Source organism: Caulobacter vibrioides OR37, assembly GCF_000372645.1.
GTDB lineage: Bacteria > Pseudomonadota > Alphaproteobacteria > Caulobacterales > Caulobacteraceae > Caulobacter > Caulobacter vibrioides_E.
In genome coordinates this window covers 1-111,521 of record NZ_APMP01000007.1, presented here as the reverse complement: position 1 = coordinate 111,521, position 111,521 = coordinate 1, and the positions used below count along the sequence as shown (strand labels likewise).

At 69.2% G+C, this 111,521-nt stretch carries 106 protein-coding genes, 1 tRNA gene, 1 pseudogene and 1 riboswitch (1 of these 109 running past the window's edge); of the genes and pseudogenes, 65 read left to right on the top strand and 43 right to left on the bottom strand.

Going from position 1 to position 111,521, the window contains the following annotated elements:
* From rimP to OR37_RS08345, 8 genes are all read left to right on the top strand, one after another.
* Positions 1 to 455 carry the 3' portion of a ribosome maturation factor RimP gene (rimP, locus tag OR37_RS08380; RefSeq protein ID WP_004618136.1) on the top strand. It extends 136 nt beyond the left edge of the window, so only the last 455 of its 591 coding nucleotides appear in the window; its start codon lies off the left edge, out of view; it ends in the stop codon at positions 453 to 455.
* Positions 456 to 457: 2 nt separating this feature from the next.
* Positions 458 to 2,074, top strand: coding sequence for a transcription termination factor NusA (gene nusA / locus OR37_RS08375; protein ID WP_004618135.1), 1,617 nt, complete (start codon positions 458 to 460; stop codon positions 2,072 to 2,074).
* Between the two features lie 66 nt (positions 2,075 to 2,140).
* Positions 2,141 to 2,788, top strand: coding sequence for an RNA-binding protein (locus OR37_RS08370; RefSeq protein WP_004618133.1), 648 nt, complete (start codon positions 2,141 to 2,143; stop codon positions 2,786 to 2,788).
* Positions 2,789 to 2,990: 202 nt separating this feature from the next.
* Entirely contained in the window at positions 2,991 to 6,074 is a 3,084-nt protein-coding gene (infB, locus tag OR37_RS08365; RefSeq protein WP_081612903.1) for a translation initiation factor IF-2, read from the top strand.
* Positions 6,075 to 6,218: 144 nt separating this feature from the next.
* Positions 6,219 to 7,325 (top strand): glycosyltransferase family 4 protein, encoded by a 1,107-nt coding sequence (locus tag OR37_RS08360; protein WP_004618129.1) that lies wholly within the window; start codon positions 6,219 to 6,221, stop codon positions 7,323 to 7,325.
* A gap of 167 nt (positions 7,326 to 7,492) precedes the next feature.
* Positions 7,493 to 8,005: a DUF2939 domain-containing protein gene (locus OR37_RS08355; protein ID WP_004618128.1), complete on the top strand. Its 513-nt coding sequence runs from the start codon at positions 7,493 to 7,495 to the stop codon at positions 8,003 to 8,005.
* Positions 8,002 to 8,562, top strand: coding sequence for a hypothetical protein (locus OR37_RS08350; protein WP_004618125.1), 561 nt, complete (start codon positions 8,002 to 8,004; stop codon positions 8,560 to 8,562). Before OR37_RS08355 ends, OR37_RS08350 begins: the two co-directional genes overlap by 4 nt.
* A gap of 108 nt (positions 8,563 to 8,670) precedes the next feature.
* The gene (locus OR37_RS08345) at positions 8,671 to 9,456 is read left to right on the top strand and encodes a dienelactone hydrolase family protein (RefSeq protein ID WP_004618123.1); all 786 of its coding nucleotides are present in this window, start codon (positions 8,671 to 8,673) and stop codon (positions 9,454 to 9,456) included.
* Here the strand turns inward: OR37_RS08345 and OR37_RS08340 are convergent.
* Positions 9,453 to 9,722, bottom strand: a complete 270-nt coding sequence (locus OR37_RS08340) for a hypothetical protein (protein ID WP_004618122.1) — start codon at positions 9,720 to 9,722, stop codon at positions 9,453 to 9,455. The two genes, OR37_RS08345 and OR37_RS08340, sit on opposite strands and share 4 nt — an antisense overlap.
* Before the next feature lie 163 nt (positions 9,723 to 9,885).
* On the opposite strand from OR37_RS08340, the gene rbfA reads away from it, so the two are divergent.
* The 5 genes from rbfA (at position 9,886) to OR37_RS08315 (ending at position 14,370) form a co-directional block, all read left to right on the top strand.
* The gene (gene rbfA, locus OR37_RS08335; protein WP_004618120.1) at positions 9,886 to 10,335 is read left to right on the top strand and encodes a 30S ribosome-binding factor RbfA; all 450 of its coding nucleotides are present in this window, start codon (positions 9,886 to 9,888) and stop codon (positions 10,333 to 10,335) included.
* Positions 10,336 to 10,338: 3 nt separating this feature from the next.
* Positions 10,339 to 11,271 (top strand): tRNA pseudouridine(55) synthase TruB, encoded by a 933-nt coding sequence (gene truB / locus OR37_RS08330; RefSeq protein WP_004618117.1) that lies wholly within the window; start codon positions 10,339 to 10,341, stop codon positions 11,269 to 11,271.
* A gap of 14 nt (positions 11,272 to 11,285) precedes the next feature.
* Entirely contained in the window at positions 11,286 to 11,555 is a 270-nt protein-coding gene (gene rpsO / locus OR37_RS08325; RefSeq protein ID WP_004618114.1) for a 30S ribosomal protein S15, read from the top strand.
* 263 nt (positions 11,556 to 11,818) lie between these two features.
* The gene (pnp, locus tag OR37_RS08320) at positions 11,819 to 13,954 is read left to right on the top strand and encodes a polyribonucleotide nucleotidyltransferase (protein ID WP_004618112.1); all 2,136 of its coding nucleotides are present in this window, start codon (positions 11,819 to 11,821) and stop codon (positions 13,952 to 13,954) included.
* 131 nt (positions 13,955 to 14,085) lie between these two features.
* A complete protein-coding gene (locus tag OR37_RS08315) occupies positions 14,086 to 14,370 on the top strand; it encodes a hypothetical protein (protein ID WP_004618110.1) in 285 nt (94 codons plus the stop codon).
* Here OR37_RS08315 and OR37_RS08310 read toward each other — a convergent pair.
* Positions 14,316 to 15,296, bottom strand: coding sequence for a LysR family transcriptional regulator (locus tag OR37_RS08310; RefSeq protein ID WP_004618108.1), 981 nt, complete (start codon positions 15,294 to 15,296; stop codon positions 14,316 to 14,318). The two genes, OR37_RS08315 and OR37_RS08310, sit on opposite strands and share 55 nt — an antisense overlap.
* 115 nt (positions 15,297 to 15,411) lie before the next feature.
* Here OR37_RS08310 and OR37_RS08305 point away from each other — a divergent pair, with 115 nt between their 5' ends.
* The 3 genes from OR37_RS08305 (at position 15,412) to OR37_RS08295 (ending at position 17,132) form a co-directional block, all read left to right on the top strand.
* The gene (locus tag OR37_RS08305; RefSeq protein WP_004618106.1) at positions 15,412 to 15,957 is read left to right on the top strand and encodes a carboxymuconolactone decarboxylase family protein; all 546 of its coding nucleotides are present in this window, start codon (positions 15,412 to 15,414) and stop codon (positions 15,955 to 15,957) included.
* Positions 15,958 to 16,029: 72 nt separating this feature from the next.
* Entirely contained in the window at positions 16,030 to 16,659 is a 630-nt protein-coding gene (locus OR37_RS08300) for a pyridoxamine 5'-phosphate oxidase family protein (protein ID WP_004618104.1), read from the top strand.
* Positions 16,660 to 16,661: 2 nt separating this feature from the next.
* On the top strand, positions 16,662 to 17,132 hold the full coding sequence (locus tag OR37_RS08295) for a nuclear transport factor 2 family protein (RefSeq protein WP_004618103.1): 471 nt from the start codon (positions 16,662 to 16,664) through the stop codon (positions 17,130 to 17,132).
* An 11-nt stretch (positions 17,133 to 17,143) separates the two neighbouring features.
* Here the strand turns inward: OR37_RS08295 and OR37_RS08290 are convergent, their stop codons facing one another.
* Together OR37_RS08290 and OR37_RS08285 are read right to left on the bottom strand one after the other, a co-directional pair.
* Positions 17,144 to 17,851 carry a ribonuclease T2 gene (locus OR37_RS08290; RefSeq protein WP_004618101.1) on the bottom strand — a complete coding sequence of 236 codons (708 nt, stop codon included), beginning with the start codon at positions 17,849 to 17,851 and terminating at the stop codon, positions 17,144 to 17,146.
* Positions 17,852 to 17,920: 69 nt separating this feature from the next.
* On the bottom strand, positions 17,921 to 18,556 hold the full coding sequence (locus OR37_RS08285) for a LysE family translocator (protein WP_004618098.1): 636 nt from the start codon (positions 18,554 to 18,556) through the stop codon (positions 17,921 to 17,923).
* A gap of 28 nt (positions 18,557 to 18,584) precedes the next feature.
* Positions 18,585 to 18,672: riboswitch (ZMP/ZTP riboswitch) on the bottom strand.
* Between the two features lie 184 nt (positions 18,673 to 18,856).
* On the opposite strand from OR37_RS08285, the gene OR37_RS08280 reads away from it, so the two are divergent.
* From OR37_RS08280 to OR37_RS08265, 4 genes are all read left to right on the top strand, one after another.
* A complete protein-coding gene (locus OR37_RS08280; protein WP_004618097.1) occupies positions 18,857 to 21,232 on the top strand; it encodes a TonB-dependent receptor in 2,376 nt (791 codons plus the stop codon).
* A 154-nt stretch (positions 21,233 to 21,386) separates the two neighbouring features.
* Positions 21,387 to 22,070 carry a Fe2+-dependent dioxygenase gene (locus tag OR37_RS08275; RefSeq protein WP_004618095.1) on the top strand — a complete coding sequence of 228 codons (684 nt, stop codon included), beginning with the start codon at positions 21,387 to 21,389 and terminating at the stop codon, positions 22,068 to 22,070.
* 100 nt (positions 22,071 to 22,170) lie between these two features.
* Entirely contained in the window at positions 22,171 to 24,873 is a 2,703-nt protein-coding gene (locus OR37_RS08270; protein WP_004618093.1) for a PAS domain-containing hybrid sensor histidine kinase/response regulator, read from the top strand.
* A 67-nt stretch (positions 24,874 to 24,940) separates the two neighbouring features.
* Positions 24,941 to 26,581, top strand: coding sequence for an MFS transporter (locus tag OR37_RS08265; protein WP_035017100.1), 1,641 nt, complete (start codon positions 24,941 to 24,943; stop codon positions 26,579 to 26,581).
* Positions 26,582 to 26,602: 21 nt separating this feature from the next.
* On the opposite strand, the gene OR37_RS08260 is transcribed toward OR37_RS08265, so the two are convergent.
* Together OR37_RS08260 and OR37_RS08255 are read right to left on the bottom strand one after the other, a co-directional pair.
* Positions 26,603 to 27,499, bottom strand: coding sequence for an NAD(P)-dependent oxidoreductase (locus OR37_RS08260; RefSeq protein ID WP_004618090.1), 897 nt, complete (start codon positions 27,497 to 27,499; stop codon positions 26,603 to 26,605).
* Between the two features lie 19 nt (positions 27,500 to 27,518).
* A complete protein-coding gene (locus OR37_RS08255; RefSeq protein ID WP_004618088.1) occupies positions 27,519 to 27,833 on the bottom strand; it encodes an MliC family protein in 315 nt (104 codons plus the stop codon).
* Between the two features lie 305 nt (positions 27,834 to 28,138).
* Between OR37_RS08255 and OR37_RS08250 the strand changes: the two genes are divergently transcribed.
* The 3 genes from OR37_RS08250 to OR37_RS08240 all read left to right on the top strand — a co-directional run bounded on the left by OR37_RS08250 (position 28,139) and on the right by OR37_RS08240 (position 31,263).
* Complete coding sequence (locus tag OR37_RS08250; protein WP_004618087.1) at positions 28,139 to 28,669, top strand: (2Fe-2S)-binding protein; 531 nt, start codon at positions 28,139 to 28,141, stop codon at positions 28,667 to 28,669.
* Positions 28,666 to 30,840 carry a xanthine dehydrogenase family protein molybdopterin-binding subunit gene (locus tag OR37_RS08245; protein WP_004618084.1) on the top strand — a complete coding sequence of 725 codons (2,175 nt, stop codon included), beginning with the start codon at positions 28,666 to 28,668 and terminating at the stop codon, positions 30,838 to 30,840. The genes OR37_RS08250 and OR37_RS08245 overlap by 4 nt, the downstream gene beginning before the upstream one ends.
* A 198-nt stretch (positions 30,841 to 31,038) precedes the next feature.
* A complete protein-coding gene (locus tag OR37_RS08240) occupies positions 31,039 to 31,263 on the top strand; it encodes a hypothetical protein (RefSeq protein WP_004618082.1) in 225 nt (74 codons plus the stop codon).
* A gap of 27 nt (positions 31,264 to 31,290) precedes the next feature.
* Here the strand turns inward: OR37_RS08240 and OR37_RS08235 are convergent, their stop codons facing one another.
* Positions 31,291 to 31,917: a nucleotidyltransferase family protein gene (locus OR37_RS08235; RefSeq protein ID WP_035017098.1), complete on the bottom strand. Its 627-nt coding sequence runs from the start codon at positions 31,915 to 31,917 to the stop codon at positions 31,291 to 31,293.
* Between the two features lie 29 nt (positions 31,918 to 31,946).
* Here OR37_RS08235 and moaA point away from each other — a divergent pair, with 29 nt between their 5' ends.
* The 5 genes from moaA to moaC are packed head-to-tail and all read left to right on the top strand — an operon-like array spanning position 31,947 to position 34,713.
* Complete coding sequence (moaA, locus tag OR37_RS08230; RefSeq protein WP_004618078.1) at positions 31,947 to 32,999, top strand: GTP 3',8-cyclase MoaA; 1,053 nt, start codon at positions 31,947 to 31,949, stop codon at positions 32,997 to 32,999.
* A gap of 3 nt (positions 33,000 to 33,002) precedes the next feature.
* A complete protein-coding gene (locus OR37_RS08225; protein ID WP_004618076.1) occupies positions 33,003 to 33,242 on the top strand; it encodes a MoaD/ThiS family protein in 240 nt (79 codons plus the stop codon).
* A complete protein-coding gene (locus OR37_RS08220; protein ID WP_004618074.1) occupies positions 33,239 to 33,688 on the top strand; it encodes a molybdenum cofactor biosynthesis protein MoaE in 450 nt (149 codons plus the stop codon). The genes OR37_RS08225 and OR37_RS08220 overlap by 4 nt, the downstream gene beginning before the upstream one ends.
* Before the next feature lie 3 nt (positions 33,689 to 33,691).
* The gene (gene moaB, locus OR37_RS08215; RefSeq protein ID WP_004618072.1) at positions 33,692 to 34,246 is read left to right on the top strand and encodes a molybdenum cofactor biosynthesis protein B; all 555 of its coding nucleotides are present in this window, start codon (positions 33,692 to 33,694) and stop codon (positions 34,244 to 34,246) included.
* The gene (gene moaC, locus OR37_RS08210; RefSeq protein WP_004618070.1) at positions 34,243 to 34,713 is read left to right on the top strand and encodes a cyclic pyranopterin monophosphate synthase MoaC; all 471 of its coding nucleotides are present in this window, start codon (positions 34,243 to 34,245) and stop codon (positions 34,711 to 34,713) included. The genes moaB and moaC overlap by 4 nt, the downstream gene beginning before the upstream one ends.
* Before the next feature lie 29 nt (positions 34,714 to 34,742).
* Here the strand turns inward: moaC and OR37_RS08205 are convergent, their stop codons facing one another.
* From OR37_RS08205 to tsaD, 6 genes are all read right to left on the bottom strand, one after another.
* Entirely contained in the window at positions 34,743 to 36,539 is a 1,797-nt protein-coding gene (locus OR37_RS08205; protein ID WP_035017117.1) for a methyl-accepting chemotaxis protein, read from the bottom strand.
* A 249-nt stretch (positions 36,540 to 36,788) separates the two neighbouring features.
* A complete protein-coding gene (locus tag OR37_RS08200) occupies positions 36,789 to 37,583 on the bottom strand; it encodes a class I SAM-dependent methyltransferase (protein WP_165570585.1) in 795 nt (264 codons plus the stop codon).
* A 43-nt stretch (positions 37,584 to 37,626) separates the two neighbouring features.
* Complete coding sequence (locus OR37_RS08195) at positions 37,627 to 37,992, bottom strand: Rieske (2Fe-2S) protein (RefSeq protein WP_004618065.1); 366 nt, start codon at positions 37,990 to 37,992, stop codon at positions 37,627 to 37,629.
* A gap of 6 nt (positions 37,993 to 37,998) precedes the next feature.
* On the bottom strand, positions 37,999 to 38,280 hold the full coding sequence (locus tag OR37_RS08190) for a YciI family protein (RefSeq protein ID WP_004618063.1): 282 nt from the start codon (positions 38,278 to 38,280) through the stop codon (positions 37,999 to 38,001).
* Positions 38,281 to 38,309: 29 nt separating this feature from the next.
* The gene (locus OR37_RS08185; RefSeq protein ID WP_004618061.1) at positions 38,310 to 39,317 is read right to left on the bottom strand and encodes an NAD(P)H-dependent glycerol-3-phosphate dehydrogenase; all 1,008 of its coding nucleotides are present in this window, start codon (positions 39,315 to 39,317) and stop codon (positions 38,310 to 38,312) included.
* A complete protein-coding gene (tsaD, locus tag OR37_RS08180; RefSeq protein WP_004618059.1) occupies positions 39,314 to 40,432 on the bottom strand; it encodes a tRNA (adenosine(37)-N6)-threonylcarbamoyltransferase complex transferase subunit TsaD in 1,119 nt (372 codons plus the stop codon). The genes OR37_RS08185 and tsaD overlap by 4 nt, the downstream gene beginning before the upstream one ends.
* 71 nt (positions 40,433 to 40,503) lie before the next feature.
* Between tsaD and hemC the strand changes: the two genes are divergently transcribed.
* From hemC to OR37_RS08155, 5 genes are all read left to right on the top strand, one after another.
* Positions 40,504 to 41,472 (top strand): hydroxymethylbilane synthase, encoded by a 969-nt coding sequence (gene hemC, locus OR37_RS08175; protein WP_004618057.1) that lies wholly within the window; start codon positions 40,504 to 40,506, stop codon positions 41,470 to 41,472.
* 3 nt (positions 41,473 to 41,475) lie between these two features.
* Positions 41,476 to 42,153, top strand: coding sequence for a uroporphyrinogen-III synthase (locus tag OR37_RS08170; protein WP_004618056.1), 678 nt, complete (start codon positions 41,476 to 41,478; stop codon positions 42,151 to 42,153).
* Between the two features lie 43 nt (positions 42,154 to 42,196).
* Positions 42,197 to 43,117, top strand: coding sequence for a COG4223 family protein (locus OR37_RS08165; RefSeq protein ID WP_004618054.1), 921 nt, complete (start codon positions 42,197 to 42,199; stop codon positions 43,115 to 43,117).
* On the top strand, positions 43,114 to 44,661 hold the full coding sequence (locus OR37_RS08160; protein WP_004618052.1) for a heme biosynthesis protein HemY: 1,548 nt from the start codon (positions 43,114 to 43,116) through the stop codon (positions 44,659 to 44,661). Before OR37_RS08165 ends, OR37_RS08160 begins: the two co-directional genes overlap by 4 nt.
* Positions 44,662 to 44,702: 41 nt before the next feature.
* Positions 44,703 to 44,778: transfer RNA gene (locus tag OR37_RS08155), tRNA-Thr, on the top strand.
* Positions 44,779 to 44,810: 32 nt separating this feature from the next.
* On the opposite strand, the gene OR37_RS08150 is transcribed toward OR37_RS08155, so the two are convergent.
* A complete protein-coding gene (locus tag OR37_RS08150; protein ID WP_004618051.1) occupies positions 44,811 to 46,466 on the bottom strand; it encodes a M61 family metallopeptidase in 1,656 nt (551 codons plus the stop codon).
* Between the two features lie 142 nt (positions 46,467 to 46,608).
* Here OR37_RS08150 and OR37_RS20985 point away from each other — a divergent pair, with 142 nt between their 5' ends.
* From OR37_RS20985 to pbpC, 4 genes are all read left to right on the top strand, one after another.
* Complete coding sequence (locus OR37_RS20985) at positions 46,609 to 46,920, top strand: hypothetical protein (RefSeq protein ID WP_004618049.1); 312 nt, start codon at positions 46,609 to 46,611, stop codon at positions 46,918 to 46,920.
* A gap of 103 nt (positions 46,921 to 47,023) precedes the next feature.
* Positions 47,024 to 47,860, top strand: a complete 837-nt coding sequence (locus tag OR37_RS08140; RefSeq protein ID WP_004618047.1) for a carbonic anhydrase — start codon at positions 47,024 to 47,026, stop codon at positions 47,858 to 47,860.
* Between the two features lie 84 nt (positions 47,861 to 47,944).
* The gene (locus tag OR37_RS08135) at positions 47,945 to 52,993 is read left to right on the top strand and encodes an alpha-2-macroglobulin family protein (RefSeq protein WP_004618045.1); all 5,049 of its coding nucleotides are present in this window, start codon (positions 47,945 to 47,947) and stop codon (positions 52,991 to 52,993) included.
* A gap of 82 nt (positions 52,994 to 53,075) precedes the next feature.
* A complete protein-coding gene (pbpC, locus tag OR37_RS08130; RefSeq protein WP_004618043.1) occupies positions 53,076 to 55,169 on the top strand; it encodes a penicillin-binding protein 1C in 2,094 nt (697 codons plus the stop codon).
* 34 nt (positions 55,170 to 55,203) lie between these two features.
* Here pbpC and OR37_RS08125 read toward each other — a convergent pair whose 3' ends face one another.
* Genes OR37_RS08125 through OR37_RS08115 form a run of 3 tightly spaced genes read right to left on the bottom strand, consistent with a single transcriptional unit; the run spans position 55,204 to position 57,161 of the window.
* On the bottom strand, positions 55,204 to 55,836 hold the full coding sequence (locus OR37_RS08125; RefSeq protein WP_004618041.1) for a carbonic anhydrase: 633 nt from the start codon (positions 55,834 to 55,836) through the stop codon (positions 55,204 to 55,206).
* The gene (gene maiA, locus OR37_RS08120; protein WP_004618040.1) at positions 55,837 to 56,469 is read right to left on the bottom strand and encodes a maleylacetoacetate isomerase; all 633 of its coding nucleotides are present in this window, start codon (positions 56,467 to 56,469) and stop codon (positions 55,837 to 55,839) included. It lies immediately after the preceding gene.
* Positions 56,470 to 56,480: 11 nt separating this feature from the next.
* On the bottom strand, positions 56,481 to 57,161 hold the full coding sequence (locus tag OR37_RS08115) for a fumarylacetoacetate hydrolase family protein (protein WP_004618037.1): 681 nt from the start codon (positions 57,159 to 57,161) through the stop codon (positions 56,481 to 56,483).
* Between the two features lie 186 nt (positions 57,162 to 57,347).
* Here OR37_RS08115 and OR37_RS08110 point away from each other — a divergent pair, with 186 nt between their 5' ends.
* From OR37_RS08110 to OR37_RS20980, 3 genes and pseudogenes are all read left to right on the top strand, one after another.
* Complete coding sequence (locus OR37_RS08110; RefSeq protein WP_004618035.1) at positions 57,348 to 58,226, top strand: ABC transporter ATP-binding protein; 879 nt, start codon at positions 57,348 to 57,350, stop codon at positions 58,224 to 58,226.
* A gap of 14 nt (positions 58,227 to 58,240) precedes the next feature.
* Entirely contained in the window at positions 58,241 to 61,828 is a 3,588-nt protein-coding gene (locus OR37_RS08105) for an ABC transporter permease/M1 family aminopeptidase (protein WP_004618032.1), read from the top strand.
* Positions 61,829 to 61,877: 49 nt separating this feature from the next.
* Positions 61,878 to 62,021: pseudogene (locus OR37_RS20980) on the top strand (PaaI family thioesterase); the annotation flags it as partial.
* Between the two features lie 13 nt (positions 62,022 to 62,034).
* On the opposite strand, the gene OR37_RS08100 reads toward OR37_RS20980, so the two are convergent.
* The gene (locus OR37_RS08100; protein ID WP_004618030.1) at positions 62,035 to 62,712 is read right to left on the bottom strand and encodes a DUF4142 domain-containing protein; all 678 of its coding nucleotides are present in this window, start codon (positions 62,710 to 62,712) and stop codon (positions 62,035 to 62,037) included.
* A 126-nt stretch (positions 62,713 to 62,838) separates the two neighbouring features.
* Between OR37_RS08100 and OR37_RS08095 the strand changes: the two genes are divergently transcribed.
* Positions 62,839 to 64,044 (top strand): CaiB/BaiF CoA transferase family protein, encoded by a 1,206-nt coding sequence (locus OR37_RS08095; protein ID WP_004618027.1) that lies wholly within the window; start codon positions 62,839 to 62,841, stop codon positions 64,042 to 64,044.
* Positions 64,045 to 64,077: 33 nt separating this feature from the next.
* Entirely contained in the window at positions 64,078 to 64,953 is an 876-nt protein-coding gene (locus OR37_RS08090) for an EamA family transporter (RefSeq protein ID WP_004618025.1), read from the top strand.
* A 93-nt stretch (positions 64,954 to 65,046) separates the two neighbouring features.
* Here OR37_RS08090 and cysQ read toward each other — a convergent pair whose 3' ends face one another.
* On the bottom strand, positions 65,047 to 65,829 hold the full coding sequence (gene cysQ, locus OR37_RS08085) for a 3'(2'),5'-bisphosphate nucleotidase CysQ (RefSeq protein WP_085953263.1): 783 nt from the start codon (positions 65,827 to 65,829) through the stop codon (positions 65,047 to 65,049).
* Positions 65,826 to 66,011: a DUF3553 domain-containing protein gene (locus OR37_RS08080; protein ID WP_004618021.1), complete on the bottom strand. Its 186-nt coding sequence runs from the start codon at positions 66,009 to 66,011 to the stop codon at positions 65,826 to 65,828. The genes cysQ and OR37_RS08080 overlap by 4 nt, the downstream gene beginning before the upstream one ends.
* 171 nt (positions 66,012 to 66,182) lie before the next feature.
* Between OR37_RS08080 and chpT the strand changes: the two genes are divergently transcribed.
* The 3 genes from chpT (at position 66,183) to OR37_RS08065 (ending at position 68,166) form a co-directional block, all read left to right on the top strand.
* On the top strand, positions 66,183 to 66,875 hold the full coding sequence (chpT, locus tag OR37_RS08075; RefSeq protein ID WP_004618019.1) for a histidine phosphotransferase ChpT: 693 nt from the start codon (positions 66,183 to 66,185) through the stop codon (positions 66,873 to 66,875).
* 83 nt (positions 66,876 to 66,958) lie between these two features.
* The gene (locus tag OR37_RS08070) at positions 66,959 to 67,336 is read left to right on the top strand and encodes a response regulator (protein WP_165570584.1); all 378 of its coding nucleotides are present in this window, start codon (positions 66,959 to 66,961) and stop codon (positions 67,334 to 67,336) included.
* The gene (locus OR37_RS08065) at positions 67,333 to 68,166 is read left to right on the top strand and encodes a CheR family methyltransferase (RefSeq protein ID WP_035017096.1); all 834 of its coding nucleotides are present in this window, start codon (positions 67,333 to 67,335) and stop codon (positions 68,164 to 68,166) included. The genes OR37_RS08070 and OR37_RS08065 overlap by 4 nt, the downstream gene beginning before the upstream one ends.
* 246 nt (positions 68,167 to 68,412) lie before the next feature.
* On the opposite strand, the gene OR37_RS08060 is transcribed toward OR37_RS08065, so the two are convergent.
* The 4 genes from OR37_RS08060 to nepR all read right to left on the bottom strand — a co-directional run bounded on the left by OR37_RS08060 (position 68,413) and on the right by nepR (position 71,121).
* The gene (locus OR37_RS08060) at positions 68,413 to 68,556 is read right to left on the bottom strand and encodes an entericidin A/B family lipoprotein (RefSeq protein WP_004618013.1); all 144 of its coding nucleotides are present in this window, start codon (positions 68,554 to 68,556) and stop codon (positions 68,413 to 68,415) included.
* A gap of 80 nt (positions 68,557 to 68,636) precedes the next feature.
* Positions 68,637 to 70,331 (bottom strand): sensor histidine kinase PhyK, encoded by a 1,695-nt coding sequence (gene phyK, locus OR37_RS08055; RefSeq protein ID WP_004618011.1) that lies wholly within the window; start codon positions 70,329 to 70,331, stop codon positions 68,637 to 68,639.
* Positions 70,328 to 70,933, bottom strand: coding sequence for a sigma-70 family RNA polymerase sigma factor (locus OR37_RS08050; protein ID WP_004618009.1), 606 nt, complete (start codon positions 70,931 to 70,933; stop codon positions 70,328 to 70,330). Before OR37_RS08050 ends, phyK begins: the two co-directional genes overlap by 4 nt.
* A gap of 2 nt (positions 70,934 to 70,935) precedes the next feature.
* A complete protein-coding gene (gene nepR / locus OR37_RS08045; RefSeq protein ID WP_081612907.1) occupies positions 70,936 to 71,121 on the bottom strand; it encodes an anti-sigma T factor NepR in 186 nt (61 codons plus the stop codon).
* A gap of 234 nt (positions 71,122 to 71,355) precedes the next feature.
* Between nepR and phyR the strand changes: the two genes are divergently transcribed.
* Positions 71,356 to 72,168, top strand: coding sequence for an anti-anti sigma factor/receiver protein PhyR (gene phyR, locus OR37_RS08040; RefSeq protein WP_004618005.1), 813 nt, complete (start codon positions 71,356 to 71,358; stop codon positions 72,166 to 72,168).
* 74 nt (positions 72,169 to 72,242) lie between these two features.
* Here phyR and OR37_RS08035 read toward each other — a convergent pair whose 3' ends face one another.
* The 4 genes from OR37_RS08035 to OR37_RS08020 form a co-directional block, all read right to left on the bottom strand.
* Positions 72,243 to 72,497 carry a hypothetical protein gene (locus OR37_RS08035; RefSeq protein ID WP_004618003.1) on the bottom strand — a complete coding sequence of 85 codons (255 nt, stop codon included), beginning with the start codon at positions 72,495 to 72,497 and terminating at the stop codon, positions 72,243 to 72,245.
* Between the two features lie 2 nt (positions 72,498 to 72,499).
* Positions 72,500 to 72,625: a hypothetical protein gene (locus OR37_RS22320; RefSeq protein WP_268743946.1), complete on the bottom strand. Its 126-nt coding sequence runs from the start codon at positions 72,623 to 72,625 to the stop codon at positions 72,500 to 72,502.
* 362 nt (positions 72,626 to 72,987) lie between these two features.
* On the bottom strand, positions 72,988 to 73,446 hold the full coding sequence (locus OR37_RS08025; RefSeq protein WP_004618001.1) for an OmpA family protein: 459 nt from the start codon (positions 73,444 to 73,446) through the stop codon (positions 72,988 to 72,990).
* Between the two features lie 108 nt (positions 73,447 to 73,554).
* Positions 73,555 to 73,899 carry a glycine zipper domain-containing protein gene (locus tag OR37_RS08020; protein ID WP_004617999.1) on the bottom strand — a complete coding sequence of 115 codons (345 nt, stop codon included), beginning with the start codon at positions 73,897 to 73,899 and terminating at the stop codon, positions 73,555 to 73,557.
* Between the two features lie 148 nt (positions 73,900 to 74,047).
* Here OR37_RS08020 and OR37_RS08015 point away from each other — a divergent pair, with 148 nt between their 5' ends.
* Entirely contained in the window at positions 74,048 to 74,914 is an 867-nt protein-coding gene (locus OR37_RS08015) for a diacylglycerol/lipid kinase family protein (protein ID WP_004617997.1), read from the top strand.
* Positions 74,911 to 75,696: a metallophosphoesterase family protein gene (locus OR37_RS08010; RefSeq protein WP_004617995.1), complete on the top strand. Its 786-nt coding sequence runs from the start codon at positions 74,911 to 74,913 to the stop codon at positions 75,694 to 75,696. The genes OR37_RS08015 and OR37_RS08010 overlap by 4 nt, the downstream gene beginning before the upstream one ends.
* A gap of 65 nt (positions 75,697 to 75,761) precedes the next feature.
* Here the strand turns inward: OR37_RS08010 and OR37_RS20975 are convergent, their stop codons facing one another.
* From OR37_RS20975 to OR37_RS07990, 4 genes are all read right to left on the bottom strand, one after another.
* Positions 75,762 to 75,935, bottom strand: a complete 174-nt coding sequence (locus tag OR37_RS20975; protein WP_004617994.1) for a DUF1328 domain-containing protein — start codon at positions 75,933 to 75,935, stop codon at positions 75,762 to 75,764.
* Positions 75,936 to 76,048: 113 nt separating this feature from the next.
* The gene (locus tag OR37_RS08000) at positions 76,049 to 76,669 is read right to left on the bottom strand and encodes a superoxide dismutase (RefSeq protein ID WP_004617992.1); all 621 of its coding nucleotides are present in this window, start codon (positions 76,667 to 76,669) and stop codon (positions 76,049 to 76,051) included.
* A 202-nt stretch (positions 76,670 to 76,871) separates the two neighbouring features.
* Positions 76,872 to 77,270: a hypothetical protein gene (locus OR37_RS07995; RefSeq protein WP_004617990.1), complete on the bottom strand. Its 399-nt coding sequence runs from the start codon at positions 77,268 to 77,270 to the stop codon at positions 76,872 to 76,874.
* Entirely contained in the window at positions 77,267 to 77,617 is a 351-nt protein-coding gene (locus OR37_RS07990) for a hypothetical protein (protein WP_004617987.1), read from the bottom strand. Before OR37_RS07990 ends, OR37_RS07995 begins: the two co-directional genes overlap by 4 nt.
* A 186-nt stretch (positions 77,618 to 77,803) precedes the next feature.
* Here OR37_RS07990 and OR37_RS07985 point away from each other — a divergent pair, with 186 nt between their 5' ends.
* Positions 77,804 to 79,642 (top strand): HWE histidine kinase domain-containing protein, encoded by a 1,839-nt coding sequence (locus OR37_RS07985; protein WP_004617985.1) that lies wholly within the window; start codon positions 77,804 to 77,806, stop codon positions 79,640 to 79,642.
* A 96-nt stretch (positions 79,643 to 79,738) separates the two neighbouring features.
* Here OR37_RS07985 and OR37_RS07980 read toward each other — a convergent pair whose 3' ends face one another.
* The 4 genes from OR37_RS07980 to dapB are packed head-to-tail and all read right to left on the bottom strand — an operon-like array spanning position 79,739 to position 84,421.
* Positions 79,739 to 80,095, bottom strand: coding sequence for a YdbL family protein (locus OR37_RS07980; RefSeq protein ID WP_004617983.1), 357 nt, complete (start codon positions 80,093 to 80,095; stop codon positions 79,739 to 79,741).
* Between the two features lie 14 nt (positions 80,096 to 80,109).
* Positions 80,110 to 80,295 (bottom strand): YnbE family lipoprotein, encoded by a 186-nt coding sequence (locus tag OR37_RS07975; protein WP_004617981.1) that lies wholly within the window; start codon positions 80,293 to 80,295, stop codon positions 80,110 to 80,112.
* A 34-nt stretch (positions 80,296 to 80,329) separates the two neighbouring features.
* Entirely contained in the window at positions 80,330 to 83,584 is a 3,255-nt protein-coding gene (locus OR37_RS07970; protein ID WP_004617978.1) for an intermembrane phospholipid transport protein YdbH family protein, read from the bottom strand.
* Positions 83,585 to 83,635: 51 nt separating this feature from the next.
* Positions 83,636 to 84,421 (bottom strand): 4-hydroxy-tetrahydrodipicolinate reductase, encoded by a 786-nt coding sequence (dapB, locus tag OR37_RS07965; protein ID WP_004617977.1) that lies wholly within the window; start codon positions 84,419 to 84,421, stop codon positions 83,636 to 83,638.
* 252 nt (positions 84,422 to 84,673) lie between these two features.
* On the opposite strand from dapB, the gene OR37_RS07960 reads away from it, so the two are divergent.
* From OR37_RS07960 to OR37_RS07925, 8 genes are all read left to right on the top strand, one after another.
* Positions 84,674 to 86,956 (top strand): NADP-dependent malic enzyme, encoded by a 2,283-nt coding sequence (locus OR37_RS07960; RefSeq protein ID WP_004617974.1) that lies wholly within the window; start codon positions 84,674 to 84,676, stop codon positions 86,954 to 86,956.
* Between the two features lie 325 nt (positions 86,957 to 87,281).
* Positions 87,282 to 87,551: an usg protein gene (locus OR37_RS07955; protein WP_004617972.1), complete on the top strand. Its 270-nt coding sequence runs from the start codon at positions 87,282 to 87,284 to the stop codon at positions 87,549 to 87,551.
* Positions 87,552 to 87,616: 65 nt separating this feature from the next.
* A complete protein-coding gene (locus OR37_RS07950) occupies positions 87,617 to 88,279 on the top strand; it encodes a phosphoribosylanthranilate isomerase (RefSeq protein WP_004617970.1) in 663 nt (220 codons plus the stop codon).
* A gap of 23 nt (positions 88,280 to 88,302) precedes the next feature.
* Complete coding sequence (gene trpB, locus OR37_RS07945; RefSeq protein WP_004617968.1) at positions 88,303 to 89,523, top strand: tryptophan synthase subunit beta; 1,221 nt, start codon at positions 88,303 to 88,305, stop codon at positions 89,521 to 89,523.
* A gap of 160 nt (positions 89,524 to 89,683) precedes the next feature.
* On the top strand, positions 89,684 to 90,511 hold the full coding sequence (gene trpA, locus OR37_RS07940) for a tryptophan synthase subunit alpha (protein WP_004617966.1): 828 nt from the start codon (positions 89,684 to 89,686) through the stop codon (positions 90,509 to 90,511).
* Between the two features lie 12 nt (positions 90,512 to 90,523).
* Complete coding sequence (gene accD, locus OR37_RS07935; RefSeq protein ID WP_004617964.1) at positions 90,524 to 91,450, top strand: acetyl-CoA carboxylase, carboxyltransferase subunit beta; 927 nt, start codon at positions 90,524 to 90,526, stop codon at positions 91,448 to 91,450.
* Positions 91,451 to 91,595: 145 nt separating this feature from the next.
* On the top strand, positions 91,596 to 92,912 hold the full coding sequence (locus OR37_RS07930; protein WP_004617962.1) for a bifunctional folylpolyglutamate synthase/dihydrofolate synthase: 1,317 nt from the start codon (positions 91,596 to 91,598) through the stop codon (positions 92,910 to 92,912).
* Positions 92,913 to 92,997: 85 nt separating this feature from the next.
* Positions 92,998 to 93,105, top strand: coding sequence for a hypothetical protein (locus OR37_RS07925; RefSeq protein ID WP_004617960.1), 108 nt, complete (start codon positions 92,998 to 93,000; stop codon positions 93,103 to 93,105).
* 66 nt (positions 93,106 to 93,171) lie between these two features.
* On the opposite strand, the gene trxA is transcribed toward OR37_RS07925, so the two are convergent.
* The 6 genes from trxA to tsaE all read right to left on the bottom strand — a co-directional run bounded on the left by trxA (position 93,172) and on the right by tsaE (position 102,478).
* A complete protein-coding gene (gene trxA / locus OR37_RS07920; RefSeq protein WP_004617958.1) occupies positions 93,172 to 93,504 on the bottom strand; it encodes a thioredoxin in 333 nt (110 codons plus the stop codon).
* Between the two features lie 124 nt (positions 93,505 to 93,628).
* Positions 93,629 to 97,087: a double-strand break repair helicase AddA gene (gene addA / locus OR37_RS07915; protein ID WP_081612906.1), complete on the bottom strand. Its 3,459-nt coding sequence runs from the start codon at positions 97,085 to 97,087 to the stop codon at positions 93,629 to 93,631.
* A 145-nt stretch (positions 97,088 to 97,232) separates the two neighbouring features.
* Positions 97,233 to 100,220: a double-strand break repair protein AddB gene (gene addB, locus OR37_RS07910; RefSeq protein WP_004617953.1), complete on the bottom strand. Its 2,988-nt coding sequence runs from the start codon at positions 100,218 to 100,220 to the stop codon at positions 97,233 to 97,235.
* Positions 100,217 to 100,954, bottom strand: coding sequence for an N-acetylmuramate alpha-1-phosphate uridylyltransferase MurU (gene murU, locus OR37_RS07905; RefSeq protein ID WP_004617952.1), 738 nt, complete (start codon positions 100,952 to 100,954; stop codon positions 100,217 to 100,219). The genes addB and murU overlap by 4 nt, the downstream gene beginning before the upstream one ends.
* Positions 100,951 to 102,042: an N-acetylmuramate/N-acetylglucosamine kinase AmgK gene (amgK, locus tag OR37_RS07900; protein ID WP_004617950.1), complete on the bottom strand. Its 1,092-nt coding sequence runs from the start codon at positions 102,040 to 102,042 to the stop codon at positions 100,951 to 100,953. The genes murU and amgK overlap by 4 nt, the downstream gene beginning before the upstream one ends.
* Positions 102,032 to 102,478: a tRNA (adenosine(37)-N6)-threonylcarbamoyltransferase complex ATPase subunit type 1 TsaE gene (gene tsaE, locus OR37_RS07895; protein WP_004617948.1), complete on the bottom strand. Its 447-nt coding sequence runs from the start codon at positions 102,476 to 102,478 to the stop codon at positions 102,032 to 102,034. Before tsaE ends, amgK begins: the two co-directional genes overlap by 11 nt.
* 87 nt (positions 102,479 to 102,565) lie before the next feature.
* Between tsaE and zapE the strand changes: the two genes are divergently transcribed.
* Together zapE and OR37_RS07885 are read left to right on the top strand one after the other, a co-directional pair.
* On the top strand, positions 102,566 to 103,684 hold the full coding sequence (gene zapE, locus OR37_RS07890; RefSeq protein ID WP_004617946.1) for a cell division protein ZapE: 1,119 nt from the start codon (positions 102,566 to 102,568) through the stop codon (positions 103,682 to 103,684).
* A gap of 9 nt (positions 103,685 to 103,693) precedes the next feature.
* Positions 103,694 to 104,278, top strand: a complete 585-nt coding sequence (locus OR37_RS07885; protein ID WP_004617944.1) for an NUDIX domain-containing protein — start codon at positions 103,694 to 103,696, stop codon at positions 104,276 to 104,278.
* Here the strand turns inward: OR37_RS07885 and OR37_RS07880 are convergent.
* Complete coding sequence (locus OR37_RS07880) at positions 104,275 to 105,714, bottom strand: HWE histidine kinase domain-containing protein (protein ID WP_004617942.1); 1,440 nt, start codon at positions 105,712 to 105,714, stop codon at positions 104,275 to 104,277. The two genes, OR37_RS07885 and OR37_RS07880, sit on opposite strands and share 4 nt — an antisense overlap.
* Positions 105,715 to 105,896: 182 nt before the next feature.
* On the opposite strand from OR37_RS07880, the gene sdhC reads away from it, so the two are divergent.
* The 6 genes from sdhC (at position 105,897) to OR37_RS07850 (ending at position 111,018) form a co-directional block, all read left to right on the top strand.
* Entirely contained in the window at positions 105,897 to 106,304 is a 408-nt protein-coding gene (sdhC, locus tag OR37_RS07875) for a succinate dehydrogenase, cytochrome b556 subunit (protein ID WP_004617940.1), read from the top strand.
* The gene (sdhD, locus tag OR37_RS07870) at positions 106,271 to 106,726 is read left to right on the top strand and encodes a succinate dehydrogenase, hydrophobic membrane anchor protein (protein WP_165570589.1); all 456 of its coding nucleotides are present in this window, start codon (positions 106,271 to 106,273) and stop codon (positions 106,724 to 106,726) included. The genes sdhC and sdhD overlap by 34 nt, the downstream gene beginning before the upstream one ends.
* Positions 106,726 to 108,513 (top strand): succinate dehydrogenase flavoprotein subunit, encoded by a 1,788-nt coding sequence (sdhA, locus tag OR37_RS07865; protein ID WP_004617937.1) that lies wholly within the window; start codon positions 106,726 to 106,728, stop codon positions 108,511 to 108,513. Before sdhD ends, sdhA begins: the two co-directional genes overlap by 1 nt.
* Positions 108,514 to 108,520: 7 nt before the next feature.
* Positions 108,521 to 109,303 (top strand): succinate dehydrogenase iron-sulfur subunit, encoded by a 783-nt coding sequence (locus tag OR37_RS07860; RefSeq protein WP_004617936.1) that lies wholly within the window; start codon positions 108,521 to 108,523, stop codon positions 109,301 to 109,303.
* Between the two features lie 128 nt (positions 109,304 to 109,431).
* The gene (locus OR37_RS07855) at positions 109,432 to 110,670 is read left to right on the top strand and encodes an NAD(P)/FAD-dependent oxidoreductase (RefSeq protein WP_004617934.1); all 1,239 of its coding nucleotides are present in this window, start codon (positions 109,432 to 109,434) and stop codon (positions 110,668 to 110,670) included.
* A 27-nt stretch (positions 110,671 to 110,697) separates the two neighbouring features.
* Positions 110,698 to 111,018, top strand: coding sequence for a 2Fe-2S iron-sulfur cluster-binding protein (locus OR37_RS07850; protein WP_004617931.1), 321 nt, complete (start codon positions 110,698 to 110,700; stop codon positions 111,016 to 111,018).
* Positions 111,019 to 111,521: the final 503 nt, after the last annotated feature.

Below are 111,521 nucleotides of genomic sequence, written 5' to 3'. Positions count from 1 at the left end.
ACCCGCTGCTGGAAGACGGCTCGGGCGGCGACATGAACGTCGAGGACTGCGCGCGCCTGTCGCGCGGCGTTTCCGAGATCCTGGACGCCGCCGATCCGATCGCCGGCGAATATACGCTGGAAGTGTCCAGCCCCGGCATCGACCGCCCGCTGACCCGCCTGAAGGACTTCGAGGACTATGCCGGCCTCGAGGCGCGCATCGAGCTCGACCGCGTCGCCGAGGGCCGCAAGCGCTTCAAGGGCGAACTGGCCGGGGTCGAGGACGACCAGGTCGGCCTGAACATCGAGGGCGAGGACGACGTCACCGTCTACTTCCCCTTCGCCTGGATCATCGACGCCAAGCTCGTCATGACCGACGCCCTGATGGATCGGGGGGCCAAACAGCGCGCCGCCCGCCTGAAGGCGGAAAACGACTCATCCGACAACGAAGACCTGTCCGAAAGTGAAGAGGACTGACCATGGCCATCGGCATCGCCGCCAACCGGCTTGAACTCCTGCAGATCGCCGACGCGGTCGCCCGCGAAAAAGGCATCGAGAAGGAAGTCGTCATCGAGGCCATCGAGGACGCCCTGCAGAAAGCCGCCCGCGCCCGCTACGGCGCCGAGCACGACATCCGCGTCAAGATCGACCCGAAGACGGGCGAGACGACGCAGAAGCGCGTGATCGAGGTCGTGGCCGACGACACCGACCTAGAAGGCGAGATCGGCAAGATGCCGCTGGCCATCGCCAAGCGGACCTGGCGCGACGCCGAGATCGGCAAGGTCTACGAAGAGGCCCTGCCGCCCTTCGAGATCGGCCGCGTCCAGACCCAGATGGCCCGCCAGGTCGTCATGCATAAGGTCCGCGAAGCCGAGCGCGAGCGCCAGTACGACGAGTACAAGGATCGCGTCGGCGAGATCGTCAACGGCAGCGTCAAGCGCGTCGAATACGGCAACGTCATCGTCGATCTGGGCCGGGGCGAAGGCATCATGCGCCGCGACCAGTCGATCCCGCGCGAGAACTTCAACGTCGGCGACCGCATCCGCGCCTACATCTACGACGTCCGTCGCGAGACCAAGGGCCCGCAGATCATGCTGAGCCGCGCCCACGGCGGCTTCATGGCCAAGCTGTTCGCTCAGGAAGTGCCGGAAGTCTACGACGGCGTCATCGAGATCCGCGCCGTGGCCCGCGACCCGGGTTCGCGCGCCAAGATGGCCGTCATCTCGAACGACAGCTCGATCGACCCGGTCGGCGCCTGCGTCGGTATGCGCGGCTCGCGCGTCCAGGCCGTCGTGGCCGAGCTGCAGGGCGAAAAGATCGACATCATTCAGTGGTCGGAAGACGAGGCCACCTTCATCGTCAACGGCTTGGCGCCGGCGGAAGTCTCCAAGGTCGTCATGGACGAGGAAGACGAGCGCGTCGAGGTCGTGGTGCCGGACGAACAACTGTCCCTGGCGATCGGCCGTCGCGGCCAGAACGTGCGCCTGGCCTCGCAGCTGACCGGCTGGCAGATCGACATCATGACCGAAAGCCAGGAGAGCGAGCGCCGTCAGCGCGAGTTCGCCGAGCGCACGGCCCTGTTCCAGGAAGCCCTGGACGTCGACGAGGTCATCGCCCAGCTGCTGGTCACCGAAGGCTTCGTCGCGGTCGAGGACGTGGCCTATGTCGAGCCGCACGAAGTGGCCTCGATCGAGGGCTTCGACGAGGAGACCGCCGAGGAACTGCAGGCGCGCGCCCGCGAGTACCTCGAGAAGGAAGCCGCCGAGCTGGACGCCAAGCGCAAGGCCCTGGGCGTCGAGGACGCGGTCCTGGCCATCGAGGGCGTGACCCTGGCCATGGCCGTCGCCCTGGGCGAGGGCGACGTCAAGACGGTCGAGGATCTGGCTGGTCTGGTGCCGGACGACATGCGCGGCTGGTTCGAGACCAAGAACGGCGAGCGCGTGCGCGAGCCGGGCATCCTGGAAAGCTTCAACCTGTCGCCGGAAGACGCCGAGGCCCTGATCATGCGCGCCCGCGTCGCCATGGGCTGGGTCGAGGCGCCGCCGGAGCCGGAGTACGAAGAAGCCGAAGCCGCCGCCGAGAGCGAAGAGGCCTAAGCGCCTTCGCGCGTCAAACAACGGCCTCGCGGAGCGATCCGCGGGGCCGTTCGCCGTTCAGGAACCATGACCGACCAGACCCCCAAGACCCACGCCGAAGCCAGCCGCCAGCGCAAGGACATCGTCCTGGGCGAGGCGACCGACGAGGCGCGTCTGATCCGTTTCGTGGCGGGGCCAGACGGCGCGGTGACGCCCGACGTGGCCCGCAAGCTGCCCGGGCGCGGGATCTGGGTCGCCGCCGACCGCGACTCCGTGACGACGGCGGCCAAGAAGGGGCTCTTTTCGCGCGCCGCCAAGGCCAAGCTGACCGCCGCGCCGGACCTGGCCGATCAGGTGGAAATGCTCCTGGCCCGTCGCGTCCTGGACGGACTGGGCCTTGCGCGGAAGGCGGGGAGCATTATCTCGGGATACGAGAAGGTGGTCGCCGCCCTGGGGACGGGCAAGGTCGCCTGGCTGATCGAGGCGTCCGACGGCGCCGAGGACGGTCGCCGCAAGGTGCTTTCGGCCGCTCGAAGGGCTCCCGTTCCGCCTCGTCTGCTCGGCGCGTTCAATTCCGATGAATTGGGTTTGGCCTTGGGCGGGGAGAATGTGATACACACCGCTCTCCTTGCCGGGCGCGGGATCGATCGCTGGACATCGGATGTCGAGCGTCTATCAGGCTTCCGCCCGCTTCTGCCTCCCGAGTGGTCGGCGAACGGACGTGAGGAAGGCTAGGGCTTTTCAGTCCCACCGGGGAACCGTCGGTGCGATCGAAAAGCTCTAGAATCTTTGAAGTGTGGCGCGGCCATCCGGGTCGCGTCCGTGAGCGAAGGGTCGGGAAACGCGCTTGCCTCGGCAGGTACGTCCAGGCCCCTTTCTCACATGGAAAGAACGGTTTTTTAGCCGGGTACCGCCCGGCGGAAGTACAAGCGAGCGCATGAGCGACGAAAACGAAAACGGCCGACCCGGCGGACGAGCCCCGATGACACTGAAGCCCCGCCAGGGCTCGGTGAGCGCAGGGGTCGTGAAGCAGAGCTTCAGCCACGGCCGGACCAAGACGGTGGTGGTGGAAACCAAGCGGACGCGTCCTCACGCGCCCGCCTCAGGTAATCTCGCCGCGCCGTCTTCGGCTGAACGTCGCCATGGCGACGCCCCGGCGCCCCGTCCGCAGCAGCCGCAATCGAGCGGCGGCGGCGGTGGTTCGGCCGGCGGCCTGTCGCAGGAAGAACTGCGCGCCCGTCAGCGCGTCGTCGACGCCGCCCGCGAAGCCCAGGCTCGCCAGCAGGCCGAACAGGCCGCCGCCGAGGCGCGCGCTCGCGCCGCTCAGGAGGCCGCGCAACGCGAAGCCGCCGCCAAGGCCGCGGCCGAACGCGCCGCCGCCGCGCCGCCGCCGAGCGCTCAAGCATCCGCCCCAGCTCCGGCTCCGGCCGCGCCAGTGACGCCGCCGCCGGCCGCGCCGGTCCAGCGTCCCGTCGCCCAGGCGCCGGCCGCCCCGCAAGCGCCGCGTCAGGACGGTCCGCGCCACGACGCGCCCCGTCATGAAGGCCAGCGGCACGACGGTCCGCGTCCGTCGGCGCCGGGCCAGACCCGCACCTACGAGCCTAGCCGCGACCGCCGCGACGATCGTCCCAGCACGACGACCTATCGTCCGGCCCCGCAAGGCGACCGCCCGTTCAACCAGCGCGCGCCGCGTCCCGACGCCGGCGCCAATTTCGGACAACGGGCTCCCCGTCCCGAAGGCGACCGCCCGCGCGGTCCGCGTCCCGACGACCGGGGCGGTGATCGCGGCGGCTATCGCGGCGACCGTCCCCAGGGCGGCGACCGTGGCGATCGTCCGCAAGGCGACCGCCCGCAGCAGACCGTCCGTTACTCGGCGCTCGCGCCGCGTCCGGCGCCGGGTGGCCCTCGGGGTCCTGGCGGCCCCGGCGGTCCGCGCGGTCCGCGTCCGGGCGTGCCCGCCTCGGCTCCGGCCACGCCGGAAATCCAGCGCGCCACGCGTTCGGCGCCCCGTCCCGGCGGCGCGGTCATGGACCGTCGCCCCGACGAGGACGACGATCGTCGCAAGAACGCGGCCCCCAACAAGGCCGTCTCGCGCGTCAAGGGCGCCCCGCAGCGCCGCGAAGGCCGTCTGACCATTCAGGCCGTGGCCGGCGACGGGGATTCCGCCGACCGGATGCGTTCGCTCGCCTCGGTCCGTCGGGCTCGTGAGCGCGAAAAGGAAAAGCGTCGCGGCGGCGCGGTCGAACAAGCTCGCGTCTCGCGCGAAGTCGTCATCCCGGACGTCATCACCGTGCAGGAGCTGTCCAACCGGATGGCCGTGCGCGGCGTCGACATCATCAAGTTCCTGATGCGTCAGGGCGTGATGCTGAAGATCAACGACGTCATCGACAACGACACCGCCGAGCTGGTGGCCACCGAGTTTGGCCACACCGTCAAGCGCGTGTCGGAAGCCGACGTCGAAGAAGGCTTCATCGGCGCCGACGACCACGACGATCACATGGAGACGCGCCCCCCGGTCGTCACGATCATGGGTCACGTCGACCACGGCAAGACCAGCCTGCTCGACGCCCTGCGTTCCACCGACGTGGCGGCGGGCGAAGCCGGCGGCATCACTCAGCACATCGGCGCCTATCAGGTTCGCCTGAAGGACGGCCAACGGGTGACGTTCCTCGACACCCCTGGCCACGCCGCGTTCTCGTCGATGCGCGCCCGCGGCGCCAACATCACCGACATCGTGGTGCTGGTCGTGGCCGGCGACGACGGCGTGATGCCCCAGACGATCGAGGCGATCAAACACGCCAAGGCCGCCGAGGTGCCGATCATCGTCGCCGTCAACAAGATGGACAAGCCGGGCTCGGACGCCACGCGCGTGGTCAACGAACTGCTGCAGCACGAGATCGTGGTCGAAAGCCTGGGCGGCGACACCCAGCTGATCGAGGTCTCCGCCAAGGCCCGCACCGGCCTGGACGACCTCTTGGAAGCCATCCTGCTGCAGGCCGAAGTGCTTGACCTGAAGGCCAACCCCGACCGCGTCGCCGACGGCGTCGTGATCGAGGCCAAGCTCGACAAGGGGCGCGGCGCCGTCTCGACGGTGCTGGTCAACCGCGGCACGCTGAAGCGCGGCGACATCGTCGTGGCTGGCAGCCAGTGGGGCAAGGTCCGCGCGCTGCTGAACGAGCGCAACGAGCAGCTCCAGGAAGCCGGTCCCGCCACCCCGGTCGAGATTCTCGGCCTGGACGGCGTGCCCTCGCCGGGCGACGCGTTCGCCGTGGTCGAGAACGAGGCCCGCGCTCGCGAGCTGACCGAGTACCGCATCCGCCTGAAGCGCGAGAAGTCGCTGGCCCCGGTGGGCGCCGGCGCTTCGATGGCCGACATGATGGCCAAGCTGCAGGACAAGAAGCTGAAGGAGCTGCCGCTGGTCATCAAGGCCGACGTGCAGGGCTCGGCCGAGGCGATCATCGGTTCTCTGGACAAGATGGCCACCGACGAGGTCCGCGCGCGGATCATCCTGTCGGGCGCTGGCGCGATCAGCGAAAGCGACGTCATGCTCGCCAAGGGCGCCGGCGCGCCGATCATCGGCTTCAACGTCCGGGCCTCGGCCCAGGCGCGGGCCCTGGCCGAGCGCGAAGGGGTCGAGATCCGCTACTACGCGATCATCTACGACCTGCTCGACGACATCAAAGGCGTGCTCTCGGGCATGCTGGCCCCGATCCAGCGCGAAACCTTCCTCGGCAACGCCGAGGTGCTGCAGGCCTTCGATATCTCGAAGATCGGCAAGGTCGCCGGCTGTAAGGTCACCGAGGGCGTGGTCCGCAAGGGCGCCAAGGTCCGGATCATCCGTCAGGACATCGTCGTTCTGGAACTGGGTACCCTGCAGACGCTCAAGCGCTTCAAGGACGAGGTCAACGAAGTCCCCGTCGGCCAGGAATGCGGCATGATGTTCGCCGGCTTCCAGGACATCAAGGTCGGCGACGTGATCGAGTGCTTCACCGTCGAGGAGATCAAGCGTCAGCTCGACTAACGGCTGGTCGCTTCTGGTCACGAAAAAGGCGCGGATCCTGCGATCCGCGCCTTTTTTGCGCCTCACGATCGCAACGGATCGACACGTCAACGGTTTGTTCGCCCTCTAGGGATCAGCTTCCCTGAAGCTTGCGGACGGCATGCGATGCGGATCACGTTTCTCGAATGCGGGGCCTCGCCCAGGCCCACCGGCGGCGCCCGGGTGCTGTACGAACACGCCAATCGCCTCGTCGCGCGCGGACACGCGGTCAGCGTCGTGCATCCGGTCTATCCAGAAAGCCGGCCCGGCTTTCTGGCGGGGCTGAAGCAAGGCGGTCGCCACAAGCGCTGGGCGCGGACCGGCGAGTGGTCGCCGCGCGCGTGGATGGACGTCGATCCGCGCGTCGACAGCCTATGGACCCCCGATCTCTCATCCGCCCACGTGCCCGAGGGTGACGTTGTGATCGCCGCCCACTGGCGGGCCGTGGCGCCGATGAACGCTCTGTCGCCCGCCCATGGCGCGCGGGTCTTCTTCTCGCGCCAATGGGACTTCGCCGAGTTCGCGGAACTGGAGCCGGGGGTGCGCAAGGCCTGGGCCGCGCCGTGTTTCAAGATGGTGGTCAACCGACGCGCCGCGGAACTGGCCCGCGTGTTTGGGCCACGGCCCTGGCTGGCGCCGCACGGCCTGGACTCCCGAGCCTGGGACATAGACGTTCCCCTGGCTGACCGCGATCCCGACCTCCTGATCACGCCCTGGCGAGCGGCGCGGACCAAGGGGTTCCACGACGTGCTGGACGCCTGCGAGTTGGCGCGGCGCGAACGGCCGACGCTACGCCTGCTGACCTTCGGGACCGAACCGATGTCGATCCGTTTGCCCCACTGGGTCACGCACGTCCCGGCGCCGGATCGCCCGGCCTTGCGCGCCCTCTACAACCGCGCCTCGGTCTTCGTGGGCGCCGGACATAACGAGGGCTGGGGTCTGGCCGCCAGCGAGGCGGGCCTATGCGGCGCGGCTCTCGCCCTGACCGACAATCCCGGCCACGCCGAATATGCCGACCACGAGCGAACGGCCTTGGTCTCGCCGATCCGCGAGCCGGCCGCCTTGGCTGTCAACATCCTGGCCCTGGCCGAGCGGTTGTCGCTGCGCCAGAGGCTGGCCCTGGCCGCCCGCGCCAAGCTTTCGACCTTTACCTGGGAGCGGGCCAGCCGCACGTTCGAGGCCGGGCTGATGGCCTGCATCGAGGCCGAGACGCCTCGCGCCGTCGCCTCCTGAACCGGTCTGGAAAAGGTCGAATTCGCGGGCTAGAGCCTTTAGCCTGAAATCGGAATCGATTTCAGGCGTCAAAAAGGCTCTAAATCAAATGTTTAGAGCGTGAGATGAGCTGAAACCGGTTCCCACTTTCAGCCTCACGCTCTAGAGCGGAGGCGATAGGAGGACCCATGCGTATCCGTTCGCTTCTGGCCCTGGCCGCCGTGGGCGTCTCGCTCGCCGCCTGCTCGACCGTGGACCGCTTCGACGCCGCCGGCGATGTCCATGCCCTGCTGGTCGCGATCCGCGACAACGACCGGGCGGGCTTCGACGCGCATGTCGACCGTCAGGCCCTGAAGGGCCAGATCGAGGCGCGGCTGATGGACGAGGCGCGCCAGCGTCAACCCGGCGACAAGTGGATGGCGGTGGCCGCCGTCCTGGCGGGGCCCGTCGCCGACGTCGCCGGCGAGGCTCTGATCCGTCCCGAGACCTTCCACGCGGCGGCCAACTATTACGGCTACACGCCCGACAGGCCGCTGCCGGGCCGGGTGGCGATCGCCAGCGCCTTGCGCCCGGCGGGCGACGGCCGGGTCTGCGCGGCCAAGAAGGACGGGCCCTGTATGCTGATCTTCACTCGCGAAGGCTCGACCTGGCGACTGACGGGCTTCGACCCGCAGGCGGCCAATTTGCATCTCAAGCGATGAAGCGGGCGATCCTCGCGGGCCTGAGCCTGGCCGTTCTGACGACTTCGGCCGCGCGGGCCGAGACCCGGATGTTTTCGTATGACCCGATCTCTCCCGACGCCAAGCGGCTGACCGGAGCGGGCGTGACGATCCTGTTCAACCAGGGTCTCCTGGGCGGCGCCCGGCCGATCAAGGTCCTGGCCACGGGCGTTCCCGCCCAGGCCCTGCTAAAGGCTGGACGCGAGAAGGACCTGGGTCCAGGCGGGCTGAAGGCCATGGATGGCGTGGACGCCGACGCCGCGCTGTTCGAGGTCGATCCCAAGGCCGCTCAGGGCAAGATCTATCTCCGCGCCTTCTGCCCGGGCTCGACGCGGCTGTGGCTGTCGTTCAGCGCCATCGCCGTTCGCCGCGATCTGCGGATCCAGGCGTTCGGCGACGATCCCAAGGCCGACGGCAAGGCGCGTCTCTGCGGGACGTTGGACTTTTCTTATCGCGGCGAGTGGCGTCTGCCCAAGAACCGGATGCCCGATCCGATGGAGGATTGGACCAACGAGCCCAATCACCCGAGTCCGGATTGAGGGTTTCCGCCCCGCTCCTCAGTCGCCGAGAGCGTTTCCGCTGAAAACCAGCATCCACTTTTCCGCGCGATGCTCTAGCTTCGTCCTGAAGCAGGGGAAGGGCGCGGGATGGCCGAGGATCCGTTGGTGGGTTTCGAACGGTTCGTGTTCGACGACGGGCGCTGGAGCCGCGAGGTGTTCCGCATCGGCGCGGGACCGGCGGTCATCGTCATTCACGAGGTTCCGGGTCTGCATCCGGGCGTGCTGGAGTTCGCCCGCGACCTTGCCGCCTCCGGCCTGACCGCCTTCTGTCCCAGTCTGTTCGGCAAGCCAGCCAGGCCGGTGTCGCGCGGCTACGCGATCGGCGAGATTCTCAAGAACATCTGCGTTCGGCGCGAGTTCAGCGTCTGGAAGGACGGCCGCTCCAGCCCGATCGTCGACTGGTTGCGGGCCCTGGCGCGACAGGTCCATGAAGAGTGCGGCGGCAAGGGCGTCGGGGCGGTGGGCATGTGCTTCACCGGCGGCTTCGCCCTGGCGATGATGACCGAGCCCTCGGTCGTGGCGCCGGTGATGTCCCAGCCCTCGTTGCCGCTGAAGGACAAGGGCGGTCTCGACTGCTCGGCCTCGGAGCTGGCCTGCGCCAAGCGGCGGTTCAAGGACGAGGACCTGTCGCTGATGGCCCTGCGCTTTTCGTCGGACAAGCTGGTGCCCGACGCCCGCATCGCGCGCCTGAAGGCCGAGTTCGGCGACAAGGTCGAGGTGATCGAGCTGGCCGACGAGGACGCCGCGCCGGGCGTGCCGATGGCTCCGCACTCGGTGCTGACCCTGCACCTGCACCGCTCGATCCCCGACTGCGGGACGATGCGGGCGCGGGACCAGGTAGTGGCGTTTTTTCGCGAAAAGACGGGCGCTTAGCGCTTCTGTCCGGCCAGCCGGCGCGTCAGCGGACCGCTGGCGATGATCAAGGCCGCGCCCGCGATCAGGGCGCCCAGCGAAACGAGGCCCAGTTGGGCCGACGAGGCCGCCTCGGCGCCGAGCGTCGAGGTCGGATGGGCGAAGGCCGGCTGGATCAGCACCATGCCGAGCGTGAAGCCCAGCAGGGTCTCGAGCCCGCCCGATATCATCAGAATCGCGCCCAGGGCGCGCAGGACGAAACGCATCAGGTCTTCGGTGGTCGCCATGGCCAATCCCCCTTGCCCATGACTCCAACCTACAGCGAGGGGCTTAATTCACCCTTAGCGCCGCTGGACTTTTCCCGCCGACGCGCCTAGACACCCCGCCTTCCGATTTTCCCCGCGCACCGGCGTTCGATCCGCCGGCCGGGCCGCAAGGACATCCCGCGCCATGAAGCGCCACGCCGACACCAAGAAGGGCGCCGCGACCGGCCCCTCGCAACGCCAGCTCCGCGCCGGCGAACTGATCCGCCACGCCCTGGTCGAAATCCTCCGCGAGGAGGAGCTGCAGGACGAGGCGCTGCACAACATCTCGGTCACGGTGTCCGAGGTGCGGATGAGCCCCGACCTCAAGCACGCCGTCTGCTTCGTCGAGCCGCTGGGCGCGGGCCTGACGGGCGAGGACACCACCGAGGTGATCAAGGGCCTGAACCGGGTCGCCAAGTTCCTGCGGGGCCGGCTGGGCCGCAGCATCGACATGAAGTTCACGCCGGACCTGAAGTTCATTCACGACGAGAGCTTCGGGACCGCCGCCTATATGGACAAGCTGTTCCTGGACCCGCGGGTCCAGCAGGACACCCGGACCCTGTCCGACGTGCTCGGCGAAGACGACGAGGACTAGGCCATGGCCCGCCGCAAGAAGGGCGACGCCGTTTCGGGCTGGATCTGCCTGGACAAGCCCTACGACCTGACCTCGACAACGGCGGTCAGCCGCGTGCGCCGCGCGTTCAACGCCCAGAAGGGCGGCCATGCCGGCACGCTGGATCCGCTGGCGACGGGCATCCTGCCCATAGCGCTGGGCGAGGCGACCAAGACCGTTCCGTTCCTGATGGACGCCGACAAGGCCTATCGCTTCACCATCGCCTGGGGCCGCGACACGACGACGCTGGACCGCGAGGGCGAGACGACCGCGACGTCCGACATCCGACCGACCCGCGAGCAGGTCGAGGCGGCGCTGCCGGCCTTCATCGGCGAGGTCAACCAGGTCCCGCCGAACTTCTCGGCCATCAAGGTCGACGGCGAGCGCGCCTATGACCTGGCCCGCGACGGCGTCGAATTCGAGCTGCCGACCCGCAAGGTGGCGATCTTCGGACTCAAGATCGTCGACCAGCCGGACGTCGATCACGTCACCTTGGAGATGGAGTGCGGCAAGGGCACCTATGTCCGCGCCGTGGTCCGCGACCTCGCCAAGGCCCTGGGAACTTGCGGTCACGTCGCAGAGCTGCGCCGCACGCGGGTGGGGGGCTTCTCGGAGGACGAGGCGATATCGCTGGAAACTCTTGAGAATTTGAGCTATGAGGCCCGGCTGTCGGAGGCCTTGCTTCCGGTCGAGACCGCGCTGGACGACATCCCGGCGTTGGCCGTGACCGATGAAGACGCCTTCCGGCTTGCACAGGGACGCGCCATCGTCCTGCTCCCAAGGCAGGTTGAAACGCTGAAAGCCGAGCTCTCGCCCGGCGATCGCACCGTTTCCGCCATGTCCGGCGACAGGTTGGTGGCCCTGTGCGAGATGCGCGCCGGGCGGCTCAATCCGGTGCGGGTCTTCCAACTCACCTGAGCGGAGACTTACCGATGTCGATTACTCTGGAGCGCAAGGCCGCGCTCATCGCCGAACACGCCCGCGGCGCGGGTGACACCGGCAGCGCCGAAGTGCAGGTCGCGATCCTCTCGGAACGCATCTCGAACCTGACCGAGCACTTCAAGACGCACAAGAAGGACAACCACAGCCGTCGTGGCCTGCTGAAGCTGGTTTCCCAGCGTCGCCGGCTTCTCGACCACCTGAAGAAGTCCGACGCCGGTCGCTATCAGTCCCTGATCGAAAAGCTGGGTCTGCGTCGCTAAGGCATCCAGGTCCGCCGCCTCGCCGACGCGGGGCGGCGGATCGCGTTTTTGGAACCTGGCGTCCGAGACAGGCCGGACACCTGGATTCCGAGACGGTTCTTTCCTCCCCATGACGGGATCGGAAGAATCGTTCGTCCGTCCGAGGGTTCACGTCCTCAAACCCGCCTGTCGAACTGGATGAGGATCATCGGGCCGGCTTTCGTTAGCCGTCCGCCCCTGTCCGCCCCGACGAGAATCCGCTCGCGGGAACCGAAAGACGAAAAATGTTCGACATCAAACGCAAGACGATCGAGTGGGGCGGCAAGACGCTGGTCCTCGAAACCGGTCGCATCGCCCGTCAAGCCGACGGCGCGGTCCTGGCCACCATGGGCGAAACCGTCGTCCTGGCCACCGCCGTGTTCGCCAAGACCCAGAAGCCGGGTCAAGACTTCTTCCCGCTGACGGTCAACTATCAGGAAAAGACCTTCGCGGCCGGCAAGATCCCCGGCGGCTTCTTCAAGCGTGAAGGCCGTCCGTCGGAAAAGGAGACCCTGGTCTCCCGCCTGATCGACCGTCCGATCCGCCCGCTGTTCGTCAAGGGCTTCAAGAACGAAGTCCAGGTCGTGACCACCGTGCTGCAGCACGACCTCGAGAACGATCCCGACATCCTGGCCATGGTCGCCGCCTCGGCCGCCCTGACCCTGTCGGGCGCCCCGTTCATGGGCCCGATCGGCGCCGCCCGCGTCGGCTGGATCAATGACCAATACGTGCTGAACCCGACGCTCGACGAGCTGAAGGACAGCAAGATGGACCTCGTCGTGGCCGGCACCGCCGACGCCGTGATGATGGTGGAATCGGAAATCCAGGAGCTCTCGGAAGAGATCGTGCTGGGCGGCGTGACCTTCGCCCACAAGGAAATGCAGCCGGTGATCGACGCGATCATCGAACTGGCCGAGCACGCCGCCAAGGAGCCCTTCGCGTTCGAGCCGGAAGACACCGACGCGATCAAGGCCGAGATGAAGGCCCTGGTGGGCGCGGACATCGCCGCCGCCTACAAGATCCAGAAGAAGCAGGACCGCTACGAAGCGGTCGGCGCCGCCAAGAAGAAGGCCATCGCGGCCATGGGCCTGTCGGACGAGAATCCGGCCGGCCACGACCCGCAGAAGCTGGCCGGCATCTTCAAGGAACTGGAAGCCGACGTCGTGCGTCGCGGCATCCTGGACACCGGCCTGCGCATCGACGGCCGCGACGTCCGCACCGTTCGCCCGATCCTGGGCGAGGTCGGCATCCTGCCGCGCACCCACGGTTCGGCCCTGTTCACCCGCGGCGAGACTCAAGCGATCGTCGTGGCGACCCTGGGCACCGGCGACGACGAGCAGTTCATCGACGCCCTGGAAGGCACCTACAAGGAATCCTTCCTGCTGCACTACAACTTCCCGCCCTACTCGGTCGGCGAGACGGGCCGCATGGGCTCGCCGGGCCGTCGCGAGATCGGTCACGGCAAGCTGGCCTGGCGCGCCGTGCGTCCGGTCCTGCCGGCCAAGGAAGACTTCCCCTACACCCTGCGCCTGGTCTCCGAGATCACCGAGTCGAACGGCTCGTCCTCGATGGCCACTGTCTGCGGCTCGTCGCTGGCCCTGATGGACGCCGGCGTGCCGCTGAAGCGTCCGGTCTCGGGCATTGCCATGGGCCTGATCCTGGAAAAGGACGGCTTCGCGGTTCTGTCGGACATCCTGGGTGACGAGGATCACCTGGGCGACATGGACTTCAAGGTCGCCGGCACTAGCGAAGGCATCACCTCGCTGCAGATGGACATCAAGATCGCCGGCATCACGCCCGCGATCATGGAGCAGGCCCTGGCTCAGGCCAAGGAAGGCCGCGCGCACATCCTGGGCGAGATGAACAAGGCCATGGACGCGCCGCGCGCCGACGTGGGCGACTTCGCGCCGAAGATCGAGACGATCAACATCCCGACCGACAAGATCCGCGAAGTGATCGGCTCGGGTGGCAAGGTGATCCGCGAGATTGTCGCCACCACCGGCGCCAAGATCGACATCAACGACGACGGCGTGGTCAAGGTCTCGGCCTCGGACGGCGCCAAGATCAAGGCGGCGATCGACTGGATCAAGTCGATCACCGACGAAGCGGAAGTCGGCAAGATCTACGACGGCAAGGTCGTCAAGGTCGTCGACTTCGGCGCCTTCGTGAACTTCTTCGGCGCCAAGGACGGCCTCGTCCACGTCAGCCAGATCAGCAACGAACGCGTCGCCAAGCCGTCGGACGTGCTGAAGGAAGGCCAGATGGTCAAGGTCAAGCTCTTGGGCTTCGACGACCGCGGCAAGACCAAGCTGTCGATGAAGGTCGTCGACCAGGAAACCGGCGAAGACCTGTCCAAGAAGGAAGCGACCGAAGAGGCGTAAGCGTCCTTCCGTGTCCAAATCCTGACGTTAGCGAGCGGGCGGTTCCGAAAGGGGCCGCCCGTTTCGCGTTTTAGGGTTGTTTGTGTTCCTTATTTGTTCCAACCTTGGGTGGTTGGAACAGGAGGGGGGCGATGACCGATCACGTCGTGCAGTGCGGCGCCTGTAGGGTCGATGTCCAGGTCGTGCGCCGGGAGGAGGGCGAGATGGCTCGCTGTCCCGTCTGCGCCCGGACCGCGCCGAAGGACGAGGCGATCCGGGTGGCCCGAAGCGCTCTGATCGACGTGGTCATGCGCGACCTCGACGAAAATCTCCGCGCGATCGTCCGCGCCAGTCCCGCCTTGGGCTACCGGCCGGTCCAGGCCTATGACTGGGTGGTGGACGGCGCTCCCGGTCCGTCGCGCTTGGACGCTCGCTGAAGCGTTCCGGCGCCCTCCGCCGCCAGAGCCTTCAGCGCCTCGCGAAGGCGCGGGGTGGCGAAGTCCAGGAACAGGCGGGTCTTCAGCGGCAGGATATCGGCGGGCGCGTGTAGCAGGCTGACCGGTTGGGGGTCGGGCTCGAACGACTCCAGCAGCAGCTGAAGACGTCCCTGGGCGACGGCCTCGGCGCATTGGTAGTGCATCAGTCGGCTCGCGCCCACGCCTTGTTCCGCCGCCCAGGCCGCGGCGTCAGCCGTCGAGGCCGACAGACGCGACCGGACCGGGACCTCCACCAAGCCGCCGGCGGGCGCGCGCAAAAGCCAGGCCGCCGTCGGACCGCCGAAGTCGAAGGTGACGCAGGGCAGGGCGGAAAGATCGTCGGGGGTTCGCGGGACGCCGCGCGCGGCCAGGAACCCAGGGCTGGCGCAGATCACCTGACGCATCTGGCCGACCCGGGTGGCGATCAGGCCGCTGTCGGGCAGCCGCCCGATCCGCAAGGCCATGTCGACATGATCCTCGACGAGGTGAAGGTTCCTATCCGACAGCAGCAGGCGCACGTCGACCTCGGGGAACGCCTCCAGGAAAGCGGTCACGATCGGCAGCAGGTAGTGCCGGCCAAACACGACAGGGCCCGTCAGGGTGAGTTGGCCCTGGGGCGCGGTGTATTCGCCGGCCGCCGCCCGTTCGCTGGCCTCGACCGCCTCCAGGATGCGCCGGGCAGAGACCAGATAGGCCTCGCCGGCCGGAGACAGCGCCAGGCGGCGCGTGGTGCGGATCAGCAGTTGCGCGCCCAGATGCCGTTCAAGCTCGCCCAGCCTTCGACTGACCGTCGCCAGCGGCAGCCGCAATCGTCGCGCGGCGGCGGTGAAGCTGCCTGCCTCGGCGATGGCGACGAACACCGACATGGCTTGGAGGCGGTCGATCATTATCTATCAAAATGAGATAATTATTCTCGAAAGGCCAGGATTATCTTTCCGGCCAGCAGGGCGCACATGCTCGTTGTCGCCAAGGTCCGGCGACGTCAAACGAGAGAAAATCCTCATGTCCCGCATCGCCGTTCCGGATCTGGCCAACGCGCCGGAAGCTTCGCGCCCCATCCTCGACGCCGTGAAGGCGCAGCTGGGCGTCGTCCCCAACCTGTTTCGCCTCGTGGCTCTCAGCCCCAACGCGCTGACCGGCTTCACCAGTTTCTCCGGAGCCCTGGCCAAGACGCTCGACGTCAAGACCCGCGAGCGGATCGCGCTGGCCGTCGCGCAGGTCAATGGCTGCGGCTACTGCCTGTCGGCCCACACCTACCTCGCTCTGAACCTGGCCAAGCTGACCCCCGACGAGGTGTCCAACGCGCGTCGCGGCGGATCGGTCGATCCCAAGGCGAACGCCGCCGTGGTCTTCGCCGACAAGGTCGCGCGCGACCGGGGCCATGTGTCCGAAAGCGACCTGGACGCGGTCCGCGCCGCGGGCTTCAGCGACGCGCAGATCGTCGAGATCGTGGCGCTGGTCGCCGAGAACGTCTTCACCAACTTCCTCAACGAGGTGGCCGCCACCGAGATCGACTTCCCGGTGGTGGACGCCGCCCAACCCGACTGACGCCAAGTCGCCAACGGCGGAGGGACCCTTGGCGTCCCTCCGCCGCGAGGCCCCGCCAATGGGAGCGCCGACATGTCGAAGTACAGCTTTCTCGATTTCGCCAGTTCGCCAAGCGTCCGCGCGGCGCAGGCGGAGATGGGCAGCGACCGGATGTGGACGCCGGGCGGCGTCGATCGCGTCTTCGAACGGTTCACCGCCGAAGAGGCGGCGTTCATCGCCGAGCGCGACAGCTTTTACCTGGCCAGCGTGTCCGAGCAGGGGTGGCCCTATGTCCAGCACCGAGGCGGCCCGCCGGGCTTCCTGAAGGTCATCGACGACATCACGCTGGCCTTCGCCGACTATCGCGGCAATCGGCAGTACATCAGCGTCGGCAACACGGACGCCGACGATCGGGTCGCGTTGATCCTGGTCGACTACCCGCGCCGCGCCCGTCTGAAGATCTTGGCCCACGCCGAGCGATTGGCTCTCGATTTCGACCCCGCCCTGACCGGCCGCGTCACCGAGGGTCTGGGACGGGCCAAGCCCGAGCGGATCTTTCGACTGCGCCTGGCCGCCTTCGACTGGAACTGCCCGCAACACATCACGCCGCGCTTCACCGAGGCCGAGATCGAGCGGGCGTTAACGCCGCTGCGCGATCGCCTGGAGGCGCTGGAAGCCGAAAACCGGCGGCTGCGCGCGCGGCTCGCCCAGAACGAGGACTGACCATGGACCTTCAACGACCCCCGCTCCCGCCGTTCGACCTCGACAGCGCCCGCCGCAAGGTGCGTCTGGCCGAGGACGCCTGGAACAGCCGCGACCCGGCGCGCGTGGCGCTGGCCTATGCCCCGGACTCCCGATGGCGCAACCGCGACGAATTCCTGGTCGGCCGCCCGGCGATCGAGGCCTTCCTGACCCGTAAATGGGCCAAGGAGTTGGACTACCGCCTGATCAAGGATCTCTGGGCCTACCAGGACGATCGGATCGCGGTGCGCTTCGCCTACGAATGGCGCGACGAGTCGGGTCAATGGCGCCGGTCGCACGGCAACGAAAACTGGGCTTTCGACGCCAACGGCCTGATGACGCGGCGTCTGGCCAGCATCAATGATCAACTGATCGACGCGGGGGATCGCAAGTTCCACTGGCCCGCCGGGCCGCGACCGGACGGGCATCCCGGCCTCGAACATTTCGGGCTCTGAGCGGATCGGCGTCAGCCGCGCGGCGTGACCTTGATCACCGCCGTGTCGGGGGCGCCGTTGCCGCCTCGGCAGGCGGCGTATTTGAACTTCAGGTCCATGCAGACCCAGACCTCGGTCAGGTGGCCGTCCTTGACCCGGATGTTCAGGCCCTCGGGCTGGATCTTGCGGTTGCGCTCAAGGAAGGCCTTGCGGATCTCCGCGCCGGTCATGACGCCGTCCGCGCCGGGGTCGAGTTCGGGCACGTTCAGCTTTTCGCGGACCTTGCGCTCCTTCTTGAAATAGTCCTCCGGCGTGGCCCAGTTGCAGGTCCCGTGCGCCTGCCATTCGTGCTGCAGCAGCCGGGGCGAGGGCGTCATGCAGAGATTGGCCTTGATCGTCGATACGCTGATCGGCGCGCCCGGGCGGCAATAGCGCGGATGCACCTTGTCCGGTCCGTTCGGCCAAAGACCGTGCACCGTGAAACCGAAGCGGTTGTTCTGGCACTGGATGACCTTGTCCGACTCCGGAATCCCCGATCGGCAGGCTTCCGGCGACCAGAACAGGGCCAGAAGATAGGCGGCGATCGGCACGTCCGGATGGACCTCGCTCGCCGGGGGCGGCTCCGCCTGAGGCGCGTTCACCGTCAGCGGCACCGCGCAGGACCGAATGTCGTTGGCCTTAGCCGTTCCGGCGGCGGTGGCGAGGACGGCGGCGAGGACGGCGACGGTGGCGGTCTTCATGGCAAGCTCCAGGTACGCGGAGCGGGATAGGAGGCGCCGCCGCCCCCGACGTCAAGCCATGCTTAACGCCTAACGCCCTCTGGCCTCGGTCGCCATCCGCAGAGCCAAACCGCCCAGCACCGTGGCCATCAGCCAGCGCTGGATCAGGGCGAAACCGGGACGGGCCGACAGAAACGCCGCGATGGTCCCGGCCGCGAAGCAGATGGTCCCGTTGACGGTCATGCTGACCAGGATCTGCGACAGGCCCAGCGCCAGCGACTGCGTCAGGACGTGGCCGTGCTCGGGATGGATGAACTGCGGCAGCAGCGACAGATAAAGCATCGCGGCCTTGGGGTTCAGAAGATTGGTCAGGAAGCCCATGGCGATCAGCTTGCGGGGACTGTCCTTGGGCAGGTCGCGCACCTGGAAGGGCGCGGCGGCGCCCGGCTTGATCGCGTGCCAGGCCAGCCAGCCCAGATAGAGCGCTCCGCCAAATCTCAGGACGTCATAGGCGATCGGCGCGGCCATCAGAAGGGCGGTGATGCCCAGCGAGGCGCATACCAGGTAGACGATGAACCCCGCCGCCGTGCCGATCAGCGACACGACGCCCGCCCAGCGGCCTTGCGAGATCGAACGGCTGACGACGTACAACATGTTCGGCCCCGGCGTCAGGGCCATCCCCAGACAGATGAGGACGAAGGCGATCCAGGTCTTGGCTTCGGGCATGGGCGCGGCTCCGCGATCTAGAGGTTTCGGGATGCGCCCAGGCGAACGGCTCCGTCCGATGACGTCCGCGCTTCCCGAGGGTTGTTTCCCTCCGAACGCCAGTCGCGCGGACAGGAGCGCCTTAGCATCGGGACCGGGCCTTTGGGAGAGCCGGCGCGGCCCCGTTGCTCAAGACCCGCGAACCCCCACGCTAAAGATGATTCTGAGAACGATTATCATTGCGACTGCGTTGCAAGATCGCTAAGAACGCCTCGCAATTTCAGGAAGGGCCGTTAGACGGCTCCGGGGATAAGGGTAATCATGCGTAATTCGAACGTCGCCGGCCGCGATTTTTCGGGCGTCGCCAGCCGTCAGGGACGCGCCCTCGGCGTCGCCGCCGTGGCGGGATTGGCCGGCCTTTGCCTCGCGCGGCCCGCCGCGGCCGCGCCGGCGCCCGGCGCCGATGCGCCGATGGCCGCCACGCCGACGGCCGCCTCCGACAGCACCGAGGTCGCCGGCGTGCGGATCGACGGCAAGCGCGTGGCCGACCCTTCGTCGAGCAAGTTCACCGCGCCGCTGGTCGACACGCCCAAGTCGGTGACGGTGATCCCGTCCAAGATCATCGAGCAAACCGCCGCCACGTCGCTGACCGATATCCTCCGCACTTCGCCGGGCATCACCTTCGGGGCCGGCGAAGGCGGACAGCCCCTGGCCGACCGCCCGTTCATCCGGGGCCAGGCCAGCGCCAACAACATCTTCGTCGACGGCGTCCGGGACACCGGCGGTCAGACCCGCGAGGTCTTCGATCTGGAGCAGGTCGAGGTCGTGAAGGGTCCCGATAGCGCATACAGCGGCCGCGGCTCGGGCGGCGGCAGCATCAACCTGTCGTCCAAGACCCCGAAGGCCGAGACCTTCGCGCGCGGTTCGGTGGGCGTCGGCACGGATGAATATGTCCGCGCCACCGCCGACGTGAACTACGCGATCAACGACAGCGTCGCGGTGCGCCTGAACCTTCTGGGCGCGGAGGGCAATACGCCGGGCCGCAAGGGGGTCGAGTTCAGCCGCTGGGGCGTCGCGCCGTCGCTGGCCGTGGGTCTGAACGGCGACACCCAGATGACGGTCAGCTACTACCACCTGGATACCGACCAGACGCCGGACTACGGCATTCCGCTGCTGACCAAGACCACGGAGCCGCGCACCGCCTCAGGGATCCTGGCCGTGGATCCGCGCAGCTTCTATGGCGTCGCCGACCGCGACTATCAGAAGACGCGCTCCGACATCGTCACCTTCGCGATCGACCACAAGATCGACGACGACCTCGCCGTGCGTCAGGTGGTCCGCTATTCGAAGTCGCTGAACGACTACATCGTCACCAATCCGGGCGACGGCGGCGTGGCCCAGCTGGTCAATGGCCAGTGGTGGATGAAGCGCGGCACGAAGACCCGCTGGAACCCGACCACCACCGTCGCGGCGGTGACCGACCTGCACGGCAAGAAGACCCTGGGCGGCCTGGAGCACAGCTTCGACCTGGGCCTGGAGCTGAGCCGGGAGGAAAACCGCAACGCCACCTATTCGACCTTCACGACCTCCGGCGCGGCCTGCCCGGCTGGCTTCACGATCGCGGCGAACACCCTGGCCAGTCTCGGCGCGGGCGACTGCACCCTGGTCTATCACCCGAACGACAAGGACAGCTGGACGGGCATCATCAACCGCGGCCCCGCCTCCCGGAACGTCGCCAAGACCGCGGCCGTCTATGGCTTCGACACCATCAAGTTCGGCGACCGGTGGCTGCTGAACCTGGGCCTTCGTCACGACCACTACGAGTCGGCCGGCGTCGATGTCGCCACCACCCAGGCCAATGGCGTCTTCACCTCGGTGACCTATACGCCGCGCCACGGATCGTGGGACTTCACCAACTACCAGGCCGGTCTCGTCTACAAGCCGACCGAGCACGCCAGTCTCTACGTCTCCTACGGCACGTCCTCGACGCCGCCCGGCATCTCCGGCGGCGACCAGAACGCCAACACCGCCACGGGCTCGGGCAATCTGTCCTCGACCCAGCTGGTTCCGGAGGACAGCAAGAGCGTCGAGGCCGGGGCCAAGGTCAATCTGTTCCACGACTCGCTGGCCCTGTCGGCGGCGGCCTTCAAGACCACGCGCAAGAACGCCCAGATCCAGGTCGACAACGGTGTCTACGCCCAGGTCGGCGAGGTCGAGGTCAAGGGTTTCGAGCTCGGCTTCTCGGGCAATGTCACCCCGAAGTGGCAGGTGTTCGGCGGCTATGCCTATATGGACAGCGAGCTGGTGCGCGGGGCGGTGACCGTGGCCGCCAATGGCGGCGTGGTGACCAATCTCAACACCGGCGATCCACTGGCCAACACGCCCAAGCACAGCTTCTCCAGCTTCATGACCTACAAGATCACGCGCCGGTTCTCGCTGGGCGGCGGCGCCTACTACGTGTCGAAGAGCTTCGGCGGCAACCAGGGCGGCGCCGGCGGCGGGACCAATAAGGTCTACGCGCCGGCCTACTGGCGCTACGACGGCTTCGCGTCCTGGACGATCAACGACCAGGTCGATCTGCAGCTGAACGTCCAGAATCTGACGGACAAGCGCTACATCATGCGCACGAACGGGGTGCACCACGCCGATCCGGCTCCGGGTCGTCAGGCGATCCTGACCGTCAACGTGAAGTACTGACCTCCCCTCTCCAGGTGCTTCACGACCCGACGCCCCGCCCGACCCAGGCGGGGCGTCACCCTTTTCCGGCCTTCTGCCGCCCGTCTGATCCGGATCAAGGCGGGATGCCGGGGGCGGGATAGGTCCGACACCCCGATCCAGGAGCGAACCGCGAATGATGCTGCAGATTCCCCAGGTGCTGACCAAGGCCGAGGTCGCCGAGTGCCGCGCCATCCTCGACGCCGGTCCGTGGGTCGATGGCAACCTGACCTCGGGCTTCCAGGCCGCGCGGGCCAAGGCGAACGAGCAGCTGCCGCAGGATAGCGAAGCCGCCCAGAGGGTCGGCGCGGTGATCCTGCGGGCGCTGGAGGCCAATCCGCTGTTCGTGTCGGCGGCCCTGCCCCAGATCATCCTGCCGCCGATGTTCAACCGTTATGGCGAGGGGATGGGCTTCAAGGACCATGTCGACAACGCCATCCGCCGGGATCCGTTCAGCGGTCGCCGTCTGCGCACGGATCTGTCGGCGACCCTGTTTCTGGCCGAACCCGAGGATTATGACGGGGGTGAGCTGGTGGTGAACGACCTTTACGGCGTGCATAGGGTCAAGCTGGAGGCCGGGGACATGATCCTCTATCCCAGCTCCAGCCTTCACCATGTGACGCCGGTCACCCGAGGCGCGCGCACGGCCAGCTTCTTCTGGATCCAGAGCCTGATCCGCGACGACGCCCGGCGCACGATGCTTTTGGAAATGGACGTCGCCATCCAGCGCCTCGCCCAGCGGGCGGAGCCCGACGACGAGGCGATCCTGTCGCTGACCAGCGTCTACCACAACCTGCTGCGCCAGTGGGCCGAGGTCTGAGCGACGACGAAATGTCATTTTCGCGGAACGTCGATATGCCGCGAGAACCATAAGTTTACGGTTGCGTCTCACGATCCGCGAAACTCAGGCGGGAGACGGAATGTCCCAGGCGTCGATCCACGAAGGAACAGAACGCGCGCCGTTCGGCGAAGCCGAGGCCGCGCGCTGGTTCTTCGACAACGCCAGCGACCTGTTCGCCGTCATCTCGGCCGAGGGGCGCTTCGAGGTGGTCAACGCGGGCTGGATGGCCCTGACCGGCTGGAGCCGCGAGGAACTGATCGGCCAGCCCTGCATCAAGTTCGTCCACCCCGACAGCCACGCCGAGTTGATCGACACCGGCCGGCGGATGCGCGAGACCGGCGCGGCGATCAATGAGCTGAAGGTTCGGCGCAAGGACGGCGGCTGGATCTGGCTGCAGGGCCGTTCGCGCCTGGGTCCCAACGGCGAAATGGTCGGGGTGCTGCACGACATCAGCGCCGAGGTCGAGAGCCGGGCCGAGTTGGAAATCGCGCGACGCACTCGCGCCCTGTTGGCCGAGGAAGCCGGCATCGGCGTCTGGACCTATGAACCGGACGGCGATCGCATCGACTGGTCGCCCGACGCCCTGGCCGCCGCCGGCCTGTCGCCGGCCGACGTCGCCACCGCCGATCTCTTCTTGAACCGCCTTCCCGAAGACCGGCGCGAAGAGGTTCGCCTGGCTTTTCAGCGCGCGGTCCACACGGGCGAGGGCGGGGTGCTGGAATATCGGCTGCGCGATAACAGCGGCCGTTGGTTCACGTTCCGCAGCACCTTTCGCGCCGAACCGCGCCTGGGCGGTCTGTATGCGTTGCGAGGAGTTTCGCAGAACATCACCGACGTGGCCCGCAGCCGCGACAAGGCGCTCTGGAGCGAACGACGCGCGCGTCGCCTGGTCGAGGACGCGCCGTTTGCCGTCGCGGTCTACGATGTCGATCTGCGCCTGCGGATGGTCAGCCCCCGGTTCCTCGACATCTTTCGAGCGACCGAGGAAGGCGTCATCGGCAAGTCGCTCACGGAATTGACCCACGGCGAGCGCCGGCGCTTCGTCGAGGGCGTCGGCCGGGCGCTGGCCGGCGAGGTCGTCACGCGGCGCGAGGACCGGCTGACGGACGCCGAGGGCCAGGAGCGGACCTATCGCTGGGAAGCGCGCCCCTGGCGCGACATGACCGGCGAGGTGGTCGGCGTGATCACCTACATGGACGACATCACCGCTCTGGCGGCGGCGCGGCGCGAGGCAAGGGCCAACGCTCGCCGTCTGAAGGTCGCCCTGGGCGCGGCCCGGGCCGGGGTCTACGAGGTCGATCATGAACGCGGCAGTTTCTGGGGTTCGCCCGAATTCCATCGCATGATGGGGCGCCAGATCGACTACGAGGACGTGCGGGCGGCGGCCTGGCCGATGATCCATCCCGACGATCGCGAACAGTTCTACGCCGCCTCGGCCGACAAACGCGGGGCTGGCGACTGGAACGGCCACGAATATGACGTGCGCCTGCTGTCGCCCTCCGGCGAGGTCCGCTGGGCGCGGGTGTTCCACGAGGTGCGGCGCGACGCGGCGGGCCAGGCTCGCAAGGCGTTCGGCCTGGTGCTGGATATCGACGAGAAGAAGAGGGCGGAGCTGGCTCTGGTCGCGGCCAAGCGCGTGGCCCAGGCGGCCAGCGAGGCCAAGGCCCAGTTCCTGGCCAATATGAGTCACGAGATCCGCACGCCGATGAACGGGGTGCTGGGGGTCCTGCACGTGCTCAAGCGCGAGCTGCCGGCGGGCGACAGCGCCGACCTGCTGGCCGAGGCCCTCGCGGCCGGCCAGATGCTGTCGACCCTGCTGGACGACGTCATCGACATCTCGCGCATCGAGGCTGGACGGCTGGACTTGAACCGCGAGCCGGTCGATCCGCGCGAATTGGTCCGGAGCGTGGCCCGGCTGCTGGCCGGCCAGGCCGCGCAGAAGGGGCTTCGGCTGGAGCTGGATCTGGCCGACGATCTGGGCTGGGTCGAGACCGACCCGACCCGCGTGCGCCAGGCCCTGTTCAACCTGATCGGCAACGCCGTGAAATTCACCCCGCGCGGCTCGGTGACGGTGCGGCTCCGCAAGGAGGAGGACGACGAGGGCGCGCGCCTGGTGTTCGACGTGATCGACACCGGCATCGGCGTGCCCCTGGACGCCCAGGCGCGGCTGTTCGAGCGGTTCCAGCAGGCCGACGCCAGCACCACCCGCCGGTTCGGCGGCTCGGGCCTGGGCCTGGCCATCACCCGCAAGCTGGCCGAGATGCTGGGCGGCGCGGTATCGTTCTGTTCCACGCCGGGCGAGGGTTCGACCTTCACCCTGACCATCGCCGCCTCGCCGGCGGCCACGCCAAGGCCGGTCGAGCGCGAGTCCGACGATCTGCTGACCGGCCTGAAGGTGCTGGTGGTCGAGGACAATCCGACCAACCAGCTGGTCGCCCGTCGAATTCTGGAGCAGCTGGGCGCGGCGGTCAGCGTCGCCGACGACGGCGCGTCGGGCGTGGCGGCGGCGCGGGAGGGTGTCTTCGACCTCATTCTGATGGACGTGCAGATGCCCGGCATGGACGGTCTGGAGGCGGCCCGCCGCATCCGCGCCCTGCCGGGGCCGGCCGCGCGCGCGCCGATCATCGCCTTGACCGCCAATGTGATGGCGCACCAGCGCGCGGCCTATCGCGCCGCGGGCATGGACGGGGTCGCCGCGAAGCCCATCGCCCCCGCCGCCCTGGTCGCCGAGATCGTTCGTCTGTCCCAGGCTGGGGCGGATCGCCGGGAGGCGGTGGCCTAGCGGCCTTGAGCCCCTTTCCCCTAGAGCCTGAACCACGCTAAGCAGGGTCGAAAGAGGGGGAAGCCATATGGCGGTTGGAAGTCAGGAAGGCGCTTCGATGCGCACGGTGGTCGCGGCGTCGTCCGCCGGCACGGCGTTCGAGTGGTACGACTTCTTCATCTTTGGCAGCCTGACCCAGGTCATCTCCAAGACCTTCTTCGCGGGACTGAACGACACCGCGGGCTATATCGCCGCCCTGGCCCTGTTCGGCGTCGGCTTCGCGTTCCGGCCGCTGGGCGCCCTGGTGTTCGGCAAGATCGGCGACCAGGCCGGCCGCAAGGGCGCCTTCCTGGCCACGGTGCTGCTGATGGGCGGGGCGACGTTCGCCATCGCGTTTCTGCCCACCTACAAGCAGGTCGGGATCCTGTCGCCGATCCTGCTGATCCTGATGCGCTGCGTGCAGGGCTTCGCCCTGGGCGGCGAATACGGCGGCGCGGCGATCTACGTCGCCGAGCACTCGCCGGCCGGCAAGCGGGGCTGGTCGACTTCGTGGGTGCAGACCTCGGCCGCCTTCGGCCTGTTCGGCGCCTTGCTCGTGATCATGGCCACCCGCGCCACCGTCGGAAACAGCGCCTTCGACGCCTGGGGCTGGCGCATCCCGTTCGGCGTCTCGATCGGCCTGCTGGGCGTCTCGGTGTGGATGCGCATGAAGCTGAGCGAAAGCCCGGCCTTCGCCGCCATGAAGGCCGAGGGCGAGGCCTCCAAGGCGCCCTACGCCGAGGCGTTCGGCCAATGGAAGAACCTCAAGCTCGTCCTGTTGGCCTTTTTCTCGATGATGTCGGCCCAGGGCGCGGTCTGGTACACCAGCTTCTTCTACATCCAGACTTTCATGGAGAAATTCCTGAAGGTCGATCCGGTCGACATCAACGGCCTGATGATGACCGCCACGGCGATCAGCGCGGTGTTCTACGTCGTGTTCGGCTGGCTGTCGGACAGGATCGGCCGCAAGGCGGTGATGCTAGGGGGCATGACCCTGGCGCTGCTGTTCTACTTCCCGGGCTTCCATCTGCTGGAGAAGGCCGCCAATCCGGCGCTCGCCGAGGCGACCGCCAAGGCGCCGGTGGTGGTGATCGCCGACCCGGCCGATTGTTCGCTGCAGTTCGACCCCGTCGGCAAGACCGCCTTCGTCACCTCCTGCGACATCGTCAAGAGCGCCCTGGCCAATGCCGGCGTCTCCTACGTCAACCAGGCCGCGCCGGCCGGAACCGTGGCGACGATGAAGGTCGGCGGCGTCGTGGTGACCTCCGAAAGCGCGGCGGGCCTGCCGAAGGCCCGGTCGAAGGCCGTCAAGGCCGGCGTCGAGGCCCGGATCAAGGGCGCCCTGACCAAGGCCGGCTATCCGACCAAGGCTGACCCGGCCCGCATGAACAAGCCGCTGATGCTGGGCGTGCTGTTCGTGTTCGTCATCGCCGCGACCGCCTTGTTCGGGCCGCTGGCGGCCTGTCTGGTCGAGCTCTTCCCGACGCGGGTGCGCTACACGGCCCTGTCGCTGCCCTACCATATCGGCACCGGCTGGGTCGGCGGCTTCCTGCCGTTCTTCGCCTTCGCCATCGTGACGGCGGTCGGCGACATCTATGCCGGCCTGTGGTTCCCGGTGGTCTTCACCCTGATCAGCGTCCTGACCACCGCGTTCCTGCTGCCCGAGACCCGGGGACGGTCGCTGACCTGAGACGGGCGCGGCGTCGATCGCTCAGGCGCTGGGCGCCGCCAGCAGCACCTCGATGGCGACTCCGGCCTGGGTCAGCGCGTGGATCTGGGCCGGATCGACGGCCTGGGTGATCAGCCGGACGATCTGACGACCCTCGGCGGCCAGCTGGATCAGATGGTCGGCGGTCGCCGTCGCGGGGTCCATCCGCTCGGCGTCGCGGCGGGCCATCTTGATCACCTCGGGATCGGCGTCGGCGTCGATCACCAGGACGTCGGCGGCGCCCAGCGCGCGCACGGCGCGCAGGGTCAGGAGGTCCGCGGGCCCCTTGCCCGCGACGAACCGCACCATCCCCTTTCGCCCCGCGCCGCGCGCCAGGGCTTCGCGAAACAGCTGACCGGCCTTTTCCATGTCGCCCTCGCGCGCGGCCTGGGCGGCCTCGCCCAACACCGCGTCGCGCAGAAAGGCCCGCCGCTCATGCAGGGTCGGCAGGGCCTTGCGCACCTCGCCCTGGAAGCGGGCCAGCAGCGCCGCGACCCGGCCCATGCCCTCGGGCACCTGGGCCTCGATATCGTTGCGCAACATCGTGGCGAGCACCGGCGCGGCTCCCCCGGTGCCGACGGCGGCCACCACCTCGCCCCGATCGATGACGGCGGGGGTGTTGAAGTCGCAGAGGTCGGGTCGGTCGACGACATTGACCAGCACCCGCGCCGCCCGCGCCGCGCCGGCGGCGGCCTGGACGAACACCTCGTCCTGACTGGCGATGAAGGCCAGGGTCGCGCCGGTATAGGAACCGGGCAGATAGGCCTCATGGCCCTCGAGCCGAACGACCGTGGCCGGCGACCCGTCGAACAGACGCGCCTTGGCGTCGGCCGCGTCGCCGACGCCGGCGATCACCACCTTGCGGCCGGCCAGGGGGAAATAGGCGGGAAAGGAATCCAACGCGCGAACCTCGAAAGACCTATTGCGAGCGGCAGTCGTCATAAGGGCCGCCGGGGAAACCGTGAAGCATGGCGTCGGGACCCTTGCTCCAGATCTCGGCCGCGCCGTCGGCGTAGCGCGCGCCCGAGCCCGAGCGGGCCAGCTTCAGGACCTTGGTCGCGCCGCCGGCCGTCACCACCACCTGCTTGCCGCGTAGGGCGTAGGCGGCCGTGAAGGTCTTGCCGGCCTTGCAGCGGTAGAAGATCGGCGTGTCGGTGGCGTCCATCGGGACCACGGCGGCGCAGCCCGCCAGCGTGAGGGTCAGGACGGATAGGGGCAGCAGGACGCGGCGCAAGATCAGACCTCCGTTGGGCGCGGGCGCGAGCATAGCGGGTTTCGAAGACGGCGCCCGCCCGCCTTCGCGGACGCGAAGCGATTTTGATCCCTCGCGCGTTCCCTAGAGCCTCGCGCGTCAAAACTTAATCGTTTTGACGCGATAACGAGGCTCTAAATCAATTACTTAGAGCGTGACTCGCGCCGAAACCGGTTCCCACTTTCGGCGTCACGCTCTAGAAGCGGCGCTTTTCGAATTTCTCTGGCCAAGACCAGATTGAACAGTGTTAGGTTTGGTGGGGAGAAAGCCTGGGAGGCGACAACGCGATGGCCCTGACTCTGGATATCAATGGCAAATCCGTCAGCGTACAGGCGACGTCGGACACGCCCTTGCTTTGGGTTCTGCGCGACGAACTGGGCCTGACGGGCACGAAGTTCGGCTGCGGCATGGCCCAGTGCGGCGCCTGCACGGTTCATCTGGACGGCCAACCGATCCGCTCGTGCGTGACTCCGATCGAGGCGGTCGGAAGCGCCAAGATCACCACGATCGAGGGCCTCGGCGGCCAGCATCCGGTGCAACAGGCCTGGGTGCGCCACGATGTTCCCCAATGCGGCTACTGCCAGTCGGGCCAGATCATGTCGGCCGTGGCTCTGCTGGAGCGGAACAAGCACCCGTCCGACGAGGACATCGACAACGCCATGACCGGCAACATCTGCCGTTGCGGGGCCTATCAGCGGATCCGGGCGGCGATCCACGACGCGGCCGAGACCGGTCCGCCGATGGGCGAGCCGCACGCCGATATCGACGAGGCCATCGTCGCCGCCTCGGGCGCGACCCATCGGGGGGCTGGCCGATGAACGCGCCCTTCAAGCCCGCGCCGACCCGCCGTGACGTGGTCGTCGCCTCGACCCTGGTCGGCGGCGCGTTGCTGGTCGGCTGTTCGCCCGCCGACCTCATGAGCGCCGGCTCCAAGGTCGAGGTCGGCGCGTTCGGGCCATTCATCAAGATCGCCCCCGACGGCGTCGTCACCGTCGTGTCCAAGCATATCGAGTTCGGCCAGGGCAATCACGCGGGCCTGTCGGCCATCGTCGCCGAGGAGCTGGACGCCGACTGGAGCAAGGTCAAGGTCGAGCAGGCGCCCGCCAACGCCAAGCTCTACGCCAATGGCGCCCTGGGCGCGCAGCTGACCGGCGGTTCGTCGGCGATCTCCAACTCTTGGGACCAACTGCGCAAGGCCGGGGCCGGCGCGCGCGCCATGTTCGTCCAGGCCGCCGCCAACAAGTGGAATGTCGCGGTCGGCGAGATCACCGTTAAGGACAGCGTCCTGACCCACACGTCGGGCAAGACCGCGACGTTCGGCGACCTGGTGGCCGCCGCCGCCAAGGTCAATCCGCCCACCGACATCAAGCTCAAGGACCCCAAGACCTTCACCCTGATCGGCACCGACCGCGTGCGTCGCAAGGACGCCCAGGCCAAGAGCGACGGCACGGCCCGCTACACCCAGGACGTCCGCCTGCCCGACATGCTGACGGCGGTGGTCGCCCATCCGCCGCTGTTCGGGGCCAAGCTGAAGAGCTTCGATGCCGCCGACGCCAAGAAGGTGGCCGGCGTGGTCGACGTCTTCGAGATCCCGACCGGCGTGGCCGTGGTCGCCCAGAGCACCTACGCCGCCCGCATGGGTCGCGAGGCGCTGAAGGTCGAGTGGGACGACGGCAAGGCCGAAAAGCGCGGTTCGGCCAAGATCGCCGAGGACTTCCGCGCGGTGCTGACGGGCAAGGACTCGTCGGCCAAGTGGGAGCCGTTCGACCAGCGCGGCGACCTCTCGAAGCTGGACGCCGCCAAGGGCGAGCAAGTGTTCGAGACGACTTACGAGTTCCCGTATCTGGCCCACGCCACCATGGAGCCGATGAACTGCGTCGCCTCCGTCGACGGCTCCGACGTGAAGATGGTCTTCGGCTCGCAGGGCCAGACCCTGGATCAGCTGAACGCGGCCAAGATCGTCGGCTGCCTGCCGGGGTCGGTCCAGATCGAGACCCTGTTCGCCGGCGGCTCTTTCGGTCGCCGCGCCAACTTCCAGTCCGACTACGCCGCCGAGTGCGTCCATATCGCCAAGAAGGTCGGCAAGGGCCGCCCGGTGAAGCTGGTCTGGACGCGCGAGGACGACATGCGGGCCGGCTACTTCCGCCCGCTGACCCTGCACGCGGTCAAGGTGGTGCTGGACAAGAACGGCTATCCCGCCGCCTGGCGCCACCGCATCGTCACTCAGTCGATCATGAAGGGCTCGCCGATGCCGGCGGGCAAGGGACCCGACGGCACGGCGATCGAGGGGACGCAGGGCTCGCCCTATCTGAAGGCCACGCCGGTGGTCGACGCCCAGGTCGCTCTCCCGGACGCCGGCGTGCCAGTGCTGTGGTGGCGCTCTGTCGGCGCGACCCACACCGCCTTCGTGATGGAGCACACGATCGACCAACTGGCCGCCAAGGCGGGCAAGGATCCGATCGAGTATCGCCGGGCGCTCTATACGAAGGCCGGCGCGGATCGACATCTGGCGGTGTTGAACCTGGCCGTCGAGAAGGCTGGCCCGGCGCCGGCGGCGGGCTGGTCGCGCGGCGTGGCCGTGCACGAAAGCTTCGGCTCGGTCGTGGCTCAGGTGGCCGAGGTCAAGCTGGTCGACGGCGCCCCGCGCGTTGGCCGGGTCGTGACGGCCATCGACTGCGGCGTCGCCGTCTCGCCGGACCAGATCGCGGCGCAGATGGAAGGCGGAACCTGTTACGGGCTCTCGGCGGCGCTTTACGGCGAGGTCACCCTGACGGACGGCAAGGTCGACCAGAGCAATTTCGATCGCTACCGCGTGCTGCGCATCAATGAGGCGCCGACCGTCGAGACCAACATCGCGCCGTCCGGCAATCCGCCCAGCGGGGTGGGCGAGCCAGGCACGCCGGTGATCGGTCCGGCCGTGGCCAACGCCCTGCTGGCCCTGAACAAGACCGCCACCACGCGCCTGCCGCTCGTGCGATCCAACGTCTGATCGCAAAGAGGCTTCGCTTCTCGCTGGACGATTGGCCATTCCCCGATCATCTTGGGGCATGGTCAAGCGTGACAGTACCGATTTCGAGAGGTCGACGCCCCTTGAGTGGAGGCGTCCTGATCGGATTCCGGCGCGATCGCGATTCGGATCGACTCCGCGCGGCGGGCCCGGCGCTGTCTTCCGTTTGGAGATCGGCCGATGAGGACCTTGCTGGGGGCGGATCTCGACGCGCTGGCCGACGCCGAGGACTTGGCCGAATTCCGGCGATGCTACGCGGCGCTAGACCCCGCCCGTCGGCGGGTCTTGATGATGCTGATCCCGCGGCTACTCGCCTTGCAGGAGCGGGGCGATATGGCGGCGGCGCTGGCGTTGGTCACCGAGATCCGGCGCATCGTCGCCACGCGGGAGCGGCCTTCGCATTAGAGCGCGTTAGGTTTAAGCGGACAGTCTCTAGACGGCGGCGTCCGTGACGCGCGCCAGGTCCTCGGGGCGATCCACGTCGAGATGGATCCCCGGATCGTCCACCGCGACGGTCTTGAGGCCTATGCTTCCATCCCGCAGCAGCGTCCGGGCGCCTTCGTCCCCCGACAGGCCGCGAAGCGCGGGAAACCAGGCGGCGCCGAACAACACCGGGTGGCCGCGCCGACCCAGGCGCGTGGGCGCGACGATGTCGTCCGGAGCGGTGAAGGCTCGGGCGAGGCGCGTTGGCGTGGATGGGTCGATCGCCGGCATGTCGCCCAGCAGGACGAAGACGCCGGTCGCGTCGCGGGACAGGGCGAGGGCGGCCGTCCGCAGCGACGCGCCCATGCCTTCCGACGGGTCCGCGATCTCGACCACCGCCAGACGGTCCGTCGCTCCAGAGCGGGCGACGACCTCCTCGACCGCCTGGCGCAACGCCGGATCGGGTCCGATCGCCACCAGGACGCGCCGGACGGGCGCTTGAAAGGCGGTGCGCAGCGCCCCGGCCAACAGCGGTCCGTCCCCCAGCGGAGCTAGCAGCTTGCCGCCGCCGAAACGGACGCCCTGGCCCGCCGCCAGCACGATGGCCTCCAGCGATGTCGTATCCCTTTGCTTCACGGGCTCCAGCGCCTATCTTGCCAACGCACATGACGCCCTATGACGACAGCGCCGCGCAAGCGGTCTCGACGACGGCGCCCCGCCTGTCCAGGCCCGTTCTGGTCGACGGCTTTGGGCGGGCCGTGACCTATCTGCGGGTTTCGGTCACCGATCGCTGCGACCTGCGCTGCCGCTACTGCATGGCCGAGCGGATGACCTTCCTGCCCAAGGCGGAGGTTCTGACACTCGAGGAGCTGGATCGTCTGGCCTCGACCTTCATCTCTCTGGGCGTGCGCAAGCTGCGGCTGACCGGCGGCGAGCCGCTGGTGCGCCGAGGCTTCATGGACCTGTTCGCCGGCCTATCGCGCCATCTGCGCTCCGGCGCGCTGGACGAGTTGACCCTGACCACCAACGGCACGCGGCTGGAGACTCATGCCCACGATTTGGCGCGATATGGCGCGCGCCGGATCAATGTCTCGCTGGACACGCTGAAGCCCGACCTGTTCCGCGAGCTGACGCGAGGCGGCGATCTGGCCCGCGTCGTGGCCGGGATCGACGCGGCCCTGGCCGCCGGCGTCGCCGTCAAGATCAACACCGTCGCCTTGAAGGCCGACAACGCCGCCGAGCTGCCGGCGCTGATCCAATGGGCACACGCCCGCGGCTGCGACCTGACCCTGATCGAGACCATGCCGCTGGGCGAGGTCGACGAGGATCGCACGGACCAGTTCCTGTCGCTGAAGGACGTCCGTCGCGAGCTCTCGTCATTTTGGACTCTGGAAGATATCCAGCACGCAACCGGCGGGCCGGCCCGCTATGTTCGGGTCGCCGAGACGGGGGGACGGCTGGGGTTCATCACGCCGCTGAGCCATAATTTCTGCGACACGTGCAATCGGGTGCGCCTGACCTGCACGGGCACCCTGCACACCTGCCTGGGCCGCGAAGACGCCAGCGATCTGCGGGCGGTGCTGCGCGGCGGCGCCAGCGACGCGGAGCTGCGGGCGGCGATCTTCGCGGCGATCGGAGCCAAGCCCCAGGGCCATGATTTCCAGATCGCCGCGCCGCGTCCGGCCGTGGCGCGCCACATGTCGACGACGGGGGGCTGAGCGATGGCGCGCGTGCTCCTGTTTGGACGTCTGGCCGATCAGGCCGGCTGGCGCGATCGCCGGATCGAGGCCGACGATCTCGCCGGTCTCCGCGCCGCCCTGGCCGCCGCCGATCCAGAGCTGGGCGAGGCGCTGGCCGGGCCCGGGGTCCAGGTCGCCGTCGACAAGGTTCTGGTCAGGGGCGAGGCCGTGCTGACGGCGGGCGCGGAGGTCGCTTTCCTGCCCCCGATGAGCGGCGGATGAGCGTCAGCCTGACCGATCGGCCGTTCGAGCCTGGCGCTCTGGTGACGGCTTTCTGCGCCGGGCGCGAGGAGACCGGCGCGGTCGCGACCTTCGTGGGTCTGGCGCGCGCCGAGAAGGGGCGGGCGACGGTTCTGGAGCTGGAGGCCTATCCTGGCTTCACCGAAGCCGCGATCGGCGAGATCGTCGACGCCGCCATGCGCCGGTTCGGCCTGCAGGATGTCGTCATCGTCCATCGGGTTGGCCGCATCGCCCCGGGCGAGGCCATCGTCTTCGTCGCCACGGCCGCCGGTCATCGTCGCGAGGCTTTCGAGGCCTGCGACTTTCTGATGGACTATCTGAAGAGCCGCGCGCCCTTCTGGAAGAAGGAGCACGGCCCTGGCGGCGTCCGCTGGATCGAGCCGACGGACCGCGATAGGACCGACGCCACACGCTGGGATCAGGAGTAGCCAATGTCGGACGCGATTCTGAAGCCAGGCGGCGGGATCAAGCCCGAACTGCCGTTCAAGCCGGTGCGCGTGGCGATCTTGACCGTCTCCGACACCCGGGACGAGGCGACCGACACCTCCGGGCAGATTCTGATCGAGCGTGTCCAGGCCGCCGGCCACGCGTTCGCCGGTCGGGCGGTGGTGCGCGACGATATCGACAAGGTCCGGGCCCAGGTCCGCGCCTGGATCGCGAGTGGAGACGTCGACGCCATCGTCACCACCGGCGGCACCGGCCTGACCGGCCGCGATATCACGGTCGAGGCGCTGGAGCCGCTGTTCGACAAGAAGATCGACGGCTTTTCGGTGGTGTTCCACCTGGTGTCCTACGCCTCGGTGGGGCTCTCGACCCTGCAATCGCGGGCGACGGCCGGGCTGATCGACGGCGTTCTGGTCTTCTGTCTGCCGGGCAGCAACGGCGCGGTGAAGGACGGCTGGGACAAGGTGATCGCCGCTCAACTCGACAGCCGTCACAAGCCCTGCAACATGGTCGAGCTGATGCCGAGGTTCCGGGAGTCGTGAGCAAGCTCACCCATATCGATGATCAGGGCCGGGCCCGGATGGTCGATGTCTCGGACAAGCCGGCGACCGCCCGCGAGGCCGTCGCGACGGGCTTCGTGCGGATGAGTCCCGAGACCCTGGACCTGGCGGTGTCCGGTCAAGGTCGCAAGGGCGATGTCCGCGCCGTGGCCGAGCTGGCCGGCGTCATGGCGGCCAAGCAAACGTCCAACCTCATTCCGCTATGCCATCCTCTGGCGCTGTCCAAGGTCGCGGTCGAGGTCGCGCCGACCGACGGGGGGCTCGCCGTCACCGCCCGCGTCAAGACCACGGGCCCGACCGGCGTCGAGATGGAGGCGCTGACGGCCGTTTCGGTCGCCTGCCTGACGATCTACGACATGCTGAAGGCCGCCGAGAAGGGCATGGTCATCGAGGCGGTGCGCCTGCGCGAGAAGACCGGCGGCAAGTCGGGCGACTGGACGGCGGACTGACCGTCCAACCTCCCTGAAGAAGGCTGACTTCAAGCCGCCTGACGGCGCGCCGCCTCGCTGATCCGAAGTTCGGCCATCCGCTCGGCGAGGCGCGTGGCCTCGCGCGCCAGGGCGTGACTGGCGGCCGTGGTCTGTTCCACCATCGCGGCGTTCTGCTGGGTCACTTGGTCCATCTGGTTCACGGCGGTGTTGACCTCGGCCAGGCCGCGAGCCTGCTCCTGGGCCGACGCGGCCATGTCGCGGACCAGGTCGTCGATCTGCTCGACCTCGGCGGCGATCAGGCGTAGGGCCTCGCCGGCCTTGCCGACATGGTCGACCCCGAGGCCGACCTCGCTGGCGCTGGCGGCGATCAGGGTCTTGATCTCCTTGGCGGCCTCGGCCGAGCGCTGAGCCAGGGCCCGCACCTCCTGGGCCACGACCGCGAACCCGCGGCCCGCTTCGCCCGCCCGCGCGGCCTCGACGCCGGCGTTCAGGGCCAGCAGGTTGGTCTGGAAGGCGATTTCGTCGATCACCCCGATGATCTGGCCGATCTGGTTGGAGGATTTCTCGATCGCGCCCATGGCTCCGACGGCCTGATCGACGATGGTCCCGCTGGCCCCGGCGGCGTCGCGGGCGCGCTCGACCACCTGCCGAGCCCGGCCGGCGCCCTCGGCGGTCCTGCGCACGGTGGAGGTGATCTCGTCCAGCGCGGCGGCCGTCTGTTCCAGGCTGGCCGCTTGCTGTTCGGTCCGGCGCGACAGGTCGTCGGCGGCGTCGGTGATCTCGCGGCTGCCGCCGTGGATCATGCTGGTGGCTTCCAGCGACGCGGCGATGACGGCCGACAGCTTCTCGGCGGCGGCGTTGAAGTCGACGCGCAGGCGCTCGTAGCCGTCGGGGTACGGTCGATCGATCCGGTGCGAAAGATCGCCTTCCGACAGTCGTCGCAACGCTTGCGCCAGATTGTCCACGACGGCGGTCTGGGCGGCTTCGGCCTCGTCGCGGCGACGTTCGGCCTCGCGGCGCTCGCGCTCCAGGGCGTCGCGCACGTCGGCGGCTTCCAGCTCCTTCTGGCGGGCCTCGACGGCGTCGCGGAAGGCGTGCAAAGCCTCGGTCATCTGCCCAAGCTCATCACCGCCGGTCTTCTTGGGCAGGGCTGCGTTCAGGTCGCCGGCGGCCAGACGGCGCAGGGCGCTCGTCACCGCCAACAGCGGCGAGACCAGGCCCCTGCGCGCGGCGACCATCAACACCGCGGCGAAGGCGGCGGCGGCCAGCAGCAGGGCGCCCATCACGACCTGGCCCGTCAGGCTCATCGTGCGGGCGGCCTGGCCGTCGTGGCTGGCGGCGGCCTCGATCTTGGTCGAAGCCTGATCCATCTTCTCCTCGAGCGCCGAGAACTGCTTGGCGAAGCCCGGCAATTTCGCGCGCGCGCCGGCGGCATCGACGTCGGCGCGTCCGACGATGTCCCCGGCCGCGGCGATATAGGCTCCCAGCGGCGCCTCGACCTCCGCCAGGGCCGCCTTCACCGACGAGTCTTGCGCCATGCCCTTGCTGGCGGCGATCGCGTCCTTGAAGGTCTTGGTGTGCTCGGCGAGGTCGGCGCGGACGGTCTTGATATCGACGCTCAGGTTCGGATCCGACGACATGATCGCGCCCATGACATCCGCGCGCAGGGCGTCGTGCATCATGTCGGCTTGCATGTGCTGGCGCAGGATCTTGGCCGAGGTCGCCGAACGGGAAAGGGCGTCGTCCAGGCTGAGCGCCACCCAAAGGCCGGTTCCGGCCGTCGCGGCGCACAGAAGGGCCGCGCCCGCGGCGGCGCCCATCACCTTCTGACCCAGGGATGCCATGTCGAATTCTCCCGCGACGCCGAAATCAGGCGAAAGAATGCCGGCCAACATGTCTAACGGTTCCTAACCAGGACGGCTCGGAATGGGCGACAAAACGTCGCGATACACTGCTTGGTGGCATTTCGGGAGGCGCGGGGGCGAGGTGAATCGCGCCAAGATCCTGGCCGGTCGCGCGGATGAAGTCTTTTTAAATCAGTCGCTTATGGAATCTTTAGCCCGATGACCTTTTCATGGGTATCGGGAAGTGGCCTAGCGGGGAATCTCGCTGGTCTTTACCAGCGCCACCTGCCGGTAGACGGCGGCGATCTCGAAATAGCGGCCGAACGCGGCGTGGAACTGGTCGACGGCCTGCTTGACGCCCGGCCCGCCGATCTCGCTGATGTCGTGCCAATAGTCGTCCAGCACCATCATGCCGCCGACGCTGAGCAGGCTGGCGCAGAAGCACAGATCAATCAGCACCGCCAAGGCCGTGTGGCTTCCGTCGACATAGATCAGGTCGAACCGCTCGCCGCGTTCCAGCATCTGGGGCAGCACATAGGTCGAGAAGCCCTTGTGCGTCGAAAGGCTTCTAAAGCCGCATCGCGCCATGTTGCGGTGAAAGCGCGGCTCCACGGCGTGGTATTTCTCTTCCGGGTTCAGGGCCTCGTCGAACCACGGATCGATGACGGTGACGGCCAGGCGCTTTGGCAGCAGCCAGTCCATGAAGGCGAGGTTGCGGCCCTCATAGGCGCCGATCTCCATGTAGCGGATCGTCTCGCCGTCCGGCCGCTTGGCCGCGAAGTCGCGCAGCAGCGGGGCCACGAACGGGATGTTATTGCTGGCCCAGGTCGAGGTAAACTCGAAGCCGGCCCGTTCGGCGTGGGCGTTGAAGGCGTCGACAACGCCCGGATCGCGCTGGCCGCCCAGCAGGGTCCTGGCCAGGTTCGGAGCGAGGCGTGGATTGATCTTGGTAAGCGAGCGCAGCTTGGCGAGGCCGGCGCGGTGGGTCACCGTCTCGGCGTCGAAATGCATGTCGGTCCCGTCGGCCACGGCGCGTTCCTCCATCGGTCGCGAGGGAGGCTAGGGCAAAGGTCTTAAGGAACGGCGATCACGCGACGACGATCAGTCCGTCGCGGACCTCGACCGGCCACGGGAAAAGCCTGTCGCCGGGACAGGGACCGGCGACGCAGGCCCCATCCTCGATCCTGAACAGGGCCGCGTGGCCGGCGCACAGGATCAGATCGTTCTCGCGCGTCAGATAGCGGCCGGCGAAACCGGCGAGCGGCCAGCCAGCGTGCGGGCAGCTGTCGACATAGCCGACCACCCGCTCGCCGCTGCGGACGACGAAACCGGCGAACAGGGCGTCGCCCTCGCGCCAGCGGAAGCCCTTCGAGCCGGGCGAGGGAATCTCGTCCAGCGCGCAAAGCGCCGTGCCCGGCGCGGGGCGGGCGGGATTGTCGGGATCGACGCGCAAGGCGGCTTAAAGCGATCCGATCGCCAGGCGCCAGGGTCGGACCTCGACGCTCTCGAACACGCCGGCTCCGGTGAAGGGATCGTTGTCGGCCTGGGCCTGGGCGGCGGCCAGATCTTCGGCCTCGACGATCAGCAGCGAGCCGATCGGATTGCCGTCATCGCCCAGCAGGGCGCCGGCCAGCTTCAGGCCCTTGGACTGGTTCAGATAGTCCAGATGAACGGGGCGCGTCGCCAGGCGGGTTTCCAGCGCGCCGGGCTTGTCCTTGCAGAGGATGGCGAAGAGGGCCATGCGGTGATCCTTGTCTCGGGCTTCGGGTTTCAGGCTTCGGGCTTTAGGGGACGGGAGAGCAGGCCCTGGATGGCGGCGTCGACCTCGACCTCGCCGGCCAGGATCGCGGCGACCGCCTCGCAGATCGGGGTTTCGACGCCCAGCTTGCGGGCCAGGGCTCGCACGGCCGGCGCCGAGGCGACCCCCTCGGCCACCGAGACCTTGCCGGCCAGGGCCTGGTCCAGGGTCAGGCCCTGGCCCAGGGCCATGCCGACGCTCATGTTGCGCGACTGGGCGCTGGAGCAGGTCAGGACCAGGTCGCCCAGGCCGCAAAGGCCCGACAGGGTCTCGGGCCGGGCGCCCAGGGCCACGGCCAGGCGCGTCAGCTCGGCGAAGCCGCGGGTGATCACCGAGGCGTGGGCGTTGCGGCCCAGGCCCTTGCCCTCGACCACGCCGCAGGCGATGGCCAGCACGTTCTTGACCGCCCCGCCGGCCTCGGCGCCGATCAGGTCGTTGGCCGTGTAGGGGCGGAAGGTCGGGGTGGCGATGGCTTCGGCGATCTCTCGGCCCAGGGCTTCGTCCGCGCAGGCCAGGGTGACGGCGGCGGGCAGGTTGCGGGCCACCTCGCCGGCGAAGCTGGGCCCTGACAGCACCGCGATCGGCGCGTCCGGAAGCGCTTCGGCCGCCACTTCGGTCATCAGCTTCAGCGTGCCCTGCTCGACGCCCTTGGCGCACAGCACGACCGGAGCGCTGGCCTGGCGGTGCGGGCCAAAGGCGGTCAGGGCCGCGCGCAGGTGCTGGGCGGGCGCGACGGCCAGGATCAGATCGCACGCGCCGAGGTCCGAGAGCTCGGCGACGGCCTCGATCGTCGGTTCCAGCCGCACGCCAGGCAGGAAGACGAGGTTCTCGTGGGTCTGGTTGACCGAGGCCACGACCTCGGGCTCTCGGGCCTGCAAGGAGACCCGCAGGCCGGCGCGCGCGCAGACCTGGGCCAGGGCCGTGCCCCAGGCGCCCGCGCCGATGACGCCCACATGCGCGAAGCGCCTGATATCGCTCATGCCTTGGCTCCCTTGCGGCCGTAGGCGTTCATGGGATTGGCGAGGGCGGCGGCCTCGTCCAGCGGCCAGCGCGGCCGGGCGACGGCGTCGAGATCGTCCGATAGGCCCAGCGCCAGCCGCTCGGCGCCCGCCAGGGCGATCATGGCGGCGTTGTCGGTGCAATAGGCCAGTGGCGGGGCGGCGAAGGCGAAGCCGTTCTTCTCGCAGTCGGCCAGCAGGGCCGCGCGCACCGCGCCGTTGGCGGCGACGCCCCCGGCGACGACGAACCGCAGGTCTTCTGGTCCGTGTGTTTCCTTGTAGAGCTTCATCGCCCGGTCGACCCGCTCGGACAGCTGTCGGGCGATGGCGAACTGGACGCCGGCGGCCAGGTCCCGGCGCTCGTCGTCGGTCGTCAGCGTCTCGGCGATCCGGGCGGCGGCGGTCTTCAGGCCCGAGAACGAGAAGTCGCAGTCCTTGCGGCCCAGCAGGGCGCGCGGCAGGTTGTAGCGGCTCGCGTCGCCGCCGACGGCCAGCTTTTCCAGGGCTGGACCGCCCGGATAAGGCAGGCCCAGGGCCTTGGCGATCTTGTCGAAAGCCTCGCCCGCCGCGTCGTCGATCGTGGAGCCCAGACGCTTGCAGGCGCCGACCCCGGCGACCTCCAGCAGCTGGCAATGGCCGCCCGAGACCAGCAGCAGCAGGAACGGATAGGCGATGTCGGCGCCCAGGCGGGCCGAGACCGCGTGGCCTTCCAGGTGGTTGACCGCGACCAGCGGCGCGCCGGTCGCCAGCGCCACGGCCTTGCCGAACGCCAGGCCGACCATGACGCCGCCCACCAGGCCCGGACCGGCCGTCGCGGCCACGCCGTCCAGCTGGGCGAAGGAGAGGCCCGAAGCGCGCAGGGCCTCGGCGGCGATCGCGTCGATCGCCTCGACGTGGGCCCGCGCGGCGATCTCGGGCACCACCCCGCCGAACGGCGCATGCTTCTCGAACTGCGTGCCGATGATCGAGGACAGCACCGTGACCGTTCCGTCCTCGTCGCGGCGCACGACCGAGGCCGCGGTCTCGTCGCAGCTGGTCTCCAGGCCGAGGACGGTGAGCCCCGAGGGCTTAAGGCCAGATTCCGTAAGGACTGTCATATGTTGCGGGCCTTCCGCCGCTCCTGTAGCAGCGAAGATGAAATTTCGTCTCCGCAGGTAACGTTCCGACCGTGTCCCGGCAACCTCCCATCCGCATCGGCGCCCGTGGCTCCAAGCTCTCCCTGGCCCAATCGGGCCTGATGCAGGCGCGGATCGCCCATGCGCTCGGCGTTCCGGCCGACGCTTCGAAGGAAGAGATCGAGGCCGCCGCGCCCCTGATCCCGATCGTCACCAGCGGCGACCGCATCCAGGACCGCCGGCTGATGGAGATCGGCGGCAAGGGCCTCTTCACCAAGGAGATCGAGGAAGCGCTTCTGGACGGCCGCATCGACTGCGCGGTCCATTCGCTGAAGGACATGCCGGCCGAGCTGCCGCCCGGCCTCGTTCTGGCCGCCACGCCGGAGCGGGAGGACCCGCGCGATGCGTTCATCAGCACCGTCTGCGAACGGCTCGAGGACCTGCCGAAGGGCGCGCGCCTGGGCACCGCGTCGCTGCGTCGCCAGGCCCAGGCCCTGCACCTGCGGCCAGACCTCGAGATCGTCATGATCCGGGGCAATGTCGACACGCGCCTGGCCAAGCTGGAGCGGGGCGAGGCCGACGCCATCCTGCTGGCGCAGTCGGGGCTGAACCGCCTGGGACTGGGCCACCTGCCCCAGAGCTGGCTCGATCCCGACGCCTGTCCGCCGGCGCCGGGGCAGGGCGCCCTGGTCATCGAGACCCGAGCCGGGGATGTCGACGCGCCGTGGCTGAACGCCGTCCGTTGTCGCGAGACCACCATCGCCGTCGCCGCCGAGCGCGGGGCGCTCCTCGCTCTGGAAGGCTCGTGCCGCACGGCGATCGGCGCGCGGGCGACGCTGGACGGCGCGCGCCTGGCCATGATCGTCGAGGCCTTGACGCCCAACGGCGCCCAGCGCTTCCGCCGCCAAGGCGAGGTCGTGCTCTCCGGCGCCGACGACGTCGCCGAGGCCCGCGCCCTGGGCCTGAAGCTTGGCGCCGAGGTCCGCGCCGAGGGCGGCGACGCCATCCTGGCGCCGGAATAGCCGATGGATTCGGGCGCGCCGGTCTGGATCACCCGCGCCCGTCCCGGCGCCGAGACCACCGCCGCCCGCGTCGCGGCGCTGGGGTTCGAGGCGGTGGTTGATCCGCTGCTGGCGGTCGAGACCCTGGCCTTCGCGGTCGACCTCTCCGATGTTCGGGCCTTGGCCTTCACCAGCGCCAACGGCGTCGAGGCGTTCACGCGCGGAAGCGCCGAGCGGGGCCTGCCGGTCTTCGCCGTGGGCCGCGCCACCGCCCGCGTCGCCGAGGCCGAGGGCTTCGTCTCGGTGACCAGCGCCGACGGCGACGTCCAGGCCCTGGCGCGGTTGATCGCGGAAACGGCTCCGGGACCGGTCCTGTGGGCGGGGACGACCGCGCCGGCCGGCGATCTCGTCGCCCTGCTGAGCGGCCTGGGCGTTCCGGCGCGAGGCCTCGCCGTCTATCGGACGATCATCCGCGATCCCTCCGACGAGACGCTCGCGCGCCTCGCGGCGCCCGCGACCGTCCTGCTGCATTCGCCGCGCGCCGCCCGGGCCCTGGCGGCGATCCTGGCCCGGCGAAACACGCTCCGGCCGCGCGTCCTCTGCCTGTCCGAGGCCGTGGCCGCGCCCGTGCGGGACCTCGCCGTCGTCGCCGTCGCCGCGCGCCCCGACGACTCGGCGCTGCTGGACCTGCTGAAGGCTTAAGCGCGACGTTGCGCGGCGCGCGCGCGTGGGGCACGAATGGGCCATGAACGCCGTTCCAGACCCCGCTGAAATCGTCGCGCCGAGCGATCCGGCGCTCTATGCCCGCCGACGGGTGATGGGACCCGGCGTCTGGCTCTGGCTGCTGACCTGTCTGCTGTGCGCGATCCTGGGCGCGGGCGTGGCCTGGTACGGCCCGACCCTGTTCCCGGCCAAGGCTCGGACGGCCGAGAGCGCGGTGACGGCCGCGCCCAGCCCGCGCCCGCCGGCCGAGCGTCTGGTCGAGGCCCCGGTCGAGACCACCCAGACGGCCGTAGCCCCGCCCGCCGCCGCCGCCGACGTGGAACGTCTGGACGGCCGAATCACCGCCCTGGAAGGCGCCCAGAAGGGCGTGGTCGACGCCGCCGCCGCCGCCCTGGCCGTCTCGACCCTGTCCGACGCGGCGGCGACCTCGCGTCCGTTCGGCGAGGAACTGGCCGGGCTGCAGCGCGTGCTGCCCCCGTCGCCCGACCTGCGCGCGCTGGAGCCCCTGGCCCGCACCGGCGCCCCGACCCGCGCGGGCTTGTCAGCCCAGTTCCAGGCCCTGGCCGGCCGCGCCGCCAGCGCCGCGCGCGATCCGGGCGCCGACGCCGACCTGCTGGCCCGCATCCGCTACGCGCTGTCCAGCATCGTCTCGATCCGTCATGTCGGTTCGACCAAGGGCTCGACGCCCGACGCCGTTCTGGCCCGCATCCAGAACCTGCTTGAGGAAGGCGATGTCGAGACCGCGGTTCAGGCCCTGAGCGGCCTGCCCCAGGCGACGCAGGACGTGCTGGCGCCGTGGGCCGCCGCCGCCAACCGCCGGATCGACATCGACCGCCACCTGTCCGCCGTGCGCGCCGACGCCCTGGCGGGCCTGTCGCGCGCTTCGCGGGCGCCGGTTCCCCAAGACGCGCCGCTGGTCGCGGCGCCCCCGGCGGCGCCATGATCCGCTTGGCCTTCGCCCTCTTCCTGGTCGCCGCCGTCGCGGTCGGGACCCTGGCCCTGGCCGGGGAGCCTGGCCGCGCGTGGCTGGAATGGATGGGCTGGCGCGTCGAGATGACCGCCGCGGCCGCGGCGCTTTTGTCCCTGTTCTCGGCCCTGCTGTTCACCCTGATCTGGCGCGCGGTGATATGGGTCGTCGAGGCCCCGCGCCGCGCCGCCCGCGCCCGGGCCGAGGCCAAGCGCAAGTCGGCGGTCGAGGCCTTGTCGCGCGGCTTCCTCGCCGTGGCCGCCGGCGACGGCTCCGAAGCCCGCCGCCTGGCCCAGAAGTCGGCCGAGCTGGCCGAGGAGGCCCCCGCCCTGGTTCGCGTCCTGGCCGCCCAGGCCGCCGAGGCGGCCGGCGACCTTCCCGCCGCCAAGGCCGCCTACAACGCCATGCTGGGCTTTCCCGAGATGCGCCTGGCGGGCCTGCGCGGCCTGATGCAAGCCGCCCTGGCCGAGGGCGACAAGGCCGCCGCCGTCCGCCACGCCGAAACCGCCTATGGCCTGGCCCGCACCGCCCGCTGGGCCTGGCGCGCGCTTCTGGACGCCCGGCTGGAGGCCGGCGACTGGGCCGCCGCGCTGGAGCTGGTCCAAAGCGGGCTGGAGCGCAAGATCATCACCCCGGCCGAGGCCGAGCGCGGCCGCGCCGCCCTGCTGGCCGCCTCGGCCGCCAGCCTGGAAGACGCGCTGGAGCCCAAGACCCGCGCCCAGGCCCTCGACTTCGCGACCCAGTCGGCCAAGCTGAAGCCCGACTTCGCCCCCGGCGTGGTCATGGCCGCCCGCCTGCTGGCCGACGACGGCAAGACCGCCAAGGCCAGCCAGCTGATCGAAGCCGCCTGGAAGGTCCAGCCGCACCCGGCCCTGTGGCTGGCCTATCGCGACCTGAAGACCAACGAGACCCCCAAGGCCCGCGCCCATCGCCTGGCGGCCCTGGCGGCCCTCAAGCCCGACGCGCGCGAGAGCCGGATCCTGCGGGTCGAGAGCGCCCTGATCGGCGGCGACCCCGCCGCCGCCCGCGCCGCCGCCCGCCTCCTGGACCACGACGCCCCCACCGCGCGGTTCGCCGGCCTGATGGCCCGGGTCGCCGCCGCCAACGGCGAGGCCGACGAGGCCCGCGCCTGGGTCTTCCGGGGCGCCGAGGCCGCGCGCGAGCCCGACTGGTCCGATCTCGACCCCGAGGGCCGCGCCTTCGCCTATCACCGCGAGGACTGGGCCCGCCTGACGGTCAGCTATGTCGAGACCGGCCAGCTGATCCATCCGCGCCACGAGCGCCGCGAGCGGACGATGAACGACCTGCCCGAACTGCCCTCGGCCTATGTGGAATCGACCCCTTTCATCCGCGCGGCCGAGACCGGCGGGGCCCTGCTGCCCATTCCGGACGACCCCGGCGTCTTCGACGCCCCGCCGATTTCCGACCCTCCGGAGGGTCCCAAGGGCGGGGGTCCGGCCCCTCGTCGCAAATCTGGCGCAAGACGGCGCTTGGCAAGCGGCTCGCGCGCCGCTAAATAGGCGCTCCCTTCGCCCCGGGGCAGCCGCTTCGGGGTCCGTGGGCCGCCTTAGCTCAGCCGGTAGAGCGGCGCATTCGTAATGCGTAGGTCAGGTGTTCGAGTCACCTAGGCGGCACCACTCTTTTCCAGAACATCGTCGGATCGAGGCGCCTAGCGCTTGAAGTCGCATAGGGCCGGATTGGCCGCCGCTTCCGGGCGCAGGCTCAGCTTTTGGAAGCTTATCTGGCCGGCGCCTTGCGGCAGGAAGCTGACCGCGCGCGTCACGCCGTCGGCGCTGCGGACGTCGAGTTCGTAGGGCTGGGTCGAGTCGCCGTTCGTTCCGGCCCGCTTCCGCGCGATGACGTCGCCGTCGCGCAGGCCGGCGCGGGCGGCGGGCGTGTCCGGGCGGAGCTGTGTGACGGTCAGAACCCCTGAGGCGTCGGCCTTGGGCTTGAAGCCGAGGTCGAACGTCGGAACCGTGACCTCGATCACGTCGGCGCAGGGCGCGAAGGCCGTGGGGGTCAAGACGATCGGCTCGCCGCGTTTCGCATAGGCTTCGATGTCGGGCGCGACGTCGACGCCATGCTTGGCCATTTCCTCGGCGAAGAGATCGATCGGCGAGACATCGGGACGGGCGGCGGCGGTCTTAGCCTGGGCTCGCAGGACGTCGTCGAGGCTGGCGCCCTTGGCGCGCAGCCGCTCGTCCCACAGCGCCGCCAGCAAGGCTCCGCGCTGATAGGGCAGCTTCTCGGCCATGGGGTCGGTCCAGAACGCCTTTCCAGCCTCCTGGCCGGTCATGCGCCGGGCCGGCGAGGCGGCGTAGGCGCGCAGCATATCGTTCCACAGCGCGACGAATTGCGAGGGCGTGATCAGGCGCTCGCGCGCCAGGAGCCGACGCATGTAGAAGTCGGTGAAGCCCTCGCTGAACCAGTAGCGTCGCGGCTCCAGGAGGGGCGCTCCCAGCCTGGACGGGTTCCATTCGTGGAAGAACTCGTGGGCGAGATAGGGACGCAGATCCTCCAACGTCATGCCGGGCGTCGCCGTCAGGCTGAAGGCCTTGTTCAGGCCGACGCCGTGGAAAGACTGGTCGCCGGCCGAAGCGATCGTCGCGGCGGCGACCATGTAGGGCGCGCCGGCGTCGTCGCCGAAGAAGGCGCGTTCGGCGCGAAGGATCGTCCAGAGTTCCTGGGCCAGCACGGCGTCGGGAACGGCGTCCAGCCGGCCGTGGATGACCAACCGCAGCGGGCCGGCGCGCGTGGTCCGCAGGCCGCGACCGCCGATCAGCTGGCCCCGAGCCATGTCTCCTACCGTCAGCTTGGCTTGGCCGGCGAAGGACGAATCGACCGGAAAGCCCTTGGGCCAGCCGGACCAGCGGAACTGGGCCGGCGCGTCGTCGTGCCCCTCGATCCTGGGCAGGGCGGTGGCGGTCAAGGCGTAGAACCAGTCCGGTCGGACCCAAGGCAGGGCGGGCGAGCCATCAGGGTCGGAGTCTTTCGGCTCGTGGTCGATCGCGGACGGAATATCGTAGCGGACGGTCAGGCGGCCGCCCGGCGTCGCGCGGAGGACGCGGACGCTGTCTCCGTCCTCGGCGATCGAGGCGAAGCCGTCGACGGTCAGGTCGCGGAAGTTTCGCCACAAACGGTCATGACCCATCCAGTGATCGGGGAGCTGAAGGCGCGCGCGACCGCTGGCGTCCGCGATCAGGTCGATGCGGACCCGCAGCGCGACCAGGGCGCCATGATCGAAGCGTGGCGAGACCGTATAGGTGACCGGCGCGGTCCGGGCCGCCGCCGTTGTCGCCAAGCCCAACGTGATCGCCAGGACCATCGCCAATCCACGCAAGACCGTTCCCCGTTTCTTCGCCGCCTCGACATCCTGAGGTGGTTCCTCGCTCCGCGCCACCGCCTTGACGACTGTCGCGGAACTTTGCCGTGGCCGACCCCGTTCTCCTGCCACAAGGAGCGTCGCCATGACCAAGACCGCCCATCCCGCCGTTGATGACGAAACCGCGCTGGAGGAGGTGATGACCTTCCTCGACGCGCCGCCCGAGACGGGCAGTCACGACGACGCGCGGTTTGGGGCGCGGTTGCGGCAGGTGATCGCCGCGTCGATCCCGGCCGACGACGGCGACGCGGCCGAGGACGCGCCGAAGTTGGACCTGAACGAAGACCTGCGCCGGCGGCTCGAGGCCGTGGCCAAGCGGCGTTCGGAGGGTCACTATTTCGGCGACCATCCCGATGGGATCGGGCCGACCCTGGGCATGGATCTCAGCCGCTCGTGACGCCCCGTTCGGTGCGACAAAAAGGTCGCCGACGCTTCGGTTAACCTTGCCTTGAGCCCGTCGCCCTAGGGTCGCGAGACCTTAGACCGCGTCGGGGGACGAGATGGTTTCGAGACGGCTCCTGTTGGGAGCGCTGGCGGGTCTGGCCGCGCCGGCCCTGGCCTTCGCCGAGGGCGACGATCCGCCCAAGCCCAGCCTCTTGACCAAGAAGGGCCGCCGCACGCGCAAGGCGCTGAAGACCCAGGCGTCCGACAGGGCCGCCCTCGACAAGGCGCTGGCCGATCTCAATCCCAAGCCCCCGGCCGCGCCCGCCGCGCCTGCGCCCGCGTCGGCCGAGCCGCGCGCCGCGATCAGTCCCGACGAGGCGCTGGGCCGGCTGAAGCAGGGCAACGCCATCTTCGCGCGGGGCGGCGCCAGCATCGTCCTGCCGTCGATGGGCCGCCTGGGCGAGCTGGCCCAGGGTCAGGCGCCGTTCGCCGTCATCGTCGGCTGCAGCGACAGCCGCGTCGCGCCCGAGCTGATCTTCGACTGCAATCTGGGCGAGGTGTTCGTGGTCCGCGTCGCGGGCTCGACGGTGAGCCGCGAAGGCCTGGGTTCGATCGTCTACGCCGTCGAGCACCTGGGCGCGCCGCTGATCGTGGTGCTGGGCCACACGAAATGCGGCGCGGTCAGCGCCGCCGTCGACGTGGCGACCAAGCACGCCGAGCTGCACGGCGCCCTGTTCGAGATGGTGCTGCCCATCGTTCCGGCCGTGCTGGAGGCCGAGGAAAAGCATCCCGCCGACCTGAAGGACGCGGCGATCCGCCAGAACGTCCGCGACGTCGCCGCGCGCCTTCGGGTGGCCGACGGCGTGCTGGCCGAGCGCCTGGGCGAGGGCCGGCTGAAGATTGTCTCGGCCTGTTACGACCTGGCCAGCGGCCAGGTGGCGTTCGACGCCTGACAGTGTCATCGCGGCGCCGTTGACCCCCGCTCGCGCTTAGGTTCAAGTCGCTCCTGAACCGCGCAAGACATGGGGAGACAACGGATGTCGACGGACGAGACGCCGCCGGAAGGCGCCCGCGACACCTTCGCTTCCCGTTTCGCGCGCCTGCGCCAGCAGGTCGCCGATCGCTGGCCCGCCGCTCTGAAGGGCCCGGTGGCCGTGGCGGTGGCGGCGGCCCTGGTGATCGGCTTCGGCGGCGGTTTCGCGGTCGGCAAGGGCGGCCTGTTCTTCGGCGGGACCAAGCCGGCCGGCGCGGAGTCGGTCAAGGGCGAGGCCTGGTCGCTGTTCGGCAAGCCGCGATCGGCCAACGCGCCCCGGCGCGGCATTCCCAAGCCCGAGGGCTTCGCGGTCTGGCAGACCCGCGTCGACACCAGCGGTCCCGATCCCCTGGCCTGCGTCCGGATGAGCAAGGACCTGGATCCGTCCAAGCCCTATGCCGACTTCGTGCTGGTCTCGCCGGATCTCGGCCGCCAGCCCTCGGTCCGCGTGAAGGGCGACGAGCTGTGCCTGGGCGGCGTCGGCTTCACCGACCATCGCATTACCCTGCTCAAGGGCCTGCCCGCCAAGGGCGGCGACACCTTGGCGGCCAACGCCGATGTCGATTTCACCTTTGGCGACAAGCCTCCCTATGTCGGCTTCGCCGGCGACGGCGTGATCCTGCCGCGCGAGGAGTCGGACGGCGTCGGCATCGAGACGATCAACGTCCAGACCCTGGCCATCGAGGTCTGGCGCGTGCCGGATCGCAACCTGGTGCGCAAGTCGATCAGCGCCCCCGATCCGACCGGCGAGGGCGACTGGGCCGGCGACTATGGCGAGGACTCCGTCGGCGACGACGGCCGCCAGGTCTGGAAGGGCAAGGTCCAGGTCGCCGGCGGCGCCACGGCTCAGAAGACCACCACGGTCTTCCCGCTGGGCGCGGTGCTGAAGGAGATGAAGCCCGGCGCCTATGTCATCAAGGCGCGCGACGCCTCGGGCGGCCGCAGCGCCGAGACCGACAGCGACAACAACCCGGCCCAGGCGCGCCGCTGGATCGTGTTCACCGACATGGCCATGCTGGCCTATGACGGCTCCGAAAGCCTGGACGTCGTGGTCCGCTCGCTGAAGAGCGCCAAGACCCTGTCGGGCGTGCGCGTGGCCCTGGTCGCCGCCGATGGCGAGTCCCTGGCCGAATCCCAGAGCGACGCCGACGGCCGGGTGCGCTTCCTGAGGCCGCTGTTGAAGGGCGAGGGCGCCTCGCGGGCCAAGATGGTCATGGCCTATGGCCCGCAGGGCGACCTGGCGGTGCTGGACCTCGACCGCTCGCCGGTCGATCTTTCCAAGCAGGGCGTCGGCGGTCGCACCGAGGGCGGCGTCGACGGCCGCAGCGTCGCCACCGACATCGACGGCTATCTCTACGCCGACCGCGGCATCTATCGCCCCGGCGAGACCGTCCACCTGACGGCCATGGTCCGCGACCGGATGGCCAAGGCCGTCTCGGACCGCAAGGGCGAGATCATCGTCAAGCGTCCCTCGGGCGTCGAGTTCAAGCGCTATCCGTTCAGCCAGGCCAACGCCGGCGCGGTGCTGGCCGACATCGCCCTGCCGCGCTCGGCGCCGCGCGGGCGCTGGACCGCCGAGCTGCATGTCGAGGGTATCGAGGACGCGGTCGGCTCGCTGTCGGTCTCGGTCGAGGACTTCGCGCCCCAGCGGCTGGCCGTCACCACGACGGGCCAGGAGTCCCAGCCGGTCGGCGCGGGTCAGACCCGTAAGGTCGACGTCACCGCGCGCTTCCTCTACGGCGCGCCGGGCGCGGGCCTGCAGACGCAGGGCGAGGCGCGCCTGCGCGCCGACCCCAACCCGTTCCCCGCCTTCAAGGACTATGCCTGGGGCGACGCGGCCAAGCCGTTCGAGGAGAAGTTCCTCGACCTCGGCTCCACCGTCACCGACGGCGAGGGCCGGGCCACGCTATCGGTCGGGACCGACCAGGCGGGCGACACCAACCAGCCGCTGGTCGCCGCCGTCACCGCCTCGGTGTTCGAGCCCGGCGGCCGCCCGGTCCGCGAGGGGCTGGAGCTGAAGGTGCGTCCCAAGGCCGTCTATTACGGCGTCAAGGTCGAGCAGGGCGACGCCGGCCGGGGCGATCCGCCGGTCAGCCTCGACATGATCGCCGTCAACGCCGCCGGCCAGCGGATCGGCGCGACCGCCACCTACACCCTGATCGCCGAGCGCTGGGACTATGACTGGTTCCAGCAGAACGGCCGCTGGCAGTGGCGGCGCAGCAGCCGCGACGCGATCGTGGCCAAGGCGGCGGTCAATATCGGCGCCGGCCAGCCGGCGCGCTTCTCGCGCCGTCTCGGCTGGGGCGACTATCGCCTGGAGATCGAGGGCGCGGACGGCGCTCGGACCGTGACCCGCTTCTCCGCCGGCTGGGGCTCGCCCGCCAAGGAGGGCGAGGCGCCGGACGTGGTCCGCGTGACCGCCGGAACCAAGGCCTACGTCCAGGGCGACACGGTCGAGATCACCCTGAAGCCGCCCTATGCCGGCGAGGCCCAGGTCGCCGTCGCCACCGACCGCCTGATCGACTTCAAGACGGTCAGCGTCGGCGAGAACGGGACGACCGTGCGGCTGAAGACCAACGCCGCCTGGGGCGGCGGGGCCTATGTCATGGTCAGCGTGGTGCAGCCGCGCGACCCGGTCGCCTCGCCCAAGCCGCGTCGGGCGCTGGGGCTCGTCTATGTTCCGCTGGACCCGAAGAACCGCAAGCTGACCGTGGATCTGGGCTCGCCCGCCAAGATCGACAGCAAGGCGCCGGTCGAGATTCCAGTGAGGGTCGGCGGCTTGGGTCTCGGCCAGAAGGCCAAGGTCACGATCGCGGCCGTGGACGAGGGCATCCTGCGCTTGACCCACCAGGAAAGCCCCGACCCGGTGAAATGGTACTTCGGCAAGCGCGCCCTGACCCTGAACTATCGCGACGACTATGGCCGCCTGCTGGACCCGAACCTGGGCGCGCCCGCCAATGTCAATTTCGGCGGCGACGAGGTCGGCGGCGAGGGCCTGACGACCACGCCGATCAAGACGGTGGCCTTGTGGTCCGGCGTCGTGGAGACGGGCCTGGACGGCAAGGCGGTGATCCGCCTGCCGGCGGCCGACTTCAACGGCGAACTGCGGATTCAGGCGGTGGCCTGGACCGACACGGCGGTCGGTTCTGCGACCAAGCCGCTGACCGTGCGCCAGCCGGTGGTGGCCGATCTGAACCTGCCGCGCTTCCTGGCGCCGGGCGACCAGGCCTTCGCCACTCTGGAGCTGCACAATGTCGAGGGCAAGCCGGGCGCCTATACGGCCGAGGCCTTCTCGATGGGCGGGCTCAAGGTCGTCTTCAAGAAGGTGTTCCAGCTGATCCTGGGCCAGCGCATCGCCGAGAAGATCCCCTTCCTGGCGCCGGACGTCACCGGCGTCGGCCGGATCGGCTTCAAGGTCGCGGGCCCCGGCTTCGCCACCCAGAAGGACTATCCGATCCAGACCCGCCTGGGCTGGGGCGACGTGGTGCGCACCACGGTGGAGCCTCAGAAGCCGGGCGAGACCTTCACCCCGTCCTATCCGCTGCTGGCCGGTCTGGCGGCGGGCGACGTGACGATGCAGGTCAGCTATTCGCCGATCCGCGGTTTCGACCCCTCGGCGATCGCGGTGGCCTTGCAGCGCTATCCCTATGGCTGCACCGAGCAGCTGGTCTCGACGGCCTACCCGCTACTGTACGCCCAGACCTTCTCGAGCGATCCGAAGCTGAAGCGCACGCCGGCCGCCCTGGCCGGGGCGGTGGGCAAGCTGCTGGACCGCCAGACCCTGGACGGCGCCTTTGGCCTGTGGCGGGTCGGCGACGCCGAGGCCGATCCCTGGCTGGGCGCCTATGTTGTCGACTTCCTGCTGGAGGCCAAGGCCCAGGGCGTCGCCGTGCCCGACAGCGCCATCGACAAGGCCGTCGGCGCGATGCGTCAGGTCAGCCGTCCGGAGGGCTTCGCCTCGGTCGCCTACCGCATGTCCTATCCGGGCTGGTGGGCCGGCAACGAGGACGCTTCCAAGAAGGCCACCGAGCGGATGCGCCGCCGGGCCTCGGCCTACGCCCTCTATGTGATGGCCAAGGCCGGCAAGGGGGATCTGGCCCGCCTGCGCTGGTGGCACGACGTTCAGATGAAGGACGAGAGCCAACCCGTGGCCAAGGCCTATGTGGCCGCCGGCCTGGCGCGTATGGGCGACAACGCCCGCGCCCGCTCGGCCATGCGCCAGGCGGTGTCCAGCCTCGGCTACAAGGACGAGCTGGACTGGTACCAGTCGCCGCTGCGCGATACGGCGGTGCTGACCGCCCTGGCCGCCGAGTCCGGCATGATGGACGTCGCCCGCCAGCTGCAAGGGCGTCTGGAGAACACGGTCAAGGATCCGGACGCGCTGAACACCCAGGAGCAGGCGGCGCTGCTGCACGCGGCCAACGCCCTGATCCAGGCCTCGGGCCCGATCTCGATCAACGCCACGGGGGCCAACCCCTTGCCCCCGGCCGGCGGCGCGCCGCGCTGGGCGGTGGGCAAGCTGACCGACGCCCGCTTCGTCAACACCGGCAAGGGCGTGCTGTGGCGGACTGTCAGCGTGCGCGGCACCCCGACCTCGGCCCCGCCGGCCTCGGCCAGCGGACTGTCGGTCAGCAAGCGGCTGTTCTCGATGAGTGGCGGCGCGGTCGATCCGGCCGCCATCCGCCAGGGCGATCGGGTCATCGTGCTGGTCTCCGGCCACTCGATGCAGGCGCGCTCCACCGCCCTGGTGGTCGACGACGCCCTGCCGGCCGGCTTCGAGATCGAAACGACCCTGGGCGCCGACGACGCCCAGAACGGGCCGTTCAAGTTCCTCGGGACGCTGACCGCCGCCAGCGTCCAGGAGAGCCGCGATGACCGGTTCATCGCCGCGATGAGCCTGGAAGGGGGCAAGCCGTTCGCCCTGGCCTATGTGGCCCGGGCGGTGACGCCGGGCAGCTTCTTCCTGCCGGGGGCGATCGCCAAGGACATGTACCACCCGGCGGTGGTCGCCCGTTCCGAGGCCTCGCGCGCGACGATCGCGCCGGGGCCATGATGGTCGGCGGCTCTCCCTTCCCCCTGAATGGGGGAAGGGCGAGGTTGGGGGTGACAGCGCGTCAGGATAGGGCGGATCGTTGATGTCGTCCGATCCCTTGGCCGCCGCCACGCCCGACCGCTCCTACATCCCGGGGGACGGGCGGGTTCGGCTGATCACCAAGATGCTCGTCGCCGTCCTGGCCGTCGAGGTCGCCCTCGCCGCCCTCAACGCCGCCTTCCCGCCGGACATGACTCGGGCCCGGCATTCCTCGCCGGTCATCCTGGACCGTCGCGGCGCCTGGCTGCGCGCCCTGCCGGTCGAGGACGGGCGCTGGCGGATCCGGGCCGATCTGGACCGGACCGACGCGACCTTTCAGAAACGCCTGATCCGTGTCGAGGACGCGCGATTCTGGTGGCACCTTGGCGTCGATCCGGTGTCGCTGGTCCGGGCGATCGGCTCGGCGATCCTGCATGGCCACCCGACATCCGGCGCCTCGACCCTGACCATGCAGACCGCGCGGCTGCTGGAGCCGCGACCGCGCAATGTCGGCGCGAAGCTGATCGAGATGGTCCGCGCCGTTCAGCTGGAGTCGCGGCTGTCCAAGCGCGAGATCCTAGCGCTCTACCTGACCCTGGCGCCCTATGGCGGCAATCTGGAAGGCGCGCGGGCGGCCAGCCTGGGCTATTTCGGCCATGAGCCCTCCAGCCTGACCGACGGCGAGCAGGCCCTGCTGATCGCTCTGCCGCAGTCTCCCGAGGCGCGCCGTCCGGATCGCCATCCCGAAGCCGCCCGGGCCTCCCGGCGGGCGGTGCTGGACAAGCTCGTTCGGTCCCGCGCGATCACCACGGCCGCCGCCGAGGAAGCAGGGGCCGAGCCGCTACCGCGTCGCGCGCCGTTTCCGTCCCTGGCCTGGCATGTGGCGGGCGAGTTGGCGCGCGCCGCGCCGCCGGGCCAGGCCAGCGTGGTCTCGACCATCGACGCCGACCTGCAGGCCAAGCTGGAACCGATGGTCGCCGCCGTGGCCGCGAGCCAGGGTCCCGACGCGACCGCGGCCGTGCTGGTGGTCGAGATCAAGACCCGCGCCGTCCGCGCCGCCGTCGGTTCGGCCGGCCGGGACCGCCCCGGCGGCTGGGTCGACATGACCCAGGCCCTGCGCTCGCCTGGCTCGGCCCTGAAGCCGTTCATCTACGCCATGGCCATGGACGACGGTCTGGTCGCGCCCGACACCCAACTGCAGGACAACGCCACGCGCTTCGCCGACTACCAGCCCGAGAACTTCGACCGCGTGTTCCACGACAAGGTCACGGTGCGCGAGGCCCTGGCCCATTCGTTGAACGTTCCGGCCGTGGCCACGCTGGAGAAGCTGGGCCCCGAGACCTTCGCCGGACGCATCGAGGCGACCGGCGCGCGTCTGGCGCGGCCCAAGGCCCAGCTGAAGGAAGCGGGCCTGGCCCTTGCCCTGGGCGGCGAGGGGATCACCTGGCGCGATCTCGTCATGCTCTACGCGGCGCTCGGCGATGGCGGCGTCGCCAAGCCCCTGGCCTGGACCGAGACGGACGCCGCCGTCCGCGAACGCTCGGCCGGGACGCGCCTGGTTCGCCCGGAAGCCGCCCGGCAGGTGCTGGATATCCTGCGCGAAGCTCCCGCCCCGAAAGGTCGCGCCCCCTCGCCGCTGACGCGCGGCGGGCCGTCGATGGCGTTCAAGACCGGCACCTCCTACGGCTTTCGCGACGCCGTGGCGGCGGGCGTGGTTGGCGGCTACGCGATCCTGGTCTGGACGGGGCGGGCCGACGGCGGCGCGCGCGGCGGGCTGACCGGACGCGACGCGGCCCTGCCGCTCTTGTTCGACGTCGCCGACGCCGTGGGCGCGCCCGCCTCGGCTCCGCGTCCGATCGCGCCGAAGGCCGCGCCCCTGGGCCTCCAGAAGCTGGGCGGGGAGGACGGCCCGCGCTTGATCTTCCCGCCCGACGGCGCGTCGGTGCAGGTCGACGCCTTGGGCCCGCGCGCGCGGGGCCTGGTGCTGGCCGCCGAGGGCGAGGGCGTGACCTGGTACGTCGAAGGCCGCCCCCTGGACCCAGACCCGGTCAGTGGCCGCGCGATCTGGAAGCCGGCCGCGGCGGGCTTCTACAGGCTGGAAGTGGTCGACGCGCGGGGCCGCAAGGCCAAGGCGCGGGTGCGGATCAAGGGCGGGTAGGGGACGCGGTCTACCCCGCCCCCGTTTAAAGCCCCTAAGGCCGGCTCGCGCTCGACAGTACGCGCTCGTAGTCGGCCAGGCTGGCGATGCCGATGTCGAGGTCGGTGACCAGGCCATTGCTCAGCGAATAGACCCAGCCGTGCACGGCCAGGGACTGGCCGCGCGCCCAGGCGTCCTGGACGAAGACGTCGGCGGCGACGTTGCGCACCTGGCGGGCGACATTCAGCTCGGTCAGGCGGTCGAGCCTGGCGCGCTCCTCGGGGATCGCTTCCAGCTCGTGCTTGTGTTCGGCGTGGACCTCGCGGATCGGGTGCAGCCAGTGGTCGACCAGACCCCGCCGCTGGCCGTCGATGGCCGCCGCCACGCCGCCGCAGCCATAGTGGCCGACGACCATGATATGCTTGACCTTCAGCACCTCGACCGCGAACTGCAGCACCGACAGATAGTTGGCGTCCTGCGGCGGGGCGAGGTTGGCGACGTTGCGGTGGACGAACAGTTCGCCCGGGTCGAGGCCGACGATTTCGTTGGCCGGCACGCGGCTGTCGCTACAGCCGATCCACAGATATTCCGGCGTCTGCTGGCCTTCCAGGCGCTTGAAGAAGTCGGGATCGACCTGGGTCTTGCGTTGCGACCAGACGGCGTTGTTGGCTTTCAGATCCTCAAGCATCTAACGCTCCGGCTGGTGGTCGGGGTGGGCGGCCGCGATGGCCGGATGCCGGGCCGCGCGAGCGGCGGCGGTGGCGATCGCCGGGAACGGCGACAGATCGACCTTGAATCGGTTCGCGTTGAACACCTGCGGCACCAGCAGGCAGTCGACCAGGCCTGGCGCGTCGCCGAAGGCGAAGGCGCCGGCGTGCTGGGCCACCATCGGCTCCAGGGCGCGAAAGCCGTCGCCGATCCAGCGCGCGACCCAGGCGTCGCGCTCGGTCTCGCCGATGTCCATCGCCGTCAGCTGGCGCAGCACGCGCAGATTGTTCAGCGGGTGGATGTCGCAGGCGATGATCTCGGCCATGCCGCGCGCGATGGCCCGTTCGTAGGGCATGGTCGGCAGGAGGGCCGGTTCGGGAAGGGTCTCGTCCAGCCATTCCAGGATGGCCAGGCTCTGGGTCAGCGGACGGCCGTCGACCATCAGGGTCGGGACCAGGCCCTGGCCGTTCAGCGCCCGATAGTCCTCGGCGTGATGGGCGTTGGCGACCAGATCGACCGGACGGATCTCGTAGGGAACGCCCTTCAGATTCAGGCCGATGCGGACCCGATAGGGCGCGCTGGCGCGCTTGGCGCTGTGCAGGACAAGCTTCATGGGATGGCCCTTTAGACCAGGGTGAATTCCAGGCGGCCCACGCCCTCGACCTCGCCCACGATCCGGTCGCCGCGCGCGATCGCGCCGACGCCCTCGGGCGTGCCGGTGAAGATCAGGTCGCCGGCGGCCAGGGTCCAAAGCTGGCTGGCCTTGGCGATCACCTCGCCGATGCTCCAGATCATGTCGCCCACCTGGCCGCGCTGGCGTTCTTCGCCGTTGACCGACAGGGTGACAGCGGCCTCGGCGGCGGGGGCGTCCATCACGCGGATGGCGCTGATCGGGGCGCTTTGGTCAAAGGCCTTGCCGGCTTCCCAGGGCTGCCCCTTGGCCTTGGCCGCGCCTTGCAGGTCGCGACGCGTGAGGTCGACGCCGACCGCGTAACCGAACACGCCGGCCAGGGCCTCGTCGACCGACAGGTCGGCGCCGCCGCTCTTCAGCGCCACGACCAGTTCGATCTCGTGATGCAGGTCGCTGGTGGCCGGCGGATAGGCGATCTTGTCCTTCAGCGGCGCGATGGCGTCGGCCGGCTTGGCGAAGAAGAAGGGCGGGTCGCGCTCGTCGCCGCCCATCTCGCGCCGGTGGGCGGCGTAGTTGCGGCCGACGCACAGGATGCGGCGAACCGGAAAGGCGGCGTCCGATCCCTCCACCGGGACCGTCGGGATGGCGTGCGGGGGGAAGGCGTAGGACGTCATGGCGCTGGGTTTAGACCCAAACAGCGCTCGCCAAAACCCCTCTCGAACGACGACGGCGTTGGTCGCGGCTTAGAAATACCGTGGTCGAAGAGAGCCGATAAACGTTCTTTCACTTGCCCGGGCCGTCGTGCTCGGGCCATGACAGTTGGGGGGCTGGCGAGCTTAACCGGGGGCTTAAGGACGCACATGCTGATCATCGAGAATCTGACGCACGTCTACGGCAACGGGGTTCGCGCCCTGGACGAGGTGAGCTTGACGATTCCGCGCGGCATGTACGGTCTGCTGGGTCCCAACGGGGCCGGCAAGTCCACCTTGATGCGCACCATCGCCACGCTGCAGGCCCCGACCTCCGGCCACATCCGGTTCGGCGACATCGACGTGCTGAAGACGCCGGAACTGCTGCGCCGCACCTTGGGCTATCTGCCGCAGGACTTCGGCGTCTATCCGCGCGTGTCGGCCTACGACATGCTCGACCACATGGCTGTGCTGAAGGGGATCGCCGGCGCCAAGGAACGCAAGGACACGGTCGAAAGCCTGCTGAACCAGGTCAATCTGTGGACCGTGCGCAAGAAGGCCATCGCCGGCTTCTCGGGCGGTATGCGCCAGCGCTTCGGCATCGCCCAGGCCCTGATCGGCGACCCGCGCCTGATCATCGTCGACGAGCCCACCGCCGGCCTCGATCCCGAGGAGCGCAACCGCTTCCTGAATCTGCTGGCCGAGATCGGCGAGAACGTGGTGGTGATCCTGTCGACCCACATCGTCGAGGACGTCTCCGACCTCTGCCCGGCCATGGCGATCATCTGCGAGGGGCGCATCGTCAAGGACGGCGCGCCCGGCGACCTGGTGCGCCAGCTGAAGGGGCGCATCTGGAAGAAGACCATCGACAAGGCCGAACTCGAGGCCGCGAAGGCCCGTCACCAGGTGATCTCGACCCGCTTGCTGGCCGGTCGCACGGTCATCCACGTCGAATCCGATCAAGATCCTGGCGACGGTTTCGCGCCGGTCGAGGGCGGGCTCGAGGACGTCTATTTCTCGACCCTGTCGTCCACCCGCCGCGCGGCCTGACGGGGAGCGGGCCGATGTTTCGCAAGATCGCGGGGTTCGAATTCCGCTACCAGCTGAAGTCGCCCGTGTTCTGGGTGGTGGCGGTCCTCTTCTTCCTGATGGCCTTCGCCGCGACGACCTGGAGCAATTTCCATATCGGCCTCAATCCCAGCGACCATCGCAACGGCCCCTACGCGCTGGCCAGAAGCCATCTGACCTTCTCGATCCTCTACATGTTCGTGACCACGGCCTTCGTGGCCAATGTCGTGATCCGCGACGACGAGACGGGTTTCGGGCCGATCTTGCGGTCGACCCGGATCAGCAAGTTCGACTATCTGTACGGTCGCTTCGCGGGCGCCTTCCTGGCGGTGGCGAGCTCTTTCCTGGTCGTGCCTTTCGCCATCTGGCTGGGTTCTCACATGTGGTGGGTCGACCGCGAAACGCTGGGGCCCAACGCGCTCCACGCCTACCTTTTCTCCTACGTGGTCCTGGCGTTGCCGTCGTTGCTGCTGACCTCGTCAATGTTCTTCGCCCTGGCGACCATCACGCGCTCGATGATGTGGACCTATGTCGGCGTCATCGGCTTCATGGTCCTCTGGATCATCGCCAACATCGCGCTGGACCGGCCGGAATTCGAAAAGATCGCCGCGGCGTGGGAGCCGCTGGGCACGGCCGCCTATGGCTTGGCCGCCAAGTACTGGACGGCGAGCGAACGCAATAGCCTCACCCCGGCGCTGGCCGGGAGCTTCCTGTTCAACCGCCTCTTTGTCCTCGCCCTGTCGATCGGTTGCCTGGCGGCGGCCTATGGTCTGTTCCGCTTCCAGTCGGCCGAGATGTCGGGGCGACGCAAGATCCGGAAGACCAGCGCCACGGAGGCCGCCGCCGCCCCGCCGGCGCTCGGAGGCGAACCGCCGAAGCCGCGGTTCGACCGCGCGACGGCCTGGGCTCAGCTTGTGGTCCGCACGCGGCTGGACATGGGCCAGGTCTTCAAGAGCCCCGCCTATTTCGTGCTGTTGTTTCTGGGCTTGGCGAACGCGATGGGCGCCTTGTGGTTCGCGACGGACGCGGACCGCTATGGCGGCGTCGTCTATCCGGTCACGCGCGTGCTGTTGAACCCACTGCTGGGGTCGTTCGGCCTGATCCCCATGATCATCGCCATCTACTATTCCGGGGAGTTGGTCTGGCGGGAGCGCGAGAGGAAGACCCACGAGATCATCGACGCCACGCCCGTGCCCGACTGGGCCTTCGTCGCCCCCAAGACCCTGGCCATCGCCCTCGTCCTGATCTCGACCCTGCTGGTCAGCGTGGTCGCCGCCGCGCTCAGCCAGGCCTTCCACGGTTATTTCCACTTCGAGCTCGAAAAATACCTGCTGTGGTACGTGCTGCCGCAGGCTGCGGACTTCATTCTGGTCGCTATTCTGGCGGTGTTCCTGCAGTCGATCAGCCCGCACAAGTTCGTCGGCTGGGGCCTGATGGTCGTCTACATCGTCAGCACCATCACCCTCTCCAGCGTCGGCTTCGAGTCCAAGCTCTACAACTACGGCTCGACGACCGAGACGCCGTTCTCGGACATGAACGGGCTGGGTAACTTCTGGATCGGGGCTTGGTGGCTGCGCGCCTACTGGACCGCCTTCGCGACGGTGCTGCTGGTGCTGGCCTACGGCCTGTGGCGGCGCGGGACGGAGACCCGGCTGCTGCCGCGCCTGATCCGTCTGCCGCGTCGGCTGGCCGGCGGCGCCGGCGTGCTGATGGGACTGGCCCTGGTCGCCTTCGTCGGCCTGGGCGGGTTCATCTATCTGAACACCAATGTCTGGAACGCCTACCGGACCAAGATCGACAACGAACAGTGGCAGGCCGACTACGAAAAGACCCTGCTGCCGTTCGAGAACACGCCCCAGCCCAAGATCGTGGCCATGACGCTGGAGGTCGACCTGCGCCCACACGCGCCGCGCGTCGAGACCAAGGGCGCTTATGTCATCGAGAACAAGACCGACGCGCCGCTGAAGGAGATCCATGTCCGCTTCGATCGCGACCTGAAGGTCAAGGGCCTGTCGATCGAGGGCGCGCGGCCCAAGAAGACCTATGAGCGCTTCAATTACCGCATCTTCGCCTTCGACACCCCGATGCGGCCAGGCGAGCGGCGCAAGATGAGTTTCATCACCGTGCGAGCCCAGCGCGGCTTCCCCAATAGCGACCCAGAGACGCGGGTGGTCGACAACGGCACCTTCGTCAACAACATGGAGATCGCGCCGATCCTGGGCATGTCACGCGCGGGCCTGCTGCAGGACCGCGCCAAGCGCCGCAAGTACGGCCTGCCGCCCGAGCAGCGGATGGCCAAGCTGGGCGACGTCGCCTCGCTGCAATTCAACGGCCTGCGCAAGGACGCCGACTTCGTCACGTCCGACATCACCGTCACCACCGAGGCCGACCAGACGCCGGTGGCGCCGGGCTACAGGGTCTCGGACATCGTCAAGAACGGCCGCCGCACGGCGCGCTTCGTCACCGATGCGCCGATCCTGCCCTTCGTCTCGATCCAGTCGGCCCGCTACCAGGTGGCGCGCGAGGCCTACAAGGGCGTCGACCTAGCCGTCTATTACGACGCCCAGCACCCTTGGAACGTCGACCGGATGAAGGCGGCGATGAAGCGGTCGCTGGACTACGATCAGGCCAATTTCGGGCCCTACCAGTTCCGCCAGCTACGGATTCAGGAGTTCCCCGACTACGCCCGGTTCGCCCAGTCGTTCGCCAACACCATTCCGTGGTCGGAGGGTTTGTTCTTCATCTCCGACTACCGCGATCCGACCAAGATCGACATGGTCACCTATGTCGGCGCCCACGAGATCGGCCACCAGTGGTGGGCGCACCAGGTGATCGGCGCCGACCAACAGGGCGGATCGATGCTGAGCGAGACCTTCGCCCAGTACTCGGCCCTGATGGTGATGAAGCACACCTATGGCGAGGACCAGATCCGCAAGTTCCTGAAGTTCGAGCTGGACAGCTACCTGCGGTCACGCGGCGGCGATCCGATCGACGAGCAGCCCTTGGCCAGGGTCGAGAACCAGCCCTACATCTATTACCGCAAGGGCTCGCTGGTCATGTACCGCCTGCAGGCCGAGATTGGAGAAGAGGCCGTCAACCGGGCCCTGCGCGAGCTGATCGCCAAGTACGGTTTCAAGGGCGCGCCCTATCCCAACGCCAACGACTTCCTAACGCTGCTGCGCGCCGAGGCTCCGGCCGACAAGCAGGCCCTGATCACCGACCTGTTCGAGAAGATCACGCTCTATGACCTGCAGGCTCAGAGCGCCTCGGTGAAGAAGCGGAACGACGGCAAGTACGAGGTCAGACTGATCGTCGACGCCCAGAAGAAGTACGCCGACGGGAAGGGCAAGGAGACAGCCGCGCCGCTGGACGAGACCATGGACATCGGCTTGTTCGCGGCCAAGCCGGGCGACAAAGGCTTCTCGACCAAGGACGTGGTTCTCTACGAGCGGCGGCCCGTCCGGTCGGGCGTGCAGACCTTCACCTTCGTGACGGACCGGGCGCCGAGCTTCGCGGGGATTGATCCCTACAACACGGTGATCGACCGCAACGGCGACGACAACACGATCAAGGTGGGCCATTGAGCGAAGCCCGAGCCTTGGGGCGGAAGAGGCTGCGTTTGAAGCCCTCCCGCGCGGATGCAAACCGGGCGACCTCCATGCGGAGGCCGCCCTTCTGAAGCTGGGCCGCCGCATCGCGACGGCCGATATTCCGTTGTGGACCGAAGGTCGAGAGCGTCCGGCCGCCAAGGCGACGGTCGCCGACGCGCTTCCCTGAAGTCCAGCCGGCATTACGGCTTCGGCGCGGCCTTCTCGTCGGCCTTGGCCTGAGCCTTGTCGGCCTTTTCCTGAGCCTTGGCCATGTCCTCGCCGGTGCCGAAGCCCTTCTTCAGGCCCTTGGCCATTTCGAGGTGCTTCTGGACCTTCGGCGCGGTGTCGGCGGCGAAGGTCTTGAGGGCGGGCGTGTCGCCGTCCTGGGCGTAGCGTTGCAGCAGGTTCAGGGCCGACTGGTGGGCGTCGACCATGTCGTCGGCGTACTTCTTGTCGAAGTCCTTGGCGTCGGCCTTGGTCAGGTCGTCCAGCTTGTCCTGCATGTCTTTCGACAGCGCGGTCGGCGGCGTGATCGACGCGCCCGAGGTCTTGATGGCGGCCATCAGGCCGTCGCTGGTGGCCGTATGGGCCTTGACCATCTCGGCGGCGAACTTCTTGACCGACGGGTTGGTCGAGCGCGAGCCGGCCAGCTTGCCGGCCTGGATCTCGAACATGTCGCTGTCGGCGGCCTTGGCGACGAAGACGTCGGCCTTGGTCTCGTCCGACGGGGTCGGAACGGTCGCGGCGGGGTTGGCGTCCGGCGTCGCGGCTTGCTCGGCGGGCGTGGCCGCGCCCTTGGTTTCGTCGGACTTCTGGCCGCAGGCGGCCAAGCTCAGCGCCGCCACGGCGGCGGTCGCGAGAATCAGGTGACGGGTCATGGCTCTCTGTCTTTCCCTGGAGTTCTTTTTGTATTGAGGGGTAAGGCTTCGGCGCCGCGGTTCGCCGTACGCTGAAGAAACATCACGGACCCGTGAACGGTTCCTGGTCCAGGGGGATAAATTCGAATGACCCAGGAAAATTCCGGCGGCCCTCTGGCGGGCCTGCGGGTGATCGAGATGGGCTCGCTGATCGCGGGCCCGTTCTGCGGCCAGGTCCTGGGCGACTTCGGCGCCGAGGTGATCAAGCTGGAGGACCCCAAGGTCGGCGACCCGATGCGGCAGTGGGGGCGCTCCAAGCCCAAGGGGCTTTCGCCCTGGTGGCCGGTGATCGGCCGCAACAAGAAGTCCGTGACCGTCGACCTGCGCACCGACGAGGGCCGCGACATCGCTCGCGCTCTGATCGCCAAGGCCGACGTCGTGGTCGAGAACTTCCGCCCCGGCACGCTGGAGAAATGGGGCATGGGCTACGAGGCCCTGGCCAAGACCAACCCTGGCTTGGTGATGGCCCGGGTCTCGGGCTTTGGCCAGACGGGGCCCTATTCAAAGCGCGCCGGCTACGCCCTGGTCGGCGAGGCCATGGGCGGCCTTCGCCATATCACCGGCGAGCCCGACCGCAATCCGGCGCGGGCCGGGATCTCGATCGGCGACAGCCTGTCGGGCCTGAACGCCGCCCTTGGCGTGATGATGGCCCTGCACGCCCGACAGCGCACCGGCAAGGGTCAGGTGGTCGACGCGGCCATCTATGAGAGCGTGCTGACGGTGATGGAGAACCTGATCACCGAGTACGACCTGACCGGCTATGTCCGCGAGCGCTCGGGCGCGGTGCTGCCCGGCATCGCGCCGTCGAATGTCTATCCGACCAAGTCGGGCGAGCTCGTCCTGATCGGCGCCAATCAGGACACCCTGTTCAAGCGGCTTTGCGACCTGATGGGCCGGCCCGACCTGGCCGAGGACGTCCGTTATCGCGACCATGCGGCCCGAGGCGCTCACCAGGCCGAACTGGACGCGCGCATCGCCGCTTGGACCGCCGACCAGGACATCGAGGACCTGCTGCCCAAGCTGGAAGCCGCGGGTCTGGCCACCGGTCGCATATATCGCGCGCCGGACATGCTGAAGGATCCGCAATTCGCCGCCCGCCAGTCGATCGTCACCGTGGCCCATCCGGTGTTCGGGGCGATCAAGATGCAGAACGCCTTCCCCCGGCTGACGCGGACGCCGGGCGGCGTGCGCTGGCCCGGTCCGACGCTGGGCGAGCACACCGACGCGGTCCTGGCCGAAGCCGGCCTCGACGTCGAGGCGATCGCGGGACTGCGGTCGCGGGGCGTGATCTAGCCGGACGGGACGAGCTTCCCTAAAAGCTGGGCCATGTCCGCGTCCCGCGCCCGCTTCCTGCCCTACGCCGCCCTGTTGGGTTCGATCGTGACGCTGTGCGTCGGCACGTCGTTCGCCAAGAGCCTGTTCCCGCTGGCTGGCGCGCAGGGCGTCTCAGCTTACCGCGTCGGGTTCGCGGCCCTGATCCTGTTGCTCGTCTGGCGACCCTGGCGCCACCCGATCTCGCGCGAGGACCTCAAGAAGGTCGCGGCCTATGGCGCGGTGGTCGGGCTGATGAACCTGACTTTCTACATGGCCATCCGCACCATTCCGCTGGGCCTGGCCATCGCCATCGAGTTCATGGGCCCGCTCCTGGTCGCCGTGGCCCATTCGCGCCGGTTGATCCATTTCGTCTGGATCGGCCTGGCCGTGATGGGCCTGGCCCTGCTGCTGCCGATCGATCCGGGCGCGACGCGGCTGGATCCCGCGGGCGTCGCCTTCGCCTGCGTCGCGGCGGTGATGTGGGCGTTCTATATCCTGCTGGGCAAGCGGGTCGGACACCTGCACGCTGGCCGCACCGTGGCCTTGGGCATGAGCACGGCGGCCCTGATCGTCGTGCCGATCGGCTTGGTCTCCGCCGGCGCCCACCTGTTCCACCCCAGGCTGGCGGCGCTGGGCCTGCTGGTCGCCCTGCTGTCCAGCGCCATCCCCTATTCGCTGGAAATGGTCGCCCTGCAGGGCATTCCCAAGCGCAGCTTTGGCGTCATGCTGAGCGTCGAGCCGGCGGTCGGCGCACTGGCGGGCCTGGCGATCCTCGGCGAGCAGCTGGTCCTGACCCAGTGGCTGGCCATCGCCGCCATCGTGGCGGCGTCGGTCGGGACCATCCTGACCACGCCGCCGGAGGCGGGGCCGGAGGAGCTGGCGCCTTAGCGCGCGTTAGGTCTAAGTGTGAGCGGCTTGACCGCTCGACCGCGCTCTGAACGTTTGACTCCAGAGCCTGTCGAAGGACGAGGTCGCGGGCTCTCAGCCGCCTCGCGCCACGAACCAGCCGTTACGGAAGCCCTGGTCGGCCTTGCCATACAGAAACGGCGCGCCGTCCGGCTGGGTGAAGGTCCCGCCGGCGGCGACCAGCACCGCGTGACCCGCCGCGGTGTCCCATTCCGAGGTCGGGCCGTGGCGCGGATAGATGTCGGCCGAGCCCTCGGCGATGCGACACATCTTGATCGAGCTGTCCATCGGCGCGCGCAGGTCGAAGCCGTACTGGGCGGCCAGTTCCGCGGCCTTTTCCTCTCGCATGGTGTGGCTGACCAGACCCAGCGCCTGGCCCTTGGGCCAGGGGCGAACATGGGCTCGTCTCTCGGCGCCGTCGACGCCGTCGCGCTTCATCGCGCCCTGGGCGGTGGTGAACCACACCTCGCCCGTGGCCGGGGCGCAGACCGCGCCGGCGACCGGAACGCCGTCCTGGATCAAGCCGATATTGACCGTGAAGTTCGGGTCGCCGCGCACGAAGGCCTTGGTGCCGTCGACCGGATCGACCAGGAAGAAGCGCGGGCCGATGGCGTCCGGCGTTCCAAACTCGCTGGCGTGCTCCTCGGAGACCACCGGCACGTCCGGCCACAGCGTCGCCAGACGGTCGAGGATCAGGCGCTCGCCGGCGCGGTCGGCCTCGGTGACCGGGCTTTCGTCGGCCTTCTGGGCCACGGCCAGCTCGGTCCGCCAGAACGGCAGGATGACCAGGGCGGCCTCTTCGGTGATCTTGGCCAGGGCGCGGCCCCAGTCGGCGAGGGTCTCGCTGCTCATTGTCATCCCCGGGGGTCGTCGCCGACGAAGACCAGACGGACGCGCGTCGCGTCGATCGTCTGCTTGCCGGCCTCTTCGAAATTCACCGTCACGCGATGACCGATCACGGATTGAACCTGGCCCAGACCCCAATCGGGCTGGCCGGGATGGCGCACCAGGACGCCGGGCTCTAGAAAAGGATCGATCACGGATGCGTTCCTAGGGCTTGTCCGGTCTGGATGAAATCTGGAACGGACCAAACGGGCTCGATTTTTTCTCCGAAGGTCGATAGCCGGTCAGCCGAGATCCGCCTTCGGCCGACGGCTTTTCGGGGACAGCCCCGTTTGCCAAAGCCTCAAATCACGACAAAGTTCGCCGCCATGACCGACCCTGTCTCCGAGACCGCCCCCGCGAGCCCGGCCCCCGCCGCCCCCGAAATGGACGTCCAGGGCCCCGACTTCGCCGCCATGCTGGCCGCGCGCCTTTGCCACGACTTCATCAGTCCGGCCAGCGCCATCGTCTCGGGCCTCGACCTGCTGGAGGATCCGGCGGCGCAGGACATGCGCGACGACGCCATGAACCTGATCGCTTCGTCGGCCCGCAAGCTGGCCGACCTGCTGCAGTTCACGCGCGTGGCGTTCGGCGCCTCGGCCTCGGCCGAGAACTTCGACTCGCGCGAGCTGGAAAAGCTGGCCCAGGGCGTGTTCGCCCACGTGCGCCCGACCCTGGACTGGCAGATCGAGCCGCAGGCGATGAACAAGCCCGCCTCGCGAGCCATTCTCAACATCGCCCAGATCGCCGCCAGCGCCCTTCCGGCCGGCGGCGTGGCGACGCTGAAGGGCGTGGCCGCCGACGGCCGCTTCTCGATCATCGCCGACGCGGTCGGCCCCCGGGCGCGCCTGCGTCCCGAGGTGCTGGCCGGGCTGAAGGGCCAGCCCCTGGCCGAGGGCCTGGGCGGTCCCTGGGTGCAGGCGGCCTATCTGAACGCCCTGGTCCGCGCCGCGGGCGGCCAGATCGCTGTCGAGGTGGGCGAGGAGCGCGCCAGCATCGCCGCCTGGGTTCCGGCCGCCTGAACGTAAAAATGTATTCGCCGCGACTCGATTCGGGTTCGGCAAACCGCTCCTTAACCAGACGCCTTCCAGGATAGCGGCCTGATTTGGAGCGCGCCGTGAAGACCTGTCTGGTGGTCGACGACAGCCGGGTGATCCGAAAGGTCGCCCGCCGAGTCCTCGAGGACATCGGCTTCGAGATCGCCGAGGCCGCCGATGGCATGGAGGCCTTGGCGTGGTGTCGCGCGGCCATGCCCGACGCCGTGCTGCTGGATTGGAACATGCCGGTGATGAACGGCATCGAGTTCCTGCGTCAGCTCCGCGGCGAGCCCGGCGGCGACGCGCCCAAGGTCGTCTTCTGCACGGTCGAAAACAGCGTCGACCATATCCGCGCCGCCCTCGAGGCCGGGGCCGACGAATACATCATGAAGCCGTTCGACGGCGACATCATCCAGGCGAAGTTCGCCGAGGCGGGCCTGCTGTGAGCCCCGAGGACATGGACCTGCTGGCGGCCCTGGGCCGGGCCCGCGCCGGCGCGAGGGTCGAGACCGAGAAGGCGTATCTGGTTGAGAGCCGTCTGGCGCCGCTGGCCCGGCGCGAAGGCTACGATTCCATCGACGCCCTGATCGCGGCCCTGCGCGCCAAGCGCGAGGAGCGACTGATCTGGGCGGTGGTCGAGGCGCTGTGCCGGGGCGACACTACTTTCTTCCGGGGCCGCGAGGCCTTCGCCCAGTTGCGCGACGAGGTGCTGCCGGCCTTGTCCCTGCGCCGCCGCGACACGCCGATCCGTATCTGGAGCGCCGCCTGCGCGACCGGCCAGGAAGTCTATTCGCTGGCCATGGCCGCCGTCGAGGCCAAGGGCCTGGCGACCGGGACGCGATTCGAGTTCTTCGGATCGGACCTGTCGGAACGGGCGCTGGAGAAGGCCCAGGCCGGCATCTACACCCAGTTCGAGGTCCAGCGCGGCCTGCCGATCCGGATGCTCGTCAAGTATTTCGAGAACCAGGACGACACCTGGGCGATCTCGCCGCGCATCCGGCAGATGGTGCGCTGGAAGCGGATAAATCTGCTGGCCGACCTGTCGGCCATGGGCCGGTTCGATGTCATCCTGCTGAAGGGCGTGCTGCGCGGCATGGACGCGTCCATGCGGAGCAAGGTGGTCGAATCGCTCACCGCTCTGCTGCCGCCCGACGGCGTATTGGTGGTGGACGCCGAGGACGACCTCTCCGAATTCGAGGATCTGCTGACCGCCGCGCCGGGCCGCGCTGGCGTCTATCTGCGCGACCCGTCCGTGCGCCCGGCCGTCGCGGCCTAGAGCATCGCGTGGAAAAGCAGGTCGCGCGATTCCCATATCGCGCTTCCCTAGTGAAAACGCCCGCCGGCTGAAACCGGCAGGCGTTTCGCTTAAGGCCTAAAGCCCTTTCCGATCCCGGAGGATCGAAGCGCCCTAGGGCCTGTCCGCTTCAAATGGAATCGCTTGAAGCGGACAAACAGGCTCTAGAGTCAAATATTTAAAGCGCGTTCGAGCGGTTTAACCGCTCACACTTAAACCTAACGCGCTCTAGTTATTGTTCTTGACGTCCTTGGCCGTGTCGGTGACGGCGCGGCCGGCCGACGACACATCCTTGCCCGCGCCCTCAACGGTGTTGCAGGCGGCCACCGACAGGCTGGCGGCGAGGGCGGCGAGGATCACGAGTTTGCGCATGGTCTTCTCCGTTGTTCGCCCCGGGAAGGAAACGGGTTGGGGCGGCGATAGCGTGCCCGGAGAGAACGTCACCGGCGAAGCTAGGTTCCGGGCGCCATGACCTGGGGCGTGGGGAAGACGAGACGGACGGTCAGACCGCGTGGGTCGCGGGTCTCGAACGTCACCTTGCCGCGCAGCTGGCGGGCGAAAGCGGTCATCAGCGTGCGGCCCACGCCGCCGCCCAGACTTTCGGCCGCGCCGGGGCCGTCGTCGCCGATCGACAGTTCGGCCTCTTCTCCGCGCACGTGGAAGCCGACCTCCAGCGTGCCGCCCTGGGGGCCGAACGCGTGTTTTTGGGCGTTGGTGATCGCTTCGACCGCGAAGAGGGCGATCGGCGCCAGGCGGTCGGGGTCGATGACCAGCGGGTCGGCGTGCACCTCGGTGCGGACCAGGGCGGTCGACGTCATGTCGTTGGCCAGCAGCTGAGCGGTCAGCTCCTCGAGGAACGGCCGCAGGTCCACCCGCTTCAGATCCGGGCCTTGGTAGAGGGCGCGGTAGATCTGGGCCAGGGCGGTGATCCGCTGACGGGTGTCGTTCATCGCCGCCTTGGCGGCCGGATCGGCCAGAGCCCGCTGCTGCATGTTCAGCAGCGAGGTGATGATCTGGAGATTGTTCTTCACCCGGTGATGGATCTCGCGCATCAGCGCGTCCTTCTCGGCCAGGCTGTCCATCAGCGAGGCGTCGCGGGCGACGATGGCGCCGGCCATGGCGTCCAGGGTGGCGGCCAGCTCGCGGATCTCGGGCGGAGCGCGTTCGGCCTGCAGCGGACGCACGGTGAAGCGGCCCCGGGCATAGATGGCCGCCACGCGCTGCAGATAGACAATCCAGCGGATCACCCCGCGCTCGGCCGCGTACCAGACGGCGGCCAGGCCCAGCACGAACGCCAGCAGCGGCAGCAGCAGGCGTGATATCGGATTGATCCAAGCCCAGGAGAGCAGGCCCGGCGCTGGCGCCGACAGCAGGACGAAGACGTCGTTGTTGACCAGCGGCGCGACCGAATAGCTGCGGGGGCGGCCCTGGGCGTCGGGACCGTTCCAGATCGCCGCGCCTCGCTTGACCGCGACGTCGCGCCAGCCGCGCGGCGGCGCGCCGAAGGCTTGGGGCTGGGTGGCGGCGAAGATTTGGTCGTGCGAATCGACCAGGGCGACCTCGGCCCCCTGCGGCAGGAAGCGGTTGGCGGTTTCCAGCTTGAGGCCTTGCAGGGTGAGCACCGCGGCCATCGCGCCCTCGAACTGGTCCGGGGGGCCGGCGCGGATAGCGGCCAACACGGCCGGTTCGTTGGCATAGGCCGCGCCTGGCGCGCTGGCCACGACCATCGCCTGGCCGCCGCGCAGGGCCTGGAACCAGGGACGAGCGCCGCGCTGCACGTCCAGCGGCGTGGTGGCGGCCGCGCAGGCCACGCGCCCATGGGCGTCGAAGCGGATCAGGTTGGCGTAGCCGGGCAGTCGGGCGCGCACGTCGGCCAGGCGCTGGGCGCACTCCAGGCCCACCGAGCCCGGGCCCAGGGTCTGCAGCAGCACGCCGGCGGCCTCGATGCGCGCGCGGGCGATCGCCGCGCTGCGGCCCGCGGCCAGTTCCAGGCTCTGACGTCGGGAATCGGCTTCGGCCCGAAAGGCGAAGATCGATTGCATGACGCCGAGCACCAGCACGGGCAGCAGGGCCACGCTCAGGGCGACGGCCAGGCGAACGCGAATGGACGTGATGGCGCGCGTGGCGCGGCCGGCCAGGGCGTTCACCGCAGGGAGCTCAGTCGCTCCGCGTCGGCCAGGATCGCGCGCATGGCGTCGCCGGCCGCGCCGCCGTCCCGATCATAGGTCCCCGCTTCGAGGATGGCCTGCAAGGCGCGACGGGCGCGGCTGACCCGGCTCTTCACCGTACCGACCGCGCAGCCGCAGATGTCGGCCGCTTCCTCGTAGGCGAAGCCGCCCGCGCCGACCAGGATCAAGGCTTCGCGCTGTTCGGCGGGCAGCATGGCCAGACCCAGGCGCAGCTCGTCCAGCGCCACCGGCGCCTCGGGGTCGTCGACCGCCACCAGGGTCCGCTCGGCGGCTTCCTGGTCCAGCTGGCTTTGCCGCCAGCTGCGGCGCTTTTCGGAATAGAACTGGTTACGCAGGATCATGAAGGTCCAGGCCTTCATGTTGGTGCCCATCTGGAACGAGGCGCGGGCGTCCCACGCCTTCATCATCGCGTCCTGGGCGAGGTCGTCGGCGGCGGTCGGATCGCCGGTCAAGGTGCGGGCGAAAGCGCGGAGATGCGGGATCAGCGTGACCAGCTCCCGCTTGAAGGCGGCGTCGCGGGTCGCGTCCGGCGCGGAACGGCCGGGTTTGCCTTCGTTCATGCTCAACGTCCCCCCGCCGGAGGCTCGGCCTTGCGGAGGATGTCCAGAAATTCGTCGGGCACCGGCTCGTTGACGACCTCGTCGAACATCTGGCGCAACTTCACCCCGATCGCCTGCTGGCGCAGACGGGCTTCGTCCAGCGCCGCGGCGCTCTTGCGTTTGTCTTCCATGGGTACGTGTTCGATCATGTCCTCGACGCCGTATGGCCTGTGCATCGGCGTCCGCCCCCTTTGGCCGAATGTCTTTCCGCCAGACGACAACGTGGTTTTCCGTGCAGGGTTCCCAAAGCTTGGGCATAGGATGTCAAAAATCCGCGAACAGCGGAACCTGTCGTGAAAGGGAACGTTATCTCGCTTCGACGGAACGGCGCAGCTTTGCCGTTCGTTAGGCTTGTTTTCGAAGACACCGCATCGGGAGGGGTCATGAGTCTTCTTGCTCGGCTGGCGCCGCATCTGCCCTATATTCGTCGCTACGCCCGCGCCCTGACCGGCGACCAAAGCACCGGCGATCACTATGTCCGCGTGGCCCTCGAAGCCTTGGCGGCGGGCGACCGGTCGCTCGACGATGACCTGTCGCCGCGCGTGGCGCTGTACCGGGTGTTTCACGCCATCTGGCTCAGCTCCGGCGCGCAGCTGGAGGCCCGTCGCGACGATGGCGTCTCCACCGGGTCCAGCGCGGGCGATGACGCCGCCCAGCGCCTGCTGCGCATCGCGCCGCGCTCGCGCCAGGCCTTCCTGCTGACCGCGCTCGAGGGCTTCACGCCGACCGAAGCGGCCCAGATCCTGGACTGCGACTTCGGCGAGGTCGAACGCCTGATCGCCGACGCCCAGGCCGAGATCGACGCCGAGCTGGCCACCGACGTGCTGATCATCGAGGACGAGCCGGTCATCGCCGCCGACATCGAGGCTCTCGTCCGCGAACTGGGTCATGACGTCACCGACATCGCCGCCACGCGAGGCGAGGCCGTCGACGCGGTCGCGCGCCGAACCCCGGGCCTGGTCCTCGCCGACATCCAGCTGGCCGACGGCTCGTCGGGCATCGACGCGGTCAAGGATATCCTGGGCCGGATGGACGTGCCGGTGATCTTCATCACCGCCTTCCCCGAGCGCCTCCTGACCGGCGAGCGTCCGGAACCAACCTTCCTGATCACCAAGCCGTTCCAGCCGGAAACCGTGAAGGCCGCGATCGGCCAGGCGCTGTTCTTCCACCCGCGCCGGACCCGCAAGGCCGCTTAAGGCTGAGCAATAGAGAGATCCCGAAGAACGGCCTTCCGAGAGGGAGGCCGTTTTTCGTTGGGTATCGATGATATTTATTGCGGCGTCTGCTTGGCGGGCCGCTGAGGCGTGTCATAGCGCTGAGCCTCGGCCGGCGTCTTGACGCCGTTATTGACCTCGACCGCGGCCAGGTCCTGGGCGCGGAAGCTCCAGGCGCCGAACAGGGCCAGGGCCGCCAGGATCGTCGAGATCACCAGCACCCAGAAGGCGTGGCGGCCCCAGCGGGCCTGACGGGCGCGCGTGGCGTTCAAGCGCGGGCCATGGGCGGAGGGGTGGATATCGGCGGGCATCTTCAGTTACCTCCAACAGCGAAGGCGGTCGCGCGCTGACTCATCGCGTGGTCGTGGAACGCCCGCACCATGCCGGCGGAAGCGGCCACCGCCGTGATCACGGCCAGGGCCGTGACGCGAGCGCGCATCCTTCGCTGACGCTGCGTGAGCGTCGAAATGAAAACCAATCCGCCATGCTCGGCTTGATATGTCCGGATCACGACGCTGCTCCCAACCCGGCGGACCGTTCGTCCGCCTGGGAAATCAACGTCTTGCGAAGTCCGCCGTTCCCTTTCGGCTTCGCTCGATGGGGTCCTGAGCGCGCCGCGAAAAAAACTCGCGCCGGGCGGGAACCCGCCGAGCGCGACATCGTTTTATGGATGCGAAGGCGGCGACGCCCCCCCGACTTGAGGCTGGCGATAGCTGGCCTGCCGCCTTCGCACCCCCCCTTTGTTGATGCGAACTCAGGCGGACCGGTCTCCGGCCCGCCTTTCTTCGTGGCGTTTCAGCTTCAGCGCGGCGCCAGGTCGAACAGGATGTCCGCGCGACGACGCAGCGGAGCCGCCGCGCCTGACGCGGTCACCGCGCCCGCGTCGCCCACCGCGTCGAGGTCGAAGTCGACCTTGCCGAACCCATTCTGGGCCAGGGCGGCGGACACGGTCTCGGCCCGCTTCCGGGACAATTCCAGGCTCGCGTCCGCGCTACCCTTGGCGTCGGCCAGGCCGATCACGCGCACCGACCGGACGACGCAGCCGCGCGCTTGATCGCGGGCGTTGGCCAGCACCAAGCGGGCCTCCGGCGTCAGGCTGGCCGACGCCTGGTCGAAATAGATCGACGACTTGAAGCCCGCGCATGGCGATGGCGCGGCGGCCACTGGCTTGGCGATGTGACGCCAGGGGCCCTGGGAGGTCGCGCAGCCGCCCAAGGCCAGAAACGCGACGCTCGCCGCGATGGTCGTCGAAACCCTCATTCCAACCCTCCTGCTGTCAGCACCAAACACTTGCTTCGAAGCAAGCGCCAAAAAGGCGATCGGCGCGCGCCGATCGCCTTCGACCTTCGGAAGTCGATGCCGTCCGGCTTAATAGCGGGGCGCGCCGTCTTCCCAATAGTAACGACCGCTGCGGGAGTCGTAATAGTAATAACGGCCCGCGCGCTCGTCGTAATATTGGCGACGGTTCACCGAGTTCGAGCCGCAGCCGCCGTCTTCCTTGCAGCCCTTGATGGCGCCGGCCGTCCCGCCGATGGCGGCGCCGATCGCCGCGCCGGTGGCGGCGCTGCCGCTGCCCACATTGTTGCCGATCACGGCGCCGGCCAGGCCGCCCAGCACCGCGCCCCCGGCGGCGTTGCGCTCCACATTGCCGGTCGAGGTGCACGCCGACGCGAGCACACCCACGCCCATCAGGGCGATCATGGTCGTCTTCATCTTGGCTCTCCGTTCGAGCTTGTCCCTGCTAGCGCAAACGCATGACACCGTGGTTCCGTTTCGAAGGCGACCGTCGGGGCGCCAACAAGCGGAACCATGGGGCGCGGCGAGCCGTTGCCTTGCCGAATTTCTATCGGAGGGAGCCCGCGTGCGCCGGATCGAGGTCGTCGCCAATATCGCCTCGGGCTCGGTGGGGCCCGACGCCCCGGAGCTCGCCGAACGGTTGCTGGCCGAACATGGGGTTTCGGGCGTGGTCCACGCGCCGGACCCCGAGGACCTGGTCGCGTGTCTGAAGCGGGTGATCGACGCCGCTCCCGACGCGGTGCTGGTGCTGGCCGGCGACGGCACGGCGCGCGCGGCGGCCGAGCTGGCCGGCCCCGAGGGTCCGCTGATCGCGCCCTTGCCCGGCGGCACCATGAACATGCTGCCCCATGCCCTCTATGGCCAAGGGTCGTGGCCGGAGGCCATGGCCGCCTGCCTGGAGCGTGGCGAGGCCCAATTCGTTTCGGGCGGCGAGATCGACGGACGGCTGTTCTTCGTCGCCGCCATCCTGGGCAGCCCGGCCCTATGGGCCGACGCGCGCGAGGCCGCGCGGCGGGGACGTCTTGACCTGGCGCTGGCCCGGGCGCGCCGCGCCTTCCGGCGCGCCTTTTCCAGCCGTTTGCGCTTTTGCCTGGACAGTCGACCCAAGGACCGGGCGGAAGCCCTGACCCTGATGTGCCCGCTGGTTTCCACCGCGTTGGATTCCGACGCCCGCGCGCTCGAGGCCGCCGCTCTGGACCCGTCCAGCGCGTTGGATGTCTTCCGGCTGGGGCTGGCGGCCGCGCGCGGTCAGTGGCGCCAGGACCCTTCGGTCAGCATGGGGCTGTGCCGAGCGGGCCGTGTCTGGGCCCGTGGCCGCATCCCGGCGATCCTGGACGGCGAGCCGGTCCGCCTGGGTTCGGAGGCGCAGATCCGCTTCCGTCCCAAGGCCTTCCGCGCCCTGGTCCCGCCGGCGATCGAGGCGGCCGGATGAGGCTGGTCCAGGTCTCGGATATCCATTTCGGCGGCGAGAACCGCGAGGCGGTCGAGGCCGCCATCGACCGCATCGCCGGGGCGGCGCCGGATCTTGTCATCGTGGCGGGGGACCTGACGCTGGACGGCAAGACCGCCGAATTCGACGCCGCCGCCGCTTGGCTGGCGCGCCTGCCCCGGCCCAGGCTGGTGGTCCCGGGAAATCACGACACGCCCTTTGTCGGGCCGGGCGAGCTTCTGGAACGCTTCACTCGGCCCTGGCGCCGGTTTTCGGACCGCTTCGGCGAGCCGGATGGCGCGGTTTGGCGCGCGCCCGGAATAACCCTCGCGTCGCTGAACACCGCCCGCGCGGCCCAGGCCCGCTGGAACTGGTCGAAGGGCGCGGTGTCGCGCGGCCAAATCCGCCGCGTGACCGAGGCCCTGCGCGCCGCGCCGGTCGGCGACCTGCGCGTGGTGGTCTGTCACCATCCGCTGATGGAGATCCTGGGCGGTCCGATGACGGCCCGGGTCCGGGGCGGCGTCGACGCGGCCAACCGCTTCGTCGAGGCCGGCGCGGACCTGATCCTGTCGGGCCATATCCACCTGCCGTTCGTCACCGCCATCCCGTTTGGCGATGGCAAGACCCAGGCCGTCGGCTCTGGAACGCTGTCGCTGCGTGAGCGCGGCGCGGCGCCGGGCTTCAACCTGATCGACATCGAGCCCGGCTGCGTGCGCGTGACGGCGCTGGCCTACGAGCGCGGCCGTTTTGAAGTCTGGCGCACCTGGGCGTGCGATCGGCGCTGAACGCGAAAACGGCGCGCCCCCGTTTGGAGGCGCGCCGCGCGATGGCGTCCGTTGGTATTGATCCGCTACGAGGCTCCGCGTCCCCGCACCAGGTGGCTGACCAGCGACACCAGGAACAGGATCAGGAAGACGTAGAACAGGATCTTGGCGATCCCGATCGCCGCGCCGGCGATGCCGGTGAAGCCCAGCACGGCGGCGATCAACGCGATCACCAGGAAGGTTACGGCCCAATTCAGCATCGGCGTCTCCGGTCTTGGCCCGGATCCTCGGGCGGTTGTCTGGAACGGGGCCCGGCGGCCTCGCTTCAGATCAACGCGCCCGATTCCGGTGCGTTCCGGAGAAGCCCAGCCGCCTATTCCGGGGCCGGATAGGCCCAGCCTTGCGCGCCCGACTTGGCGGCGGCGTACTGGCTGTCCGCGAGGGTCCAGTTGATCAGGTTGTCGAACACGGCTTCCAGGAAGCCCTTCCGCAGGTTCTGGTAGTCCAGATAGTAGGCGTGCTCCCAGACGTCGGCGACCGCCAGGGCGGTCACGCCGTGGGTGACGGGGCTGTCGGCGTCGTGGGTCGAGATGATCTTCAGGGCGCCCGAGGCGTCCGAGACCAGCCACACCCAGCCCGAGCCGAAGTGACCGATACCCTCGGCGACGAACTTTTCCTTCAGGCCGTCCAGGCCGCCGAAGGTCTGCTCGATCGCGGCGGCCAGCTCGGCGCCCGGCGCGGTCTTGGTCGGCGACAGGCCGTCCCAGAAGAAGGCGTGGTTCCAGGCCTGGGCGGCGTTGTTGAATACCTTGCCCGGACCCGCGTCCTTGATCACCGCTTCCAGCGAACCCTTGTCGTCGCCGTTGAGCAGGCCGTTCAGGGCCGTGACATAGGCGGCGTGGTGCTTGTCGTGGTGGAAGCGCAGGGTGTTGGCGGAGATCGTCGGCTCCAGCGCGTCATAGGCGTAGGGCAGGTCGGGCAGCTTGTACGTCATGTTCGCTCCATGGGAAGGCGTCCCCCACGGAAGACGGGACGCGCGGAAAGGCATCTAGAGGGCGCCGGTGAAAAGCGTAAGTCGTTCCGACGCCCGTCGCGCTCAACTTTTAGCGATAAATACCCTAGGAAATCTGGGGTTTCCGGGGCTTCGACGAGCGAACGCCGCCGAATGTCGGCGGCGTTCGGGTGGTTGGCGGACCTCAGCGTTGCGGCGGCTTGGGGTCCAGGAAGGCCTTGGCCAGGGTGGCGGTGAGAGTCGGGTTCTTCAGGGCGAAGACCCCGGCGGCCAGACCCAGACCGATCGACATCAGCGGGCGATCGCGGACGATTTCCACGATGCGGCCGGTCATGTCGAAGCCAGCTTGCGGCGGCGCCTGCTGTTGGTGGCGATGGCCCTCGACCTTGCGGGCGGCGACCATGCCGGCGATCGCCACGATCAGCGCGGCGATGGCGGCGACGATGGCCGCCGCGCCCGCCGGCGTGACCAGGGGGACCAGCACGGCATAGACCGCGAAGGCGGCGGAAACGACGCCGACCGCGGCGGCGGCGGCGATGGCCGCGGCCGCCGCCAGCGTCATGAGAGTCTTTTCGAAAATCACCGGTTGTTGCTGCGGCCGCCGGCGATCAGAAGACCGATCAGCACGCCCACGCCCAGACCGGCCAGGGTGGCGGTGATCGGACGCTCGCGCACGCGCTCGGAAACGTAGCGCTGGGCGTCTTCCAGCTGCTGACCGGCGGTGTCGGTATAGGTGCGGCTTTGGGCGCGCAGGGTTTCGAAGCCTTCCGCCACCGACTTCTCGACGCGCTTGGCGGCCTCGGTCAGCGACACGCGCGCCGCGTTCGCGGCTTCGGCGAAGCTGCGTTCGGCGTGATCGACCGCGTCCTGGGCGGCGTCCTTGGCCTTGTCGGCTTCGTTGGCGGCGGCATTCAGCGAATTGGCGGGCATGATGATCTCCTGTTCGCGACGCGACCGACCGGGGACGCTTTCACGAGGCGCCCCGTCAACGCCGAGCTTAGCGTCGCGGTTCCACGATACTCAAGGACGGCGAGCTTCACCACTGACGAATCGGCCGAATTGGGGAAGAATTCGAAGTCGCTCGCGCCAAACGCGAAGCGGGTCTAAGCTGGAATCATGCAGGACGCCCCTATCGTCAGCGACGATCGTCAGGAAGCCGACCGGCTCGGCGCCGTGAGGGCCCTGGGCGTGCTGGACGGTCCAGTCGACGATCCCCGTTTCATGCGCCTGGTCCGCTTGGCCGCGAGGCTGTTCGACGCGCCGAAGGCGGCCATCGCGCTGGTCGATGAACGCCGCGTCTGGCGCGTGGCCTCCATCGGCTACGCTAGCCCCGAGGCGCCCCGGCGGGGAGACTTGGCCGACCGTGTGGTGGTCACGGGGGCGCCCGCGGATCTTGCGTCGCCGATCCGCGACGACCAAGGCCGTGTGCTAGGCGCGATGGTGGTCGAGGGGCCCGGCTTGCATGGTCCAGCCAGCGAGGAGGATCGCCAGGCCCTGGAGGATCTGGCGCATATGGCGGCGGAGGCCCTGCGAGCGAGCCGTCCCGACACGGCGCGAATGCTGCAGACCGAGCGTCTGAACCTGGCGATCGCCGCCGCTAGCCTGGGCGAGTTCGAGTGGGACTTCCGGCGCGATGTCGTCCGGGTCAGCCCCCGGCTGGCCAAGATCACCAATATCGCGCCCGGCGAGCTTCCGGCCGAGAAGGGCCAGACCCTGTATCGCCACCTGCATCCCGACGATCGGGAGCGGGTGCGCGAATCGGTGACCGCCCAACTGCGGGAGGCCGACCGCTACGACGTGGAATATCGCCGTCCACTGGATAACGGCGAGGAAATCTGGAACCGCGATTCGGGGGTCCTGCTCCGCGACGCCCAAGGCGAGCCGACGTATCTGATCGGGATCGTCCAGGACATCACCGAGCGCAAGGGCCAGGAGGCGCAGCGCGAAAGCCTGGTCGCCGAGCTGGATCACCGAATTAAGAACCTGCTGACCGTCGTCCAGTCGGTGGCGGCCCAGTCGGCGCGCAAGTCGGCCTCGCTGGACGTGTTCCTGAAGACCTTCGCCGCCCGGCTGAAGTCGATGAGTTCGGCCCACGATCTGCTCAGCGCCGCCCGCTGGCGGGGCGCGACCCTCGCCCGGATCGCGGCGGCCGAGTTGGGCGGCCTGGCGCCCACCCAGACCCGCTGGGACGGACCCGAACTGTTCCTGACGCCCCGCGCCGCCGCCGCCCTGTCCCTGGCCCTGCACGAACTGGCGGTCAACGCCGTCCGCTATGGCTCGCTTTCGACCGAGAACGGCAAGGTCGAGGTGGTTTGGCGGCGCACCTCCGAGGGCGGGTTCGCCCTGGAGTGGCTGGAGACCGGCGGCCCGCCGGCCACGGCGCCGACGACCAAGGGCTTCGGCGCCACCCTGATCGAGGATGTGGTCGGGCGCGAACTGGGCGGTTCGGCGCGGATCACCTACCGGTCGGCGGGCGTCACGGCCATGATCCAGGGCGCGGCCAGCGCCCTGGCCGACGGCCCGCCCGAGGAGCCGGTCAGCGCCGCGCCAGAACGCATCGTCGAGACCGTGGTCGCCGCCGACGAGACGATCCGTCCTGGCGCGATCGTCGGCCTGAAGGTGCTGATCGTCGAGGATTCCCTGTTGCTGGCCCTTGAACTCGAGGCCGGCCTCGAGGACGCGGGCGTCGAGGTGGTGGGCTGCGCGGCCGAGCTGGGCGAAGCGCTGTCGATGGTCGATCGGGATTTCGACGTCGCCGTGCTGGACGCTGATCTCAACGGCCAGTCCGTGGCTCCGGTCGCCGAGATCCTGCGCGGTCTTGGTCGGCCCTTCGTCTTCGCGACCGGATACGCCGACAAGGCCGCCCCGATGGGCTTCGACGCCCCGATCGTGCGCAAACCCTACAACGTCCACCAGATCGCCCGCGCCGTCGCCGGGGTGACCGGAAGGGCCTGAGAGGGCGGTCCGGGAGGCGCTCGCGAGCGGTCAGCGCTGGATGCCGTCTGGCCCCCTCCGTTCCGCTTGGGAGGAGGAGGCCAGGGGCAGGCGCGCTTACTTCTTCACCCAGCCGCCATCCAGCGGCTTCCAGTACTGGCCGGGCGCCAGGCGGCTGTAGAGCTGCTTGGCGGTGGCCTGGCCGGCGGCTTCGGGGGTCACGCCAGTCTTCGCGGCGATGTCCCGATAGGCGGCCGCGCGGCCGGTGTTGATCTCGGCCACGGAGGCGCGCAGTCCAGCGTCGCCGCCGGCCACGATGCCCAGATAGCCGTCGGCCTGCTCGCCCACGGTTCCGGCCGCCTTGGCGGCGTCCACGGCGGCCTTGGCGGCGGCGGACTGGGCCAGGGCCAGATTGGCGCCGGCGGCGGTCATCGCCAGGCCCAGCGCCAGAACCGTCATCGTCTTGCGGATCATGTCGGTCCTCCTTCCTAGAACAGGTTCGGGTTCTGCTGGATCAGCGACTGGACTTCCTTGTCCAGCCGCACGCGCACGTCGGCGTCCAGCTTGGCGTAGATGTTGATCGGGTCGACCTTCACGCGGACGGTGGGCGTGCAGGCGGCCGCGCCGAGCGCTCCCGTCGCGAGAATGGCCATCAAGAGGGCGCGCTGTCTCATGCGTTGGTCTCCATTGCGAGTTCAGATTGACCGGTCACGGTTGAACCGGACCTGAACGAGTCTTGTCGGCGGCCGGCTCGGGCGCGAACGCGCGCCGCCAGGCCTCCAGAAGCTCTTCGAAGTTCAGCGACGTGTCGAGGGTCAGGTCCACCGGCGTCTTGGCGGGCAGGGCGATGCGCTTGTTGAACGCGCGGCCGCGCAGTAGGTCGAGGATCCCGACCCTGGCCTTCTCGGCCACCTTGGGGTCGTGCCGCCCCTTGATGTGGAAGACGATGGAGAGGCGGCCCTTGTCGGTGCTGTTCACGCCGGCCTCCAACTGGTCGAAGGCCAGGTTCTCCATGGCCTGGTAGGCGAAGTCCTGAATGGCGTTGACCTGGGCCGGTACGGCGGGCGGCGCGCCGGGGCTGTCGGCCGGGCTGGCGGCGACCCCGGTCAGGGCGGAGCGGGCGATCTCGACCCGGCCGGGCTGAATGGCGGTGATCTTGCCCTGCTGGAAGCGAAGCCCTTCTGGACCGAGCGTGAACGGCAGGCGACCGTCGACCAGGGCCTGGACCTTGACCTTCTCGGCCAGGGACGAGGCGGCGATCAGTTCGCCGAGATCCACGTGCTCGACGACGATCGCGCCGCTAATGCGCTTGCCGGGACCCAGGGGGACGTCGGTGGGCTCGATCGATACGCGGCCCTTGGCGGCCTCGAAGGTGGCCTTGGCGATGTGCAGCGAGTCCGCGTCCAGCTGGAACACCGACTCCACCGCCGTCAGCGGCACGATGGAGTCGATCTTGCTGATCTTCAGCGTCTGGCCCGGCGCAGTGGTCAGCGGGGCCAGGCTATTGAAGTCGATCGCGCCGTCCAGCGTGGCGACGAAGCCGATCGGGCTGGTGAAGTCGATCTTGTCGGCCACCAGGCGGCCATGGCTGGTCGCGCCCCGGTCGCTCCAGGCGAAGACGCCGGTGAAGCGGGCGCGCCCCTGGGCGTCGCGGGCGAAGGCGGCCAACGGCGACAGGTCGCCCGGCTGCGGCCCGCCCTTGGCGAAGGCGAGGCGAGAGGCGTCGATGTCGGCCTGACCCGCGCCCGTCGCCACCACGTGGCGCAGCCGGATCTCACCCAGCGGCACGGCGGTCGGCGTGGCGGCCTGGAAGGTTCCGCTCCAGACGCCGCCCGATAGCGTCAGGTCGCCCTTGGCCAGGATCGGGTTAAAGCGCCGCTCGGGGGCGGCGTCGGTCGCGGCGGCCCCGTCGATCCGCACGCGGGCGCGCTCGAAGCCGTGGGTCCCACCAAGCGTCGCTTCGCCCTTGACGTCGCGTAGCTGGACCTGAGCGACGGCCGACGCGCCCTCGCCGTGCTCGAAGCGCAGCGCCGCTGTCCAGCCGCCCGCGCTGGCCGTGACCAGCGGCGTCTTGACCGGACAGACCCTGGCCTTGAGGGCGGTGATCGGATTGTCGCCGAGACTGTAGCGCGTGGCGGTGACCGGCGCGCACGTCGCCGTCACCAGGGTGAAGCGGCCGCCGGCGACGCGCGCCTGGCCGTTGATCTGCCCGTCGACGCCTTGGATCGGCGGCAGGTCGAAGCCCTCGGTCGTGATCGACAGCGGCGAGGTGAAAATCCCGCCCCGGGCCCGCCAGTCGCTCGCCGTGACCTTGACCTTCGGCAGGCCCCCGCCGGCCAGGGAGGCTTCCAGCGCGCCCCTGGCGCCCTCGGGGCCGGCGTCCAGCAGCAGGCCTTTCGCCGCCGCCGCCGTCAGCACCGCGCCGTTGGCGGCGGCGAGGCGCGCCGGCTGGGCCAGGGTCAGGCGCGTGCGCCCGCCGGCGACGTCGAGCGCCACGGCCGGGGCGCTGAAGTCGAAAGTCCGCAGGGCCTGGCTCAGCGGCGGGCCATAGGCGGGGTTGGGGATGAACCGCGCCAGCCTTCGCGCATCGGGCGTCGAGACCCCGCTGTGGCCGCCGGCCGATCCGGCCAGGCTCAGGGTCAGACCCTTGGTCCCCTGGTCGATCTCGCCCCGGGCGCGCAGCTTGGCCGAGGCCAGGGCCAAGCCGCCCGAGGCCATCCGCGCCGCCGTGACGTCCAGCTCCAGCGGGCCCTTCACCGAAGGCCTCCGGTCCTCCAGCGCCAGGGACAGATCCCTGGAGGCGGCCTTGGCCTTCAGGTCGCGCAGGGCCAGGGCGCCGACGCCGGCCTGGTCGGCGCGCAGATTGGCGCCGGCCGCGCCCCGCGCGGTGGTCCGGCCCTGACGGTGGTCGAGAATCAGGCGCGGAGCGTCGAAGGCCAGGGCGGCGTTTCGGGCGTCCAGCGACGGGCCCGACACGCGCTCGCCCCGCAGCACGCCTTGCGATCGGCCCAGGAAGGCGAAGGCCGGCAGCCCCCCGTCGAAGCGCCCGGAAAGGGTCATGTCGCCGGTCACGCCCTGGGCCTGCCGCTCGCCGATCCGGCCGGCGTCGGCCCGCAACGACAGCCGCGCCTCGGTCGGACCGCTGGCCGCCATCCGGGCCAGGTCCGGATAGGGCAGGTCCGCCGACAGCTCGGCGACGCCGTTCGACAGCGCGGCGGCGTCGGTTTCCAGCGCGTCCAGCGCCAGGGAGACCTCGAGCGTCAGCCGGTCGCCGCGCTTTCGGGCCGTGACCTTGGCGCCCTGGCCGTCGATCACGAGGTTCCGCGCGGCGTAGCGCAGCGGCGCCAGGCGGCCGTCGAAACGCAGCAGCTGTCCGTCGTCCAGGCTGGCGTCGCCGGTTATGCGAGCGCGGCCGCCGGGCGTCATCAAGTCCAGTTGGGCGTTCTCGACCAGGATGGCGGGGCCGGGGCCGGGTTTGCGCGGCGACTTCAGCGCCTCGTCGATCAGCGGCTGCAGGGCGCCGAACCGAAGGCCCTTGGCGTCGAGGCTGGCCAATACACGCGGACGGACCAGACGGATGGCGCGGGTCTGGATGCCGAACGCCCCGCCGCTCCACGGCGAGGACAGGTCATAGGCCACCTCCAGCCTGTCGGCCGCGAAGACGGGGGCGTCGCGCGGTCCCAGGCGCACCTTGCCCGAGAAGCCGGTGGCGTCGACATCGTCCAGCTCGACGGCGGCCTCGATGCCGTGGTCCTTCAACCAGGCCTGGGCCAGGTCGCGGCCGATTTCGCGCCGGTCGGACCAGACCACCAAGCCCGCGGCGATGAAGGCCAGCATCGAGACCGACAAGGCCTCCAGCCCAAGATCGACCAGACGCTCGCGGTCCCAGGCGCGCCCGGACGAAGGTTTCGGGGGCGAGGGCTTGGGCGGCGAGGTCTTCGGTTCCTGGGCGATGTCGGCCATGACGTCCTGAAGTCTAGGTCCCTACAGAAGCCCTCAGGCCAAGCTTTGGTTTCAAGAGACGTCCGAACGTGAGAACCCCAGCACGTCCTGCATGTCGTAGAGGCCCGGCGGCTTGGCCTTGACCCAGACGGCGGCGGCGATGGCCCCGCGCGCGAACAGGCCGCGGTCGATGGCCGAGTGCGCCAAGGTCAGGGTCTCGGACTCGCCCGCGAAGATCACGCTGTGCTCGCCGATAATCCCGCCGCCGCGCACGACCGAGAAGCCGATCGCGCCTTCGACGCGGGGACCGGTGACCCCGTCGCGGCCTCGGTCGGCGACCTTGGCCAGGTCGACCCCGCGCCCCTCGGCCGCCGCCTCGCCCAGCATCAGGGCCGTGCCGGACGGCGCGTCGATCTTGCGCTTGTGGTGGGCCTCGAAGACCTCGATGTCCCAGTCCTCGGCGGGGAGGGCGGCGGCGGCCTGGCGCACCAGGCCCATCAGCATGTTGACGCCCAGCGAATAGTTGCCCGACCGAACGATGGCGATGGTCTTGGAAGCCTCCTCGAGGCGGACCAACTGCTCGTCCGAAAAGCCGGTCGAGCCGATCACCAGAGCCGGACCGCCGCGCCGGGCGGCGGCCTCGGCCAGTTGGACCGAAGCCTCGGGCAGGGTGAAGTCGATCACCGCCTCGGCGATCTCCAGCGCCTGGTCGCGCGAGACGAGATAGCCGCCCTCCGCCCCTGGACGATCGAAGCGGGCGACGACGGCGGCGTCGGCGCGGCCTTCGAGGGCCAGGGCCACGGCCTTGCCCATGCGGCCCTCGGCGCCGGCGATCGCGATCTTCACGGGCAGGGACAAGGGCGCTCTCCGACACGAAACCTGGCCGGCAATTCGCCCATTCCGACCCCCAAGGTCAACCTCGCGCGGGCTTCCCGAGCGGCAGCCAGCTTGACGCAACGCCAATCCTAACAAGCGTTTGCTGGGATTTTCGCACGGGCGCCCGGTTGTGACGCCTCGTTCGCGTCGCTACGCTGGCGGCGCATAAGGGCGCGTTCGCATCGATCGGCGCGCCCCTTCATCGACTTGCGCAGCAGGAATGGGAAACGCCGGATGAGCGACGCGGAACGCAAGACCTTCACGGACGAGGAGGCCCTGGCCTTCCACCGCTATCCGCAGCCGGGCAAGCTGGCGGTGACCCCGACCAAGCCGATGGCGACGCAGCGCGACCTCAGCCTCGCCTATTCGCCCGGCGTCGCCGTGCCCGTCCACGCCATCGCCGCCGATCCGGACGCGGCCTACGAGTACACGTCCAAGGGCAATATGGTCGCTGTGATCTCGAACGGCACCGCGATCCTGGGCCTGGGCGACCTGGGCGCCCTGGCCTCCAAGCCGGTCATGGAGGGCAAGAGCGTCCTTTTCAAGCGCTTCGGCGACGTCGACTCGATCGACATCGAGGTCACGTCCAAGGACCCCGACGAAATCATCACGGTGGTCAAGAACATCGGCGTCACCTTCGGCGGCATCAATCTCGAGGACATCAAGAGCCCCGAGTGCTTCCGCATCGAGACCGAGCTGCAGGAGCTACTCGACATCCCGGTGTTCCACGACGACCAGCACGGCACGGCGATCATCTGCGCCGCCGGCCTGATCAACGCCTGCCACATCACCGGCAAGAAGCTGGAGGACGTGAAGGTCGTGCTGAACGGCCCCGGCGCGGCGGGCATCGCCTCGTTGGAGCTGATCAAGGCCATGGGCGTGCGTCCGGGCAACGTGATCGCCGTCGACAGCAAGGGCGTGCTCTACGAGGGCCGCACCGAGGGCATGAACCAGTGGAAGAGCGCCCACGCGGTCAAGACCGACAAGCGCACCCTGGCCGAGGCGGTCGAAGGGGCCGACGTGCTGCTGGGCCTCTCGGCCAAGGGCGCGTTCACGCCCGAGATGATCGCCACCATGGCGCCCAACCCGGTCATCTTCGCGATGGCCAATCCCGATCCGGAAATCACGCCCGAAGAGGTCCACGCGGTTCGCAAGGACGCGATCATGGGCACCGGCCGCAGCGACTATCCCAACCAGGTCAACAACGTCCTGGGCTTTCCCTACATCTTCCGCGGCGCGCTCGACGTCCGGGCCCGCCGCGTCAATCACGAGATGAAGATCGCCTGCGCCCGGGCCCTGGCCATGCTGGCCCGCGAGGACGTGCCCGACGAGGTCGCCGCCGCCTATCACGGCCGGCAGCTGAAGTTCGGCCCCAACTACATCATTCCGTCGGCCTTCGATCCGCGCCTGATCTGGTACGTGCCGCCGTTCGTGGCCCAGGCGGCGATGGACACCGGCGTGGCTCGTCGCCCGATCGCCGACATGGACGCCTATCGGGCCAGCCTGGCCCAGCGCCTCGACCCGACCGCTGGCTTCCTGCAGAAGATTTCCGGCTCGGTCCTGGCCAAGCCCAAGCGCATCGTGTTCGCCGAGGGCGAGGACCCCAGCGTGATCCGCGCGGCCTATGCCTATCAGACCGGCGGCTATGGTCAGGCCATCCTTTGCGGCCGCGAGAACCTGGTGCACGAGAACATGAAGCTGGTGGGCCTCGATCCCGAAACCGCCGGCCTGGAGATCATCAACGCCCGCCTGTCGGACCGCAATCCCGACTATGTCGACGCGCTGTATCACCGCCTGCAACGCCAGGGCTATCTGAAGCGCGACGTTCAGCGCCTGATCAACCAGGACCGCAACAGCTTCGCCGCCTCGATGGTGGCGCTGGGCGAGGCCGACGGCATGGTCACCGGCGTGACCCGCAGCTTCGACCAGGCCCTGGAAGAGGTGCTGCGCGTCGTCGACCCGGCCCCCGGCGGCCGGATCATGGGCATGAGCGTCGTGCTGGCCAAGGGCCGCACGATCTTCGTGGCGGACACCAATGTCACCGAGCTGCCCGAGGCCGAGGAACTGGTCGACATCGCCTGCGAAGCCGCCCGGGCCGTCAAGCGTCTGGGCTTCAAGCCGCGCGTGGCCTTCATGAGCTATTCGACCTTCGGCAACCCGATGGGCCTGCGCTCGGAGAAGGTGCGCGAGGCCGTGGCCATGCTCGACGAGATGGACGTCGACTTCGAGTACGAAGGCGAGATGCCGCCCGAGCTGGCCCTCGATCCGGAACGACGCGCCAACTATCCGTTCATGCGCCTGACCGACAGCGCCAACATCCTGATCATGCCGGCCATCCACGCCGCCTCGATCTCGACCAAGCTGGTGCAGTCGCTGGGCGGCGCCACCGTGATCGGTCCGGTGCTGCTGGGCCTGTCCAAGTCGATCCAGATCGCGCCGCTGTCGGCCTCGGTGTCCAAGATCCTGAACATGGCCATGATGGCGGCCTACGATCAGCCGGTCGAGGCGACGGAATAAGCTTCGCGCCACAACGGGGCGTAGCATCCCCTCGCGGCGCCGGCCGGCCCCTCCCCAAAACCCTCTCCCGTCGGGAGAGGGCGGGGCCCGCCGCCGCGTGCGGTGGGAGGGTGAGGAGGTTTACCGCTGGCCGGGAACACGCGGGTCTTTCCGCGCGGCGGATACTGCTCATCCTCCGGGCGTCGCCCGGGCGCTCCGTGTCCTTTTCCATCCCTTCAGCGGTCTCCGTGTGAAGCGGCGCCGTCGTGCGACATCGCGGCGCTTGCGCGACTCGCCGACCGGATCAAACGTTCCGTCATCGGCGCGTTTTATCGGAGGATCTTCGATGGCGAGTAAGGCGTTCGAGTTGCAGATGAAGGGGTACGGCCTGACCACGGCCGAGATCCACTACCACATTCCCGATCACCCCCACCTGCTGCAGCTCTATGTCTGGCAGGAGTACGACCTGGCCCCGAAATTCCCGACCCTGAAGGGATTTCTCGACTTCTGGGCCAAGGAGCTGGACGGGGTGCTGCACTCGGTGCGCGTCGCCCACAACCGCCTGATCAGTCCGCGCGAGTGGCGGGCGGTGAACGGGATCTTCACCTTGCAGTGAGCTTTCCGCGGCCGTGAGTTTTGCTGGGCTTGCATCGTCGGGGCCTCGCACGTAACTCCCCGGCCATGACCACGTCTTCCCCGGTCGGGGCCAAGATCTGCGGGCTATCGACGCCCGAGTCCGTGAAGGCCGCCTTCGACGGCGGCGCGGCGTTTCTGGGCTTTGTCTTCTTCGAGAAGAGCCCGCGCGATGTCACGCCCGAGACCGCCGCGCGATTGATCGCGCCGGTGCGCGGCCGGGGCGTCAAACCGGTCGCCGTCACGGTCGATCCCGACGACGCCCTGGTCGATCGCCTGATGGCGACGATGCGTCCCGACCTGATCCAGGTCCACGGCAAGGAGACCCCTTCGCGGGTCCGCGAGATCGCCGCCCGGGCCGGCGTGGGCGTCATCAAGGCGCTCTCGGTGTCCAGCTCGGCCGATGTCGACCAGGCCCAGGCCTTCGACGGCGTCGTCGAGCACCTGATGTTCGACGCCAAGCCGGTGGAAGGGTCCGCCCTGCCCGGCGGCACGGGCGCGCGGTTCGACTGGGGACTCTTGGCCGGCCGCCGCTTTTCCCGTCCGCATTTCCTGGCCGGCGGGCTGGATCCGTGGAACGTGGCCGAGGCCGTTCAGGCGTCCGGAACCCCCATCGTGGACGTTTCCTCTGGCGTGGAACGCGGTCCCGGCCTAAAGGACCCGGCTCTGATCACGGCGTTCCTGGACGCCGTCAAACGCGCCAAAGACTAGACAAGCCCAGCTCGGAAGCTCTTGTGAACGCTCCTGCGAAACCCAACGACTACTCGGCCTATCCCGACGCGAACGGCCGCTTCGGCGGCTTCGGCGGTCGCTATGTCGCCGAAACCTTGATGCCGCTGGTCCTCGACCTGGACAAGGCCTATGCCGAGGCCAAGGCGGACCCGGCCTTCCAGGCCGAGCTCAAGAGCTACAACACCCACTATGCCGGTCGGCCCAGCCCGCTCTATTTCGCCGAGCGCCTGACCGAGCACTTCGGCGGGGCCAAGATCTATTTCAAGCGCGACGAGCTGAACCACACCGGCTCGCACAAGATCAACAACGCCCTGGGCCAGATCCTGCTGGCCATGCGCATGGGCAAGACCCGGATCATCGCCGAGACCGGCGCCGGCCAGCACGGCGTGGCCACCGCCACCGTCTGCGCCCGCTTTGGCCTGCCGTGCGTGGTCTATATGGGCGCCACCGACGTCGAGCGTCAGAAGCCCAACGTCTTCCGCATGAACCTGCTGGGCGCGGAAGTGCGTCCGGTGACCTCGGGCACGGGCACCCTGAAGGACGCCATGAACGAGGCGATGCGCGATTGGGTGACCAACGTGCACGACACCTACTACCTGATCGGCACCGCCGCCGGCCCGCACCCCTATCCGGTGATGGTCCGCGACTTCCAGAGCGTGATCGGGTCCGAAGCCCGCGAGCAGATCCTCGAGATGGAAGGCCGCCTGCCCGACGCGGTGGTCGCCTGCATCGGCGGCGGCTCGAACGCCATCGGCCTGTTCCACCCGTTCCTGAACGACGAGAGCGTGCGCCTGATCGGCGTCGAGGCGGCCGGCCACGGCGTCTCCACCGACAAGCACGCCGCCTCGCTGACCGGCGGCCGCCCCGGCGTGCTGCACGGCAACCGCACCTATCTGCTGCAGGACGATGACGGCCAGATCATCGACGCCCACTCGATCTCGGCGGGCCTCGACTATCCGGGCATCGGCCCCGAGCACTCGTTCCTGCACGAGGTGGGGCGCGCCGAATATGTCTCGACCACCGACGAGGAGGCCCTGGCGGCCTTCCAGCTGTGCTCGACCCTCGAAGGCATCATTCCGGCGCTGGAGCCGGCCCACGCTCTGGCCCGTGTCGGCGAGATCGCGAAAGAGCTGGGCAAGGACAAGATCGTGGTGATGAATCTCTGCGGTCGCGGCGACAAGGACATCTTCACCGTCGCCGACGCGCTGGGGCGCTCGATTTGATCGACGATTTTTTTAGGCTCCCTTCCCCCTGGATGGGGGAAGGGCTGGGGATGGGGGTGCTCGCACGGCGCTGGCCGGCGAGCCCGTGCGGCTCTGACGGCCGCATCACCCCCACCCAACCCTCCCCCATCAAGGGGGAGGGCGCGGGGAACGAGAATCCATGACCAAAGACCGTATCGATCGCCGTTTCGCGGCGCTGAAGGCCGAGAACCGCGCCGGCTTCGTGACCTATGTCATGGCCGGAGATCCCGACGCGGCCACGACGCTTAGCGTGCTCAAGGGCCTGCCGGCCGCCGGCGCCGACCTGATCGAGCTGGGCTTCCCGTTCTCCGACCCGATGGCCGAGGGGCCGACCATCCAGCGCGCCGCCCAGCGCGGTCTTGCGTCCGGCATGACCCTGCAGGGGACCCTGGATCTGGTCGCCGCCTTCCGCGAGGGCGACGCCGACACGCCGGTCATCCTGATGGGCTATCTCAATCCGGTGCTGCACCGGGGCTTCGAGAGCTTCGCCGCCGCCGCCGCCAAGGCCGGGGTCGATGGCCTGATCATCGTCGACTGCCCGCCGGAAGAGGCTGATCCGCTGTCGGACGCACTGGAAGCGGAAGGCATCGCCCTGATCCGCCTGGCCGCGCCGACCACCGATGACGCCCGCTTGCCGGCCGTGATCCGCCGCACCTCGGGCTTTGTCTACTACGTCTCGGTGGCTGGGGTGACCGGCGTCAAGGAAGCCGACGCCGACGCCGTGGCGCCGGCTGTCCAACGCATTCGCCAGGCCTCTGGCCTGCCGGTCGCCGTGGGCTTCGGCATCCGCACCCCGGAGCGCGCCGCCGAGGTGGCCCGCGTGGCCGACGCCGCCGTGGTGGGCTCGGCCCTGGTCGACGAAATCGAGTCGGCGGCCCAGTTGAACGAAAACGTGACCGAGAAGGTTCTTCTCAAGGCGTCGGCGCTGGCTAAGGCTGTGCGATCGGCGCGAGTCGGGACGAAGTGAGGCTTTAAGGCTATGGCTATGGCTGAACCCCAGGACCCGAAGAAGGGCGACAAGAAACAAGCGGGCGATCGCCGAGGCGGCGGTTGGCTGTCGCGGATCGCCCCCGGCGTGCGCGGCGCGTTCGCCAAGCGCGAGACGCCCGAGAACCTCTGGGTCAAGTGCCCCGACACCGGCGAGATGATCTTCCGCTCCGACCTGGAGGCGGCCTTGTGGGTCACGCCGGCCGGTCGACACATGCGGATCGGGCCGGAAGCCCGCTTCAAGTTCACCTTCGACGACGGCCAGTACGAGGCGCTGCCGACGCCCTCGGTCGTCGAGGACCCGCTGAAGTTCTCGGATGGAAAGCCCTACAAGGACCGTCTGGCCGCCGCTCGCAAGGCGACGGGCGAGCCTGACGCGATGGCCATCGGCTACGGCAAGGTCGGCGGCGTTCCCGCCGTGGTGCTGGTCCAGGACTTCGCCTTCATGGGCGGGTCGCTGGGCATGGCCGCCGGCGAGGGCTTCATCGCCGCCGCCAAGGCCGCGCTTGAACGCCAGGTCCCGCTGATCGCCTTCACCGCCGCCGGCGGCGCCCGGATGCAGGAAGGCGCGCTGTCGCTGATGCAGATGGCCCGCACGACCCTGGCGATCAACGAATTGAAGGAAGCCGCCCTGCCCTATGTCGTGGTCCTGACCGACCCGACCACTGGCGGCGTCACCGCCTCCTACGCCATGCTCGGCGACATCCACCTGGCCGAGCCGGGCGCCCTGATCGGTTTCGCCGGTCCGCGCGTCATCGAGCAGACGATCCGCGAGACCCTGCCGCCGGGCTTCCAGCGTTCCGAGTACCTGGTCGAAAAGGGCATGGTCGACCGCGTCACGCACCGCAAGGAGCTGCCGCAGGTCCTGGGCTCGATCCTCGGCACCCTGATGATGGGCAGAGCCCGCAAGGCGGCCTAAGACTGAAGTTCTTCCTCCCCCTCTTTGGGGGGACCGCCGAACGGCGGTGGAGGGGGCTCGGACCGCCTCCGCAGCGCCCCCTCCGTCACGTCGCCTATTGGCGCCGCGCCACCTCCCCCGCTAGGCGGGTGAGGAGGAGACGAAAATGGCCGAACACCTCCGCGCCCACGACGCCGCGCTCGAACGTCTGAAGTCGCTGCATCCCAAGCTGATCGACCTGTCGCTGGATCGGATGCGGCGGCTTTGCGCGGCTCTGGGCGATCCGCAGGACCGCCTGCCGCCGGTCATCCACGTGGCCGGCACCAACGGGAAGGGTTCGACGGTCGCCTATCTGCGCGCCATGGCCGAGGCGGCGGGCTTGAGGGTCCACGTCTTCACCTCGCCGCACCTCGTGCGGTTCGCCGAGCGCATCCGCCTCGCCGGGACCCTGATCACCGACGAGCACCTGGCCGATGTGCTGGACCGTGTCGAAGCCGCGAACGCCGGCCAGCCGATCACCTTCTTCGAGATCACCACGGCGGCGGCCTTCGTCGCCTTCGCCGATGTCCCGGCCGATCTCTGCATCGTCGAGGTCGGGCTCGGCGGGCTGCTCGACGCCACCAATGTGATCGCCAAGCCCGCGGCCAGCGTCATCGCCCCGGTCGACATCGACCACCGCGAGTTCCTGGGCGACACCATCGCCCAGATCGCCGTCGAGAAGGCCGGGATCATCAAGCCGGACGCTCCGGTGGTCTCCGCGCGCCAGCACGGCGACGCCGAGGACGTGCTGGAGACGACCGCCGCCCTGGCCGGGGTCGAGCTGACCCTGATGGGCCGCGACTTCGACGCCTGGGGCGAGCGGGGACGCCTGCTGGTGCAGATGCAGGACCGTCTGCTGGACCTGCCCGCGCCCTCGCTGCCGGGCGATCACCAGTTCGCCAACGCCGGTCTCGCCGTCGCCGCCCTGCTGGCCTTGGGTGATCCGCGAATCGACGAGGCGGCGATGGGCCGGGGGATCGCCAGCGCGGTCTGGCCCGCCCGCTTCCAGCGCCTGACCGCCGGCCCGCTGGCCGAGCGCGCCAAGGCGGCCGGCGCCGATCTCTGGCTGGACGGCGGCCACAACCCGCACGCCGGCCGCGCCGTCTCGCGCGCCGTCGCCGACCTCGCCGCCCGCGATGGCCGTCCCGTCGCGCTGATCTCGGGCCTGCTGGCCAATAAGGACGCGACCGGCTTTTTCACCCCGTTCCGGGGCGTGGCGACCAAGGTGTTCACCGTGACCTTCGAGGGCCACGCCGCCGCCAGCGCCGCCGAGACCGCCGCCGCCGCCGAACTGGCCGGCCTGCGCGCCGCCGCCTGCGACGGTGTCGAGGACGCGCTGACCCGCGCGCTGCAACTTGAGCCGAAGCCGCACGTGTTGATCTGCGGCTCGCTGTACCTGGCCGGCGAGGTCCTGGCGATGAGCCCCGAGACTTGGCCGACCTAAAGGCGTAAGGCTGCGTCACGCCGATAGGGCGGCACGGCCCGCCGGACATCCTCGGCGCGCGCGCCCGCCCTGGCAGGAACCGCCGATGGCCAAGGGTCAGAAGAAGTCGAACAAGGAAATCCGCAAACCGAAGGCCGAAAAGAAGGCCCCGCCGGTCTCGGTCTCGCCGTTCATCGTGACGCCCAAGAAATAGGGACCACGAAAAACGCCCGCCCCGGCGAACCGGAGCGGGCGCTTCGAACTTAGCGGATGAGGCCGCTTAGGCCGCCTGAACGCCGGCTTCGTTCAGCCATTCCAGGATCTTCTGCTTGGGCATGGCGCCGACCTTCATCGAGGTCATCTGGCCATCGCGGAACAGCATCATGGTCGGGATGCCGCGAACGCCGTAGCGCGACGGGGTGGTCGGGCTGTCCTCGATATTGACCTTGGCGACGGTCACGACGTCCGCCAGCTCTTCGGAGATCTGCTCCAGCGCCGGAGCGATCTGCTTACAAGGACCGCACCACTCCGCCCAGAAGTCGACCAGCACGGGCTTGCTGGCCTTCAGGACGTCGGCTTCGAAAGTGGCGTCGGTCACCGCGACGGTGCTCATGGCTTGCTCCAGTCTGGCGTCCGCCGCAGGCGGCGCGGAAGACGCGATGAATTCCAAATTGCCCGGATTCGCTCCGGACGCTTGCACAAACATGTAGGAGGACGATGCGCCTCCGGCAACGGCCTTAGGCCAGCCGCGCCAGGGCCTGGGCCATCACCTTTTCTGGAACCGGCATCAGCTTGGGACCATCGGTCCACACCAGCGCCGCTTCGACCGCCCGGCCGGGGAACACCTCGCGCAGCACGGCGGCATAGACCGCCATCTGGGCCAGATAGGCCGGATCGGCGTCCTCGATGTGGTCGGGCGAGGGGCGGTTGGTCTTGTAGTCGACGACCAGGACGCGGGCCTCGTCCACCACCAGCCGGTCGACGCGGCCGGAGACGGCCAGGCCCTTGGGCAGGTGGGCGCTGGTCCCGGCCAGGGCGACCTCGGCGCGGGAGCCTGGGCCGAACACGGCCGAGAAGCGCGCGTCGTCCAGCACGCCAAAGGCGGCCGCCGCCATCTCCTCGCGCTGGTCGTCGGTCAGGTCGCGCTCGGCCGCCAGCAGCCGCCGCGCGGCGGCCGGCCGCTGGTCGGGCGCGAGGTCCGGCAGAATCTGCAGCAGCTTGTGCACCAGCTCGCCCCGGCGATAGCGGCCAAGCCCCGCGACGCGGGCCAGCGGCGAGGGCGCGGGGATGCGAGCGTTGTCCTCGATCCGCGATGGGGCGGCGTAGCGGGCGGCGGCCGGCTCCGGCGGCGCGACTTGAGTCATCCAGGCCGGCGCGTCGGCGGCGACGCGAATGTTCTCCTCGACGCCCGGCGCGGGCTCTGGATCGGGGCCGTAACGGAGGAAAGCGGTTTCGTCCTCGCCGATCGTCCGCACGTGCGGGGCGATGTCGGGATGGGCGAAAGCGTTGCGGACGGCCGCGTACCAGCCGCCGACCTTGTCGTCCTTGGTCCGCGCGTCGATGCGGCCGCACAGGATCAGCCGGTCCCGCGCCCGGGTCAGGGCCACGTAGAGCAGGCGCAGCGCCTCGTGGCTTTCCTTGTCCTCGCGCAGTTTCCGCGCCTTGGCCGAGGCCGCGCAGTCGCCCTTGCCGCTGGCGCACCACAGCAGCGCGCCGTCATCAGTGACCAGCAGCGGCGAGCCGCCGGCCCCGCGCTTCACCGTTGTCTCGGGCAGGAAGACGATCGGCGCCTCCAGCCCTTTGGAGCCGTGGGCGGTCATCACCCGCACCTCGCGCCGGGCGCCTTCCATCTCGCGTTTGACGATGATGTCCAGCGCCGCGAAGTCGGCGACCAGGGCCTCAAGATCGCGCACGCCGCGCTGCTCGGCCTCCATGACCTGGGCCAGGAACTCGTCGAGCGCTTCCTCGGCTTCGGCGCCCAGGCGGGTCAGGACCTTGGCGCGATGCGAGCGGCCGGCTTCGTCCGCGAGGCCGAGCCAGGCGGCGTAGAATTCGAACGGCTGGCGACGGCGGCCTTCGGCCAGCGCCCAGCCCAGCACCGTCCGCGCGACGGTCCATTCGGGGCGCTCCTCGGCGCGTCGCTGAAGTTCGGCCCAAAGCGTGGCGCGGCGGCCCTTGGCCAGGGCGTAGACGTCCTCGTCGGTCAGGGCGCAGAACGGCGTCTTCAAAAGCGCCGCCAGGGTCAGGTCGTCGTCCGGGAACAGGACGAACCGGCCCAGCGCCAGCAGGTCCTCGAAGGCGATGTGGCTGGACAGAGCCAGGCGGTCGGCCCCGGCCACCGGCACGCCGCGCCGTTTCAGGGCGCGGATGATCTCCTCGAACAGCACCTTGCGGCGGCGAACCAGGACCAGAATGTCGCCGGCGTGGGCGGCGCGATGGCGGCCCAGCTCCTTGTCGAACACAGCGTCGCCGCGCTTGAGGATGGCGGCGGTCTCGGCGGCGATGGCTTCGGCCAGGCGGCGGTTGGCGCTGCGCTCGCCCTCGGCGTCCAGCGGCGCCTCCCAGGCCTCGCGCTCCTCGCCGGGCAGTTCGCGGGTCAGCGGCCAGAGATCGACGCAACCGGGATGGCCATGGCGGAACAGCTCGTGGCGGACGAGGTCCTGGCCGACCGGCGGCGGCACGCCCTCACGGGTCTCGGGATCGGAGAACAGGGCGTCGACGAAGCTCAGGACCTCGTGGGTCGAGCGGTACGAGACCGTCAGCGGCACGCCCTTGCCGACCGCGCCGACCGCCTCGATGCGGGCGATGTAGCCTTGGGTCTCTTCCAGCAGCCGCGTGGGATCCGCGCCCTGGAACGAATAGATCGACTGCTTCTCGTCGCCGACGATGAACAGCGTGCGCTCGGCGCGCCGGCCGCTCCAGCCTTCGGAGGTCTCGCCGGCGAAGAAGTCGGCGGTCAGGGCGCGCAGGATTTCCCACTGCTCGGGGGCGGTGTCCTGGGCCTCGTCCAGCAGGATGTGGTCGACGCCGCCGTCCAGCTTGTAGAGCACCCAGGCGGCCTCGACCTTCTCGGTCAGCAGGACGCGGGTCTTGTCGATCAGGTCGGTGAAGTCGAGCGCGCCGCGCGCCTCCTTCTCGGCCATGTGGCGCTCGATATAGAGGCCGGCCAGTAAGAGGGCGTTCTGGGTGTCCTCGGCCACCTTGGCGGCGCGGACCTGTTCGCGGGCGGCCTCCAGCTTGGCCTGTTCCAGCAGCAGGGCCTCGCGCAGGTCCTCGCGGCTCTTCAGGCCGGAGGTCTTGGCGGGCCAGGTCGCGGGCGTTCCTTCGCCGCCCTCGGTGAACAGGGCGCGGAGAGCCAGCTCCAGCGTGGCGTCAGGATCGCGGGCCACGGCGGCCAGGGCCTCGGCGTATTTGGCGTCCTGCTTGCCGCCGCCGTCGAACAGCACGGTCGCCGCCGCGCGCCAGGCGGGCAGGTCGAGGCGCGCCATGGCGCGCGCGGCCAGGTCCTCGGCTGAGGTCGGCGCGTCGAAGCCGCAGCGCTTCCACGCGTCGGCGATCGCTTCGGCCAGGCCGCCGCAGCGCTGGACATAGGCCATGATCTGGCCGCGCCGCGCCTCGAAGCCCGTGAACATCGCCTCGAAGCTCTGGAAATCCAGCGCCACTGAGAACCGCGCATAAGCGTCCGCGAACGCATCGTCGTTAGTGTCGACCCAGTTGGCGACGGCGCGGCGGGCGGCGCGGGCGATCGCGGCGCCGGCCTGGTCGTCCATCACCGTGAAGCCGGGCGAGACCCCGGCCTCCAGCGGGAAACGCCGCAGCAGCTTTTCGCAGAAGGCGTGGATGGTCTGGATCTTCAGGCCGCCGGGCGTCTCCAGCGCCTGAGCGAACAGGGCGCGGGCCTTCGAGAGACGGTCGGCGTCATAGACCTCGCCGTCGCCAACCAGCTTGATCAGCTCGGCGCGCAGGTCCGCGTCGCTGGTGACAGACCACTTGCCCAGCCGCTCGAAGAGGCGCCGCTGCATCTCTGCGGCGGCGGCCTTGGTGTAGGTCACGCAGAGGATCGCCTCGGGGGCCACCTTGGCCAGCAGCAGGCGCGCGACCCGGTCGATCAGGGTCTTGGTCTTGCCCGAGCCGGCGTTGGCGGTGACGAAGGCCGAGATCGCCGGATCGGCGGCGACGCGCTGTGGATCGTGCAGCATTAGAAAGATGCTCCCCTGCTTTGCGGGGGAGCTGTCACGAAGTGACTGAGGGGGCTAATGCGGCTTGCGTCCAGCTTGCCCCCTCCGGCCCTCCGGGCCACCTCCCCCGCGTCGCGGGGGAGGATCTGAGCGGAGACCGGTCTCACTCGCCCTCTCCGTCGTCGCCGCTGGTCGACCATTCGAACACCCGCGCCAGGTGGGCGTAGTCGCCGGGGTGCTCTTTCACGAACTGGGGCGCGACCCGCGATCGGTAGGGCTCGTCGGGATCGTCATAGCGGGCGATCAGCTTGACGAGGCCGTCCATGGCCTTGCGCGCGGCCTCCTCGCTCTCGCCGCCGGACAGGGCGCGGACCTGCTCCTCGCCGGCGGGCTTGCGGCCGGTGACGCGGACATATGTCAGCTCGCCCGGCGCGGGGCTGCCCAGGTCCGGGAAGCCGCCGTTCATCAGGATCGCCGCCGTCAGGGTCAGCTGCGGCGAGAAGCCGGTGTCGACCTGCTTCTGCGACGGCGCGGCGCCGGTCTTGTAGTCGAGGATGTGGGCGGTCCCGTCCGCGGTGGGTTCGATGCGGTCGGCCTTGGCGGTCAGGGTGAAGGGGCGGCCGTTGATCGAGAGCTCCAGCCGGCCCTCGGCCTCGACCACGATCTTGCGGGCGCTCGCGCGGCGATGACGCTCCCAGTCGGCGACCCAAAGCGCGGCCTCGCGGGCCAGGGCCTTCTCGCGGGCGAGGGCCGTTGGCGGCATGCCGGCCCCGACCAGGGCCTCGATGTAGAAGCGCTCGAACACACCCGCCGCGTCGGCGGGCACGGCGTCCGGATAGGTCTCGGCGAACTTTTCGAAGGCCGCGTGGATCGCCGTGCCGCGCGCGCGGGCCTCGACCGGTTCGTCCGGGCGCTCCAGCGGATAGAGCTTGAGGATATCGCGGGCCCAGACGGCGTAGGGATCACGGGTCAGGGCCTCGACGCGGGTGACGGCCATCCTGCGCGGGCGGTCCTCGACAGGCGGGCGCGGTTCAGGGCGCTTGATCGGCGAATAAGGCTCGGGCGCGTCGAGGGCGCGGACCCAGTCCAGCACGTCGTCGCGGCGGGGCAGGGAAAGGCCCGCGCCGGCGGCCAGGGTCTTCAAGCGCCACAGCCACCGCGACTCGACGGCCGGCGCGCCGCCGCGCCGCTCGCAGTGGACCAGCACCACGTCGGGCGCGCTGGCGGCCTGGGCGAAGTCGTGGGCGGTCAGGCCGACGCGCCGCTCGGGCGGCGGCAGGCCCAAGCGCGCGCGCATCGGCCGCGACAGGAAGGGGTCGATCGGCGCGCCTTGCGGCCAGACGCCTTCCTCCAACCCCGCCAGCACCAGGCGGTCGGCGCGCACCAGGCGAGCCTCGATGGCGCCCAGGATGCGCAGTCGCGGGTGAGTGGCGCCGCCGACGCGGACCGTCTCCTCGTTGACCAGCCGGTCGAGGATGTCGGCGAAGGCCTGGGGCGAGGCGCCGGGCAGGGGCTCGCCGTCCTGGATCAGGGCGGCCATCAGCGCGCCCAGGCACTCGCCCGCGCCGCCGGCCCACAGGCGGGGCGGCGCGATCAGGCCTTCCAGCGCCTCGACCAGCGCCTTGGCCGCCTGGCAGGGGCGAGCGTAGCCGTCGGCATAGGGGCTGGCGGCGTGGTCGACGGCGGCGAGCACGCGCTCGCACAGCGCCAGAGCCTCGGGGGCGTCCTTCAGTCGGACGCGCAGCACCTCGGCCGAGCCGGGCGCGGCGCCGCGCAGGCCCTTGCGTTCCAGGAGAGCGGCGGCCGGCGCCTCGTCCTCGTCCAGCACCAGCGGGTGCTTTGCCACGGCCAGCAGGCGCACCGGATTCAGCGGCTCCTCGACGAGGCGCGCGAAGTGCAAAGCCAGGATCGCCGAGCCGCCGGCGGCCAGCGGCGCGCCGGCCGAGCTGTCCGGGATCACGCCCCAGCGCTGCAGGCGGGTCATCACCCGCCGGGCCAGGGTCTGGTCGGGCGTCACGAGCGCGGCGGTCTTGTCCGGCGTTTCCAGCGCCTCGCGCAGGAGCAGCGCGCAGGCTCCGGCGGCCTCTTCCTCGGCGCGAGCGGCGATGACGGAAAAGCCCGTCAGGCCCTCGGCGATCGGGTCGAGGTCCGGCGCCTCGGCGCGCAGGGATGCGATCTGGGCCAGCCAGTCGGCGGTGGCCTCGGCCGGGCGCAGGGCCTCGTTGACGATCCGCCGCCGCCAGCGTCCTCGGCTGTCGACATCGGGAACCCAAGCGCGGACGTCGGCCCGTGACACGCCCGCCCGGTCCAGCAGGCGCTTCATGGCGCCTTGCGGGTGCTGCTCGCCCTGCGTCCCCTCGATCTTGGCCCAGGCGGTGTCGGCCAGATCTTCGTCGAGACCGGGCAGCACGACGGCGCCCTTGGGCGCGACGGCGACGACGCGCAGCAGGTCGGCGGTGGCCGGCGCGGTGCCGGTCGAGCCGGCGGCGACCAGCACCTCGGTCGGCGGGGTTTCGGACCACTGCTTCTCCAGCGCGCGTAGCAGGCGGACCCGGCGCTCGGAGACGTCGATCAGGCCCAGGTCCTTCAACCGCTCGGGCCAGGCGCGCAGCACGGCCTTCAGGAAGCGGGCCGAGACCTGCCAGTGCTGGGCCAGATCGCCCTCGGCCAGGCCGTCCAGCTTGTCCTCGAACGGGATCTCCTCGATCTGGCAGCTGTCGAGGAAGTCCGACAGGGCCTTGGCCAGTTCCAGAGCCTGGACGGGGCCGGGCTTGAAGGACAGCAGGCTCCCGTGATCGACCACCAGCCGCGCCAGCTCGAACCGGCGGCGGCGCGAAGCGATGGCGGGCGGCAGGTCGATCGAGAGCTCGCCCGGCTCGAACGGCGGCTCGCCCTCGTCGAGGTCGCCGAGCGGACGGATCTGCGGCAGCAGCAGGGCGCGCCCGCCGCCGACCGCCAGGAAGGCGTCGGCCAGGGCGCGGGCGCCGCGCCGGGTGGGGGTCAGGACCGTGGCGCGGGGCAGGGCCTCGGGGCCCAGCGGCTCCAGGGCGTTCAGCAGGCCGCGCGCCAGGTCGTCGACGAACGGCCGGTGCGCGGGGATCGAGAACCAGCGCGGCCCCGGACGCTCAAAGAAGGGGGCCGGAGCGCTCATCCTTGAGCCAGCCTCGCCTCGGCGGCCAGCTTGGCGTCGGGATCGCCGACGTGCATCCAGAGCCCGTCCGGCGCGACGCCGTGGACGCGGTGGTCGGCGGCGAGGCGCTTCCACAGCGGCAATAGCGAGAACGGCCCATCCGGACCGTCGGCGGTGATCCGGGGCTTGCAGATGTGCACGCCGACATAGACCAGCGGCGCGATCTCGCCGGGGTCCTTGAAGCGGACGACGCCATCGTCGCCGAGGAACACGTCGCCGGTGTCATGGAAGCCCAGCGATTCCCGGGTCGAGGCCAGCATCAGGCAGACGTCCATCCTGGCCGGGTCCCAGGCGGCCGCCACGGCGTCGATGGCCGCCCCGGCGCGTTCGATCCAGATCGAATCGATATTGGCGACGAAAACAGGGCTTTCGCCCAGCAGCGGCAGGGCGTGCTTGATCCCGCCGCCGGTCTCCAAGGCCTGAGGGCGTTCGTCGGAGATGACGATGCGCGGCCTCAGCCCCTTGGCCTCGCGAGCCTTGAGGTGGGCTTCGACGACGTCGGCGAAATAGTGGACATTGACCACGGCGGTCTCGACCCCGGCGGCGGCCAGACGGTCCAGCATGTGATCGATCAGCGCCTTGCCCGCGACCTCGACCAGGGCCTTGGGGCGGTCGTTGGTCAGGGGTCGCATCCGGGTGCCAAGCCCGGCGGCCAGCACCATCGCGATCTTGGGCCCCTTGGCGGCGGCGCTCATCGACGGGCCTCCGCCGGAACGTAGCGGTCGAACCAGGCTTTCAGGTCGGCGAGGGCCGGATCGGCCAGGTTGCGCTCCAGATAGCGCCAGGTGCGCGGCATGAAGGCCTCGTACTGGCGACGGCCCAGCAGGGCCTGGCGCGCGAAGACGCGGCCCAGGATGCGGGCCGCGTTCGAGGCCGCGAGCGCGCGGTAGTCGGCGATGAAGGCCTCTCGCTCGACGCTCGAGCGGGCGGTGAGATAGCGGTCCAGCATGGCCGCCTCCAGCGCCGCCGACACATCGCGCCGAGCGTCCTGTAGCAGATGGGTCAAGTCCCAGGCTGGATGGGCGCGCAGAGCGTCCTGGAAATCCAACAAGCCGACGCGGGCCACGCCCTTGCGTTCGGGCAGCCAGAGCAGGTTCTGCGCGTGATAATCGCGATGGGTGAAGACGCTGGCTCCGGCCTCGCCCCGCACCCACACCGGCGCCCATAGCGCGTCCCACTCAGCCACGGCTTCGGGCGTGAACGCGGGGATGCCGGCGAATTGCGGCCACCATTCCAGGAAGGTGTCGGTGGCGTGTTTCAGGGCCAGGGCGTCATAGGTGAGCAGCGGCCAGCGCGCCTCGTCCACGGTCAGAACGTCCGGCGGTGTTTCGGCGTGCAGGACGACTTGCAGGTCGACGGCGGCCTCGTAGAGCGGGCGTTCGTCCTGCCCCTCGGCGATCAGCGTGGCATAGAGTCCGTCGCCCAGGTCCTCCAGGACGGCGAGGCCCTGGGCGACGTCGTAGGCGTGGATCCTCGGGGCCGACAGACCGCGTTGGCGCAGATAGTCGGCGGTGGCGACGAAGGCGGCGACCGAGCCGGCGGCGAGGCGCGCGGCGGCGTTGTAGCCCAGGGCCAGCCGCTCGGCGTCGGTCGCGTTCGGCGGGCAAACGACGCTTTCCAGCGCCGGCGGCTGGTCCATGAAGATGAAGCTCTGGCCGCCCTCGCGATGCAGGCGCTCGTAGCTGCGCGTTGAGGCGTCGCCGCCCAGCGGCTGGCGGCGGACGTCGCCGAAGCCGTGGGCTTTCAGGAACGCGGCCTTCGCCGCTTCACGCTCAGAACTCAAGGGGGCGTCCTTCGAAACTACCGTGCGCCGTGAGGACGGCGCGTCGCGCGCCGCCATCGAGGGCGATGTCTATATCGAGCCGATTCGGCGGCAAACGCCCTTCCAGCCGCTGCGGCCATTCGATCAGGGCGACGCCGCCGTCCAGCGCCTCATCCAGGCCGATCTCGTAGGCCTCGTCGGGATCGGTGAGGCGATAGAGGTCGAAGTGGGCCAGCGGAAAAGCGGGCGTCTCGTAGAACTGCACCAGGGTGAAGGTCGGGCTCGGAACCTCCTCGTCCGGGGACGTCAGGGCGCGGATCAGGGCCCGGGCCAGGGTCGACTTGCCGGCGCCGAGCGGGCCCGTCAGGCAGATCGCGTCGCCGAGGCGCAATGACGCGGCCAACTGGCGGCCGAGCGCCTGGGTCGCGGCCTCGTCGGCCAGGTGGAGGGTCTTCATCCGTCTCCCATAGCGCGTCGCCTCGACGATGTTGAGAGGCGCAAGCCCCTTCCCCCCGCGTCCCGCACGCGCTAACCGCACATCCCGATGCCGACATCCCTTCGCACCGCCTATCGCGAGCGCCTGGCCCAGGGCGAGATCAAGCCGGACGCCGCCCAGGCCGCCGCCGTCGAGGCGCTCTCGCGGCTGGAGGCCGATCTCGACAACGCCGGCGAGCCCGGCTTCTCGCTGTTTGGCCGCAAGCCCAAGAGCCAGCGGGGCGTCTATCTCTGGGGCCCCGTCGGTCGCGGCAAGTCCATGCTGATGGACCTGTTCTTCGACAGCGCGCCGGTCGCCAAGAAGCGCCGCATCCACTTTCACGCCTTCATGGCCGAGGTCCACGCCGACATCGACGCTTGGCGCAAGGGCGACGCGGCGGTGCGCAAGGCGCGCTTTGGCCAGCACAAGGGCGACGACCCGATCGTCCCGACGGCGGACCTGATCGCGCAGAACGCCCGGCTGCTGTGCTTCGACGAGCTGCAGGTCACCGACATCGCCGACGCCATGATCCTGGGGCGGCTGTTCGAGGCCCTGTTCGCGCGGGGCGTGACCCTGGTGGCCACCTCGAACCGGCCCCCGGACGATCTCTACAAGGACGGGCTGAACCGCCAGCTCTTCCTGCCTTTCATCGATATGCTGAAGTCGGCGCTGGATGTCGTGGCGGTGCGCGGTCCGGTGGACTTCCGCCTGGACCGCTTGCGGGCGGCCCGCACCTGGCTGGCGCCGAACGACAACGCCAGCCAGGCCGAGTTCGAGCGACTTTGGACCGACATGCTGGACGGCGCGGCCGAGAGCGGCGCGACCTTGAAGGTGCTGGGTCGCGAGATGCGCCTGCCGCGCGCCTCCGGCGGCCTGCTGCGGGCCTCGTTCGCCAGCCTTTGCCAGCAGGCGTTGGGACCCCAGGATTACTTGGCCGTCGCCGAGCGCTTCCACACGATCTTCCTGGAGGACGTTCCGCGCCTGACCCCGGCCAAGCGCGACGCGGCCAAGCGTTTCAACACGCTGATCGACGCGCTTTACGAGGCGGACGCCAAGCTCGTGGCCCTGGCCGAGGCCGAACCGGAGGCGTTGTATCCCGAGGGCGACGGCGCCTTCGAGTTCGAGCGCACCGTGTCGCGCCTGCAAGAGATGCGCTCGGCCGACTATGTCTCGCGCGTTCGCGATTAGGAGCCCTCAATGTCCGTCAAAGACCGCGTCCGCGTTCGCGAAACCAAGCTGCTGTCCGACAACTGGTACGTCCTGAAGACCACGACCTTCGACTGGAAGCGGCGCGACGGCGCGTGGCAGACCCAGAGCCGCGAGCACTACGATCGCGGCAATGGGGCGGTCTTGCTGCCCTATAACCGGGCCAATCGCACCGTGCTGTTGGTGAAGCAATTTCGCTATCCGGCCTATGTGAACGGCTATGACGATCTGCTGATCGAGGCGGCGGCCGGCTTGCTGGACGACGCCGAACCCGAGGTCCGCATCCGCGCCGAGGTCGAGGAGGAGCTGGGCTATCGGCTCGGCGAAGTGCGCAAGGTGTTCGAGGCTTTCATGAGCCCGGGCTCGGTGACCGAGATCCTGCACTTCTTCGTCGCCGAATATGACGCCGGAATGCGGATCGGCGAGGGCGGCGGCCATCCCGACGAGGGCGAGGACATCGAGGTGCTGGAACCGACCCTCGACGAGGCCCTGGCCATGATCGCCGACGGCCGCATATGCGACGCCAAGACCATCATGCTGCTCCAGCACCTGGCCCTGACGGTCTTCAGAGGTTAGTCGAACTCGCGCGCCAAGGGCACGGAGAAGCGCACGGTCAGGCCAGTCGAGGCGTAATCCGCCGAGACCACGCCGCGCAATTCGTTGGCGATGCTGCGCTCGATCAGCCGGGAGCCAAAGCCTCGTCGCCGAGGCTCCGCCGCTGGCGGTCCCCCCGTCTCGCGCCACTCGAAGACCAGCGTCGCGTCGGCCGTCACGGACCAGGTCAGGACGAGCTTTCCGGCGGTCGAGAGCGCGCCATACTTGGCCGCGTTCGTCGCCAGCTCGTGGAAGACCATGCCCAGCGAGAGCGCTACCCGCGCGGGCAGATGCGTCTCCGGCCCGTCCATCAGGACGCGCTCTTCCCCATAGGGGCCAAGCTCCTGCGACAGGATCTGGCGCAGACCGGCGCCGGCCCACTGGCTGTCGGTGAGGGCGTTATGTGTCTGGGACAGCGCCAGCAGTCGGGATTCGAAGGCGCCGGCGAAGGTCTCCGGCGTCGTCGAACCGCGCAGGGTCTGCTGGGCGATGGCTTGCACGGTCGCCAGGGTGTTCTTGACGCGGTGGTTCAGCTCGTCGAGCAAGAGTCGCTGGCGCTGGTTGGCCAGAACACGCTCGGTCATGTCCGAGCCCTCGACGAAGACGCCCGACACGGAGCCGTCCGCCTCGACGATCGGCTGATAGATGAAGTCGAGAAAGCGTTGCTCCAGCGGCGCGCCGGGTTCGCGGGCCAACATCACCGGCAGGTCGCGGCCGATGAAGGGCTCGGCGGAGCGCCTGACTTCGTCCAGAAGCGAAATGAAGCCTTGGTCCAGAACTTCCGGCAGCGCCAGGCGCAGGGGACGGCCGACAATGTCCCGTCGGCCCACCAGCCTCAGATAGGCCTCGTTGGCGAAGTCGAACACGTGGTCCTCGCCCTTCAGCACCGCCACGAAACTTGGGGCGCGCATGAAAAGGCGGCGGATCTGCATGCTCTGGGATTGCAGGGTCTCGACCCGCCGCAGCACGGAATCGCCCAACATGGCGGTGCTCGGCGGCGCCTCGGGGCGGAAGGCGGAGTCCTTGAGACGTTTGAGTTCGGTGATGTCCTGGGTGTTCTGCAGGATGAAGCCCGGGCCCTCGTTGGAAGGCACCCAGGTGTGGGTGCAGCTCCAATAGCGATCCTCGAACCCGCCGCCCGCTTCCGCGGGTTTGGGTATCGCGTAACGCAGTACGGCGATCACGTCCGTCTTGCCGGTGTCGCGGGTGCGAAAAAGCGACTCTTCGAGCAGCCGCCGGCTCTCGCCCTCGGCGGGGAAGGCGTCGAATACGTACCGGCCGCACAGGTCTTCGCGCGTGCGGCCCGTGACCTCCAGATAGGCCGCGTTCATTTCGACGATGTTCAGGGCGTGGTCCATCATCATGTACGGCGTCGGTATCCGATCAAACACCGCCTTGAAGTCGATCGGACTCGCCATATCCCCGCGCGCCTCTCCCTAGCCCAGCCCAAAGTAACGCAACCTTGGCCGTAAGGGTTCCCCCTCTCGCTCGTCGCGCGAGGTGCGAACGTTTCTCAAGAGGGCGCCGTTTAATTGACACCCCCGTCCTCGCGCTTAAAAGCGTCCCGCAACGCACAAAGGCTACTGAGGTTGGACCTCTCATGACCGACACGAGCCGGGGGCTGCCTGAGCGCCCGATGTCGCCCCACCTGCAGGTGTGGCGTTGGCATATCACCATGGCCTGTTCGATCCTCCACCGCGGCTGCGTCGTCGGCCTGTGGGTCGGCGCCGTGATCCTGGCCGGCTGGGCCGCCGCCCTGGCCGCCGGTTCCGACGCCTATGCCGGCTATGTCGGCCTGCTGGGCTCGCCGATCGGCAAGCTGGTTCTGCTGGGCGAGACCTTCGCGGTGTTCTTCAACATCGCCTACACCATCCGCCAGACCTTCTGGGACACCGGCAAGGGCTTCCAGCCCCGCGTGGCCGACATGACCGGCGCCATGGCGATCGCCTTCGCGGTCGTGGCGACGATCGTCACCTGGGTTATCGCCCACGCGAACGGAGCGTTCTGATCATGAGCAAGAACGACCTCTTCCAGCCCCAGCAGTTCCGCACGCCTCTGTCGCGCGCGCGGGGCATGGGCGCCTCGCGCCACGGCGTCAGCCACTTCATCACCGAGCGCGTTTCGGGTCTCGCCCTGGCGCCGCTGAGCATCTGGGGCGTTTTCGCCGCCCTGAAGCTGATCGGCGCCGACCAGCAGACCGCCGCCGCCTGGGTCAGCCAGCCGGTCAACGCGGTGCTGCTGGGTCTGCTGCTGATCTCGGCCCTGATCCACCTGTCGAACGCGGTGCAGGTGGTCATCGAGGACTATGTCCACCGCTTCACGAGCAAGTCGGCCCTGGTGATCGGCAACCTGTTCGTCTGCGTGCTGGCCGGCGCCGTCGGGATCTTCTCGATCCTGAAGGTCGCCCTGACCGTGACCGGAGCCCATTGATGTCGGCCTACAAGTTCATCGATCACAAGTTCGACGTCGTTGTCGTCGGCGCCGGCGGTTCTGGCCTTCGCGCCGCGCTCGGCTGCGCCCAGGCCGGCTTGAAGACCGCCTGCGTCACCAAGGTGTTCCCGACCCGCAGCCACACGGTGGCCGCTCAAGGCGGCATCTCGGCCTCGCTGGGCAATATGAGCCAGGACGACTGGCGCTGGCACATGTTCGACACCGTCAAGGGTTCGGACTGGCTGGGCGACCAGGACGCCATCGAGTACCTGACCCGCAACGCCCCGGCGGCTGTCTATGAGCTCGAGCACTGGGGCGTGCCCTTCTCGCGGACGGCCGACGGCAAGATCTATCAGCGCGCTTTCGGCGGCATGACCAAGAACTTCGGCGAAGGCCCGATCCAGCGCACCTGCGCGGCGGCCGACCGGACGGGTCACGCCATGCTGCACACGATGTACGGCCAGTCCCTGGCCCACGACACCGAGTTCTTCATCGAGTACTTCGCCCTCGACCTGATCATGGACGACGGCGTCTGCCGCGGCGTCACCGCGTGGAAGCTCGACGACGGCACCCTGCACCGCTTCCAGGCCCAGATGGTGATCCTGGCCACGGGCGGTTACGGCCGCGCCTATTTCTCGGCGACCTCGGCCCACACCTGCACGGGCGACGGCAACGCCATGGCCCTGCGCGCCGGCCTGCCGCTGCAGGACATGGAATTCGTGCAGTTCCACCCCACCGGCATCTACGGCGCCGGCTGCCTGATCACCGAAGGCGCCCGCGGCGAAGGCGGTTATCTCACCAATTCGGAAGGCGAGCGCTTCATGGAGCGCTACGCCCCGTCGGTGAAGGACCTGGCGCCGCGCGACATGGTCAGCCGCGCGATGACCATCGAGATCCGCGAAGGCCGTGGCGTGGGTCCGAACAAGGACCACATCTTCCTGCACCTCGACCACCTGGATCCCAAGATCCTGGCCGAGCGCCTGCCGGGCATCTCGGAAACCGCCAAGGTGTTCGCTGGCGTCGACGTGACCAAGGCGCCGATCCCGGTGTTGCCGACCGTCCACTACAATATGGGCGGCATCCCGACGAACTATCACGGCGAGGTCGTCACCAAGGACGGCGACAATCCCGACAAGGTGATCCCGGGCCTAATGGCCGTGGGCGAAGCGGCCTGCGTGTCGGTGCACGGCGCCAACCGCTTGGGCTCGAACTCGCTGATCGATCTGGTGGTGTTCGGCCGCGCCGCGGCTCTTCGCTGCGCCGAGATCGTCAAGCCGGGCGCCAAGCAGCCCGAGTTGAAGGCCGAGCAGACCGAGGCGCATCTGGCGCGCTTCGACCACTTCCGCAACGCCTCGGGCTCGACCGGCACCGCCGAGCTGCGTCTCGAGATGCAGAAGGCGATGCAGGAAGACGCCGCCGTGTTCCGCACCGGCGAGAGCCTGGACAGCGGCGTGAAGCGCCTGCAGGCCGTCTGGGACAAGAAGAGCGACATCAAGGTTTCCGACCGTGGCCTCGTGTGGAACACGGACCTGATGGAGACCCTGGAGTTCGACAACCTGATCGGTCAGGCCGTCGTGACGGTGAACGGCGCGGTGAACCGCACCGAGAGCCGGGGCGCCCACGCCCGCGAGGACTTCGCCGACCGCAACGACACCGAATGGATGAAGCACACCCTGGCTTGGCTGGATAACCAGTCGGGCAAGGTGAAGATCGATTACCGTCCGGTGCACAGCTACACGATGTCCGACGACATCGCCTACATCCCGCCGAAGCAACGGGTCTACTGAGGGTCCGATGGTCGAACTCGCTCTCCCCAAGAACTCGCAGGTCAAGTCGGGCAAGCACTGGCCGGCTCCCGCGGGCGCCAAGAAGGTCAAGACCTTCAAGATCTATCGCTACGACCCGGAAGCGGGCGGCAATCCGCGCTGGGACACCTACGACGTCGATATGGACGCCGTGGGGCCGATGGTCCTGGACGCCCTGCTGTACATCAAGAACACCATCGACCCGACCCTGGCCTTCCGTCGGTCGTGCCGGGAGGGCGTCTGCGGCTCGTGCGCGATGAACATCGGCGGCCGCAACACCCTGGCCTGCACGCATGGCTGGGCCGAGGTCCCTGGCAAGGCCGTCCAGATCAGCCCGCTGCCGCACATGCCGGTGGTCAAGGACCTGATCCCGGACCTGACGCTGTTCTACGCGCAGTACGCCTCGATCGAGCCCTGGCTGCACACCGACACGCCCGAGCCTCAGGCCGAGTGGAAGCAAAGCCCGGAAGACCGCGAGAAACTCGACGGTCTTTACGAGTGCATCCTGTGCGCCTGCTGCTCGACCTCGTGCCCCAGCTACTGGTGGAACGGCGACAAGTACCTGGGTCCGGCGGCCCTGCTGCATGCCTATCGCTGGCTGATCGACAGCCGCGACGAGGCCACCGGCGACCGCTTGGACGCGCTAGAGGATCCCTTCAAGCTCTATCGCTGTCACACGATCATGAACTGCGCCCAGGTCTGCCCCAAGGGGCTGAACCCGGCCAAGGCGATCGCCGAAATCAAGAAAATGATGGTCGAGCGCGTCGTCTGACGAGCTTGCACAAGGTCAGGGGGCGGCGATCTCGATCAGAGTCGCCGCCCCCTTCGTATCCGCCTTGATCAAAGGCGCTTGCCAATAGGTGACGCCGGCGTCATTTTTGACGAAATGGGAGGGCGTCCTTGAACGCTAACGTCAATCAGAACGCATGCGTCGTGATCGTCGGCGCGGGTCACGCGGGCGGTTCGGCCGCCGCTTTCCTCCGCCAGTATGGTCACGAGGGCCGGGTCGTGCTGATCGGCGACGAGCCGCTCCTGCCGTATCAGCGCCCGCCGCTTTCCAAGGCCTGGTTGAAGGGCGAGGCCGACGCCGACTCCCTGGCGCTGAAGCCGGCCGACTGGTACGCCCAGAACAATGTCTCCCTGCGCCTCGAAGGCGTGGCCGAGCGGATCAATCGCGCCGAGAAGACCGTGATCCTGGCCTCGGGCGAGGTCATTGCCTATGACGCCCTGATCCTGGCCACGGGCGCGCGCGCGCGCGAACTTCCGATTCCCGGGTCCGACCTGGCCGGCGTCCTGGCCCTGCGAACGGCCGCCGACGCTGAATTGCTCAAGCACGCCCTCGGGCCCGACAAGCGCCTGGCCGTGATCGGCGGTGGCTATGTGGGTCTCGAGGCCGCCGCTTCCGCCCGCGCTCTGGGCAGCCACGCCATGGTTATCGAACGCGAAAGCCGCGTCTTGGCGCGCGTGGCCTGCGAGACCCTGTCGACCTTCTTCCAGGATTATCACCGCCAGCATGGCGTCGCGTTCGAGCTCAACGCCGGCGTGGCGGGTTTCGAGGGTCGCGACGGTCACGTCACGGGCGTGCGCTTCACCGACGGCCGCGTGGTGGCCTGCGACGTCGCCCTGGTCGGGGTGGGCGCGGTTCCGAATGACGAGCTGGCCAAGGACGCTGGCCTCGACACCGCCAATGGCGTGGTCGTCGACCTGGAGGCCAGGACCAGCGATCCGTCGATCTTCGCGATCGGCGACGTCGCGCATCGGCCGCTGCCGCTATATGAGCGCCAGTTCCGCCTGGAGAGCGTTCCCAACGCCCTGGAGCAGGCCAAGCAGGCCGCTTCGGCGATTCTCGGCCGTCCGGGGCCGGCGCCGGAGGTTCCCTGGTTCTGGTCCGACCAATATGATCTGAAGCTGCAGATTGCCGGCCTGCCGTTCGAGGCCGACCGCCAGGTCGTTCGCGGCGACGTCGCCGTGGCCAAGTTCGCCGTCTTCCACCTGAAGGGCGATCTGGTGCGGGCGGTCGAGGCGGTCAACGCGCCGGCCGAGTTCATGGCCGGTAAGCAGCTGATCGCCAAGCGCGCGCCGGTAAACGCTGAAAAACTCGCCGACACGCATGTGTCCATGAAAGAGGTGGCGGCTTAAGGTCGCCGAAGGGGAACAGAAAGCCACATGGCCAAGATCACCTACATCGAGTACGACGGCACGGAACATGTCATCGACGTCAAGTCGGGGCTGACCGTCATGGAAGGCGCCGTGAAGAACAACGTGCCGGGCATCGACGCCGACTGCGGCGGCGCCTGCGCGTGCGCGACCTGCCACGTCTATGTCGATCAAGCCTGGCTGGACAAGACCGGTGACAAGTCGGCCATGGAAGAGTCGATGCTGGATTTCGCCGAGAACGTCGAGCCCAACAGCCGCCTGTCCTGCCAGATCAAGGTCAGCGACGCGCTGGACGGCCTCGTCGTGCGTCTTCCCGAGAGCCAGCACTAAGCACGCCCTCGGGCGGCTGAGCCGAAACGTTCCGCCGGCCGTCAAAAGAGCGTTGTTATATTGTCGCGAGGGGGTTGCCAGAGCCGTGGGCGGGGACTAGATCAACGCCTCGCTCGGAACGGCTTCGTGACCGGACGACGCGGCTTCCGAAAGGAAGCTTGCATCGGTCCTGACGCTTGGCTAGATACCGCGCTCCAATCGACTCGATGATGGATCCGCAAGGGCGGCTTCGGCAGCCCTAGGGTCCTCTTTTTGTCTCTTCGCTACCCCGGCTTCGGGTGGTGCGGAAAAGTCGAAAAGAGTTGGTTGACTTCGGAATGTCGCTTCATTAGAAGCGCCGCTCCAATCATCGCCGCCAAGACTTCGAAAGAATTCAGCGGCGCGGTGATGGGCTAGTTAAGTAGAGATTTTGAGATCTTCTCGAAATAAAGACTTGACTGACTTGGTTGGCTTCTCTAGAAGCCTGCCACTCTGGCGCTTCCTGGATTTCCGGGGCTCGCCGG

Excerpts from the sequence above, each read along its gene's own strand:
- OR37_RS08025 (WP_004618001.1), bottom strand. The coding sequence starts at position 73,446 with ATGAGGGTTTCGACGACCATCGCGGCGAGCGTCGCGTTTCTGGCCTTG.
- OR37_RS08245 (WP_004618084.1), top strand. The coding sequence starts at position 28,666 with ATGAACGCGCCCTTCAAGCCCGCGCCGACCCGCCGTGACGTGGTCGTC.
- OR37_RS08240 (WP_004618082.1), top strand. The coding sequence starts at position 31,039 with ATGAGGACCTTGCTGGGGGCGGATCTCGACGCGCTGGCCGACGCCGAG.
- sdhC (WP_004617940.1), top strand. The coding sequence starts at position 105,897 with ATGACCGACACGAGCCGGGGGCTGCCTGAGCGCCCGATGTCGCCCCAC.
- OR37_RS08000 (WP_004617992.1), bottom strand. The coding sequence starts at position 76,669 with ATGACGTACAAGCTGCCCGACCTGCCCTACGCCTATGACGCGCTGGAG.
- OR37_RS20975 (WP_004617994.1), bottom strand. The coding sequence starts at position 75,935 with ATGCTGAATTGGGCCGTAACCTTCCTGGTGATCGCGTTGATCGCCGCC.
- nusA (WP_004618135.1), top strand. The coding sequence starts at position 458 with ATGGCCATCGGCATCGCCGCCAACCGGCTTGAACTCCTGCAGATCGCC.
- OR37_RS22320 (WP_268743946.1), bottom strand. The coding sequence starts at position 72,625 with ATGCGCGCTCGCGTCACGGCCCTGGCCGTGATCACGGCGGTGGCCGCT.
- OR37_RS07970 (WP_004617978.1), bottom strand. The coding sequence starts at position 83,584 with ATGGCCGACATCGCCCAGGAACCGAAGACCTCGCCGCCCAAGCCCTCG.
- chpT (WP_004618019.1), top strand. The coding sequence starts at position 66,183 with ATGACCGACCCTGTCTCCGAGACCGCCCCCGCGAGCCCGGCCCCCGCC.
- pnp (WP_004618112.1), top strand. The coding sequence starts at position 11,819 with ATGTTCGACATCAAACGCAAGACGATCGAGTGGGGCGGCAAGACGCTG.
- accD (WP_004617964.1), top strand. The coding sequence starts at position 90,524 with ATGGCTATGGCTGAACCCCAGGACCCGAAGAAGGGCGACAAGAAACAA.
- trxA (WP_004617958.1), bottom strand. The coding sequence starts at position 93,504 with ATGAGCACCGTCGCGGTGACCGACGCCACTTTCGAAGCCGACGTCCTG.
- pbpC (WP_004618043.1), top strand. The coding sequence starts at position 53,076 with ATGTCGTCCGATCCCTTGGCCGCCGCCACGCCCGACCGCTCCTACATC.
- OR37_RS07960 (WP_004617974.1), top strand. The coding sequence starts at position 84,674 with ATGAGCGACGCGGAACGCAAGACCTTCACGGACGAGGAGGCCCTGGCC.
- OR37_RS08190 (WP_004618063.1), bottom strand. The coding sequence starts at position 38,280 with ATGGCCCTCTTCGCCATCCTCTGCAAGGACAAGCCCGGCGCGCTGGAA.
- OR37_RS07990 (WP_004617987.1), bottom strand. The coding sequence starts at position 77,617 with ATGCCCGCCAATTCGCTGAATGCCGCCGCCAACGAAGCCGACAAGGCC.
- OR37_RS08160 (WP_004618052.1), top strand. The coding sequence starts at position 43,114 with ATGATCCGCTTGGCCTTCGCCCTCTTCCTGGTCGCCGCCGTCGCGGTC.
- OR37_RS08290 (WP_004618101.1), bottom strand. The coding sequence starts at position 17,851 with ATGAAGACCGCCACCGTCGCCGTCCTCGCCGCCGTCCTCGCCACCGCC.
- OR37_RS08265 (WP_035017100.1), top strand. The coding sequence starts at position 24,941 with ATGGCGGTTGGAAGTCAGGAAGGCGCTTCGATGCGCACGGTGGTCGCG.
- OR37_RS07980 (WP_004617983.1), bottom strand. The coding sequence starts at position 80,095 with ATGATCCGCAAGACGATGACGGTTCTGGCGCTGGGCCTGGCGATGACC.
- trpA (WP_004617966.1), top strand. The coding sequence starts at position 89,684 with ATGACCAAAGACCGTATCGATCGCCGTTTCGCGGCGCTGAAGGCCGAG.
- OR37_RS08115 (WP_004618037.1), bottom strand. The coding sequence starts at position 57,161 with ATGACGTCCTACGCCTTCCCCCCGCACGCCATCCCGACGGTCCCGGTG.
- OR37_RS07850 (WP_004617931.1), top strand. The coding sequence starts at position 110,698 with ATGGCCAAGATCACCTACATCGAGTACGACGGCACGGAACATGTCATC.
- OR37_RS08105 (WP_004618032.1), top strand. The coding sequence starts at position 58,241 with ATGTTTCGCAAGATCGCGGGGTTCGAATTCCGCTACCAGCTGAAGTCG.
- OR37_RS08200 (WP_165570585.1), bottom strand. The coding sequence starts at position 37,583 with ATGGAGGAACGCGCCGTGGCCGACGGGACCGACATGCATTTCGACGCC.
- OR37_RS07975 (WP_004617981.1), bottom strand. The coding sequence starts at position 80,295 with ATGAGACAGCGCGCCCTCTTGATGGCCATTCTCGCGACGGGAGCGCTC.
- OR37_RS08275 (WP_004618095.1), top strand. The coding sequence starts at position 21,387 with ATGATGCTGCAGATTCCCCAGGTGCTGACCAAGGCCGAGGTCGCCGAG.
- OR37_RS08095 (WP_004618027.1), top strand. The coding sequence starts at position 62,839 with ATGACCCAGGAAAATTCCGGCGGCCCTCTGGCGGGCCTGCGGGTGATC.
- OR37_RS08125 (WP_004618041.1), bottom strand. The coding sequence starts at position 55,836 with ATGCTTGAGGATCTGAAAGCCAACAACGCCGTCTGGTCGCAACGCAAG.
- OR37_RS07930 (WP_004617962.1), top strand. The coding sequence starts at position 91,596 with ATGGCCGAACACCTCCGCGCCCACGACGCCGCGCTCGAACGTCTGAAG.
- nepR (WP_081612907.1), bottom strand. The coding sequence starts at position 71,121 with ATGATCGAACACGTACCCATGGAAGACAAACGCAAGAGCGCCGCGGCG.
- OR37_RS08355 (WP_004618128.1), top strand. The coding sequence starts at position 7,493 with ATGCGTATCCGTTCGCTTCTGGCCCTGGCCGCCGTGGGCGTCTCGCTC.
- OR37_RS08295 (WP_004618103.1), top strand. The coding sequence starts at position 16,662 with ATGGACCTTCAACGACCCCCGCTCCCGCCGTTCGACCTCGACAGCGCC.
- OR37_RS08060 (WP_004618013.1), bottom strand. The coding sequence starts at position 68,556 with ATGCGCAAACTCGTGATCCTCGCCGCCCTCGCCGCCAGCCTGTCGGTG.
- OR37_RS08100 (WP_004618030.1), bottom strand. The coding sequence starts at position 62,712 with ATGACCCGTCACCTGATTCTCGCGACCGCCGCCGTGGCGGCGCTGAGC.
- zapE (WP_004617946.1), top strand. The coding sequence starts at position 102,566 with ATGCCGACATCCCTTCGCACCGCCTATCGCGAGCGCCTGGCCCAGGGC.
- OR37_RS08090 (WP_004618025.1), top strand. The coding sequence starts at position 64,078 with ATGTCCGCGTCCCGCGCCCGCTTCCTGCCCTACGCCGCCCTGTTGGGT.
- OR37_RS08050 (WP_004618009.1), bottom strand. The coding sequence starts at position 70,933 with ATGAACGAAGGCAAACCCGGCCGTTCCGCGCCGGACGCGACCCGCGAC.
- OR37_RS07860 (WP_004617936.1), top strand. The coding sequence starts at position 108,521 with ATGGTCGAACTCGCTCTCCCCAAGAACTCGCAGGTCAAGTCGGGCAAG.
- OR37_RS08360 (WP_004618129.1), top strand. The coding sequence starts at position 6,219 with ATGCGGATCACGTTTCTCGAATGCGGGGCCTCGCCCAGGCCCACCGGC.
- OR37_RS08345 (WP_004618123.1), top strand. The coding sequence starts at position 8,671 with ATGGCCGAGGATCCGTTGGTGGGTTTCGAACGGTTCGTGTTCGACGAC.
- maiA (WP_004618040.1), bottom strand. The coding sequence starts at position 56,469 with ATGAAGCTTGTCCTGCACAGCGCCAAGCGCGCCAGCGCGCCCTATCGG.
- OR37_RS08250 (WP_004618087.1), top strand. The coding sequence starts at position 28,139 with ATGGCCCTGACTCTGGATATCAATGGCAAATCCGTCAGCGTACAGGCG.
- OR37_RS07880 (WP_004617942.1), bottom strand. The coding sequence starts at position 105,714 with ATGGCGAGTCCGATCGACTTCAAGGCGGTGTTTGATCGGATACCGACG.
- moaB (WP_004618072.1), top strand. The coding sequence starts at position 33,692 with ATGTCGGACGCGATTCTGAAGCCAGGCGGCGGGATCAAGCCCGAACTG.
- OR37_RS08035 (WP_004618003.1), bottom strand. The coding sequence starts at position 72,497 with ATGCCCGCCGATATCCACCCCTCCGCCCATGGCCCGCGCTTGAACGCC.
- OR37_RS20985 (WP_004618049.1), top strand. The coding sequence starts at position 46,609 with ATGACCAAGACCGCCCATCCCGCCGTTGATGACGAAACCGCGCTGGAG.
- OR37_RS08185 (WP_004618061.1), bottom strand. The coding sequence starts at position 39,317 with ATGAGCGATATCAGGCGCTTCGCGCATGTGGGCGTCATCGGCGCGGGC.
- tsaE (WP_004617948.1), bottom strand. The coding sequence starts at position 102,478 with ATGAAGACCCTCCACCTGGCCGACGAGGCCGCGACCCAGGCGCTCGGC.
- OR37_RS08300 (WP_004618104.1), top strand. The coding sequence starts at position 16,030 with ATGTCGAAGTACAGCTTTCTCGATTTCGCCAGTTCGCCAAGCGTCCGC.
- truB (WP_004618117.1), top strand. The coding sequence starts at position 10,339 with ATGGCCCGCCGCAAGAAGGGCGACGCCGTTTCGGGCTGGATCTGCCTG.
- OR37_RS07985 (WP_004617985.1), top strand. The coding sequence starts at position 77,804 with ATGCAGGACGCCCCTATCGTCAGCGACGATCGTCAGGAAGCCGACCGG.
- OR37_RS08165 (WP_004618054.1), top strand. The coding sequence starts at position 42,197 with ATGAACGCCGTTCCAGACCCCGCTGAAATCGTCGCGCCGAGCGATCCG.
- OR37_RS07955 (WP_004617972.1), top strand. The coding sequence starts at position 87,282 with ATGGCGAGTAAGGCGTTCGAGTTGCAGATGAAGGGGTACGGCCTGACC.
- OR37_RS07885 (WP_004617944.1), top strand. The coding sequence starts at position 103,694 with ATGTCCGTCAAAGACCGCGTCCGCGTTCGCGAAACCAAGCTGCTGTCC.
- infB (WP_081612903.1), top strand. The coding sequence starts at position 2,991 with ATGAGCGACGAAAACGAAAACGGCCGACCCGGCGGACGAGCCCCGATG.
- OR37_RS08350 (WP_004618125.1), top strand. The coding sequence starts at position 8,002 with ATGAAGCGGGCGATCCTCGCGGGCCTGAGCCTGGCCGTTCTGACGACT.
- tsaD (WP_004618059.1), bottom strand. The coding sequence starts at position 40,432 with ATGACAGTCCTTACGGAATCTGGCCTTAAGCCCTCGGGGCTCACCGTC.
- addB (WP_004617953.1), bottom strand. The coding sequence starts at position 100,220 with ATGAGCGCTCCGGCCCCCTTCTTTGAGCGTCCGGGGCCGCGCTGGTTC.
- OR37_RS08110 (WP_004618035.1), top strand. The coding sequence starts at position 57,348 with ATGCTGATCATCGAGAATCTGACGCACGTCTACGGCAACGGGGTTCGC.
- OR37_RS08150 (WP_004618051.1), bottom strand. The coding sequence starts at position 46,466 with ATGGTCCTGGCGATCACGTTGGGCTTGGCGACAACGGCGGCGGCCCGG.
- OR37_RS08140 (WP_004618047.1), top strand. The coding sequence starts at position 47,024 with ATGGTTTCGAGACGGCTCCTGTTGGGAGCGCTGGCGGGTCTGGCCGCG.
- moaA (WP_004618078.1), top strand. The coding sequence starts at position 31,947 with ATGACGCCCTATGACGACAGCGCCGCGCAAGCGGTCTCGACGACGGCG.
- OR37_RS08010 (WP_004617995.1), top strand. The coding sequence starts at position 74,911 with ATGAGGCTGGTCCAGGTCTCGGATATCCATTTCGGCGGCGAGAACCGC.
- cysQ (WP_085953263.1), bottom strand. The coding sequence starts at position 65,829 with ATGACAATGAGCAGCGAGACCCTCGCCGACTGGGGCCGCGCCCTGGCC.
- OR37_RS08205 (WP_035017117.1), bottom strand. The coding sequence starts at position 36,539 with ATGGCATCCCTGGGTCAGAAGGTGATGGGCGCCGCCGCGGGCGCGGCC.
- rpsO (WP_004618114.1), top strand. The coding sequence starts at position 11,286 with ATGTCGATTACTCTGGAGCGCAAGGCCGCGCTCATCGCCGAACACGCC.
- OR37_RS08220 (WP_004618074.1), top strand. The coding sequence starts at position 33,239 with ATGAGCGTCAGCCTGACCGATCGGCCGTTCGAGCCTGGCGCTCTGGTG.
- OR37_RS08310 (WP_004618108.1), bottom strand. The coding sequence starts at position 15,296 with ATGATCGACCGCCTCCAAGCCATGTCGGTGTTCGTCGCCATCGCCGAG.
- OR37_RS07925 (WP_004617960.1), top strand. The coding sequence starts at position 92,998 with ATGGCCAAGGGTCAGAAGAAGTCGAACAAGGAAATCCGCAAACCGAAG.
- OR37_RS08285 (WP_004618098.1), bottom strand. The coding sequence starts at position 18,556 with ATGCCCGAAGCCAAGACCTGGATCGCCTTCGTCCTCATCTGTCTGGGG.
- OR37_RS07950 (WP_004617970.1), top strand. The coding sequence starts at position 87,617 with ATGACCACGTCTTCCCCGGTCGGGGCCAAGATCTGCGGGCTATCGACG.
- rbfA (WP_004618120.1), top strand. The coding sequence starts at position 9,886 with ATGAAGCGCCACGCCGACACCAAGAAGGGCGCCGCGACCGGCCCCTCG.
- OR37_RS08340 (WP_004618122.1), bottom strand. The coding sequence starts at position 9,722 with ATGGCGACCACCGAAGACCTGATGCGTTTCGTCCTGCGCGCCCTGGGC.
- OR37_RS08225 (WP_004618076.1), top strand. The coding sequence starts at position 33,003 with ATGGCGCGCGTGCTCCTGTTTGGACGTCTGGCCGATCAGGCCGGCTGG.
- OR37_RS08315 (WP_004618110.1), top strand. The coding sequence starts at position 14,086 with ATGACCGATCACGTCGTGCAGTGCGGCGCCTGTAGGGTCGATGTCCAG.
- murU (WP_004617952.1), bottom strand. The coding sequence starts at position 100,954 with ATGAGCGCCGCCGCCAAGGGGCCCAAGATCGCGATGGTGCTGGCCGCC.
- OR37_RS08370 (WP_004618133.1), top strand. The coding sequence starts at position 2,141 with ATGACCGACCAGACCCCCAAGACCCACGCCGAAGCCAGCCGCCAGCGC.
- OR37_RS08280 (WP_004618097.1), top strand. The coding sequence starts at position 18,857 with ATGCGTAATTCGAACGTCGCCGGCCGCGATTTTTCGGGCGTCGCCAGC.
- OR37_RS08135 (WP_004618045.1), top strand. The coding sequence starts at position 47,945 with ATGTCGACGGACGAGACGCCGCCGGAAGGCGCCCGCGACACCTTCGCT.
- sdhA (WP_004617937.1), top strand. The coding sequence starts at position 106,726 with ATGTCGGCCTACAAGTTCATCGATCACAAGTTCGACGTCGTTGTCGTC.
- OR37_RS08270 (WP_004618093.1), top strand. The coding sequence starts at position 22,171 with ATGTCCCAGGCGTCGATCCACGAAGGAACAGAACGCGCGCCGTTCGGC.
- phyR (WP_004618005.1), top strand. The coding sequence starts at position 71,356 with ATGAGTCTTCTTGCTCGGCTGGCGCCGCATCTGCCCTATATTCGTCGC.
- OR37_RS08305 (WP_004618106.1), top strand. The coding sequence starts at position 15,412 with ATGTCCCGCATCGCCGTTCCGGATCTGGCCAACGCGCCGGAAGCTTCG.
- OR37_RS08170 (WP_004618056.1), top strand. The coding sequence starts at position 41,476 with ATGGATTCGGGCGCGCCGGTCTGGATCACCCGCGCCCGTCCCGGCGCC.
- OR37_RS08020 (WP_004617999.1), bottom strand. The coding sequence starts at position 73,899 with ATGAAGACGACCATGATCGCCCTGATGGGCGTGGGTGTGCTCGCGTCG.